General features: G+C 64.7%; 102 protein-coding genes and 3 pseudogenes (1 of these 105 only partly in view). 61 read left to right on the forward strand and 44 right to left on the reverse strand.

What is annotated here, in order from left to right:
• Window positions 1-712: 712 nt before the first annotated feature.
• Genes GGQ90_RS10580 through GGQ90_RS10590 form a run of 3 tightly spaced genes read left to right on the forward strand, consistent with a single transcriptional unit; the run spans window position 713 to window position 5,682 of the window.
• Window positions 713-1,045 carry a hypothetical protein gene (locus tag GGQ90_RS10580; protein WP_188082133.1) on the forward strand — a complete coding sequence of 111 codons (333 nt, stop codon included), beginning with the start codon at window positions 713-715 and terminating at the stop codon, window positions 1,043-1,045.
• Window positions 1,038-5,390 carry an RHS repeat-associated core domain-containing protein gene (locus GGQ90_RS10585; protein WP_223178209.1) on the forward strand — a complete coding sequence of 1,451 codons (4,353 nt, stop codon included), beginning with the start codon at window positions 1,038-1,040 and terminating at the stop codon, window positions 5,388-5,390. Before GGQ90_RS10580 ends, GGQ90_RS10585 begins: the two co-directional genes overlap by 8 nt.
• Before the next feature lie 10 nt (window positions 5,391-5,400).
• Complete coding sequence (locus tag GGQ90_RS10590; RefSeq protein WP_188082135.1) at window positions 5,401-5,682, forward strand: hypothetical protein; 282 nt, start codon at window positions 5,401-5,403, stop codon at window positions 5,680-5,682.
• 138 nt (window positions 5,683-5,820) lie between these two features.
• Here GGQ90_RS10590 and GGQ90_RS10595 read toward each other — a convergent pair.
• Window positions 5,821-6,471 (reverse strand): annotated as a pseudogene (locus tag GGQ90_RS10595) (IS701 family transposase); the annotation flags it as partial.
• A 383-nt stretch (window positions 6,472-6,854) separates the two neighbouring features.
• Here GGQ90_RS10595 and GGQ90_RS10600 point away from each other — a divergent pair.
• Complete coding sequence (locus GGQ90_RS10600) at window positions 6,855-7,766, forward strand: dienelactone hydrolase family protein (protein ID WP_188082136.1); 912 nt, start codon at window positions 6,855-6,857, stop codon at window positions 7,764-7,766.
• Between the two features lie 26 nt (window positions 7,767-7,792).
• On the opposite strand, the gene GGQ90_RS10605 is transcribed toward GGQ90_RS10600, so the two are convergent.
• The gene (locus GGQ90_RS10605; protein WP_004209859.1) at window positions 7,793-8,326 is read right to left on the reverse strand and encodes a peroxiredoxin; all 534 of its coding nucleotides are present in this window, start codon (window positions 8,324-8,326) and stop codon (window positions 7,793-7,795) included.
• A gap of 21 nt (window positions 8,327-8,347) precedes the next feature.
• Window positions 8,348-8,740 carry a VOC family protein gene (locus GGQ90_RS10610; protein ID WP_188082137.1) on the reverse strand — a complete coding sequence of 131 codons (393 nt, stop codon included), beginning with the start codon at window positions 8,738-8,740 and terminating at the stop codon, window positions 8,348-8,350.
• Window positions 8,741-8,841: 101 nt separating this feature from the next.
• On the opposite strand from GGQ90_RS10610, the gene GGQ90_RS10615 reads away from it, so the two are divergent.
• From GGQ90_RS10615 to GGQ90_RS10640, 5 genes and pseudogenes are all read left to right on the forward strand, one after another.
• The gene (locus GGQ90_RS10615; RefSeq protein ID WP_188082138.1) at window positions 8,842-9,348 is read left to right on the forward strand and encodes a hypothetical protein; all 507 of its coding nucleotides are present in this window, start codon (window positions 8,842-8,844) and stop codon (window positions 9,346-9,348) included.
• Window positions 9,349-9,388: 40 nt separating this feature from the next.
• On the forward strand, window positions 9,389-10,462 hold the full coding sequence (gene recF / locus GGQ90_RS10620) for a DNA replication/repair protein RecF (RefSeq protein ID WP_188082139.1): 1,074 nt from the start codon (window positions 9,389-9,391) through the stop codon (window positions 10,460-10,462).
• 107 nt (window positions 10,463-10,569) lie between these two features.
• Window positions 10,570-11,103, forward strand: a complete 534-nt coding sequence (locus tag GGQ90_RS10625) for a CHAP domain-containing protein (protein WP_188082140.1) — start codon at window positions 10,570-10,572, stop codon at window positions 11,101-11,103.
• 34 nt (window positions 11,104-11,137) lie between these two features.
• Window positions 11,138-11,625 (forward strand): annotated as a pseudogene (locus GGQ90_RS29290) (IS5 family transposase); the annotation flags it as partial.
• A 251-nt stretch (window positions 11,626-11,876) separates the two neighbouring features.
• Entirely contained in the window at window positions 11,877-12,530 is a 654-nt protein-coding gene (locus GGQ90_RS10640) for a Crp/Fnr family transcriptional regulator (protein ID WP_188082143.1), read from the forward strand.
• Window positions 12,531-12,540: 10 nt separating this feature from the next.
• On the opposite strand, the gene GGQ90_RS10645 is transcribed toward GGQ90_RS10640, so the two are convergent.
• From GGQ90_RS10645 to GGQ90_RS10660, 4 genes are all read right to left on the reverse strand, one after another.
• Window positions 12,541-13,992 (reverse strand): TRAFs-binding domain-containing protein, encoded by a 1,452-nt coding sequence (locus GGQ90_RS10645; RefSeq protein ID WP_188082144.1) that lies wholly within the window; start codon window positions 13,990-13,992, stop codon window positions 12,541-12,543.
• A gap of 24 nt (window positions 13,993-14,016) precedes the next feature.
• Entirely contained in the window at window positions 14,017-14,499 is a 483-nt protein-coding gene (locus GGQ90_RS10650; protein ID WP_188082145.1) for a nucleotide synthetase, read from the reverse strand.
• A 1-nt stretch (window position 14,500) separates the two neighbouring features.
• The gene (locus tag GGQ90_RS10655; protein WP_188082146.1) at window positions 14,501-16,096 is read right to left on the reverse strand and encodes a toll/interleukin-1 receptor domain-containing protein; all 1,596 of its coding nucleotides are present in this window, start codon (window positions 16,094-16,096) and stop codon (window positions 14,501-14,503) included.
• Window positions 16,097-16,289: 193 nt separating this feature from the next.
• Window positions 16,290-17,333: a LacI family DNA-binding transcriptional regulator gene (locus GGQ90_RS10660; protein ID WP_188082147.1), complete on the reverse strand. Its 1,044-nt coding sequence runs from the start codon at window positions 17,331-17,333 to the stop codon at window positions 16,290-16,292.
• A 192-nt stretch (window positions 17,334-17,525) separates the two neighbouring features.
• On the opposite strand from GGQ90_RS10660, the gene GGQ90_RS10665 reads away from it, so the two are divergent.
• Both GGQ90_RS10665 and GGQ90_RS10670 read left to right on the forward strand, forming a co-directional pair.
• Window positions 17,526-20,624 carry a TonB-dependent receptor domain-containing protein gene (locus GGQ90_RS10665; protein ID WP_223178210.1) on the forward strand — a complete coding sequence of 1,033 codons (3,099 nt, stop codon included), beginning with the start codon at window positions 17,526-17,528 and terminating at the stop codon, window positions 20,622-20,624.
• A 65-nt stretch (window positions 20,625-20,689) separates the two neighbouring features.
• Window positions 20,690-22,279 (forward strand): rhamnogalacturonidase, encoded by a 1,590-nt coding sequence (locus tag GGQ90_RS10670; RefSeq protein WP_188082334.1) that lies wholly within the window; start codon window positions 20,690-20,692, stop codon window positions 22,277-22,279.
• Here the strand turns inward: GGQ90_RS10670 and GGQ90_RS10675 are convergent.
• From GGQ90_RS10675 to GGQ90_RS10690, 4 genes are all read right to left on the reverse strand, one after another.
• Window positions 22,276-23,397: an endo-1,4-beta-xylanase gene (locus GGQ90_RS10675; protein WP_188082148.1), complete on the reverse strand. Its 1,122-nt coding sequence runs from the start codon at window positions 23,395-23,397 to the stop codon at window positions 22,276-22,278. The two genes, GGQ90_RS10670 and GGQ90_RS10675, sit on opposite strands and share 4 nt — an antisense overlap.
• Window positions 23,394-24,962: an MGH1-like glycoside hydrolase domain-containing protein gene (locus GGQ90_RS10680; RefSeq protein ID WP_188082149.1), complete on the reverse strand. Its 1,569-nt coding sequence runs from the start codon at window positions 24,960-24,962 to the stop codon at window positions 23,394-23,396. The genes GGQ90_RS10675 and GGQ90_RS10680 overlap by 4 nt, the downstream gene beginning before the upstream one ends.
• A 22-nt stretch (window positions 24,963-24,984) precedes the next feature.
• The gene (locus GGQ90_RS10685) at window positions 24,985-26,601 is read right to left on the reverse strand and encodes a glycoside hydrolase family 43 protein (RefSeq protein ID WP_343053682.1); all 1,617 of its coding nucleotides are present in this window, start codon (window positions 26,599-26,601) and stop codon (window positions 24,985-24,987) included.
• A 146-nt stretch (window positions 26,602-26,747) separates the two neighbouring features.
• Entirely contained in the window at window positions 26,748-28,184 is a 1,437-nt protein-coding gene (locus GGQ90_RS10690; protein WP_188082150.1) for a virulence factor family protein, read from the reverse strand.
• Window positions 28,185-28,403: 219 nt separating this feature from the next.
• On the opposite strand from GGQ90_RS10690, the gene GGQ90_RS10695 reads away from it, so the two are divergent.
• The 8 genes from GGQ90_RS10695 to GGQ90_RS10730 all read left to right on the forward strand — a co-directional run bounded on the left by GGQ90_RS10695 (window position 28,404) and on the right by GGQ90_RS10730 (window position 35,712).
• Window positions 28,404-29,063 (forward strand): hydrolase, encoded by a 660-nt coding sequence (locus GGQ90_RS10695; RefSeq protein WP_188082151.1) that lies wholly within the window; start codon window positions 28,404-28,406, stop codon window positions 29,061-29,063.
• Between the two features lie 76 nt (window positions 29,064-29,139).
• The gene (locus GGQ90_RS10700) at window positions 29,140-29,979 is read left to right on the forward strand and encodes an alpha/beta fold hydrolase (protein ID WP_188082152.1); all 840 of its coding nucleotides are present in this window, start codon (window positions 29,140-29,142) and stop codon (window positions 29,977-29,979) included.
• 23 nt (window positions 29,980-30,002) lie between these two features.
• Window positions 30,003-30,251: a XapX domain-containing protein gene (locus tag GGQ90_RS10705; protein ID WP_188082153.1), complete on the forward strand. Its 249-nt coding sequence runs from the start codon at window positions 30,003-30,005 to the stop codon at window positions 30,249-30,251.
• Complete coding sequence (locus GGQ90_RS10710; protein ID WP_188082154.1) at window positions 30,248-32,173, forward strand: amidohydrolase; 1,926 nt, start codon at window positions 30,248-30,250, stop codon at window positions 32,171-32,173. The genes GGQ90_RS10705 and GGQ90_RS10710 overlap by 4 nt, the downstream gene beginning before the upstream one ends.
• 129 nt (window positions 32,174-32,302) lie before the next feature.
• Window positions 32,303-33,202, forward strand: a complete 900-nt coding sequence (locus GGQ90_RS10715) for a glyoxalase (RefSeq protein ID WP_188082155.1) — start codon at window positions 32,303-32,305, stop codon at window positions 33,200-33,202.
• A gap of 5 nt (window positions 33,203-33,207) precedes the next feature.
• A complete protein-coding gene (locus tag GGQ90_RS10720) occupies window positions 33,208-33,630 on the forward strand; it encodes a DoxX family protein (protein ID WP_188082156.1) in 423 nt (140 codons plus the stop codon).
• Window positions 33,623-34,981: an alginate export family protein gene (locus GGQ90_RS10725; protein ID WP_188082157.1), complete on the forward strand. Its 1,359-nt coding sequence runs from the start codon at window positions 33,623-33,625 to the stop codon at window positions 34,979-34,981. The genes GGQ90_RS10720 and GGQ90_RS10725 overlap by 8 nt, the downstream gene beginning before the upstream one ends.
• A 35-nt stretch (window positions 34,982-35,016) precedes the next feature.
• Window positions 35,017-35,712, forward strand: coding sequence for a YoaK family protein (locus GGQ90_RS10730; RefSeq protein WP_188082158.1), 696 nt, complete (start codon window positions 35,017-35,019; stop codon window positions 35,710-35,712).
• On the opposite strand, the gene GGQ90_RS10735 is transcribed toward GGQ90_RS10730, so the two are convergent.
• The gene (locus GGQ90_RS10735; protein ID WP_188082159.1) at window positions 35,709-36,638 is read right to left on the reverse strand and encodes a LysR substrate-binding domain-containing protein; all 930 of its coding nucleotides are present in this window, start codon (window positions 36,636-36,638) and stop codon (window positions 35,709-35,711) included. The two genes, GGQ90_RS10730 and GGQ90_RS10735, sit on opposite strands and share 4 nt — an antisense overlap.
• Window positions 36,639-36,760: 122 nt before the next feature.
• Between GGQ90_RS10735 and GGQ90_RS10740 the strand changes: the two genes are divergently transcribed.
• From GGQ90_RS10740 to GGQ90_RS10755, 4 genes are all read left to right on the forward strand, one after another.
• Complete coding sequence (locus GGQ90_RS10740) at window positions 36,761-37,459, forward strand: pirin family protein (protein ID WP_188082160.1); 699 nt, start codon at window positions 36,761-36,763, stop codon at window positions 37,457-37,459.
• A gap of 145 nt (window positions 37,460-37,604) precedes the next feature.
• Entirely contained in the window at window positions 37,605-37,925 is a 321-nt protein-coding gene (locus GGQ90_RS10745; protein ID WP_188082161.1) for a hypothetical protein, read from the forward strand.
• A gap of 29 nt (window positions 37,926-37,954) precedes the next feature.
• Window positions 37,955-38,851, forward strand: coding sequence for a pirin family protein (locus GGQ90_RS10750; RefSeq protein WP_188082162.1), 897 nt, complete (start codon window positions 37,955-37,957; stop codon window positions 38,849-38,851).
• 11 nt (window positions 38,852-38,862) lie between these two features.
• Window positions 38,863-39,243: an OsmC family protein gene (locus GGQ90_RS10755; RefSeq protein ID WP_188082163.1), complete on the forward strand. Its 381-nt coding sequence runs from the start codon at window positions 38,863-38,865 to the stop codon at window positions 39,241-39,243.
• Window positions 39,244-39,255: 12 nt separating this feature from the next.
• On the opposite strand, the gene GGQ90_RS10760 is transcribed toward GGQ90_RS10755, so the two are convergent.
• Both GGQ90_RS10760 and GGQ90_RS10765 read right to left on the reverse strand, forming a co-directional pair.
• Complete coding sequence (locus tag GGQ90_RS10760; protein ID WP_188082164.1) at window positions 39,256-39,720, reverse strand: low molecular weight protein-tyrosine-phosphatase; 465 nt, start codon at window positions 39,718-39,720, stop codon at window positions 39,256-39,258.
• Complete coding sequence (locus GGQ90_RS10765) at window positions 39,717-41,165, reverse strand: helicase HerA domain-containing protein (RefSeq protein ID WP_007710185.1); 1,449 nt, start codon at window positions 41,163-41,165, stop codon at window positions 39,717-39,719. The genes GGQ90_RS10760 and GGQ90_RS10765 overlap by 4 nt, the downstream gene beginning before the upstream one ends.
• A 114-nt stretch (window positions 41,166-41,279) precedes the next feature.
• On the opposite strand from GGQ90_RS10765, the gene ppc reads away from it, so the two are divergent.
• Window positions 41,280-43,982, forward strand: coding sequence for a phosphoenolpyruvate carboxylase (ppc, locus tag GGQ90_RS10770; protein WP_188082165.1), 2,703 nt, complete (start codon window positions 41,280-41,282; stop codon window positions 43,980-43,982).
• 178 nt (window positions 43,983-44,160) lie between these two features.
• Here the strand turns inward: ppc and GGQ90_RS10775 are convergent, their stop codons facing one another.
• Window positions 44,161-45,075, reverse strand: a complete 915-nt coding sequence (locus tag GGQ90_RS10775) for a bifunctional helix-turn-helix transcriptional regulator/GNAT family N-acetyltransferase (protein ID WP_188082166.1) — start codon at window positions 45,073-45,075, stop codon at window positions 44,161-44,163.
• Window positions 45,076-45,236: 161 nt separating this feature from the next.
• Window positions 45,237-45,791 carry an outer membrane protein gene (locus GGQ90_RS10780; protein ID WP_188082167.1) on the reverse strand — a complete coding sequence of 185 codons (555 nt, stop codon included), beginning with the start codon at window positions 45,789-45,791 and terminating at the stop codon, window positions 45,237-45,239.
• A gap of 315 nt (window positions 45,792-46,106) precedes the next feature.
• Here GGQ90_RS10780 and GGQ90_RS10785 point away from each other — a divergent pair, with 315 nt between their 5' ends.
• Entirely contained in the window at window positions 46,107-46,805 is a 699-nt protein-coding gene (locus GGQ90_RS10785) for a peptidase (protein ID WP_188082168.1), read from the forward strand.
• Between the two features lie 14 nt (window positions 46,806-46,819).
• Window positions 46,820-47,506 carry a hypothetical protein gene (locus tag GGQ90_RS10790; RefSeq protein ID WP_188082169.1) on the forward strand — a complete coding sequence of 229 codons (687 nt, stop codon included), beginning with the start codon at window positions 46,820-46,822 and terminating at the stop codon, window positions 47,504-47,506.
• 101 nt (window positions 47,507-47,607) lie between these two features.
• Here GGQ90_RS10790 and GGQ90_RS10795 read toward each other — a convergent pair whose 3' ends face one another.
• Entirely contained in the window at window positions 47,608-48,060 is a 453-nt protein-coding gene (locus tag GGQ90_RS10795) for a peptidylprolyl isomerase (protein ID WP_037508415.1), read from the reverse strand.
• A gap of 183 nt (window positions 48,061-48,243) precedes the next feature.
• On the opposite strand from GGQ90_RS10795, the gene mgtE reads away from it, so the two are divergent.
• Both mgtE and GGQ90_RS10805 read left to right on the forward strand, forming a co-directional pair.
• Entirely contained in the window at window positions 48,244-49,695 is a 1,452-nt protein-coding gene (mgtE, locus tag GGQ90_RS10800) for a magnesium transporter (protein WP_188082170.1), read from the forward strand.
• Between the two features lie 23 nt (window positions 49,696-49,718).
• On the forward strand, window positions 49,719-50,117 hold the full coding sequence (locus GGQ90_RS10805) for a DUF1489 family protein (protein ID WP_007710206.1): 399 nt from the start codon (window positions 49,719-49,721) through the stop codon (window positions 50,115-50,117).
• A gap of 19 nt (window positions 50,118-50,136) precedes the next feature.
• On the opposite strand, the gene GGQ90_RS10810 is transcribed toward GGQ90_RS10805, so the two are convergent.
• From GGQ90_RS10810 to GGQ90_RS10835, 6 genes are all read right to left on the reverse strand, one after another.
• On the reverse strand, window positions 50,137-51,453 hold the full coding sequence (locus tag GGQ90_RS10810) for a metal-dependent hydrolase family protein (protein WP_188082171.1): 1,317 nt from the start codon (window positions 51,451-51,453) through the stop codon (window positions 50,137-50,139).
• Window positions 51,454-51,520: 67 nt separating this feature from the next.
• Window positions 51,521-52,939, reverse strand: a complete 1,419-nt coding sequence (locus tag GGQ90_RS10815) for a UdgX family uracil-DNA binding protein (protein WP_188082172.1) — start codon at window positions 52,937-52,939, stop codon at window positions 51,521-51,523.
• Between the two features lie 10 nt (window positions 52,940-52,949).
• A complete protein-coding gene (locus GGQ90_RS10820; RefSeq protein ID WP_188082173.1) occupies window positions 52,950-53,420 on the reverse strand; it encodes a hemerythrin domain-containing protein in 471 nt (156 codons plus the stop codon).
• Between the two features lie 61 nt (window positions 53,421-53,481).
• A complete protein-coding gene (locus GGQ90_RS10825) occupies window positions 53,482-53,838 on the reverse strand; it encodes a hypothetical protein (protein WP_188082174.1) in 357 nt (118 codons plus the stop codon).
• An 82-nt stretch (window positions 53,839-53,920) separates the two neighbouring features.
• On the reverse strand, window positions 53,921-55,162 hold the full coding sequence (locus tag GGQ90_RS10830; RefSeq protein ID WP_188082175.1) for a putative DNA modification/repair radical SAM protein: 1,242 nt from the start codon (window positions 55,160-55,162) through the stop codon (window positions 53,921-53,923).
• Between the two features lie 44 nt (window positions 55,163-55,206).
• Window positions 55,207-57,069 (reverse strand): CHASE3 domain-containing protein, encoded by a 1,863-nt coding sequence (locus GGQ90_RS10835; RefSeq protein ID WP_188082176.1) that lies wholly within the window; start codon window positions 57,067-57,069, stop codon window positions 55,207-55,209.
• A gap of 119 nt (window positions 57,070-57,188) precedes the next feature.
• On the opposite strand from GGQ90_RS10835, the gene GGQ90_RS10840 reads away from it, so the two are divergent.
• Window positions 57,189-58,340, forward strand: a complete 1,152-nt coding sequence (locus GGQ90_RS10840; protein WP_188082177.1) for an FAD-dependent oxidoreductase — start codon at window positions 57,189-57,191, stop codon at window positions 58,338-58,340.
• Between the two features lie 33 nt (window positions 58,341-58,373).
• On the opposite strand, the gene GGQ90_RS10845 is transcribed toward GGQ90_RS10840, so the two are convergent.
• Window positions 58,374-59,267, reverse strand: coding sequence for an NAD(P)/FAD-dependent oxidoreductase (locus GGQ90_RS10845; protein WP_188082178.1), 894 nt, complete (start codon window positions 59,265-59,267; stop codon window positions 58,374-58,376).
• A gap of 119 nt (window positions 59,268-59,386) precedes the next feature.
• Between GGQ90_RS10845 and GGQ90_RS10850 the strand changes: the two genes are divergently transcribed.
• On the forward strand, window positions 59,387-59,851 hold the full coding sequence (locus GGQ90_RS10850) for an Rrf2 family transcriptional regulator (protein ID WP_097384593.1): 465 nt from the start codon (window positions 59,387-59,389) through the stop codon (window positions 59,849-59,851).
• A gap of 46 nt (window positions 59,852-59,897) precedes the next feature.
• Complete coding sequence (locus GGQ90_RS10855; protein WP_188082179.1) at window positions 59,898-63,479, forward strand: hydantoinase B/oxoprolinase family protein; 3,582 nt, start codon at window positions 59,898-59,900, stop codon at window positions 63,477-63,479.
• Between the two features lie 48 nt (window positions 63,480-63,527).
• Here GGQ90_RS10855 and GGQ90_RS10860 read toward each other — a convergent pair whose 3' ends face one another.
• Window positions 63,528-64,286, reverse strand: coding sequence for a class II aldolase/adducin family protein (locus GGQ90_RS10860; protein WP_188082180.1), 759 nt, complete (start codon window positions 64,284-64,286; stop codon window positions 63,528-63,530).
• A gap of 233 nt (window positions 64,287-64,519) precedes the next feature.
• Here GGQ90_RS10860 and rpsU point away from each other — a divergent pair, with 233 nt between their 5' ends.
• Entirely contained in the window at window positions 64,520-64,726 is a 207-nt protein-coding gene (gene rpsU / locus GGQ90_RS10865; RefSeq protein ID WP_004208618.1) for a 30S ribosomal protein S21, read from the forward strand.
• Window positions 64,727-64,809: 83 nt separating this feature from the next.
• Window positions 64,810-65,391: an FKBP-type peptidyl-prolyl cis-trans isomerase gene (locus GGQ90_RS10870; RefSeq protein ID WP_188082181.1), complete on the forward strand. Its 582-nt coding sequence runs from the start codon at window positions 64,810-64,812 to the stop codon at window positions 65,389-65,391.
• Between the two features lie 57 nt (window positions 65,392-65,448).
• Here GGQ90_RS10870 and GGQ90_RS10875 read toward each other — a convergent pair whose 3' ends face one another.
• The 6 genes and pseudogenes from GGQ90_RS10875 to pyrE all read right to left on the reverse strand — a co-directional run bounded on the left by GGQ90_RS10875 (window position 65,449) and on the right by pyrE (window position 69,632).
• Window positions 65,449-65,775 (reverse strand): hypothetical protein, encoded by a 327-nt coding sequence (locus GGQ90_RS10875; protein ID WP_188082182.1) that lies wholly within the window; start codon window positions 65,773-65,775, stop codon window positions 65,449-65,451.
• A gap of 66 nt (window positions 65,776-65,841) precedes the next feature.
• Window positions 65,842-66,923, reverse strand: a pseudogene (locus tag GGQ90_RS10880) (AI-2E family transporter).
• Between the two features lie 29 nt (window positions 66,924-66,952).
• Entirely contained in the window at window positions 66,953-67,867 is a 915-nt protein-coding gene (gene lepB, locus GGQ90_RS10885; protein WP_188082183.1) for a signal peptidase I, read from the reverse strand.
• 35 nt (window positions 67,868-67,902) lie between these two features.
• Complete coding sequence (acpS, locus tag GGQ90_RS10890) at window positions 67,903-68,304, reverse strand: holo-ACP synthase (protein WP_004208613.1); 402 nt, start codon at window positions 68,302-68,304, stop codon at window positions 67,903-67,905.
• A gap of 13 nt (window positions 68,305-68,317) precedes the next feature.
• Window positions 68,318-69,049: a pyridoxine 5'-phosphate synthase gene (locus GGQ90_RS10895; RefSeq protein WP_188082184.1), complete on the reverse strand. Its 732-nt coding sequence runs from the start codon at window positions 69,047-69,049 to the stop codon at window positions 68,318-68,320.
• Between the two features lies 1 nt (window position 69,050).
• On the reverse strand, window positions 69,051-69,632 hold the full coding sequence (pyrE, locus tag GGQ90_RS10900; protein WP_188082185.1) for an orotate phosphoribosyltransferase: 582 nt from the start codon (window positions 69,630-69,632) through the stop codon (window positions 69,051-69,053).
• A gap of 281 nt (window positions 69,633-69,913) precedes the next feature.
• Here pyrE and coxB point away from each other — a divergent pair, with 281 nt between their 5' ends.
• From coxB to GGQ90_RS10950, 10 genes are all read left to right on the forward strand, one after another.
• Window positions 69,914-70,921: a cytochrome c oxidase subunit II gene (gene coxB, locus GGQ90_RS10905; protein WP_188082186.1), complete on the forward strand. Its 1,008-nt coding sequence runs from the start codon at window positions 69,914-69,916 to the stop codon at window positions 70,919-70,921.
• Window positions 70,922-70,935: 14 nt separating this feature from the next.
• On the forward strand, window positions 70,936-72,615 hold the full coding sequence (gene ctaD, locus GGQ90_RS10910; protein WP_188082187.1) for a cytochrome c oxidase subunit I: 1,680 nt from the start codon (window positions 70,936-70,938) through the stop codon (window positions 72,613-72,615).
• Between the two features lie 132 nt (window positions 72,616-72,747).
• Window positions 72,748-73,668, forward strand: a complete 921-nt coding sequence (locus GGQ90_RS10915) for a heme o synthase (protein ID WP_188082188.1) — start codon at window positions 72,748-72,750, stop codon at window positions 73,666-73,668.
• Window positions 73,665-73,802, forward strand: a complete 138-nt coding sequence (locus GGQ90_RS10920) for a hypothetical protein (RefSeq protein ID WP_188082189.1) — start codon at window positions 73,665-73,667, stop codon at window positions 73,800-73,802. The genes GGQ90_RS10915 and GGQ90_RS10920 overlap by 4 nt, the downstream gene beginning before the upstream one ends.
• A complete protein-coding gene (locus GGQ90_RS10925) occupies window positions 73,802-74,377 on the forward strand; it encodes a cytochrome c oxidase assembly protein (RefSeq protein ID WP_188082190.1) in 576 nt (191 codons plus the stop codon). The genes GGQ90_RS10920 and GGQ90_RS10925 overlap by 1 nt, the downstream gene beginning before the upstream one ends.
• A gap of 43 nt (window positions 74,378-74,420) precedes the next feature.
• A complete protein-coding gene (locus tag GGQ90_RS10930) occupies window positions 74,421-75,251 on the forward strand; it encodes a cytochrome c oxidase subunit 3 (RefSeq protein WP_188082191.1) in 831 nt (276 codons plus the stop codon).
• A gap of 10 nt (window positions 75,252-75,261) precedes the next feature.
• Window positions 75,262-75,645 (forward strand): DUF983 domain-containing protein, encoded by a 384-nt coding sequence (locus GGQ90_RS10935; RefSeq protein ID WP_188082192.1) that lies wholly within the window; start codon window positions 75,262-75,264, stop codon window positions 75,643-75,645.
• Window positions 75,642-76,283: an SURF1 family protein gene (locus GGQ90_RS10940; RefSeq protein WP_188082193.1), complete on the forward strand. Its 642-nt coding sequence runs from the start codon at window positions 75,642-75,644 to the stop codon at window positions 76,281-76,283. The genes GGQ90_RS10935 and GGQ90_RS10940 overlap by 4 nt, the downstream gene beginning before the upstream one ends.
• Before the next feature lie 44 nt (window positions 76,284-76,327).
• Window positions 76,328-77,728, forward strand: a complete 1,401-nt coding sequence (gene thrC / locus GGQ90_RS10945) for a threonine synthase (protein WP_188082194.1) — start codon at window positions 76,328-76,330, stop codon at window positions 77,726-77,728.
• A gap of 53 nt (window positions 77,729-77,781) precedes the next feature.
• Window positions 77,782-78,651 (forward strand): RsmD family RNA methyltransferase, encoded by an 870-nt coding sequence (locus GGQ90_RS10950; protein WP_188082195.1) that lies wholly within the window; start codon window positions 77,782-77,784, stop codon window positions 78,649-78,651.
• 22 nt (window positions 78,652-78,673) lie between these two features.
• Here the strand turns inward: GGQ90_RS10950 and GGQ90_RS10955 are convergent, their stop codons facing one another.
• A complete protein-coding gene (locus GGQ90_RS10955) occupies window positions 78,674-79,969 on the reverse strand; it encodes an amino acid permease (RefSeq protein WP_188082196.1) in 1,296 nt (431 codons plus the stop codon).
• 122 nt (window positions 79,970-80,091) lie between these two features.
• Here GGQ90_RS10955 and GGQ90_RS10960 point away from each other — a divergent pair, with 122 nt between their 5' ends.
• A complete protein-coding gene (locus tag GGQ90_RS10960; protein WP_188082197.1) occupies window positions 80,092-80,976 on the forward strand; it encodes a DUF3617 domain-containing protein in 885 nt (294 codons plus the stop codon).
• A 6-nt stretch (window positions 80,977-80,982) separates the two neighbouring features.
• Here GGQ90_RS10960 and GGQ90_RS10965 read toward each other — a convergent pair whose 3' ends face one another.
• Window positions 80,983-82,785, reverse strand: a complete 1,803-nt coding sequence (locus GGQ90_RS10965; protein WP_048936367.1) for an acyl-CoA dehydrogenase C-terminal domain-containing protein — start codon at window positions 82,783-82,785, stop codon at window positions 80,983-80,985.
• Between the two features lie 57 nt (window positions 82,786-82,842).
• Window positions 82,843-83,250: a MerR family transcriptional regulator gene (locus GGQ90_RS10970; RefSeq protein WP_004210206.1), complete on the reverse strand. Its 408-nt coding sequence runs from the start codon at window positions 83,248-83,250 to the stop codon at window positions 82,843-82,845.
• Window positions 83,251-83,368: 118 nt separating this feature from the next.
• Between GGQ90_RS10970 and GGQ90_RS10975 the strand changes: the two genes are divergently transcribed.
• The 6 genes from GGQ90_RS10975 to GGQ90_RS11000 all read left to right on the forward strand — a co-directional run bounded on the left by GGQ90_RS10975 (window position 83,369) and on the right by GGQ90_RS11000 (window position 89,678).
• Window positions 83,369-84,991, forward strand: coding sequence for an NAD(P)/FAD-dependent oxidoreductase (locus GGQ90_RS10975; RefSeq protein ID WP_188082198.1), 1,623 nt, complete (start codon window positions 83,369-83,371; stop codon window positions 84,989-84,991).
• A complete protein-coding gene (locus tag GGQ90_RS10980) occupies window positions 84,988-85,560 on the forward strand; it encodes an NUDIX domain-containing protein (protein WP_188082199.1) in 573 nt (190 codons plus the stop codon). The genes GGQ90_RS10975 and GGQ90_RS10980 overlap by 4 nt, the downstream gene beginning before the upstream one ends.
• 91 nt (window positions 85,561-85,651) lie before the next feature.
• Window positions 85,652-86,683 (forward strand): D-alanine--D-alanine ligase family protein, encoded by a 1,032-nt coding sequence (locus GGQ90_RS10985; protein WP_188082200.1) that lies wholly within the window; start codon window positions 85,652-85,654, stop codon window positions 86,681-86,683.
• Window positions 86,683-87,489: an NTP transferase domain-containing protein gene (locus tag GGQ90_RS10990; protein WP_188082201.1), complete on the forward strand. Its 807-nt coding sequence runs from the start codon at window positions 86,683-86,685 to the stop codon at window positions 87,487-87,489. The genes GGQ90_RS10985 and GGQ90_RS10990 overlap by 1 nt, the downstream gene beginning before the upstream one ends.
• Before the next feature lie 3 nt (window positions 87,490-87,492).
• Complete coding sequence (locus tag GGQ90_RS10995) at window positions 87,493-88,584, forward strand: sugar-transfer associated ATP-grasp domain-containing protein (protein WP_188082202.1); 1,092 nt, start codon at window positions 87,493-87,495, stop codon at window positions 88,582-88,584.
• Window positions 88,581-89,678, forward strand: coding sequence for a glycosyltransferase (locus GGQ90_RS11000; protein ID WP_188082203.1), 1,098 nt, complete (start codon window positions 88,581-88,583; stop codon window positions 89,676-89,678). The genes GGQ90_RS10995 and GGQ90_RS11000 overlap by 4 nt, the downstream gene beginning before the upstream one ends.
• Here the strand turns inward: GGQ90_RS11000 and GGQ90_RS11005 are convergent.
• The gene (locus tag GGQ90_RS11005) at window positions 89,675-90,724 is read right to left on the reverse strand and encodes an AraC family transcriptional regulator (protein ID WP_188082204.1); all 1,050 of its coding nucleotides are present in this window, start codon (window positions 90,722-90,724) and stop codon (window positions 89,675-89,677) included. The genes GGQ90_RS11000 and GGQ90_RS11005 overlap by 4 nt on opposite strands.
• 125 nt (window positions 90,725-90,849) lie before the next feature.
• Between GGQ90_RS11005 and GGQ90_RS11010 the strand changes: the two genes are divergently transcribed.
• The 6 genes from GGQ90_RS11010 (at window position 90,850) to GGQ90_RS11035 (ending at window position 98,065) form a co-directional block, all read left to right on the forward strand.
• The gene (locus tag GGQ90_RS11010; protein WP_188082205.1) at window positions 90,850-91,827 is read left to right on the forward strand and encodes an enoyl-CoA hydratase/isomerase family protein; all 978 of its coding nucleotides are present in this window, start codon (window positions 90,850-90,852) and stop codon (window positions 91,825-91,827) included.
• A gap of 14 nt (window positions 91,828-91,841) precedes the next feature.
• Window positions 91,842-92,828 (forward strand): helix-turn-helix transcriptional regulator, encoded by a 987-nt coding sequence (locus tag GGQ90_RS11015; protein WP_188082206.1) that lies wholly within the window; start codon window positions 91,842-91,844, stop codon window positions 92,826-92,828.
• Window positions 92,829-92,841: 13 nt separating this feature from the next.
• The gene (locus GGQ90_RS11020) at window positions 92,842-94,167 is read left to right on the forward strand and encodes an aromatic ring-hydroxylating oxygenase subunit alpha (RefSeq protein WP_188082207.1); all 1,326 of its coding nucleotides are present in this window, start codon (window positions 92,842-92,844) and stop codon (window positions 94,165-94,167) included.
• Between the two features lie 9 nt (window positions 94,168-94,176).
• Window positions 94,177-95,370 (forward strand): FAS1-like dehydratase domain-containing protein, encoded by a 1,194-nt coding sequence (locus GGQ90_RS11025; RefSeq protein WP_188082208.1) that lies wholly within the window; start codon window positions 94,177-94,179, stop codon window positions 95,368-95,370.
• Window positions 95,367-97,013: a class I adenylate-forming enzyme family protein gene (locus GGQ90_RS11030; RefSeq protein ID WP_188082209.1), complete on the forward strand. Its 1,647-nt coding sequence runs from the start codon at window positions 95,367-95,369 to the stop codon at window positions 97,011-97,013. The genes GGQ90_RS11025 and GGQ90_RS11030 overlap by 4 nt, the downstream gene beginning before the upstream one ends.
• 83 nt (window positions 97,014-97,096) lie before the next feature.
• Window positions 97,097-98,065, forward strand: a complete 969-nt coding sequence (locus GGQ90_RS11035; RefSeq protein WP_188082210.1) for a nucleoside hydrolase — start codon at window positions 97,097-97,099, stop codon at window positions 98,063-98,065.
• Here the strand turns inward: GGQ90_RS11035 and GGQ90_RS11040 are convergent.
• Window positions 98,062-98,376, reverse strand: a complete 315-nt coding sequence (locus GGQ90_RS11040) for a Rieske (2Fe-2S) protein (RefSeq protein ID WP_246428212.1) — start codon at window positions 98,374-98,376, stop codon at window positions 98,062-98,064. The genes GGQ90_RS11035 and GGQ90_RS11040 overlap by 4 nt on opposite strands.
• Window positions 98,377-98,527: 151 nt before the next feature.
• Here GGQ90_RS11040 and GGQ90_RS11045 point away from each other — a divergent pair, with 151 nt between their 5' ends.
• Genes GGQ90_RS11045 through GGQ90_RS11055 form a run of 3 tightly spaced genes read left to right on the forward strand, consistent with a single transcriptional unit; the run spans window position 98,528 to window position 101,471 of the window.
• Window positions 98,528-98,992 (forward strand): hypothetical protein, encoded by a 465-nt coding sequence (locus tag GGQ90_RS11045; protein ID WP_188082212.1) that lies wholly within the window; start codon window positions 98,528-98,530, stop codon window positions 98,990-98,992.
• The gene (locus tag GGQ90_RS11050; RefSeq protein ID WP_188082213.1) at window positions 98,992-100,710 is read left to right on the forward strand and encodes an FAD-dependent oxidoreductase; all 1,719 of its coding nucleotides are present in this window, start codon (window positions 98,992-98,994) and stop codon (window positions 100,708-100,710) included. Before GGQ90_RS11045 ends, GGQ90_RS11050 begins: the two co-directional genes overlap by 1 nt.
• Window positions 100,707-101,471, forward strand: coding sequence for an SDR family NAD(P)-dependent oxidoreductase (locus GGQ90_RS11055; RefSeq protein WP_188082214.1), 765 nt, complete (start codon window positions 100,707-100,709; stop codon window positions 101,469-101,471). The genes GGQ90_RS11050 and GGQ90_RS11055 overlap by 4 nt, the downstream gene beginning before the upstream one ends.
• Here GGQ90_RS11055 and GGQ90_RS11060 read toward each other — a convergent pair.
• The 8 genes from GGQ90_RS11060 to GGQ90_RS11095 all read right to left on the reverse strand — a co-directional run bounded on the left by GGQ90_RS11060 (window position 101,449) and on the right by GGQ90_RS11095 (window position 112,179).
• A complete protein-coding gene (locus GGQ90_RS11060) occupies window positions 101,449-102,315 on the reverse strand; it encodes a Rossmann-like and DUF2520 domain-containing protein (RefSeq protein ID WP_188082215.1) in 867 nt (288 codons plus the stop codon). The genes GGQ90_RS11055 and GGQ90_RS11060 overlap by 23 nt on opposite strands.
• Before the next feature lie 32 nt (window positions 102,316-102,347).
• Window positions 102,348-103,208 (reverse strand): class I SAM-dependent methyltransferase, encoded by an 861-nt coding sequence (locus tag GGQ90_RS11065; protein WP_188082216.1) that lies wholly within the window; start codon window positions 103,206-103,208, stop codon window positions 102,348-102,350.
• 68 nt (window positions 103,209-103,276) lie between these two features.
• Window positions 103,277-104,476: a CaiB/BaiF CoA transferase family protein gene (locus GGQ90_RS11070; protein WP_188082217.1), complete on the reverse strand. Its 1,200-nt coding sequence runs from the start codon at window positions 104,474-104,476 to the stop codon at window positions 103,277-103,279.
• Window positions 104,473-105,585 carry a CaiB/BaiF CoA transferase family protein gene (locus tag GGQ90_RS11075; protein WP_188082218.1) on the reverse strand — a complete coding sequence of 371 codons (1,113 nt, stop codon included), beginning with the start codon at window positions 105,583-105,585 and terminating at the stop codon, window positions 104,473-104,475. Before GGQ90_RS11075 ends, GGQ90_RS11070 begins: the two co-directional genes overlap by 4 nt.
• A complete protein-coding gene (locus GGQ90_RS11080) occupies window positions 105,582-107,669 on the reverse strand; it encodes a hydantoinase/oxoprolinase family protein (protein WP_188082219.1) in 2,088 nt (695 codons plus the stop codon). Before GGQ90_RS11080 ends, GGQ90_RS11075 begins: the two co-directional genes overlap by 4 nt.
• Entirely contained in the window at window positions 107,666-109,471 is a 1,806-nt protein-coding gene (locus GGQ90_RS11085; RefSeq protein WP_188082220.1) for a hydantoinase B/oxoprolinase family protein, read from the reverse strand. Before GGQ90_RS11085 ends, GGQ90_RS11080 begins: the two co-directional genes overlap by 4 nt.
• 9 nt (window positions 109,472-109,480) lie before the next feature.
• Window positions 109,481-110,890 carry an aromatic ring-hydroxylating oxygenase subunit alpha gene (locus GGQ90_RS11090; RefSeq protein ID WP_188082221.1) on the reverse strand — a complete coding sequence of 470 codons (1,410 nt, stop codon included), beginning with the start codon at window positions 110,888-110,890 and terminating at the stop codon, window positions 109,481-109,483.
• A complete protein-coding gene (locus GGQ90_RS11095; protein WP_188082222.1) occupies window positions 110,887-112,179 on the reverse strand; it encodes an amidohydrolase family protein in 1,293 nt (430 codons plus the stop codon). Before GGQ90_RS11095 ends, GGQ90_RS11090 begins: the two co-directional genes overlap by 4 nt.
• Before the next feature lie 173 nt (window positions 112,180-112,352).
• Here GGQ90_RS11095 and GGQ90_RS11100 point away from each other — a divergent pair, with 173 nt between their 5' ends.
• Window positions 112,353-112,676, forward strand: coding sequence for a 2Fe-2S iron-sulfur cluster-binding protein (locus GGQ90_RS11100; protein WP_246428213.1), 324 nt, complete (start codon window positions 112,353-112,355; stop codon window positions 112,674-112,676).
• A protein-coding gene (locus tag GGQ90_RS11105) for a cytochrome P450 (RefSeq protein ID WP_188082224.1) crosses the window boundary here: on the forward strand, window positions 112,673-113,781 show its 5' portion. It continues 172 nt past the right edge of the window; 1,109 of the gene's 1,281 nt are visible here — the first part of the coding sequence; the start codon lies at window positions 112,673-112,675; its stop codon lies off the right edge, out of view. Before GGQ90_RS11100 ends, GGQ90_RS11105 begins: the two co-directional genes overlap by 4 nt.

The following is a 113,781-nucleotide window of genomic DNA, read 5'->3' on the forward strand; positions in this document are numbered from 1 at the left end:
CCCATGGTGCCACACTCCAAAGTCGCGGCCCCATTGATTCAGATTTTCACCGCCTTGGGAATCCTCCGTGAGTCAGACAATGCGCAGGTTGGTATGACCCAGACCCTCACTGCGCTCGCCAACGGCCATCCCGCCAATCGCGTTCATGAACTCATGCCCTGGATCGCCGTGGGCTGAGGCCACCGCTTACGGATGATGAAGAGCATCTTCTCTTGCGTCGGTGCAGTGGCATCGCATGTGCCCGTGCCGGTCGCCTGAATCGTCCTGCCGGTTCCACAGGCGCTCAAAACACCCGCCGGCATTGCCTTTGCCCGCCCCGCGATCGGGCCAATGATTACCCACGCATCGTCCATCGCGCAGGCCGGCTTTGCTGTGCGGACTCCCGTAGCGTGAATGCGTAGGGGCTGGGTGTTATCGAGGCCAAACCAATTGATTGGGCCAGTCTGATCGCTCGCTGATGCGGGTGAGCTCAACGCCACAGCGCAGAGAGAAGCGAGCCATTTGATATAGATTCATGATCACAGCGCTATCGAAAAATATGTTGTCCAATGTCGAAGGAGTTATGCGGAAGTGAATTTTTAATTCAAATGATAATTCAGGTTGCATGTGCATTTACAAGATGTTCTTCTACAAGTCTAAAAATGTTATAACGCTGAATCGCTAGGTTTATTTTGCATATTTTATGCAATTCTCAAAATTAGGGGTGGCTGGCATGGCGAATGACGAGCGTTGTAAAGCGATCGGATCTTGGACTGGGTCCGCGACAATGGGCGTTCGCGGTGTTCTAGTGCTGGCGGCGGCGACGCTTCCTCTTGGCCTTGGCTTGAGCGCTGCTCATGCGGCCAGCACCACAACCTACGCCTACGACGCGCTGGGACGGCTGGTGCAGGCCAGCACCATTGGGACGGTCAATAGCGGCGTTCAGATGAATGTGGCTTACGATGCGACGGACAATCGGATGACCTATCAGGTCACGGGCTCCGTTGATAAGGTGGTGGTCGTCCCACTTAATGGATTGTCGGTAATTCCGATCAAAGATGATTAAATGTAATTTCGGCAAATATTTTAGCGTGAACAGGGTGGCTGTGGTGAGAAGAATATTCTTCCTAATTGTTCTTTTTGCTATTGCGCTGGTTGAACTGCAGGGGCTGGCGCATGCTCAAGGATATGCTCCTCCACCTTCGGCGCCAATTCGAGAAGCCATCGATCAGAATGGTGTGGACCTTTCACGCGGCACTCTCGTTTCGCGCAGGCATAGCGTTTCTATTGGCGGATCGGGAGCCGGTGGCATTGCCTTCGCTCGCACAGTAACGGCGAATGGTTATTTTCGTGATAATATCGGAGGCAGTATCGTTGTCGACGGCAATTATATGGTTGTCAGTTTAGGAGAAAGCACGGAAACTTTTTCTTCTGAGTATCCAAATTATGTTTCCGTCCAAAAGACGGGATCTACCCTAGTAGCTTCCGGAAATAATTATATTCTAACTAATAAAGATGGAATACAAGTAATATATGAATTGGTAGCGTTACACGGTATGTATGGTTATGGATACTCGATAAAATCTGTCAAATATCCGAACGGAGAGATTTGGACATATAATTATCGGACCGATTCGGTATGTATATCGCCAACGGGCTCTTGTAGTTACACGCTTATAACTCGGCCACAATCGATCATAAGCAATAATGGCTATATGCTGAAGCTCGAATTTTCTTCTAACACTACGCCTTCGAATGTGACGGTTACCGAATCATGGTTCAAGCTTGTCAAAGTTACAGCATCAAACGCCGCAGTGGATTATTGCGATCCATATTCTGATAGCTGCTCGTACTCGAAAACATGGCCTTTCCTTATGATTGGGTACGCCGGCAGTCGAGTATCGTCAGTGACTGACTCACTCGGATATGTGACGGCCTACTCATATGCCGATGGACGACTGACGGGGATCAAGCGCCCCGGAGCGAGCATTAACAATATCACCATCGGCTACAATGGAAGCGGTTATGTGAATTCAGTCACCAACGAGGGGGTGACGACCAACTACACCTATTCCGATGCCTCCGGCATCCGGACAACGACGCTGATCGATGCCTCCCCCGGCAATAGGGTGATCAAGATCGATATAGCCAATATGCAGGTGACATCGGACACGGACGAGTTGGGCAAGGAAACCAAATACGAATATGATCCGATTACTCGTCTTCTAAAAAAGGTTACTGCGCCCGAGGGCAATATTTCCGAGTTCGATTATGATCCACGCGGTAACCTCACCAGGACGACGCTGACGCCCAAGCCGGGCAGCAGCCTTTCAGCTATCGTCACAGAGGCAACCTATCCTGCAGGGCAAGTTGATGAAGAGTGGCACTGTGCCGTCGGTGTCGGCGCGGCCCGTTGCAACAAGCCACTTTCCACAAAAGATGCCAACCAGAAAATCACGCAATATGAATATGATAATGTTCATGGGGGCGTAACTAAGGTTACGCGCCCGCCACCAAGCGGCTCTGTCAATTGCCCTGCGGCAGGCGTGATCTGCCCGGAGACCCGCTACACTTACACTTCAACTTATTATGGCAAATATAAGGATAGCGGTGGAGCGCTGGTTAACTTCGCTACACCGGTAACACGTCTGACGAAGGTTTCTTCCTGCCAGACCATGGTAAGTTGCAACAATACGGCCGACGAAAGTAGGTCAGTTATGTCCTATGGGACGAACAACGTGCTGCTCACATCGGCAGCACAGGGATCCGGGGATGGCGCACTAACAGCGACAACAGCCTACACGTATGACGATTTCGGTAATCAGGTCACAGTCGATGGCCCCCTTTCCGGCATTGCGGATACGACTCGGATCCGTTACGATCCGCTGCGTCGAGTAATAGGAGCAGTTGGGCCGGACCCTGATGGAGGGGGCGGGCTTAAGTATCGCGCGAAGCGGTTCACCTACAACGCTGACAGTCAAATTACGATCACTGAAGTGGGCACGGTCAATAGTCAGTCTGATGCAGATTGGCTGAGTTTCGCGAGCTATCGACAACTGACCTCGATCTTCGATGCGGCCACGGCGCGCAAGATCAAGGATGTGTTGACCGCCTCGACCCCTCCGACGCCGCCGGACACCTATCAGGTGATTCAATATAGCTATGACAGTCTTGGCCGCCTGGAGTGCGAGGCGTTGCGGATGAACAGTGCAACCTGGGCATCGCTGCCATCTTCCGACTGCACACTGGCTACAACAGGTAGCCAAGGGCCGGATCGAATTTCCCGGACCACATATGATGCCCTGGGCCGCATCCATGTCCAGCAGAGCGCTTATGGCGTTACGGTAGCCAACGGCTTCCCTACAACTTTCCAGAGAGACGACGTGACAGGCACCTATACTGACAACGGTCAGTTGGCGACTGTCACGGATGCAAAGGGAAATAGAACAACGTACGAATACGACGGCATCGACCGTCTTTCGAAGACGCGCTACCCCTCTCTGACCATAGCCGGCACCAGTTCGAATACCGATTATGTTCAGCCCACCTACGACGCCAACGGCAATGTAGTCGCGTTGCGTCTGCGCGATGGTCAGTCTATCGGCTTTAGCTATGACAATCTCAATCGGATCACATTGAAGAACCTGCCCGGCAGTGAGCCGGATGTGACTTATGGATATGACCTTCTCGGCCGTCAGATATCGGCCAGCCAAACCGGCAATGCACTTTCGTTCACTTACGACGCGCTTGATCGCAATCTGACGCAAGCGGGGCCGCTGGGGACAATCACTTCCACGTGGGACATCGCCGGGCGCCGAGCACGGCTGGACTTGCCGGGCAGCTATTACACAACCTACGATTATCTTGTAACGGGCGAGATGACGGCGGTGCGCGAAAATGGCGCGGGGTCGGGGCCTGGTGTGCTGGCAACGTTCAGCTACGATAATCTCGGCAATCGGATAGGGTTGGCTCGGGGGAATGGCGCCAGCACCAGTTACACGCCCGATGCGATTTCGCGGCTGACCTCGCTTGCACAAAATCTTGCTTCCACGGCATCCGATCAGACATTGGGCTTTGTATACAGCGCTGGAAGCCAGATTGTGTCCCGCTCCTCGTCAAACGATGCCTATGCAATGCGGCAGCAGTATAACACCAATCGCTCATATACGGTGAACGGTCTCAATCAGTATCTGACCGCAGGAGTAACTACTCCTACCTATGACGGTCGAGGGAATCTGACGGGACTAGATGGGGCGAGCTACACATACAGTTCGGAGAATCTTCTGAAAAGTGCGACGCGGGTGGGGATAGTCACAGCGCTAACCTACGATCCCATGGCCAGGCTCTATCAGGTGAGTGGTGCGGCGACGAGGCGGCTCCTTTACGATGGCATGAACCTTGTTGCTGAATATGATGGATCGGGCAATGTGCTCCGCCGCTATGTGCATGGTCCGAACAATGATGAGGCGCTAGTCTGGTACGAGGGTTCAGGCACGAGTACCCGGTATTGGCTCCATGCCGATGAACGTGGTAGCGTCATTGCCGTCAGCAATAGTAGCGGGGCTGCCGATAGCATCAATGCTTACGATCCTTGGGGCGGCCCGCAATCGAGTAATGGCGGACGATTCCAGTTCACAGGGCAGGCTTGGGTACCCGAGCTCGGCCTATATTATTATAAAGCCCGGTTTTATAATTCCCGATTGGGACGTTTTATGCAGGCCGATCCCATCGGTTATCAAGCGGGCATGAATCTCTACGCCTATGTTCGGAATGATCCAATCAACTCGATAGACCCTTTGGGGCTGGATGATGCACTAATTGTCGTAACCGGGTCAAAAGCTTGCTCTATTCCAGGCTGTGAAATGGCCATTGATCTTCGAGAACTAGAAAGATTATTAGAAGAGTTTTCTCGCCAAGGAGAGCAACTGGAATTCAAGCTAGTTGTGACGGCGCCGCAGAACCCGTGCGAGGGCGGGAAAGGATATTGGAATGGCGTTGCAAGTAGGCTGGAAATATTTGCAGATGTGACGGGGGCAGGTGCTTTCACCGCCGCTGGCATTGGTCTGGCACTGGCTCCAACGGGCGCAGGCTTTGCCATTGCTGAGACGGCTGCTCTCGGACTAGGTGGTGCTTCCACTTTAGCGAGTTTCGGCGCTTCGGTAGCCAGTTTCCTAGCTGGCAATAATAGCCGGGCGACTGTCAACTTTGTGGGTGCTGTTGGCGGATGGGGTATCGGTAAAGCGGTGGAACGTGGTGTCGGCAGTGCGTTGGCAAGCGGCAGAATATTCGGCGATTTGAGTGCCAGCCAGACCCGCCAAGCGGGATATGTGGGAAGTGTTTCTGGTGCATTTGGAGGCAAAGCTGCGGGGACCGCCGCCGAGGGTATTTGCGTAGCCAATACTACTAATTGAAGGCAAAACTATGATCTTGGAAACCGTAGCAGTCATTTGCCTTGTGATCATTTTTGATCTTGCCGCTTTCTGGAAGGTTGGGAACTGGCGACGTCAGTTTGCAGGTAAAGATATTGATTTCACGTATCTAGGAACGATATTTCCTAGAATAATTTTAACAATTGCCTCGGGATTTTGTATCGTCATCGCAAAATACAACCCTGATTTTGATGTGGTATTATTTATTTTGGCACTTGTTCTTTTTGGAACATCGCATGGTGTTCTATATGTGAAGGCGTATCGGTCTCGTTAAGATAAATCGACATGCAGTATCTGTTGGTTTCACACGGCCCTGCTGATCTAGCACTACTTTGGCAGAATTTTATTGAGACGTTTGGTAAGACTACATCCACAATGAGGACAATAGTCTGGTGGTGAGCGAGACAGGCGCTCAATGATGGCCTGGCGCACTGCTGGCAATGTAGGTTGGGGAGGTGGACCGAGGACTCTTTTTTTTCCGCCCCGCCTGAGCGAGCCTTCGGGATTGCAGGAAGGCGTATGCCATCATCGACATCAAAGCATGGCGGTGAAGTCCGGTCCAGGAACGTCCTTCGAAGTGATCCAACCCCAGTTCTTCCTTGAGTTGCTGATGCGCTTGTTCACAGATCCAGCGCGCCTTGATCGCGCCGGCGAGAGCTTTGATTGGGATGTCGCCCGGTAGATTGGAGAGATAGTATTTTCGCTCGCCATTCGAGCGATGCTCACCCACCAGCCAGGCTTCCTCGCCCGGCATGTGCTGGGCCCCGGCAGAGCCGATCCGCTGAGGCGCACCATCGGCAATGCGCACGCGCATGGCCGCAAAACGGGCTGTCAGCTGTCCCTTGGTCCCCTTGCGCCAACTGACCTGCCGCCATTTCGCGCCTTCGAGCATCGCGTGCGCGGCCATGGATTTGACGTCTGGCACATGCCGCACCCGAGGGCGACCGCGCCCTGCGACCGGGAAGATCAGCTGCACGTCGGCCGGATAGACCTTCTGGTGCCTGGGGATGCCGACAGCCCAGCAAAGGCCGCGTGTACTCAGCGCCTGCCGAAACGTAGCCGACTGAACCGCACCGGGTTTGCCGGAGGCCATAGATCAGACAGTGCCTTTCAAGCCCATACAATCCCGATGGACAGTTGGCACATGTGATGGTATAACTAAGCCGTCGAGAGTAAGTTTCGACGTTAAATCAATACCTTGCCGCGATTGCTGAGTGCCCGTAGGGGTCACCACCTTGAAATGTGGTATGTATCGGCAATCGCCGATTTATCCTCGATAGCTGGGATAAATACTCCAATCAGTAATGGTCTCGTGTCCGATGCAGTCTCTTTCGACATGCGATGGATTGTGTCCGACCTGTCCGTGCAGTTCCTTCTCCTGATGCAGTTGCTTGCGCGACCGTGGCCTTGGGCTAGTCTGCGCGCGTCCATAGCAGGAGAGCGCCGATGACCACCGATCGCGATGATGTGCCGTCCCCCGTCGAGCGGCTGGCGGAGGATCGCAACTGGATCGCCTCGACCGGGCTCAGTCGGCGTCATATCCTGGCCGGCGGTGCCTTTGCCGCCGGTTTCGCCGCCGCCTGTCAGCCGGTCGCGGCCAGCACCATCCAGACCCCGGCCGACGGGTTGGTGGAGGAAGCCGTGTCGATCCCGACCAGCGACGGTTTCGCCATGCCCGGCTTCGTTGCCCGGCCGGCGGGCAAGAAGAAGGCGCCGGTGATCGTTGTCGTGCATGAGATTTTCGGCGTCCATGAATGGGTGCGCGACATGTGCCGGCGCTTCGCAAAGGCCGGCTATCATGCCGTCGCGCCGGACCTGTTCGCCCGCCATGGCGACGCGACCAAGGTCAGCGACTTCAAGCAGTTGGTAGCCGAGATCGTCAGCAATGCGCCCGACAAGCAGGTATTGTCCGACATCGATGCCACCTATGCCTTTGCCGGCGCCCATGGCGGCGACGCGACGCGGCGCGGCATCACCGGCTTCTGCTGGGGTGGCCGGGTGGTCTGGCTCTATGCCGCGCACAGCGCCGCGCTCGACGCTGGCGTCGCCTTCTACGGTCGGCTCGTGACCCAGAAGAACGACCTCCAGACCCTGTCGGCGATCGAGGAGGTGGCCAAACTCAAGGCGCCGGTGCTCGGCCAATATGGCGAACTCGACAAGGGCATCCCCCAGGCCGATGTCGAGGCGATGCGCGCCGCGCTCAAGGCGGCGGGCAAGTCGCCGCCCGATGCCATCACCGTTCATGCCGGCGCCGACCATGGCTTCATGGCCGATTATCGGCCGAGCTATAATGCGGCGGCGGCAAAGGCCGCCTGGAGCGAAACGATCGACTGGTTCGGCAAATTTGTGAAGGGGTGATCGCATCACCCCTTCGCTCGCCGGGTTTATTTCTGCTTCATCGCCTCGACCGCGGCGAGCGTGCTCTTCACATGGCCGGCATAGCTCATCTCGCTATGGACGAAGGCGATGCGGCCGCTGGGCGCGATCACATAGGAGGTGCGGTCGGTCATGCCCGGCCGCATCTTGAGCGCGACATCATAGCCCGACACGATGTTCGGCCCGGCCGAGGCGACCGCGAACTTGCCGGCGCATTCCTTGGTGGAGAAGGCGACCAGATCATCGACCGGATCGGCCGACATGCCGATCACGGTGGCGCCCGCCGCCTTGAACTTGTCGATATTCTCGGCGAACTCACGTGCCTCGGCCGAACAGCCCGGCGTGAAGGCCTTGGGGAAGAAATAGAGGACCACCGGCCCGCGCTTCAACTGGTGCGACAAAGTGACGGTGAAGGTCTTGCCGGCCAGCGCGCCGCGGGTGGTGAATTCCGGCGCCTTGGCGCCGACCGCCAGGGCCGCCATGCTGCCCTGCGTGCCCAGGGCTGCGGCCGCCAGGGCCAGGATGATCTTCGCGCTCTTCATAATCTAGCTCCCATGGGTCGGTCAGGCGGCGGGGGCGGGCGGTTCCCACAATTCGATGGCATTGCCCTCGGGATCATGGATCCGGGCAAAGCGCCCGACATCGGGATGATCCCATTCGGGCTTGGTGATGGCCTCAACGTCCGCCGCGCGCAAGTCCGCCAGCAGCCCGTCGAGATCGGACACGCGCAGATTGATCATGAAGCTCTTGTCGGCGGCGAAATAGTCGCTGTCCTGCTTGAACGGCGAAAAGACCATCGGGCCGCCCAGCGTCTGCCAGACATATTCGTTGACCGCCGGAATATTGGGATCGGCGCTGCATCCGCCGCCGACGCCCAGATGGGTGCGATACCAGGCCGACAGCGCCTGCGGATCACGTGCGCGAAAGAAAAGTCCGCCCATTCCCAGGACCGGCATGGCATCCCTCCTCGATTGTCGCGGCGGTGATAGCATGGCCGCGATGGCCGGTCACGCGGGTGATAGGGGGAACTCGATGCGGCCTGCCGGGTTGGCATCGCATGCGTAACCATTTCCTCCTCGCCCTTCCGCTGCTGCTGCTCGCCGGGTGCGGCAGCAAGGAACAGAATCAGTCCGCCATGGTCACCAACATATTGGACCAGGCGCTGCCCAGCACGCGCGACGCGCCACCCGGCGCCAATGCCATCACCCCGGTCGAGCCCGCACCCGACCTGCCCGTGGCCAAGGGGGAGGCGCTCCACGCCAATGCGATCCCGATCGCGCTGCAGGGGCGCTGGACCGGCACCAATGAGCGCTGTGGCGACCGGGCGGCGGCCCAGGCGCTGGAACTGACGGCGGCCAGCCTGATCTTCCACGAAAGCGTCGGCACGGTGCAGCGTGTCACGCGCGAGGGGGAGGGGCGGCTGGCGGTCGTCGCCAATTTCACGGGTGAGGGGGAAAGCTGGACCCGGACCCTGATGCTGCGTCCCTCGGCCGATGGGCAACAGCTTACCATCACCAATGACGGCACGGCGATCGTGCGCAAGCGCTGCACTCCGGCCGTCTGAACCGCTTCCCCCGGCGCGCCGTCCTCGCTACAGCGGCGCGATGATCGGCCGCCTCACCCTGAGTGATTTCCGCAACCATGCGGACGCGCTGATCGTGCCCGACCAGCCGTTCGTCCTGCTGACCGGCGACAATGGCGCGGGCAAGACCAACATATTGGAAGCCGTATCGATGCTGGCGCCTGGCCGAGGGCTGCGCGGCGCGGCGCTGCGGGCGATGGCGCGGCAAGATGGTGGCGGCAGCTTCGGCATTGCGGCGGAGGTGGATGGCGTGGTGCTGGGCACCGGCGTCAGCGCGGATGCGCCCGACCGGCGGCAGGTGCGGATCGGCGGTGTCGCCTCGTCCGCCAATGCGCTGGCCGATCATCTCGCGATCGTCTGGCTGACCCCGGCGATGGACCGCTTGTTCCTCGACAGCCCCGGCGGTCGTCGTCGCTTCCTTGATCGCCTCACCCTGGCGCTCCATCCCGGCCATGCCGCGCACAGCGCCCGCTATGAAGCGGCAATGCGGGCGCGCAACCGGCTGCTGACTGATCTGCGCCGAGCAGACCCGACCTGGATCGGCGCGCTGGAGGCGCAGATGGACGAGCATGGCACGGCGCTCGCCGCCGCCCGCGCCGATCTGGTCGCGCGCCTCAACGCGCAACTGATCGACCAGTCAGACGAGCCTTTCGCCCGGCCCCTCATCCGAATCGCGCGGGAGGATGGCGCCAGTGACGAGCCGCTCGGCCAGCGGCTGGCCCGCGCGCGGCGACGCGATGCTGCGGCCGGCCGCACCCTGTCGGGGCCGCATCGTCATGATCTGGATGTTGTCCACATCGCCAAGAATCAGGCGGCGGCGCTCTGTTCGACCGGTGAGCAGAAGGCGCTGCTGCTCTCGATCCTGCTGGCGCATGCGGCTCTGGTGTCGGCCGATCGCGGCCAGCCGCCAGTGCTTCTGCTCGACGAAGTGGCGGCGCATCTCGACCCGTCGCGACGAGCTGCGCTGTTCGACCGATTGCGCGAAACCGGCGGCCAGGTCTGGATGACCGGCACGGAAGATAGTCTTTTCAACGAGTTGAATGGTGCAACCCGGCTCCATGTAACGGCCGGGCATGTTTTTCGTTCCGCAGCATGACGCATCGCAGCAACGACTCATCGCTCGGCGGTTTTCAAGACGAACGGGGTCTGCCCTAAGGAGGTCATCGGGGATTATACCTACCTACAAGTCGGGGGTCGCAAGGAATGATCGGTGGTTTTCGCGCGCTGTTCGCAGCCGCCATGCTTGCGCTCGGTGCCTTCTCCGCCGTTCCTGCCACCGCCGGTGTCCTGCAATGCGCCCCCTTCGCCCGTGAAGTTTCGGGCATCGAGATTTTCGGCAATGCCAACACCTGGTGGAACCAGGCTGCCGGTCGCTACGACCGTGGCCATGAACCCCGCGTCGGCGCCGTCCTGTCCTTCGCGTCCAGCCGTTCGATGCCGGTCGGCCATGTCGCCATGGTCAGCAAGATCGTCAATGATCGCGAAGTGCTGCTGACCCACGCCAACTGGTCCTATCGTGGCGGTGTCGAGCGCAATGTCCGCGCCATCGACGTGTCGGCCAACAATGACTGGACCGACGTGCGCGTATGGTATGGCCCGATCGGTGATGTCGGCCTGCGCTCCAACCCGGCCAACGGCTTCATCTATGCCGACAAGCCCAGCCTCGACCAGCCGGTCCAGATCGCCCTGGCCGACCGCGCCACCGCCGGCAGCGACAGCGCTCGGGGTGCTTTCTAAGCCATTAACCTCTTCCTTACGGATGAGGCTCTAGGTGTTTGATCCCACCTGCATGCGCGTCCACCAGAATGGTGCGACGGGCAAAAAGGGGGGGGCTGCGATCGTGGCATGGGACGTCCCCGAGGTGCCTCACCAGTAAACTCCACGCTCTTGTCGATGCTGAAGGACGCCCTGTCAGCCTGAGGCTGACCGGCGGGCAGGTTCATGATGCCTGTGAAGTCGAGGCCCTGATTGAGACCATTCCCAAGGGCGCAACCCTGCTGGGCGATAGAGGGATATGACAGCAACGCCATCCGCGAAGCTGCTGCGGCAAGGGACGTCTGGGCGAACATTCCCAATCGATCCAACCGCAAGCAGCGCTTCGCTTTCTCGCCATGGCTCTACAAACAACGAAATCTCGTCGAACGATTCTTCAATCGCGTCAAACAGTTCCGAGGTATCGCGACACGCTACGATAAAGACCCAGCCAACTTCCTCGCCGCCATCAAGCTCATCTGTGTTCGCATCTGGTGCAATAAGTAATGAGCCTACGCGCCAGCCAAAGCGGTTGGATTTTACGAAAAAGGCCCGAAGCCATATGAAGCTCCGGGCCAAGAAAAGGTTGCCCCAACGGGGCCTCCTTCGGGTCGCGCTGATTCCCTAGGGAATTTTCATCGGCATGGCCGTGACGCAGATCACATATTTTCCGAGAATCATCCTGCCCTCCTGTTCATCCGGAACGCATAGGCTATGCCGGTAACGGAACGATCCATCGTCACCGAGGAGCGGAGGATTTGCAGGTCGAGGAACAGGTCGAGGTGCTGGCGGCGGTTTTCCGATGCGATCGGAAGGCGGCGGACCTGCTGCGCCGCGTGCTGGTCCCGCAGCAGGTTGGTGCGAAGCAGATATTGGCCCGGCAAGGCGAGGCATCGCACCATTGCTGGCTGATCGTCGACGGTTGCGTGGCGGTGCAGACCTTTGGCATCGACGGCCAGCGCCAGCAATTGGCGCGCCACGGACCAGGGGAGTTTTTTGGCGCCTATCCCGCGCCGACGACACACCGGGCGGAGATCGAGGTGCTGGTCGAGAGTCGCCTGTTGCGCGCGGAGGCGCAATCGCTGGCCGCGTTGGTGGCGGGCGATGCGCAGATCGGTGCGGGCATGGCGTGGCTGCTGGCGCGCCAGCTCGACCGGGCACTGGATCGAATGGCGACCCGCTCCACCTATAGTGCGGCCGGGCGGGTCTATAGCGAATTGCTCGCATTGGCGGATGGCCGCGACCATATCGTGCCCGCGCCGCAGGTCACCACCCTGGCGCTGAGCGCGAACACGACCCGCGAGACCGCGTCGCGCGCGATCGCCGTACTGATCCGGCGCGGCATCGTCAGTCGGGAAGATGGTCAGATGCAGATCCACGCGCCACGCATGCTGGCGGACATGGTGGTTTAGGTGCGCGCCGTTAGCCTGATGGTGGATAATAATGGCCGACCGGGCAATCGCCCTGGCGGGTCATCACTTCGCCGGCAATCTCGAACCGATAGCCGGGGCCTTGCAGCGCCATGGCGGCAGCCTGTGGCCAGGGCATGCAGATGCTGCCGGCCGGTGCGGCCGGCGCCAGGAGCAGCGCCAGGCATTCCTCGCCATCAAGCGGATCGTTCGGCATGACCGTTTGATATTCCAGTGCCAGCCCATGGTCCGGCCAGTCCCTCAGGATCAGGCTGGCCTGGAGCATGGCAGTCGCCACATCGTCGAAAGCCTGGAAATGCAGGCCATTGGCGCTTTCCCACATGGTTGGCGCGAGGCGTGTTGTCGATGCCAGGACAGCCTTGTTGGCGGCTATGGGCAGCGCATCGCCAGGGGGAGGGATCGATTGTTCGAGGATGATACTGTGTACGGGCAGTGTGCGTGATTGCCACAGCCGATAGGCAAAGGCAGGCAGATCTGAGGCGCGGCCGACATGCAGGGCAATGGCTTGGGTGGCGAAGGCTTCGGCCCGGCGCAGTGCCAGTCCCATGGCGATCTCGCTGCCCTTGTCGATCGCCGCGTTGGACAGGGTGGGGATGGCGTCGGGCGCTTCCAGACTGTCAGCCATTTCGATCAGGCGGTCGAATCGGGTGAACCAACGGTCGCCGAACTGCCCGACCGAGGTCTGGCGAAAGACGTCGAGGGTTGTCGGCAGGACGATATGTAACTGGATACCACGGGCGAGGGCGCATTCGGCGATCAGGATATCGGCGCCCGCCGCCAACGCTCCGAAGGCGGCGCCCGGCGCAATCTGGTCGAGCGCGGTTTCGATCTTCTCGCGCGCTTCCCGCTCATTTTCCGGTAGGCCGATGATGCCGCTGAAATAGAGGCTGGGCGGCGGACGCAGGGGGTCCAGAATTGCCGTCGAGCGCCCTTGCCAGGTCAATATCTCGTGAAATTGCCGCAATGTCGCGGCATGATCTTCCCAGGCGTTCGGCGCGGCCGTCATCGCCTGCATCAAGGCGGTCTGGCTTGCAGCCTCGTTACCCAGCAGCAAATGGGCTTCGGCGGCTGTCGCCGCCAGCCAGTAGCGCGTTTCCTGCACATGATCACCGCTGTCGAGCAGCGCCAATACCTGGCGTGCGAGCTCGGCCGCGTCAGCCGGTTGGTCGTTCAGGAGGGCGAGGGTAGCGGCATTGATCAGCGGATAGGTCGCACGGCAGCCGCTAGCGGCCTGGAGATAGGCCTGTTGCGCCTCGTCCAGCAGCGCGCTTCGTTCCGCGCTTTCGCTGCGCAGGGCTTGATCCTTGAGCAGCCGGCCCTTGAGAGTCAGCGCATCGGCATCGCGTGACTGCAGCAGGCCGGCCGCGCCGAACATTGTCCAGGCGCGAACGGTGTCGCCACTGCGTGCGACCCTGCGGATCTGCGCAAGGATCGGAAGGATCATGTTGCCACCACCCCGTTGCTGCGCTCAGTCTTCCTTGGGCGGCGGATTCTTGATGTCGGGGTCGATCGACAGCGGGATCCATTTGGGTTCCGTGGCACTGGGATCTTGCAGCAGGTCGATATTGATGTTGAAGCCGTGCCGCGTGCCATATTTGCCGCCCTGGTTGTAGCGTGCCTGGAACCGGACGGTCTTGTAGCGGTCCTGATTGGCGTGATAATCATCATAGATCAAGCCGCCGTAAAAGGAAGACAGTGGCTCTTCGGTCGTGATGGCGTCGTAATTTTTCGAGAAGAACAACTGATCGCCGATCAGGTTGATTTCCACGATCGAATTCTCGGTGATGGCGATATAGTCATGATCGGTCACGCCGGGCTGTTCGTAACGCAGCGAGACCCAGCCCTCCTCACCCTTCAGCGTAACATTGAACTGCAGCGGCGCGACGCCATCCTCCAGTTCGATCTCGGTCAATGGCGCCAGGCCATATTGGGTATAATTCAGCGTCGACATTTTATTTGCTTCCCTTCGTCAATGGTTTGGCCAGCTTGTTCTGCCAGACCCGCCAGTCCTTGTTTGCCGGATCGCGCATCACCAGGTCAGCGACGTCGGCACGGGCCTCGGATCGCAGCGCCCTGGCGCGATCCGTTTCGCCCAGATCATAGAGCAGGTTCGACATGGAATAGCGCGCCAGCATCCCGTCCTGCAGATAGCCGGCATTTTTGGGATCGCGTTGCAGCAACGACCGCAGGATCGCGTCCTGCTTCTCGCGCTGCGCCAGTGCCGCACGGTCGGCTCCCTGCAGGCGCAGCGCGTCCGCCATCCAGGCATGGCGATTGGCAAGGTCCGCGGCGATCGCCGGATCGTCGGGGGCCAGACGCTGGACCCGCATCATGGTGTCGAGCGCGCCCTTGCAGCTTTGGAGCGTGTTGTCAGGGCTCTTCTTTGCAAGAGCGATGGTGCAGATATTGCCCTGCGCATAGGCCAGTTCACGCCAGTAAGCGCCGTTCGCCGGGCGCAACTGCACCAGCCTTTCGGCAAGCGTCCGATAAGATTGGAAACGCGTAAGGGCGGCATCATTCCGGTCGCGTATAAAATCGACATAGCCGAGCCAGAATTCGCTCTGGGCATGGGCGAACAGGCGTTGAGGATCGTTCGGCGCGGCGGCCAGCAGAGTAGCAGTGACGCGATAGGCCTCGCGGAACTGGGCGATGGCTTCGGACGTGTCACCGCGCTTGAAATCATCCTCGCCCATGGCCTGCAGGATGCGAGCGCGCCGCTCAAGCGAGTCGCTCGGCAATGTTTCCAGGTCGGGTTGGTCGGCATAATAAGCGAGCGCACGCTTGTTCGCCGTCTGCAGCACGTCGAGCCGGCCAACGCCCTCCAGCTTTTCGCGCAGATCGGTCAGCATGAATTCGATCAGTCCCTCTGCCTGCTGGCGTTGGCTTTCTGCCTCGCTCCTTGCCCGCGCGACAAAGACCAGCATCGCCGCCATCAATAGGACAAGAAAAAGCGCAACAAATGTGACGGCTATCACACGGCGCAACTGACGCTGGGCGTCGCGCTGGATGATCTGGTCGAGCGGTACGCCGGTCAGGCCGGCGACGATCTTAAACCGCGCCAGTTTTGGTCCGTCGCTGTCGGCGCGAAAATCGGCGGCGATCGGTTCATGCTCGATGCCATCGGCGTCGCGCGCGATCAGTGCGGCGGGAAAGCTGTCGGCCGGATCGCCCGCGACCAACGCGGCGATGATCGGCCGGTCGGGATGGAGTTCGCGGAACAGCGCGATTTCCGCATTGACCCAGCGCGAGGCCTTTGCCGCCGGCGAGCATAGCACCAGCAAGGCTTCCGACTGGGACAGGGCCAGGCGCACTTGTTCGTCGAGACTGGAGGCGGCCGGCAATTCGGCCCGATCGCGAAAGATCGGGGTCAGCCGGCGCGGGACCGCGGTCCGGCCGGCCTGTGTGCCGACCAGGCGTTTGGGCATCCGATAGGTTTCCAGCCAATGATGCAGTTTCCCTGCCGCGCGCTCGTCGGCATGGCTGTAGCTTAGAAAAGCACGATATTGGCGCGCGCCTACCGTGGCGGGCGCCTCCTTGACCTTGTTCATGCGTGACCCGCACTCACTTCATTGTCCCCACCTGCTACTGTCGGCGTCGGTTCGGCACGCGATATATGGTCGCGATTTTACCGAGCCTGGGCTGTGCCCTCGATGGGTGTGCCAGAAAAACATGATTCATCAAAGGGAAGGGGAGGGTTAACGCTGTCTATGCCTTGATCCTGCAAGCCTTGATGCGAGAAGCTCAGGAGGATTCGGAAGTTGGCGCTTCGGTCGACTGGGCAATGATCAAACGCAACGGCGGCGGCGTCGCGTTGGGGAGTGACTTGCCTTCGACAAGATCGATCAGTTGATGGGTTGCGATCTCGGCCATCTCGCCAAATGGTCGCGCCACGGTGGTCAGGGCTGGGGTCAGCAATTCGGCAACCAGACTGCCGTCAAATCCGACGACAGAAAGCGGCCGTGGCACGGAAATGCGGCGTTCTGATGCAACCTTCAGCACGCCCGCTGCCATGATGTCGTTGGCGGCGAAAATGGCAGTGGGCAGCGGCGAAAGGGACAGAAGCTGTTCGGCGGCTGCGACGCCAGAGGCCAGGCTGTAATCACCCTCGATTTCGTGCAGCAAGGCAACCTCGTTCCGGTCGAGCGCTTCGATGAAGCCACGACGTCGTTCGATGGCGGATATCATGGTTTGAGGACCAGTGACCATCGCGATCCGCTGGTGACCGAGTGCAACCAGATAATCCGCAACCGCGCCGGCTGCATCGCCTTCGCGAGACAATATGACGCTGCCATAACCAGCGATTGGCACGGCTGACAGCGCCACGGTGGCAACCTGTTCGGCTTGCAAGGCTTGGGGCAAGCCGATGATGCCGGACACGGGCGGCAGCACGATCAGGCCATCGATGCGAGACCTGCGCACAAAGGCAAGTACGTCCTCTATCGCGCCTTCTTCTTCCAGCGGCGTGGAATGGCAAATGACCTCATAGCCGCGCCGTGTCGCTTCTCGTCCGACGCCACGCTGCACAGTGTCGAGGACCAGGGCGTTGCGATCATTATGCACGATGCCGATCAGGAAGGAGCGGCCCTTTGCCAATGCCCGCGCGCGCAGGCTGGGCCTGAAATTCAGGGCGGAAATGGCCTGTTCGATGCGCGCGCGCGTATCGTCGCTGACGCGTGGCGAATTGTTGAGAACGCGCGAAACCGTCCGAATCGAAACGCCGGCGCGATCCGCAACGTCCGAAATGGTCGGCTCATGTCCGTTGTTGAACGACGCATTGCTATTCATGGTCGGACGCTATGCTGCCTGACCGCTTCTGTCACGCGCTACCATCATGCCGATCTATTTGACTTGACGGGTGAGATTGAGAGGCATAATCCACGGCCATGAATGATAGCGCTAACTAAGGCGCATCAAGCAATTTGCGACGGAGCAGTTCAAGGCTCCAATTGGCCATTGCAAGAAGAAGGGGAGGATCGAATGAAGCAGATGCAATCGTTGCGCGTGCGTTTCCTGACGGGAGCCGCGCTTATTTTTTGCCCGACTGTGCCAGCGCTGGCACAGTCAACAGGTCCCGCTGCAACGTCGGCCGTCGCGGCTGCCGAACAGGCGCAGAACGGCTCGGATAGCGCAACTGCGGACATCGTCGTCACCGGTTCGCGTATCGCGCGCAATGGCTTCGACGCCTCGACCCCGGTCAGCGTGGTGGGCTCCGAAGACATCAAGCTCTCGGGCAATGTGAACGTCGAAAAGACGCTGGCGCAGTTGCCGCAGGTGGTCGGTTCGCAATTGGGTAGCGCGACGTCAAATACCGTTCCCGGCGGCTTCGCCGACGTCAACCTGCGTGGCTTTGGATCGACCCGCAATCTGGTGCTGGTCAATGGTCGGCGCTATGCCATTTACGGTCCCGAGCAGGTCACAGATCTCAATACGATCCCGTCGAGCCTGATTGCGCGGACGGAAATCGTGACGGGTGGTTCGTCGGCCGTCTACGGCTCCGATGCCATCACCGGCGTCATCAACTTCATCATGCGCGACGATTTCGAAGGCGTGGAAGCGCGTGCTCAACTCAACATGGATCGCCCCACGGGTACGCCCGTCTATACCGTCGACCTGACGCTGGGCGGCAATTTCGCCGATGGTCGTGGCAATCTGGTGGTGTCGGGCAATTATCTCAAGCGCGGGTCGATTACGCGTGGGCAGCGGGGCAGCTTTGCCTATGACTCGCTCAACGACGGATGCATCGTGTCGGGGAGTGGCGGCCATGACCGAGCGGGCACGCCCTTCACGCCTGCCTCCGGGCTGGGCTGCGTCGCGGGTGGCGGTGAACTGGGCTTCGTCGCCGGTGGCAGCGGCGACATTCCCAATGGACGCTTTTCCGGTATTCCCGCAGCGGGTGGCACCAATGCGGCGCTGAATGCGGCCTATGCCAATGCCGGCCTTTCCGCGATGACCTCGCGTGGCTTCACCTTCAATGATGAAGGCACGGTTGCCCGACCACAGATCACGCCGCAGGATGATTTTAATCTTGGCCCCGACAATTATCTGATCCAGCCGCAGAAGCGCTGGATGATCAACAGCTTCGGCCATTATGATTTCACCGATGACATCACCGGCTATATGGAGCTTCACTATAGCAATAATGTGGTGAATGCTCGGCTGGCACCGACCAATGTCGGGTCGCCGACGCTGTTCAACATCAATAATCCCTATCTGACGCCGCAACTGCAGGAAGTGTTGCGCCAGCTTGATCTGGCCGAAACCGGAACGACCACCGTTACCAGCGGCACCGCGACGCGCACGACGACGGCGGGAGACGGTCTTGCTGTTCTGACCGCCGGTCGGCGTTATCGCGAAGTAGGGCCGCGATTGGCCAGCGAACGGCGCAACGTGTTCCGTGGCGCCTGGGGCTTGAAGGGCAATCTGGGTAGCGTGTCGGACAATGTCCTGACCGATCTCAAGTTCGACGCTTATTATACCTATGCTCGTAGTGAAGACACGTTGCTGCTGCAGAATGCGATTTCGCGTAGCCGGCTGCAGGCGGCTCTGTTGTCGGTCAATGGCGCCGCTCCAGTCTGCAACATTTTTGGCGAGAATATCTCAGAGGCGTGCGCCAGCGCGATCCGCATCAATGCCACCAATTCCACTATCGCCACTCAGCAGGTTGCACAGGCCAGCGTGACCGGCACCCTGTTCCAACTCCCTGCCGGCCCGGTGGGTTTCTCCAGCGGCTATGAGTGGCGCAAGACCAACGCAACCTTCACGCCTGATTCCTTCCTGGCCTCGGGCGATGTCGCCGGCTTCAATCCCGGCTTGCCGACCAAGGGCGGCGTTTCGGTCAACGAGATTTTCGGCGAATTGCGCGTGCCGTTGATCCATGACACGCCGTTCATGGAGAGCCTGGTTGCCAATGGTGGCTTCCGCTATTCCGACTATAGCCTGTCCGGCATTGGCGGCCAGTGGACCTATCTGGGTGGGCTCGACTGGCGGGTGAACCGCGATTTCGCCTTCCGCGGACAGTATCAGCGGGCGATCCGCGCACCCAATGTGAACGAGCTTTATGGTGGCGTGACCCGTGTCGTCGGTGTTGCGACGGATCCCTGTTCTTCGCGCGCGTCGGCGGCGCAGCGGACCGATGCCGTCCGCGCGGTTTGCATCGCGACCGGGGTTCCGGCTGGTGCGGTCTTCACCGACGCGGTCCAGCCCAACAACATCATGCCGGCAGACTTTGGCGGCAACGTCAATCTGGGTGCGGAAAAGTCCGACACGTTCACCGTCGGCGCCGTGTTCACGCCCAGCTTCGCGCCCAAACTCTATTTCAGCGTCGATTATTTCAACATCTCGCTGGACGGTGCGATCTCGTCGCTGGGCGGTGGTCTGCAGAACACGCTCAACCTCTGCTATACCGTCATTCAGGACGCCAATAGCGAGTTCTGCCGGGCGATCGTGCGCAATCCCAATACGGGTGAGATCAACGATCCCTATGTGGCGCAGATTCGCAATGCCAATACCGGCAAGCTCAAGACGTCGGGCATCGACTTCGCGATGCGCTATTCCTTCGACGTCGGTTTCGGCTTCCCGGGGCTGGGCAGCAACAGTTCGTTCGATATCAGCAGCAACCTGACCTATCTGGACGAGTTCACGTCGACGCCGGTCGCGGCGCTGCCTAACATCAAGAATGAATGTGCCGGAGCCTATGGCCCGACCTGCGGCCAGCCGCTGCCGCGCTGGCGGGCGACGTCGCGCATCACCTGGAATGTCGAGGATCTGAGCCTTAGCCTGCGGCATCGCTATATCGGCAAGGTCACGACCGACCGCTATGTCGTGCCGCATCGTCAGGGGGCGGCGAACGCGCCCAGCCTCGACAGCTTTGCCTATCCGGTACTGAACGATCAGAATTATTTCGACCTGTCGTTCAACTACAAGCTGCGCGAGGGGATGGAGATTTTCGGCGGCGCGAACAACATGTTCAACAACAAGCCGCCGGTTACTACTCAGGGGCCGAACGCCAACACCTTCTCGGCGACCTATGACGTGTTGGGGACCGAGTTCTTCATCGGCGCATCGCTGAAATTCTGAGACTGAGACAGGAAGGCGGGGGTGGCAAGGTCGCTCCCGCCTTCATCATGACAAGGGGACAGATGATGGGTTTTGACCGGCGAAGCTTCCTGCAAGGCGGCGCATGGGCAGGCATGGCCGGGATCGCGCAACCGGCTTTTGCGGCCTCCGGTGCGAGCTTGCGATCGGCTGCCGGTATTTTTGGCGGGATCGTCGATGTGCGTCAGTTCGGCGCCAAGGGCAATGGCACGGCGATCGACAGCGGCGCGATCAACAAGGCGATCGATCATGTCGCCGGGCTGGGCGGCGGAACCGTCTATTTTCCCGCCGGTTCCTATGCCAGCTACACGATCCGGATGAAGAGCCGGGTCACGCTGTTCCTGGCGGATGGCGCCGTCCTGCTGGCGGCCGCCCCGACCGACACGCAAGGCTATGACCATGCCGAACCGATCGGGGAGTGGGGTGCTTATCAGGATTTCGGACATAGCCATTGGCGCAACAGCCTGATCTGGGGCGAGGGGCTGAACGACATCGCCATCCTTGGTCCGGGGCTGATCTGGGGCAAGGGCTTGGGCCGGGGCGACGGCAAGGATAATTGGCTGAAGGATCCGACCGGTCCTGGCACCGGCAACAAGGCGATCGCGCTCAAAAATTGTCGCAACGTCCTGCTGCGCGATATCAAGATATTGGAGGGAGGCTGGTTCGCGCTGCTCGCCACCGGAGTCGATAATCTCACCATCGACAATGTGCTGGTGGACACCAACCGCGACGGCTTCGACATTGACTGCTGCCGCAATGTGCGGATCAGCAATTGCACCGTCAATTCGCCCTGGGACGACGGCATTTGCCCCAAGAGCAGCTATGCGCTGGGCTATCCCCGCATTACCGAAAATCTCACCATTTCCGACTGTTTCGTCACCGGAAATTATGAAGTCGGGTCGGTGCTGGATGGTCGCTGGCGCAAGATGCCGCCATCCTTCGCGCCCAAGATCCACGGACGCATCAAGTTCGGTACCGAATCCAATGGTGGCTTCCGCAACATCACCATCAGCAACTGCATCTTCGAGGATAGCCGGGGGCTGGCGTTCGAGACGGTCGATGGCGCGGTGGTCGAGGATGTGACGGTCAGCAACATCACCATGCGGGGCATCATCGACGCGCCGCTCTTCCTGCGGCTGGGCAAGCGGATGCGCGGGCCTGCGGGCGTGCCGATCGGCACGATGAAGCGCATCCTGATCCAGAATGTGGTGAGTTCGGGCGCCAATATGCTGCCATCGGTGATTGCGGGGCTGATTGATCACCCGATCGAGGATGTCTCGATTGCCGACTGCCATTTTCAGCATGTCGGTGGTGCGCCGGCGGCGATGGCCAAGGTGCGCCCGCCCGAGGCCGAACTGGCCTATCCCGAAGCGACGATGTTCGGCGATCTGCCCGCCACCGGCTTCTTCGTCCGCCACGCGCGCAATATCCGCTTCAGCAATGTCGAGGTGGCCGTGGCCGCGCCCGATCCGCGCGCGGCCTTCCGGCTGGAGGATGTGCAGGATGCCGATTTCATCGGCCTGCGCGCGCCACGTGGCACGACCTGGTCGCTTGACCGGGTCACCGGCTTCCGCAGCAGTGGTGCGCGTTGGATCGCGGACCGCCGGAGCGACGGCCCACTGTCCGGCGACTTTTAGCTTCTGCGGTCCGGTGCGGCGGCGAAGGCCGCCGCGATCGCATCGCGGAAGGGCTTGGGGCGGAAGTCGGCATCGAAGGGGCAGGGCCGCTTGGCCATGCCGTCGGGCCGCAGCCGCATGCCGCTGAGCCAGCTATAGCGGTCGGACAGGCCCCAGCACATCACCGTCTTCGTCTGGGGATAGGATAGCATCAGGTCGAGATAGGCCTTGGCATGGGCGGCGACCTGCGCGTCGCGCGGACCGATGGCGCCGGGCAGCGGATTGTCATGCACGTCCATTTCCGTGACCAGCAGGTCAAGGCCCATGCCGGTGACCTGATCCAGGAAGCGGCGGAAGGCGGGTTCATCCAACGATCCCAGCCCCGTCGGCGTGTCGCTGAACTTGCTGCCGAGATGGCTCTGTATGCCGAGGGCATCGACGGGCGTGCCACGCTTGCGCATCTGTTCCAGCAGGCGCAGCACCGCATCCCGGTGCAGCCCCTCATCGGCGCGCCAGCCCATATAGTCATTATAGACCAATTGGGCCTTGGGTGCTGCCGCGCGTGCGGTGCGAAAGGCGATGTCGATGGTTTCGAACGCGCCGATATGCCGGGACAAAGCGGTGTCGCGCAGCGCGCCGGTTTCGGAATCGATCGCTTCGTTGACGACATCGAAACTGTCGATCCGGTCGGCATAGCGGCCGGCGACCGTGGCGACATGATCGGTCAGCAGTCGCTCCGCCTCCGCCCTCGGATTGGTTCCATAATCATGCTCCGTCACCCATTGCGGCATCCATCGCTCGCTGTGCCACAACAAGGTGTGACCGCGCACGCTGAGGTCGTTGGCACCCGCCCAATCGACGATCCGGTCGGCGGCGCGAAAGTCGAAGTGCTGCGCATCGGGGCGCGTGATCGACCATTTCATTTCATTTTCCGGCACGACCAGCGCGCATTGCGCGGCATTGAGCGCGCGATAGCCGGGGTCGGCGAAATTATCCTTGCCGACCGTGCTGCCGAAGCGGATGCCCTTGGCGGCGCCCAGCGTAGCGAGGGAGTTTGCCGATCGTGCCCAGGCAGGAAACGGCAGGGCCAGGGCCGCGGCGCCCGCGATCAGGCTGCGGCGGTCGATCACCCGGTTCACAGCGTCACCCGTTCATTGGCGTGCAGGGTCAGTTGGCGGGCGGGCTGTCCAGCCAGGCGCAGGCGGATCGTCTGAGCCTGCGGTTCGATACCGATCAGATGGCGTGGCTTGCCTTGCTTGTTGGTGACGAGGCGCGCTGCCCCGCCCTCGATCCGGCCGATGGGTGTCCCCGAAAGACCGAGGTCTGCACCGTTCGCGCGATAGGCCATGACGGCGCTGCGGCCCGCATCGGTCGCCATCGACAAATGGGTGGCCTGCGCCGCCTCATGGCCTGGGCGGACATTCCAGTGCAGGTCGTCGGCTTCCTCGCAGACGCCGACAAGCCGCCAGCTATAATCGACCATCACCAGCGCGGCGGGGGAATAGCCGGCGGCCTCGGCATGAGTGAAGGCGCCGGTGCGCGGGTCCATCTGCTGGCGGAAGGTCATGTCGCGGATCAGTGCTGCGCACCAGGGATTCATCATCTGGCTGAACTCGGCGGCGCGGCCATAATGGTCGAACCAGCGGCCGGCGCGCAATGCCGTTAGCGCCTGGGTGGCGCCGCCCCAGCTATTGGCGGGGATCGATCCGACAAAGGCAGGATCGTCCATCGCCACCGACGTTAGCGGATAGGGCGCCCAGAAGGCGGCCGGATTATGCAGTTGCCGGGTCCAGAGCGTGTCGAACAGCGCCTGATCGGGCACATGTTCGCCACAGACGCGCGAGAGAATGTCGGAGCGCACGCGCACGAAATCGCCCTTCGCGTCCAGATCGTAGAAGGCCGCATCTTCCGGCACATAGAGTTTGGAGAGGATCAGTCCGCGAATATGCTCGGCCTGCGCGGTCCAGCGATCGGCCTCGCTGGTCTTGCCAAGAGCCGTTGCCATTTCGGCCAAGGCCCTGCGGCCACCATAGACTGTTGCGGACAGGTCCGGGCACAGGCGGGGCAGGGTGGCGATGGGGTGATGGGTGCGGGCGTCCTTGTTCGGACACTGGTTGGGCATGCCGGCCCAGCGCGGGCTGTTGTCATGGCCGGTATCATAGGTGCAAAATCCTTCGACCAGTCCGGTGCTGCGCGTGTTGCGATAGCGCATCAGCCAGCCGTCCCAGGCGGAACAGGCGCGATAGGCGACCTCCAGCAGCGCGCTGTCTTCGGTTGCCCGCGCCAGTTCCCAGGCGGTGGCGGCGATCGGCACGACCATCTGGATCTGGCCAAAGCCGGTTTCGATGATCTTGTTGTTGGCGGGCAACTGGCCGTCCGCCCGCTGCAATTCGAAGAACGTCATATGGCTGTTACGGGCCACGTCCGGTCGGAATTTGCGATAGACCAGCGCCTCGTGGGGGCCGCATTCCTGCCAGATGCCCTGATAGACGGCGCCTTCGATCAGTACCGGCTTGCTGACATAGGGCATGATCTGGACATTGGCGGCCAATACCGCCAGCGCCTTGTCATAGGCCGCCTGCCAAAGATGGTTGGCGGTGTTGAAGCGCGGCGCTTCAGCGGCCGGTTCGGCATAGGCCATCCGACTTGCGCCAGCGCTGGCAAGGCCGCCCGCGGCGGTGAGCAGGAAAGAACGTCGATCCATTTATATCCCCTGAGAGCTGGCTTTAAGGCGCGACCGGCGCGGGATGATCGACCCGGACCCAATCCACGTCGATTGATCCACCCGCGCCGCCGCGGGTGAAGGTGAACAGGCCCGGCCGTGATCCTTTCCACCAGGAAAAGCGGGCAAGGCCAATGGCATCGCCGAACGGCTGGAAGGCGCGGCCGTCGAGACTATAGCTGTAGCGGACTGTCTGGTCTGCGCCGACGTCCGCTCGCAATTCGATGGATGAACCGGTGAGGACAGGGCCGGTGGTTTCATCCCCGGCCGACGCCAGGGCCAGGTATGTCTTTCCACTCTGCCGGACGATGCCGATCCAGCTTGGCTTTACGCCGAACAGGGTAAGCCCCGCCCGCTGGCCATCGGTCATCCGGCTGATCTCGATCCGGGTCGTGATCCGGCTGCTCGGTCCTTGTAATATCTGGGTCAGCGTGTTGCGGGCGGTTACCAGATGGTCGGCGGGCAGGGCGTGGAGTCGCAGGAAACCGGAGCGTGCGGTGAGGCTCCAGGCACGGTCGTCCGGGTTATGGTTCCATTCCCATTGTGGCCCCAGTTTCGCGCTGCCGAAAGCATCCGTGTCCTGGAGCCGATCCTTCGTTGGGGGCGATCCCGTGTCCGGCATGGCATGGCGTTCGACCGGCTGGCCGACATCACTGCCAGGGCGCAGGTCGCCGATCACCGGCCAGTCATCGACCCATTTGAGCGGTTCCAGATAGGTGATGCGGCCAAAGGCGCCGCTACTGTTGAAGTGGATGAACCAGCCCTGGCCCGACGGTGTTTCGATCCAACCGCCCTGATGCGGCCCTTGCAGCGCGCTGCTGCCCTGGGCCAGCACGGTTTTCGCTTCATAGGGGCCACGAATGTCGCGCGCGCGCAGGGCGACCTGCGCGCCCTTCTCCACGCCGCCATAGGGCGCGAAGATGTAATAATAGCCGTTGCGCTTGTAGAATTTGGGGCCTTCCAGGATCGGCAGTTTCTGCTTGTCCTCGACGATCACCGTTCCGGCATCGAGCACGATCTTGCCGTCCGCGCTCATGCGATGGAGGATCAAAGGCCCGGCACCATGGCGGGAATGCACCAGCCAGGCCTGGCCATCATCGTCCCAGAAGGGGCAGGGATCTTCCAGCATCGGCTGGTCGATCACCTTGACCGGCGCGCTCCAGGGGCCTTCCGCCTTGCTGGCGGTTGCCATGAAGATGCCTTCGTCCGGCGTCGCCCAATAGACGTAGAACAGGCCGGCATGATGGCGGATCGAGGGTGCCCAGACACCGCCGGCATAGCGGGTGCCGCCGATCGGCTTGGAAATTGCGTCGGTCAGGCTGTGGGGGCCGGGCATGTCATATTCGGGCGCGAAGGGCAGGCGCGGCAGCACATGGCCAAGGTTCGACCAGTGGACCAGATCGCGGGAATGGAGGATCGGGATGCCGGGCGAGAAATGGAAGCTCGACGCCACCATATAATAATCCTGTCCGACGCGAAGGACGTCGGGATCGGAATAATCGGCGTAGAGGATGGGATTGCTATATTCTGCGTCAGCGGCACTGGCCGACGATAGGACAGAAGCAAAGGCAACCGCGCTTCCGACCAATCCGACATAATGCGCGCGCATTTTCGATACCACTTGCCTCTCCCTCCCAGATGGATCGAGTGAAGTCGTTCGCAACGACGCCGAACCTCTGTTTCTTATCGTCCGTTCTGGCGCGATTATCTCGCCGAGGCAATGGTTTTCGGTAGCGCTATCATCGTGCCGCTGCAGGATGTCTGCCGTTAGTGAATGACCAAGCCCGGCTTGCGCTCGCCCAGGATGATGCGCGCCAGCAGCGCGGCGTTCCGGTTGAAATGATGGTCGCCGGGAACGAGGAACTGATCGGCATGACCGCGCGGGATCGCTGTGCATGCGCTGCCTTGCTCGATCTGTCCGCGCACGCAGCGCAACGGGATGCCTTGAATGCGCTGAATGGCGGGGATCGTCGACAGCGCCTCGTCCGATGCGATGTCCAGCCATGACGACAGGTGGAATTGAAAGTCGGCGCTGGCGCTGAGGCCCAGCAGCGAGACGCTGGCGATCCGGCTGCGCGTCTGGGCATCTAGCGTGTCGATCATGTGCGGCAGCACGTCTGCGCCGAAACTATAGCCGATCAGCAGCACGCGCTTCTTGTGCCAGCGCTCGCCAAAGCCATGGATCAATTGTGCCAGATCATGGCCAGCGCCTTGCGGCGTGCGGGCGGTCCAGAAATAGGAAAGGCTGTCGACGCCCACGACCGGAATGCCGGCTGCGGCGATCTGGGCCGCGATGTCTCGGTCGATGCCAACCCAGCCGCCATCACCGGAATAGGCGATGGCCATCAGGTCTTGCGGTCCATGACCCGTTGCCGGGACCAGGGTCAGCGGCATGTCGGGCAGCGGGATCTGGCCGGGCGGTGGGGATGGTGTTGGGGTTGGCAGGAGAGAGAGGGCGGCGTTGCTCAATTGATTACGCAACTGAACCATACCGTCTTGTGTATTGCTGGAACGGGGCAATTGGATAAGGCGCGCGCCGGGGACGGAAGAGGCGAAGCGCAGCAGGGGTTTGGGCGCGATTCTACTGACGTCGGCTTGCTGCAATATGATCCACCCAACGCGGTTGCGCGGGTTGGGGGCGAAGCGCCATCCCGGTTGAGGTTTTGTAACATGCCCGGTCGCAAAACCGGGAGCCGCGCACCAGGGCTTGTGCCCAGTGACGCTCGACGTCGGGTTGATCGATATCACGCCCTGATAGCTGGCGTCGGGCCATTGGGCGAGCGCGCCAAAGGCCAAAGTCGCGCCAGCGCCATAGCCGATGAGCACGGGTTGCCGATAGCGCACGACGCCTGCGCGATGCTGGATGTCTCGCGCCAGGGCAATCAGCGCATAATTGGGATTGATGCATTTGCCCGGTGCCTTTTCCAGGCCATGGATCAAGGCCGGTGCCGACGCGCCCGCTACCAGCAGGCCGTGATCGGTGAGGCTCTGTGCCAGTTCTGTTTCGTCTTGGGTCCAGCCGTCATGGTCGGACAAGAGCAGAACGGCCCCCTTAGGATCGCTGGCGGGCCGATAAAGATGAATCTGGGCGAAGGGCGCAAAACTGTAACCATTGTTACGCCCATAGGGTGCTTTGCCATGGCTGCTGCTTGGTAACAAAAACAGTAGGGTGATGGAGGCGCCAATCTGGCGGATGCGCCTCATGATTTTCCCCTGCTTGATGCCCGTTGCCATATTGATATCGCTATCCTGCTCGCCCCCGACTCCGCAAGAAGAGCCAATTCTCCTCTCGTCTGAACATTTCTAAAAATTAGAACATTCTAGATAATTTTATGCGCCTGTTTCGCAAAGATGCTTCGCCATAGACCTGTTTTCAGCCCAGACGCACCGGGCGCCACAGAGTTTCAGGAAGGAGTTTCAACCATGTCGATCACCGCCACCCCGACCCCCGCCAAGGCCCTGCTGAACCCCAGCAACCATGCGCTTGTCCTCATCGATTTTCAGTCGCAGATGGCCTTCGCCACCAAGTCGATCGCGCCGGAATTGCTGCGCAACAATGCCGCGCTGGTGTCCAATGCCGCCGCTGGTTTCAAGGTCCCCACCATCCTCACCACCGTCGCCGAAAAGAGCTTCTCCGGCCCGATGTTCAGCGAAATTACCGAAGCCTTCGACAATCAGCCGATGCTCGACCGCACCTCGATGAACACCTGGGAAGATGCAGCCGTGATCGAGGAAGTGAACCGCATCGGCAAGGAGCGCCTGGTCTTTGCCGGCCTGTGGACCAGCGTCTGCATCGTCGGCCCGGTCCTCTCGGCGATCGAACAGGGGTTCGAAGTCTATGTCATCACCGACGCGAGCGGCGACATCAGCGAGGAAGCCCATGAGCGAGCCGTCGAGCGGATGATTCAAGCCGGCGCCAAGCCGGTCACCGCGCTGCAATATCTGCTGGAACTGCAGCGCGATTGGGCACGCACCGAAACCTACGACATGACCACCGGCATCGCCCGCAAATGGGGGGGCGCCTATGGGCTGGGCATCACCTACGCCAAGGCCATGTTCAACGCCTCCGAAGGCGGACACTAAATACCCCTTGGCCGGGCGTTTCCTCCCTTCGCCCGGCCATCCTTCTCCCCCGATATTCTCTCCGAAAGGATTTCCCATGACCAATTTCGTCACCACCAAGGACGGCGTCCAGATCTTCTACAAGGATTGGGGCAGCAAGGATGCCCAGCCGATCATGTTCCATCATGGCTGGCCGCTCTCGTCGGACGACTGGGATGCGCAGATGCTGTTCTTCCTGGCGAAGGGCTATCGCGTCATCGCCCATGACCGTCGTGGCCATGGCCGTTCCGCCCAGGTCGATTTCGGTCATGACATGGATCATTATGCCGCCGATGCCGCTGCCGTCGCCGAGCAACTGGATCTGGGCAATGCCATCCATATCGGCCATTCGACCGGTGGTGGCGAAGTGGCCGCCTATGTTGCCCGCCATGGCCTGCCGCAGGGCCGGGTCGCCAAGGCGGTGCTGGTCAGTTCCGTTCCGCCGATCATGCTGAAGATCGATCGCTATCCGGGTGGCCTGCCGATCGAGGTGTTTGACGGTCTTCGCTCTGGCCTGGCCGCCAATCGCGCGCAATTCTTCCACGATGTCGCCGCCGGCCCCTTCTATGGCTATAATCGTGACGGTGCCGATGTGAAGCCTGCCGTCATCGACAATTGGTGGCGCCAGGGCATGATGGGCAGCGCCCTTGCCCATTATGAGGGGATCAAGGCTTTCTCGGAAACCGATCAGACCGACGATCTTGCCGCGATCACTGTGCCGACGCTGGTTCTGCATGGCGACGATGATCAGGTCGTGCCCTACAAGAATGCCGGCGTCCTCCAGGCTGAAATCCTGCCGAACGCGACGCTCAAAATCTATGAAGGTTATTCGCATGGCATGCTGACGGTGAATGCCGATGTGCTGAACGCCGACATCCTCGCCTTCATCCAGGCCTGATCGAAACAGGGGAGAACGGACCCATGAAAGCCTATCTTCTCTCGCTGGGCGCAGGTCTGCTGGTCGGCATCGTCTACAGCCTGCTTGGTGTCCGTTCTCCCGCCCCGCCGGTCATCGCCCTGATCGGGCTGGCCGGGATACTGGTCGGCGAACAGATCGTCCCGGTCGCCAAGCGTCTGTTCGATCGCAAGGAACTGGCCACCTTCGTTACCACCGACTGCGCCCATCATATACTCGGGCAATTGCCGACAAACCGAAAGCAGGACGCATGATTAACCGTCGTCAGGCGCTCGCCAGCGCTGCCACCACCGCCTTTCTCACCGCCACCGAAAGCTTCGCCATGACCCGCAAGGATATCCTCATCACCAATGCCAAGGTCACGACGCTGGACCGGGAAAATCCGGTGGCCGATACGGTCGCGATCCGCGACGGAAAGTTTCTGGCGGTCGGGACCGAGGGCGAGGTCCGCGCCGTCGCGGGCAGTGACGCGATCGTCATCGATGCCCAGCGACGCCGCCTGATCCCGGGCCTGATTGACAGCCACATCCATGTCATCCGCGGCGGGCTCAATTACAATATGGAATTGCGCTGGGAAGGCGTGCCGAGCCTGGCGGAGGCGATGGCGATGCTGAAGCGCCAGGCCGAAAATACGCCGCCGCCGCAATGGGTGCGTGTCGTCGGCGGCTTCACCGAGCATCAGTTCGCCGAAAAGCGCTTGCCCACGATCGACGAGATCAATGCGGTTGCGCCGGAAACCCCGGTCTTCATCCTGCACCTTTATGACCGCGCTCTGCTGAACGCTGCTGCGCTGCGGGCGGTCGGCTATACCAGGGACACGCCCAATCCGCCGGGCGGCGAGATTGTCCGCGATGCGCAAGGCAACCCGACCGGTCTGCTGCTGGCCCAGCCCAATGCGACGATCCTCTATGCGACGCTGGCCAAGGGGCCGAAGCTGCTGCCGGAATATCAGCTGAACAGCACGAAGCATTTCATGCGCGAGCTGAATTCGCTCGGCGTCACCAGCGTGATCGACGCAGGCGGCGGGTCGCAAAATTATCCGGACGATTATGAGATCATCGACAAGCTGCACAAGGATGGCGAGCTGACGCTGCGCATCGCCTATAATCTCTTCACCCAGAAGCCCAAGGAAGAGCTGAAGGACTTCGCCACCTGGTCGACCAAGATCAAGCCGGGCGACGGCGATGACAGCTACCGCCACAATGGCGCGGGCGAGATGCTGGTCTATTCGGCCGCCGACTTCGAGGATTTCCGCGTCGCCCGTCCCGACATGCCGCCGCAGATGGAAGGCGATCTGGAACCGGTCATCCGCCTGCTCGCCGAACGCCGCTGGCCCTGGCGGATGCACGCCACCTATGACCAGACGATCGGCCGCGCCCTCGACGTGTTCGAGAAGGTCAATCGCGACATCCCCTTGCAGGGCCTGAACTGGTTCTTCGACCATGCCGAGACGATCAGCGAGCGCAATATCGACCGGATCGCGGCGCTGGGCGGCGGCATTGCCGTGCAGCATCGCATGGCTTTCCAGGGTGAATATTTCGTCGAACGCTATGGTGCCAAAGCGGCCGAGTCGACACCGCCGATCAAGCGGATGATGGCGGCCGGCCTGCCCGTGGGCGCTGGTACGGATGCGACGCGGGTGGCGAGCTATAATCCTTGGGTATCGCTATCCTGGCTGGTCACGTCGAAGACGGTTGGTGGGCTGGCCCTCTACCCGGTTCGCAACCGGCTGGATCGCGAGACGGCGCTGCGCCTGTGGACCGAGAAGAACACCTGGTTCTCGAACGAGGTCGGCAAGAAGGGGCAGATCAAGGCCGGGCAACTGGCCGACTTTGCCCTGCTGTCGGACGACTATTTCTCCGTGCCCGAGGACGAGATCGCCCATCTTCGTTCAGTCCTGACCATGCTGGGCGGCAAGATCGTCTATGGCGAGGGCGATTATGGCCCGCTGGCGCCGGTCCCGCCCAAGGCGATGCCGGACTGGTCGCCGGTCGCGACATTTGGCGGCTATTATCGCCGGGACGAGACTGCCAAGAAGCTCGCCTCGGCCTGCGGCTGCCATTCGGCCTGTGGCGTGCATGGCCATGATCATGCCGCCGCGCTGGGTGCCAATGTGCCTGCGGCCGATGTCCAGAGTTTCTGGGGCACGCTGGGCTGCGGATGTTGGGCAGTCTGATATTCTTCATTCTATAATATCGAACATAACCACCGATATTATTCGGATCGCTAGTCTTTCGACCTCTGCCTAGACAGGTCTTGCCACATCGATCGAGAGGGTTCGCTCTCTCCAACCGGAGCAACAGACATGAAGCGTTTCACCCTGATGGTGGCGACCGCCCTGGTCGCCATCAGCCCTGCCGTCGCGCCTGCGAAAGGCCCCGCACCCACGACTGCCGACTATTCCGTCGGCCCGCAATATGACACCACCCATGTCTATGTCGCACCGGAGGATTTCGATCGCTTCGTTGCCAGCTTCACCGCGACCTTTGGCGGCACCACCAGCAAGCAGGGTGAGTTTCAGGTCACGCCGACCGCCAGTAGGACCAAGTCGCAACTCGCGCTGACGCCGGCCGGCACCATCTCCGTCTTCGGTTTCCTGACGCCGGTCCCCTATCCCTTCGGTGCGGAGCGGACCGGCTATCTTGTCAGTGACATGGACGGGGCGGTCGCATCGGCGGTCAAGCTTGGCGCGACCCGCCTGATCACGACCTTTCCCGATCCGATTGGTCGCGACGTCGTGGTGCAATGGGCCGGCGGCGTGAACATGCAACTCTATTGGCACACCACCAAGCCCAGCTATCCGGCCTTGGCCACCGTGCCGGAAAACCGTGTCTACCTGACTGCCGATGCAGCCGACACCTTCATCAAGCAGTGGACCGGTTTTGCCCATGCCAGGGTGACGTCCGATGACAAGGCTGCACCGGGCGCAGAGATCGGCCAGCCGGGCAAGACCTATCGGCGGGTCCGCCTGACGTCGGGCTATGGCAAGATGAGCGTGATCGTTTCGGACGGGCAATTGCCCTGGCCCTATGGCCGCGACATGACCGGCTATGCAGTGTCCGACCTGTCCGTCACGCTGGACAAGGCGAAGGCGGCCGGTGTCGAGATGCTGGTCCCGGCCCATGCCGAGGGCGATCGCCAGGCCGCGATCGTGCGTTTCCCAGGCGGCTATATCGCCGAAGTTCACAGTGTCGCTGGGGAGTGAGAGGCATGATCAATAGACCTTCCTTTGTCTCCGCCATCTTGGAATGGCGGCCGACCTGGCTCCTCGCGCGGCTGGCGCTGACCAGCGCCTATCTGTTGGGTGGCATCGTCAAGCTGACCGACTGGCAGGGTGCCGTTGCCGAACAGGCGCATTTTGGCATGAGCCCGCCGGCCTTCTGGGCGGGGCTGACGATCGCGCTGGAACTGATCGGCCCCGTGCTGATCCTGACCGGCCGTCTGGTCTGGCTGGGGGCGGGGATGCTGGGCGTCTTCACCCTGCTGGCCGCCTTTACCGCCAACGCCTTCTGGGCGATGCCGGCCGGGCAGGACCGTTTCATGGCGACCAACGCCTTTTTCGAGCATATCGGCCTGATCGGCGGTTTCATCGCGATCGCCATGATCGCGCAGCGGCGTGAGGCCAATGCCTAAGCTTTGGCTGCCCTTCTTCGCGCTGCTGGCGCTGCCGGTTCCGGCCGCTGCCCAGCAGCGCGAGGCATGGCAGGCGCCGACGCTCAGCATCACCCGCTATGACGAGGACTGGTCCGACTTGGCCGATGCCGAGAAACGGGCGCATCACTGGACTGGTCCGCTCAAATATATTCCGCTGGGCGACGATAGCTGGTTATCGACCGGCTTCGAGCTGCGCGCCCGGGTCGAAAGCTATGACGACAATCTCTGGGGCGGGGCACAGGCGCCCGACGACGCCTATCTCTGGCTGCGGGCGCTGCCCTATGCCGATTTGCACGTCGGCAAGGTCCGCGCTTTTGTTCAGCCGATGCTTGCCTATGCCGTCGGCGTCGCGCCGTCGGCCGGTCCGGTGGATCAGAGCCGCATCGATCTGTTGCAGGGCTTTGCAGAGGCCAAGCTTGGTGCGGTCACGCTGCGCGCCGGGCGGCAGATGCTGTCGCTCGGCACCGAACGGCTGGTGGGCACGCGCTATGGCCCTAATGTGCCGCTGGCCTTTGATGGCGCCCGGGCAGACATGCGGATCGGCAAGGCGACCGTCAGCCTGCTGGCGGTGAAGCCCGTGCAACCCGGCCTCCACAATTTCGACGATGCGACGTCCGACACCAAGGCCCTGTGGGGCGCCTACGCGACCCTGCCCGAACTCGACCTTTACTATCTGGGCTACCGCAACCGCGCGGCCCGGTTCGGCGGAAATGAGGGGCGGGAAGTGCGGCACAGCCTGGGGCTGCGCAGTCATGGCGCACGCGCGAACTGGCACTGGAATGTCGAGGGTGTCTATCAGTTCGGCGACTATGACGGCCAGCGGATCGCCGCCTGGACGCTGGGCACCGAAATCGGCCGCACCTTTCCCGCCTTGCCCATGACGCCGGACGCGACACTCCGCTTCAATGTCGTCAGCGGCGACAGGAAGGCGGATGATGGTCGCCTCGGTACCTTCAACGCGCTGTTCCCGAAGGGAAAATATTTCGGCGAATTGTCGCCTGTCGGCCCGACCAACATCATCAGCCTCAATCCGCGGGTCAGCGCCAATCTGGGCAGGGACGTTTCTGCCAGCGTCGCCGGCATGGCCTATTGGCGCTACTCCACCGGGGATGGCGTCTATGACATTCCCGGCAATCTGATCCGCGCGCCGGGCGACAGCGACGCGCGCTTCATCGGCAAGGAAGCCGAGGCGACGATCGCCTGGCAGGCCAGCGCCGAATTGGAATTGTCCGCCTCCTTATCCGCCTTCGCGCCCGGTGCCTTCATTCGCGACACCGGCCCGGCCAAGACGATCACCATGCTGGGCCTGGAAAGCAATTTCCGTTTCTGACGGCCATTTTTGACATTGAACCAAGGGATAGTGCCATGACCGCCACCAAAGCCTCCGCTGCGCCATTGCCCTGGCTGCTATTGCTCCTGTCCGTGACCACGGGCCTGGTCGACGCGATCAGCGTGCTGGGGCTGGGCAAGGTGTTTACGGCGAACATGACAGGCAACATCGTCTTTCTGGGCTTTGCCGCGGCCGGCACGCCGGGCTTCCGCGTCGCCCCCTATCTGGTGGCGATCGCGGCGTTTCTGATCGGCGCGCTGGTCGCCGGACGCGTGGGGAAGGGGCATGCCGGGCTGCCGCTGCGTCGCTGGCTGATGCTGGCTGCGCTGATCGAGGCGGCGCTGCTGTGGATCGCGGCCGGTGTCGCCGTAGGTTTCGACATTCCCGCCCAGTCGCCCGGCACCAGCCTTTATGCGATCATCGCGCTGACCGGCCTCGCCATGGGCTTTCGCAATTCGACGATCCGCCAGCTCAAGGTGCCCGACCTGACGACGACGGTATTGACGCTCACCCTGACCGGCCTCGCCGCCGATTCTAGTCTGGCCGGCGGCAGCAATCCCAACATCGCGCGCCGTATCGGCAGCGTGGGCGCCATCTTCCTGGGGGCGGCGATCGGTGCGGCGATGGTCACCCATGGCGGGTTGGTTGCGCCGCTGATCCTGGCCGGTGCGCTGGTCCTTGCAGGCACGGCAGCCTGCGCGCTGCATCCGGCCGCCAGCGAACCCGCTTAGACGTCGCTCATCCCGGTCGCCTCGCGATCGTCGGCGCCCAATGCCACGAACTGGTCGATCAACCAGGACGCGGCCGGGCCGGGCGGGGTGTCGCGACGCCAGATGCCGGAGAAGCGATAGGTGCCGCCGGGATGATCGGGCATGGCGAGGCGCACCAATGTGCCCGCGACCAGATCTGCCTCGATCATCGGCAGCGGCATATTGCCCCAGCCAATGCCTTCGCGCAGCAGCGCATGTTTGGCGCCCAGATCGGCGAGGCGCCAGGTCTTGGGGCTGCTGACCGAGAAATCGCGGCCTTCGGTAAAGCGCGACCGGTCGGTCAGCACCAGCTGCGTATAATCGCGCCCGGCGCCCGGTGCGATCACCTCCATCCGGCCGAGCGGATGATCGGGCGCGGCCACCGGGACCATCGGCACCAAGCCGGCCGACATGCTCTCGATCCCTTCGACACCGGCCGATAGCGGGCCGGAAAGGCCGATCACCGCGCCCCGGTCCAGCACCATCGCCACGATCGCGCCCAGCGCCTCGGCATGGAGGCGCAGTTGCACCGTGGGAAATTCCTTGGCAAAGGCGCGCAGCACCTTGCCCAGTCGCTCGGCCGGCAACATCACGTCGACGGCCAGATTGACCTCGGCCTCCAGCCCGTCGAGCAATCCTTTCACCTTGGCGCGCAGCCCGTCGATACCATGGGCGATGCTGCGGGCCTCGGCCAGCAGCGCGCGGCCGGCGACGGTCAGTTGCGGCTTGCGCGTGCCTTCGCGCTCGAACAGCAACACGCCCAGCTGCGTTTCCAGATTGGCGATACCATAGCTGATGACCGACACGGCGCGGTTGAGCTTGCGCCCGGCGGCGGCGAAGCTGCCGGTGTCGACGATAGTGAGGAAGATGCGCAACTGGTCGAAGGTCGGGGTACCGGGATTGTTCACTGTTCGATTTCCTGGAACGTTTCGATGGATTTTATCCATCTGAACGGAAATGCGTTCAAGCGCTAATTGGGTCTTCGACCGGGCGGCCCCATCATGGATGCGCCGCCCGCAGGAGACACAAGATGATCGAACTTCGTCCTTTTGATAGCCTGGGCGGCGCCAATCATGGTTGGCTGGATGCCAAGCATCATTTCTCGTTCGCCGGCTATCATGATCCCGCCCGCGTCCATTGGGGCAATCTGCGCGTCTGGAATGACGACACGATCGCACCTGGCACCGGCTTTCCGCCGCATCCGCACCGCGACATGGAAATCATCACCTATGTCCGCGAAGGCGCGATCACCCATCAGGACAATCTGGGCAACAAGGGCCGGACCGAGGCAGGCGATGTGCAGGTCATGTCGGCCGGCACCGGCATCACCCATTCGGAATATAATCGCGAGGATGTGACGACGCAGATCTTCCAGATCTGGATCATCCCGACCCGCGACGGCGAAGCGCCCAGCTGGGGCTCGCGTCCCTTCCCCAAGGGTGAGCGGAGCGGCCAGTTCGTGACCTTGGCGTCGGGTTATGGGAATGACAATGACGCGCTGCCGATCCGCACCGATGCGCGGGTTGTCGCCGCGACGCTGAAGGCTGGCGAGACCGCCGAATATCCGATCGGCAAGGATCGCAAGGCCTATCTGGTGCCGGCGACCGGCGCGATCCAGATCGACGATGTGCGGGCCAATGCCCGCGACGGCGTGGCGATCCAGGATCTGGATGTCATCCGCGTGACGGCGATCGAGGATAGCGAAATCGTGCTGGTCGACGCGGCCTGATGATCAAGGGGAGGGGCGCCAATATTGCGCCCCTTCTTTTCCAGAATATAGAACAGAGTGACCGATTTTATCCGGCTGATCCTGAAAGCATCGTCGCGCTAGAAGGAGGCCAACGAAACGGTCAAGACGAACAGGGAGCCTTCTCATGCTGAACATCGCCATACCGCGCCTCAGCTCCGCCGAATGGCAGGACGTGAAGGCCACCCTGAGCGCCGTTGCCGATTGCGGCTGTGGCGAACCGGTGGCTGCCGGCCCGGTCCGCTCGCGGATCGGCCATGCGCTCGACGCGATCCTGGGGCCGAAAAAGGTCCATCCGGTGACGCTGGCCCCGCATCTGCATGATGTCCGCGCATTTCTCTGCGAATCCGGCCGCACCCGCGCGATCGCCGAACGCCATGTCCCCACACTCGCCGCGCAGGGCTATAGCCGCGCCCAGATCGAAGCACTGGCGCTGCTCGGCGCCTGACCCCATTTCTCGAAGAGAGGATAAGTCCCATGTCCATCCGCACTTCAGAGGTCGACGGCGTCGATCTGGTCATCCTGCCCCCGGTCCGCGATCTGGGCGATGGCTTCTCGGTCCGCCGGGCGTTGCCGTCCGCGCATCGCCGTATGGTCGGCCCCTTCATCTTCTTCGACCAGATGGGCGAGGCGACCTTCAACAGCGGCGAGGGGCTGGACGTCCGGCCGCACCCGCATATCGGCCTTGCCACCGTCACCTATCTGCTGGAGGGCGAAATCCTGCACCGCGACAGCATCGGATCGGTCCAGTCGATCCGCCCCGGCGAGGTCAATTGGATGACCGCTGGCAGTGGCATCGTCCATAGCGAGCGCACCAGCGAGGAAAATCGCGCCAAGGGCGGCAAGCTGTTCGGCCTGCAAACCTGGGTTGCGCTGCCGACGCAGGCGGAAGAGGTCGATCCGGGCTTCGCCCATCACAAGGCCAACGAAATCCCGACGATCGAGGATGCGGGCACCCGCCTGACCCTGATCGCCGGCAGTTCCGATGGTCTGGTCTCGCCGGTGAAGACCTTCTCCGACATGGTCTATGCCGATATCGTGCTGCAGGACGGCGCCCGCTATCAATTGAAGGCCGAACATGTCGAACGCGCCATCTATGTGGTGCAAGGCGAAGTCGAAGTGATCGGCCAGACCGGCGGCTTTACGACCGGTGAACTGGTGGTGTTCAAGCCCGGCGCGGAGATCATTCTGCGCGCCAGGGGCGCGACCCGGCTGATGCTGATGGGCGGCGAACCGCTGCCCGAGAAGCGCCATATCTTCTGGAACTTCGTCTCTTCCTCGCCCGATCGGATCGAGCAGGCCAAGGCTGACTGGCAGGCCCAGCGCTTCGCCCCGGTGCCGCAAGAGCATGAATTCATCCCCCTCCCGGCATAAGGAGCAGCATCATGGCCCAGGGTAGCGCCCATATCGGCAAGGACCGGTATCGCACGGAGATCGTCGTCGGCGGTCATGCCATCACCGCCGACGAGCCGGAGGCGTTGGGCGGCGCCAATCTCGGCCCGACGCCCTATGACCTGCTGCTGGCGGCCTTGGGGGCCTGCACCGCGATCACGCTGCGCATGTATGCGGAGAAGAAGGGCTGGCCGCTTGAATCGCTCGACGTGGATTTACGCCTGTCGGGCAAGGAGGAAAAGCGGATCGACCGGACGCTGACGATCGTCGGGCTGGACGCGGAGCAGCGGGCGCGGTTGGCCGATGTTGCCGAGCGGACCCCGGTCACGATGACCTTGAAGCAGGGCCTGCCGATCGCGACGAGCTTGGCCTGATTGGGGTGGTGGTCAGGCCTGGAGCCTGGCCACGATTGCCCTGGCGGCGCGGGTGACATCGTCCCAGGTGATATCGAAACCGGCATCATCGCCATAATAGGGGTCGGTGACCCCGCTGCCTTCCCGCCCCGGCACCAAGTCCATCAGCAATGACAGGCTGGCGGTGCCGTCGGCGGGGCGGATGCGGCGCAGATTGGCGAGATTGTCGCTGTCGAGCGCGAAGACATGGGTGAAGCGGTGGAAATCCGCCGGCTTCGCCTGGCGCCCGCGATAGAGGCTGATGTCGATGCCATGGCGCCGCGCCACCGCCTGCGCGCGCGGATCGGGCGCATCGCCGACATGCCAGTCGCCGGTGCCGGCTGAATCCACGACGATGTCGAGTCCTGCTTTTTCGGCCTCTGCCCGCAGCGCGGCTTCGGCCAGCGGGGAGCGACAGATATTGCCGAGGCAGACGAACAGGACCGACGCCTGCGTCATTCGGCGGCGGCCGTGCTGAGGCCGAGCGCGGGGATGCCGATCGAGCGGCGGCCGCCAAAATCGGTCCGCGCGACGATCACGCCCAGTTTCTCCATATATTCGATCAGCCGGCGGACGCGGCCGGGCGAACTGGTGCCATAGGCGCGGGCCAGCACCGTGTCCTCGGGGCAGGGCTCGCCCTCCATCGCCGCGCGGGCGATCAGCAGGAAGGGTGCCAGCATATCTTCGGGTACCGGATCGGCGGCGCGGATCGGTTCTTCCCAGCGCGGGTCGGCCGAATCGCTCATGCCGGCCAGCGCCATGGCGAAACGCTTGCGGAAGGCGGGCAGGTCGAGCGGCGGCTTGCGCAGCCCCTTCATCCGACAGCGGACGCCGAAATCCTGAAACAGGGCAGCGACGCTGGGGACGGCTTCGCCCAGGTCCGCGACGATCTCGTCCAGCACGGCGATCACGATCGGCTCATTCTCGCCGAAATCCAGCTCCGGCGCGGCGGGCTTGGCCGACGGCACATCGGCGAGCTGGCGCATGATCTCCTCGGCCGGGCGGGCAGGCGGTTCGGCGCGGGGCGGGGGCGGCGGCATCGATTCTTCCTCGACCCGCGCGAACAGCAATTCCTGAAAATCCTCGCCGGTAGTGATCGGCGGCGGCATCAGCTTGTGGGTGCCACCGCGCGTGCCGGTCTTGACCGAACCGATCTTCACCGCCACCGGGCGGCGCGCGATCGCCGGGCCGAGCCCCAGGAAACGGCCACGCTCCAGATCGCGGATCTGCTCCGCCTGGCGCCGTTCCATGCCCAGCAGGTCGGCGGCACGGGCCATGTCGATATCCAGGAAGGTGCGGCCCATCAGGAAGTTGGAGGCTTCGGCCGCGACATTCTTGGCGAGCTTGGCGAGGCGCTGGGTGGCGATGACGCCGGCCAGGCCGCGTTTGCGGCCACGGCACATCAGGTTGGTCATCGCGGCGAGCGACAGGCGCCGGGCCTCGTCCGACACGTCGCCGGCAGCGACCGGGGCGAACATCTGCGCTTCGTCCACCACCACCAGGGCGGGATACCAATGGTCGCGCGGCGCATCGAACAGGGTCGACAGGAAGGTCGCGGCGCAACGCATCTGCGCTTCCAGTTCCAGCGACTCGAGGCTCAGCACCACCGACGCGCGATGTTCGCGGATGCGGGCCGCCATCTTTACGATCTCGCGCTCATTATAGTCGCCGGCATCGATCACGACATGGCCATATTCGTCGGCCAGGGTGACGAAGTCGCCTTCCGGGTCGATCACCACCTGCTGCACCATCGGCGCGCTTTCCTCCAGCAGGCGGCGCAGAAGATGCGACTTGCCCGACCCGGAATTGCCCTGGACGAGCAGACGGGTGGCAAGCAGTTCCTCGACATCGACCAGCACGGGATTGCCCGTGCCGTCATTTCCTATGCTGATGCTGGCGGTCACGAACGTCCTTTGGCCCAGCCTGTGGCCTGCGCGCAACCCGTATTGGGCAGTTTGCCAGCGTTGGCCGCGTAATATCTTGACCATCGCATTGTTGCGATGCAGCATCGATCCATCATGGAGAGCATAAACCCCGCCCAATCCGCGCCTGCGATCACGCAGAATCCCGACATCCGTTATCTCGGACGCCTGCTAGGCGATGTCATTCGGGCCTATGGCGGGGAGAAACTCTACAAGCAGACCGAATATATCCGGTCCGCCTCGGTCGACCGCGCGCGCGGGTTGCAGGGCGCGGACCTGACCGACACGGGTCTCGATGCCCTCAATCTAGACGACACGCTCAATTTCACCCGCGGCTTCATGCTGTTCTCGATGCTCGCCAATCTGGCCGAGGACCGGCAGGGCGTGGCGGCGGAGCCGGGTGCCGATGTCGCGTCGGCGGTGGCCAGGCTCGAATCGCATGGCATCGGCAAGGATGCGGTGCTGGAATTGCTGTCGCACAGCCTGATCGTGCCGGTGCTGACCGCCCACCCGACCGAGGTGCGCCGCAAGAGCATGATCGATCACAAGAATCGCATCGCCGACCTGATGCAGTTGAAGGATGCCGGTCGGACCGAGACGGATGACGGCGAAAATCTGGACGAGGCGATCTTCCGCCAGATCGCGCTGCTGTGGCAGACGCGCCCGCTGCGCCGCGAAAAGCTGTTCGTGCAGGACGAGATCGACAATGTCCTGACCTATTTCCGTGACATCTTCCTGCCGACACTGCCGGCGCTCTATGGCCGGTGGGAACGGGTGCTGGGCGCGCGGCCCCACAGCTTCCTGCGGGTCGGCAACTGGATCGGCGGCGATCGCGACGGCAACCCGTTCGTTCAGGCACCGCAGCTGCGATCGGCACTGGGACGCGGCTGCGAGGCGGCGCTGGCTTATTATATGGATGCGATCCATGCGCTGGGCGCAGAGCTGTCGGTCTCGACCGAACTCGCCCATGTGCCCGAAGCGGTGCTGGCGCTGGCGGAGGCGAGCGGCGACGCATCGCCGAGCCGGCAGGACGAGCCCTATCGCCGGGCCATTTCGGGCATTTATGCGCGACTGGCGACCACCTATGTCCATCTGGTCGGCAAGGCGCCGCCGCGCCCGTCGGCGCTGAAAGGCGAGCCTTATGCCGCGCCGGGCGATTTCCGCCGCGACCTCGTCACCGTGGCGCAGGGGCTGGCGAGCGAGGGCGATGGTGCGCTGTCGACCGGCGGCGCGCTCGGCCGGCTGATCCGCGCGGTGGAGACGTTCGGCTTCCATCTCGCGACGCTCGACATGCGGCAGAATAGCGATGTGCATCAGCGCGTCGTTGCCGAACTGCTGAAGGTCGCCGGGGTCGAGGCCGACTATGCGGGGCTGGACGAGTTTGCCCGCATCGCCCTGTTGCGCAGGGAACTGGCGACCAACCGGCCGCTCGGCACGCGCTTTGCGGAATATTCGGAGGAGACCGCATCGGAGCTGGCGATCGTCCATGCCGCGGCCGAGGCGCACCGCACCTATGGGCCGCAGTGCATCACCCATTATATCATTTCCAAGGCCGAAAGCGTGTCCGACATGCTGGAGGTCAACATCCTGCTGAAGGAAGCCGGGCTGTGGCGCGCGCCGGAAAATGGCGACCCGGCCAAGGCGGCGATCATGTCGATCCCGCTGTTCGAGACGATCGGCGACCTTGAGGCCGCGCCCAAGATCATGACCGCCTATTTCGGCCTGCCCGAAATTGCCGGGGTGGTGCAGGCGCGCGGCCATCAGGAAGTGATGATCGGCTATTCCGACAGCAACAAGGATGGCGGCTACATCACATCGACCTGGAGCCTCTACAAGGCGAGCCAGGCGCTGGAGCCGGTCTTCGCCGAGGCCGGAGCGGCGATGCAGCTGTTCCATGGCCGTGGCGGCGCGGTCGGGCGCGGTGGCGGCTCCGCCTTCAAGGCGATCCAGGCGCAGCCGCGCGGCAGCGTGCAGGGGCGCATCCGTATCACCGAACAGGGCGAGGTGATCGCCGCCAAGTTCGGCACGCGCGACGTGGCGATGACCAATCTGGAAGCGATGACCAGCGCGACCTTGCTTGCCAGCCTGGAACCCGAAGGCGTGTCGGCCAGGGACGCCGCCCGTTTCAGCGCGGCGATGGACGAGCTGTCGAAGAATGCCTTCACCGCCTATCGCGATCTGGTCTACGGCACCGAGGGGTTCAAGGAGTTCTTCCGCCAGCTGACCCCGATCCAGGAAATCTCCGGCCTCAAGATCGGGTCGCGCCCGGCAAGCCGGACCAAGAGCACCGCGATAGAGGATCTGCGCGCCATTCCCTGGGTGTTCAGCTGGGCGCAGGCACGCGTGATGCTGCCGGGCTGGTATGGTTTCGGCCACGCGATCGCCGCGTTCGAGGACAAGGCGCTGCTGGCCGACATGGCGCAGCACTGGTCCTTCCTCCAGTCGGCGCTCGCCAATCTGGAGATGGTGCTGGCCAAATCCGACCTGGGCATCGCCGCGCGATACCTGCCGCTGGTCGAGGACCAGGCGCAGGCGGAGATGCTGTTCGGTCGCATCCGCGAGGGCTGGTCGCTGACCCATGACGGGCTGCTGGCGGTGACCGGCCAGTCCCGCCTGCTGGAAAAGAGTCCGACGACAGAGACGTCGATCCGGCTTCGGCTTCCCTATATCGAGCCATTGAACCTGCTGCAGGTCGAACTGCTCAAGCGCTATCGTGCCGGCGAGGATGATTCCCGGATCAAGGAAGGCATCGAACTGTCGATCAACGCGATCGCGACCGCGCTGCGCAACAGCGGCTGAACCGCAACCCCGGGAGCGGGCAGGTCGAGCCGGCCCGCTCTGTAGGACTTTCATTGCTTAACTTCGCACATTTCCCGCACATTTTGATCTTATCGATCAATTGTGGGAAATCATGTTACGCAAGGCCAGCCTGGGCCATCCCCTTATAGCATCGCCGTGCGGCGTAGGACAGGCGCGGTCAGGGGAGGAGTGTGACGCGCCAGGTTTCGCCTTCGATCGGGTCGCCAAAGACGGTGTGGACATCGCTCGACACGCAGGTGAAGCCGTGGCGGGCATAGATGCGGCGGGCGGGTTCCAATATCTTGTGGGTCCAGAGCGTGACGGCGCGGTAACCCTTGTCGCGGGCGAATTGCAGGCAGGTGGCGACCAGTGCGTCGCCAATGCCGCGCCGCCGGGCAAAGGGTTCGACATGGAGCAGGCGCAGCCGGGCGAAGCCGTCGCCCTCGTCGGTCAGGAATATCGCGCCGGCCATGACGCCGTCGATCTCCGCGATCCAGCATTGTTCCCGATCGGGCTTGAAGTCGCGCAGGAAGGCGGCGACGGTTTCGGCCTCCAGCGTTTCGAGCGGCCGGCCCCAGCCATGGCTGGCGGCGTAGAGGATCGACTGGCGGGTGACGACCTGGCTGACCTCGCCGGTGCGGAACGGGCGGATGGTGAAGGGGCCGCCGCTGGCCGGATCGAGCAGCAGCCGCGCGCGGGTGAGCGCCTGGAGCAGATCCTGCTGTTCGACGCTGTCGAGCCGTTCCAGATCCTGGGCGACGACGGCGCGCTGGCGGCTGTCGATCTGGTCGAAGGCGGCGCGGCCGGTGGCGGTGAGGCGGATCGGGCGGGCGCGGGCATCCTCCGCCTCCTGATCGCGGATGATCCAGTCCTTCTTTTCGAAGCGGGCGATCATACGGCTGAGATAGCCGCGATCCAGGTTCAGTTCGGCCTGGAGGGTGCTGGCGAGGACGGGTTCCAGCCGGGCGATCTCGAACAGCAGCCGTGCCTCTGGCAGGTTGGCGTCGCTGTCGAGGAAGCGCGCGTCGATCGCGCCCACATGGCGGGTGAAGAAGCGGTTGAACGTGCGGATGGTTGCGATGGCCTGTTCCATGCCGATCCATCAGCATTGAATGTTGACGGAGTCAACTATATTTGGGAAGGCGAATGCGGAACGGCCGCAGTCCATGGCCGTCCCGCACCCCAAATCCCTCAGGAGAGGGATGAAGCCTTGGCAGACGGGCCGATCAGTGACCGGCCCGTCCGTTCATGCGATCAATATTTGACGACGACGCCGGCCATCGGGCGGATCGAGTGGAAATTGCCGGTCGTGTCGGCCTGGACGCGCAGGCGGACATTGCTGCGCTCGGCCGAACTGCCAAGGTCGGCCGGCGAGAGTTCGAGGCCCGCGCCATAGGTCATGCCATGATAGTCGCGGCTATCCTTGCCCAGTGCGTCGAAATTGGTCCACTGATAGCCGACCTTGCCGAAGAACATGCTGTCCTTGCCGGCCTTCACGCCGACGCGGCCGGCCGCGCCATATTCCCAGTCGATATCGCCGCTGACGCCCTTTGACACGGTGCCTTCGACGCCGAGCACGAGCGGACCGGCGACATTATAGTTCACGCCCGCCACGCCTTCGACCATGCGGCCCTTGTAGCCGACGGGGGGAATGCCCTCCTTGCTGGTCTCGTTGTCATAATTATGCACGCCCGCCATCACGCCGACATAGGGTTCGATGCGACGGGTGGAGCCGCTGTCTTCCTGCGCCATCGCGGCAGCAGGCAACAGGGTGGCGGCAGCAACTGCCGTGAAAAGCAGTGTCTTCATGGGGGTGACCCTTTATCTGTTTCTGAAAATTGGGCCGGGGTGTGGACCCGCCGGCATGTCCCGTGCGCTGCAAGCGTCTGCAAGGACATGGGGGATCAATGGACGGGGCGGCCGGAAGGTTTCCTGAACGAAATGCGAAATATCGGTCGAACCATGATTATGTGTTGGAAACGACACGGTTTCTGTCAGGAAGATGAACGAAAGTCGGTCTTTCTGAACGACAGATAAACGTCCGATCTTGAACCGCTTTTCATTCACCACCAATTCAACCGCGGGGCGTTAACCGGGGTCATGAACGATATGAGGAGACAGGCAATGAAGCGGACCGGATCACGATTCCTGGCTGCGCTTGGTCTCGCGAGCGCGATGGCCCTGGGGGGCTGCGCCTATGATGACGGCTATGGTTATGGCGGGGTGAACGTCGGCACCGGCTATTATGGCGGTGGTGGCTATTATGGCGACGGCTATTACGGCCCTTATGGCTATGCGCCGGGCGGCTATGGCGGCTGGTATAACGACTATTATTATCCCGGCAGCGGCTATTATGTCTATGATCGTGGCGGCGCCCGCCATCGCTGGAACGACGGCCAGCGTCGCTATTGGGAGGCACGCCGCAAGGACCGGCCAGGCAATGGTCGTCCCGGTGACGGGCGACCAGGCAATGGGCGACCGGGCTGGGACCGCCCCGGTGATGGCCGCCCCGATGGCGATCGGCCGGGTAATGGCCGGCCCGGCAACGGCCGGCCCGGCTGGAATGGCGGCGATGGCCGGCCCAATGACGGCAATTGGAGCCGTCCGCGTCCGCCGCGCGGCAATGATGCGCCCGGTCGCGGGCGTCCGACGCCGGGCGCCAGCGGTGGTGATCAGCGCTATGTGCCGCAGCCCGGCCAGCGCCCGCCCCAGGCGAGCCGCCCGCCGCGCGACATGGGCGGCAGCGCCCGTCCGGCACCGCGCATGCGGAGTGGTGGTGAAATAAGGGGTGGCCGGGAGCCGGAACGGACCCGGCCCCAGTGATGCGGGAGACGTTCATGAGGGGGATGGCTGGCGCCGCGTTGTTGCTGGGCCTGGTGAGTCTGGCCGCCTGTGACGGGCGGGAGGAAAGTGCGATCGACAATCTGGCCAATGGCGCCAATGCCAGCCAGGTCGAGAATAATGTCCGGGCCGAGGCGCAGGCGCTGATGGAGCCGCTGGCGCCGCCGGCGCCCGGCACGCCCGGCGGCCTGCCGGTCGAACCGGCGCCGGCCGAGGAAGGGGCGATCGATCCCGACAGCGCGCAGGGCGCGGCGCAGGTGGTGCAGGGCTATTATGGCTTGCTGGAGGAAAAGCGCTTCAGCGACGCGCAGGATCTGTGGAACGACCAGAGTGTGATCGGCGCGCAGGATGATGCGCATTTCGCCGCGCGCTTCCGTGGTTTCAGCGAGATCCATGCCAATATCGGCAGCCCGGCCGAGATCGAGGGCGCGGCGGGATCGAGCTTCGTGACGGTGCCGGTGCAGGTCTATGGCCGGCTGAAGGCGAACGGCAAGCCCTGGTATCGGCTGCGCCAGGTGGTGCTGCGTCGGGTCGATGAGGTGCCGGGCGCGAGCGAGGCGGATCGGCGCTGGCATATCGAATCGATCGGCGCCTATGTCGCGCCGCCGGCGGACGAGGCGGACAATGCGACCCAGACCGCGCAGTTGATTTCCGCGACCGACGGCCTGGCCCGGAAACACTGACGTGCAAACGCAGACACCGGCGCGGCAGGGCCGCACCGGTGTCGAGGCTGGGCCTGCCGCCATGCCCACGAGGGCTGACGGTGGCCTTGACGGCGTATCGCTTAGGCGACGGTCGCCTTGACGATCTTGCCCGGAGTCTTGGGCGGCTCGCCCTTGGGCAGCGCGTCGACATGTTCCATGCCCGAGGTGACTTCGCCCCAGACGGTATATTGGCCGTCGAGGAAGGTGGCGTCGTCGAAGCAGATGAAGAACTGGCTGTTGGCGCTGTTCGGGTTCATCGCGCGGGCCATCGAGCACACGCCGCGGACATGCGGTTCGCGGCTGAATTCGGCCTTGATGTCGGGCAGCTTGGAACCGCCCATGCCGGTGCCGGTCGGATCGCCGCCCTGGGCCATGAAGCCGGGGATGACGCGGTGGAAGACCACGCCGTCATAGAAGCCGTCCTTGGCAAGGCTGGTGATGCGTTCGACATGGCCGGGCGCCAGATCGGGGCGCAGCTTGATCACGACGTCGCCGCCGCTGTCGAGGGAAAGGGTAAGGGTTTCGTCGGCCATGAAAGATCCTCTCATTGGGGAAGGCGTTGATGGCCCCATATAGAGGCTTGGGATAGGGATGGAAGCGGCTGTTTGGCAAAGCCTGTCCCATCTGTTGCCAAAGCGCGTCCAAGCCCATTGCAATTATATTGTGCATCGGCGAAAGCATCGCAATGTTACAGGAACCGGACAGTTGCGCGCGCCATGACCGAACGTGGCGATTTGGCCGAGCCGCGGCCGCACGAGGAACTTGCTGACGAGAGCCTGATCTCGGCCGGTATGGAGCAGGCCGAGTCGAGCCTGGACGAGGATGACCGGCTGAAGCCCGAATTCCTGTCCGCCGTGCTGGATGCGGTGGACGAAGGCGACATCGATCATGCGCGCGAGCTGGTATCGCCGCTGCACCCCGCCGACATCGCCGACCTTCTGGAACTGACACCGTCGGAACAGCGCGGCGACGTGGCGGCTGCGCTGGGCGACCTGGTCGGCGCGGAGGTTCTGTCCGAACTCAACGACTATGTGCGCGACGACCTGATCGGGTCGCTGGCGCCCGAGCAGGTTGCCGAATTCGCCTCCGAACTCGATACTGACGACGCCGTCGCGATCATCGAGGATATGGAGGAGGCCGACCAGCAGGCGGTGCTGGAGGCGATGGAGCCGGAAGATCGCGCTGCGATCGAATCCGCGCTTTCCTATCCCGAAGAATCCGCCGGCCGCCTGATGCAGCGTGACCTGGTCGCGGTGCCCGAGCATATGACGGTCGGCCAGGTGATCGACTATCTGCGCGACAATGGCGACCTGACCCGTGATTTCTGGGAAATCTTCGTCGTCGATGAAGGCCATAAGCCGATCGGCACCTGTCAGCTCAGCTGGGTGCTGACCTGTCCGCGCGGCGTTGCCATGGCCGACCTGATGAAGCGCGAGCAGACGCTGATCCCGGTCGACATGGATCAGGAAGAAGTGGCGCTGCGCTTCCAGAAATATGCGCTGATTTCCGCCGCTGTGGTCGATGGCAGCGGCCGGCTGGTCGGCATGATCACGGTCGACGACATCGTCCACATCATTTCCGAGGAAGCGGGCGAGGATATCCTGCGCCTGTCGGGTGCGGGCGAAGGCGACATCAACGAGCCGGTGATGGACAGCTATCGCGCGCGCGTGCGCTGGCTGCTAACCAATTTGCTGACCGCGCTGGTCGCGTCGACGATCATCGGCATTTTCGAGCATACGATCGAGCAGATGGTGGCGCTCGCCACGCTGATGCCGATCGTCGCGGGCGTGGGCGGCAATGCCGGCAGCCAGACCATGGCGGTGACGGTGCGCGCGCTTGCCACCAACCAGATTACCGGGTCGAACGCCCGCCGCACCATATTGCGCGAAATTCGCGTGGCGCTGCTCAACGGCTGCACCGTGGCGCTGGTGCTGGGGCTGGGCGTGGGGCTTGTGTTCCACAATGTCGCGCTGGGCGGCGTGATTGCCGCGGCGATGATGACCAATATCGTGACCGCCGGGCTGGCGGGCGCGGCGGTGCCGCTGGCGTTCGACCGGATGAACCTCGACCCGGCGGTGGCATCCTCCATCTTCGTCACCATGATCACGGACTCGATGGGCTTCTTCGCTTTTCTGGGGCTGGCGACGGCGGCGGGATTGACCGGCTGAACCGCCGCCCCATCTAGACGCCAATGCCGTTGCACCTGACCAAGATCGCCTTCCAGAGCGAAAGCCCCGCGACCCTCAAGGCCTGGCTGGAAAGCCATGCCGACGAGGCGCGCCTGACCACCCGCTATCTGCCCAAGCGGCTGGAGGAGATGGATGGCGGATCGCTCTACTGGATTCACGGCCATGCGCTGGTCGGCCGCAGTCCGATCCTGGGTTTCCAGGAAACGGGGCAGGGGCGCTACTGGATCCGGCTGGCGCCACGGCTGATCCCGGTGCGGACGGCACCCAAGCGCGCGCATCAGGGCTGGCGCTATCTGGAGGACAAGGACGCGCCGCCCGATCTGGGCGGCGGCGAGGCGGACGATCTGGAAGCGATGCCGCCCGCCATGCTGAACGAACTGGCGCGGCTGGGGCTGGTCTGACGCCAGCCCCAGCACGGGATCAGATCATCGGCTTGCCGTCGGCCTTGACCACGGCGCCGCCCTTCATCACGAAGCCGACCTTTTCGAGCTGGCGGACATCGGCCAGCGGATCGCCGTCGACCGCGATCAGGTCGGCATAGCGGCCGGCCTGCAGCGTGCCGACATCGGCGCTGCCCAGCAGATCGGCGGCATTGGCGGTGGCGGCCTTGATCGCTTCCATCGCCGGCATCCCCGCGCGCACCATCAGCGCGAATTCCTGGGCATTTTCGCCATGGTCGGACAGGCCGAACGTGTCGGTGCCGAAGGCGATCTTGACCCCGGCGGCATAGGCATCGCGCAGATTCTTCTGCAGCAGCGGGCCGATCACCAATGCCTTTTCGGCGGTCGAGGGATTGAGCTGTTCGGGATGTTCCCTGGCGCGCTGATAGACGCGCTCGCCCACCAGCATGGTCGGCACCAGATAGGCGCCATATTGCTTGAAGATCTTGTAGCTGCCGGCGTCGGCATAGGAGCCATGCTCGATCGAATCGACACCCAGTGCAATCGTGTGGTCGATCGCCTCCTTACCATGGGCATGGGCGGCGACCTTCATGCCCAGGCTATGGGCGGTGTCGATCACCGCCTTGATCTCCTCGTCGGTCATCAGCTGATGCTTGGGATCGTCGCCGATCGACATGACCCCGCCTGACGGCATGATCTTGATGAGGTCTGCGCCCTCGCGCTTCAGCCGGCGCACGGCGATGCGGGCGGCTTCCGGGCTGTCGATCACATTGTCGCTGATATGGGGAATGTCGGCAAATTCGACGCGCAGGCCGTTGACCGCATCGCCATGGCCGCCGGTGGGGCCGAGCGGCGTGCCCGCCACCCACAGGCGCGGGCCGGGGATGACGGCGCCGTCGATCGATTTCTTGAGCGCGACGATCACCTGGGTATCGGCGCCGCAGTCGCGGACCGAGGTGAAGCCGGCGAGCAGCGTGTTGCGCACGAAGCCGGTCGCCTCGATCGCGTCCTCATAGGCGCTGCGCGTCACGGCGTTGCGGATCGGGTCGCCGGCGTGCCAGCCGGCGGTGATATGGTCATGGGTGTCGATCAGGCCGGGCAGCACGGTCTTGGCCGACAGGTCGATCACCTCCGCGCCGGCGGGCGTGACGAAGCCCGACTGGATCGCGGTGATGCGATCGTCATGAATCAGGATCGACACTTTCTCGCGCGCGGCGGCGCCGGTGCCGTCGATCATCCGTCCGGCATGGACCACGACATCCTTGGCCATCGCGGCCGGCGCCGACATCGCGACCATGCTGCATGCGGCCAGCGCCGCTGCCTTCCCCCAGATCATGTAACCCCCTGTTTAATTTGATGGCGGCAGCGTCGCGCGCACCGAGCCGGCCGTCAACGGATTTATATCAGGTGCGAGCGTGGAGCCGTTCGCCGACCATCCGCAGATCGGCGACGAAGCGGGCCTGTTCTTCCGCCTGACGATCGGGGTCGGGCAGGCGCAGCAGGTAGCTGGGATGGACGGTGATCCAGGCTTCGGCGCCGTCGTCGAGCGGGATGGGACGACCGCGCATCTGGCTGATCGTTACCGGCTTGCCCAGCAGGGCGCGGGCGGCGGTGGCGCCCAGGGCGACGATGATGCGCGGGCGGATCAGGTCCAGTTCCTGCTCCAGCCACCAGCGGCAGGCCTTGATCTCCGGCACGTCCGGCGTCTGGTGCAGGCGGCGCTTGCCGCGCTGTTCATATTTGAAATGCTTGACGGCGTTGGTGACATAGGCGCGCGCCCGATCCACGCCGGCCTCGGCCAGCGCGGCGTCGAACAAGTGGCCGGCGGGGCCGACAAAGGGGCGACCAGCCAGATCCTCCTGATCGCCCGGCTGTTCGCCGATGAAGAGCAAAGATGCGTCGAGCGGACCTTCGCCAAACACGGTGTGCGTGGCTGGCCCGTGCAAGGGGCAGCGGGTGCAGGCCATCGCCTCGTCACGCAGCGCCTGCCAGGCGGCGCGGCTATTGCCGGTGCGGGGGCCGGTGCGGGCCGCGGGGCGGGGAGCGGTGGCGATCATCGCCGCCTCGCGCGCCTGGGCGCCGGCGACCAGATCGGGGATGAGGGCGGCTTCGGGCAGATTGCGCCAATATTTGCGCGGCATTTCCGACAGCATCGCCCCGGTCTTCAGTCGGGCCGGGTTGAAGATGGCGGCATAATAGCCCTTCCACACATCTTCGACGGGATCCTCTGCCGGGGCGTCGCCGCGCTGCGCCCCGGGGCCTTCGGTCAGCACTTCGCCATCCCAATGGATACTGATTTCCGGTGTCAGGATCGACCAGCGCATCGACGCGAAGCGGCGGGTGAAGAAGCCGGCATTGGCGCGGACGATATGATGGTCCGGCTCGAACCAGGCGATGAAGCGGGGGCCGTCGCCTTCATCCAGTTCTCGGAAGCGGACGAAGGCGCGCATCTTGTGGATATCGCGCCGCACCGCCTTGGCCAGATCCTCGACCCGGCGCAGCAGCGGGTCAGCGCGGTCGTCCATCCGGCCCGGCCGAGCACGCACCGCCAGCAACAGGCTGTAGAGCAGCGCGAAGCGGGCGGGATCGCGATGCAGGATCGCGCTGCGCGCCAGTTCGACGAAGGCGCGCGGCACGGGAAAGGCTGCGTTCGCCGGGGTGGCGGGCAGGGGCGTCGCATCGCTGCCGAACAGGTCGGGCGCAGCGCTGCCCGCAACATCCCACAGGATGGCGTCGGCGGGAACGGTGGCGAGAGCCAGCGCGCGGGCGGCGTCGCGCCAGCCCTCAAAATCGTCCGGCCCCGCCAGCGTCACCCGATACATGGTGGTCCGGTCAGTCCTCCGCCTCGGCGCGGGCCAGTTCGGCGGGCTTGCGCTTGGCGAAGAGCTTCGCCAGTTCCTCCTCCTTGGCCTTGCTCAGTTCCTTGGTCGCGGCCGGGAACATCTCCTCCTCTTCCTCGTCGATATGGTGGAGATAGCGTTTCTTGAGCTGGTCGAAGGTGCGGCGCCAGGCGTCGCCGTTGAATTTGAGGCCGTCCAGCTCCTCCAGATAATCGTCGATTTCCTTATGCTCGGACACGCTGTGCTGGGCGTCCTCGCGCAGGTCCGGCTGGGCGAGCATGGTGGCGTAGAGGGTTTCCTCCTCGGCGGCGGCATGGGCGGTCACCTCGACCTTGAACTGGTCGAACAGCTTTTCCAGTCGTTCGTCATCCTTTTCGCGCATGGCTTCCGCCATCTTGGCGAACAGCTGGCGATGGGCGTCATGATCCTGTTTCAGGCGATCGAAGATATTGGCGTCGGCCACGGGCAATCCTCCTTCAAGCGATGAAGGAGGAAACGAGAATTGGGCGGAAAGGGTCCGGCGCCTAGCCGAACAGCGCGTGGAAGATGATCGCGACCGGAATCCAGAGCAGCGCGCCCAACAGGCTGGTGGCCCAGAGCTGAAGCAGGTCGCGCCGGAAGCGCAGGCGCAGCCCGGCATGGGACAGGCCACTATGGTCGAGCATCTGCCAGCGATGTTCGAGCGCGCGCGCGGCGATGGCGAAACCGCCGATCGCGATGATGACGCCGAGGTGCAGGACCAGCGAGCCGCCCATCTTCGCGACGATGAAGATCTGAAGCAGGCAGAAGACGACAAGGGCGGCCGCAAGGTGGGTGCTGATCCGCTTGGCAAAGCCGGTGCCGTTGCGCCCGGTGGCCTGAATGTCGAAAAGTGTCGCCAAAGTCCCGATCCCCTTGCTGATCGTGTTACAAGAGTTTCATGAACTGTGCTTGCGATCAACCGCAAAATTGCCTCGCTTCCCCTTAAAAAAGTTCCATCTGCGTGGCCGGACGCCGCAACTGCGCGGACAGATCGACTCGGTCGGCCAACTGGACCGGGCGCCAGTCGGCGGTGATGAGGAAGGGGCGCAGCTTGACGATCGATGTGGTCAGGCGACCGACATCCTCCAGTCGCAGCCGGCGATGGCTGCGGCTGGCAAGGATGCGGTCGACCGCCTTTACCCCCAGGCCGGGCACGCGCAGCAGCAGTTCGCGTGGTGCGCGGTTGACGTCGACCGGGAAGCTGGCGCGATGCTGCAACGCCCAGGCGAGCTTGGGATCGATGTCGAGCGGCAGGCAGCCGCTGTCCCTGTCGGTCGCGGCGGCGATCTCCGTGGCGGAATAGCCGTAGAAGCGCATCATCCAGTCCGACTGGTAGAGCCGATGTTCGCGCATCAGCGGCGGACGCTGGAGCGGCAGCACACTGCTGGGCGAGGGGATGGGGGAGAAGGCGCTGTAATAGACGCGGCGCAGCCGGTGCCGGTCATAGAGGCTGCTGGCCCGCTGGATGATGGCGCGATCGTCGGCGGCATCGGCACCGACGATCATCTGGGTCGACTGGCCGGCCGGGGCAAAGCGCGGGGCATGGCGATATTTGCGGCGGGCGTCGCCCATATCGTCCATCTGGTTGCGCATCTGCGCCATCGCGTCCTCGATCCGGCCGCCGTCCTTTTCGGGGGCCAGGCGCTTGAGGCCCGGTTCGGTCGGCAGTTCGACGTTGATCGACAGCCGGTCGGCGTGCAGCCCTGCCTGACGCAGCAGTTCCGGATCGGCGTCGGGAATGGTCTTCAAATGGATATAGCCGCGAAACTCATGATCCTCGCGCAGGCTGCGGGCGACCTCGACCATCTGCTCCATCGTATAGTCGGACGAGCGGATGATGCCGGAGGAGAGGAACAGCCCCTCGATATAGTTGCGGCGATAGAAGCTGAGCGTGAGATCGACCACCTCGCGCGCGGTGAAGCGGGCGCGGCGGACATCGCTCGACCGGCGGTTGATGCAATAATGGCAGTCGAAGATGCAGCTGTTGGTCAGCAGGATTTTCAGCAGTGAGATGCAGCGGCCGTCGGGCGCATAGGCATGGCAAATGCCCATGCCTTCGGTCGAGCCTATCCCCTTGCCGTCGCGCGAATCCCGCTTGGTCGTGCCGGACGAGGCGCAGGACGCATCATATTTGGCGGCATCGGCAAGGATTTCGAGCTTTTCACGGGTGGACAGGGCGGACATATGTTCATGTTACGTTCCTGAATCCGGCTTGTCCATAATCCAGATCAGGCTGGTTCCTCGTCCAGCACCTGGCGCACCTTGCCGGCGAGCTGGTCCATGGTGAAGGGCTTGGCCAGGAAGGCGACGCCGGGATCGAGCATGCCGTTATGGACGATGGCGTTGCGGGTATAGCCGGTGGTGTAGAGGACGCGCAGCTCTGGTCGGTCGGCACGGGCGCGGTCGGCCAGGATGCGGCCGTTGATGCCGGGCATGACGATGTCGGTGAACAGCAGGTCGACCCGCGGTTCGATCGCCAGCATCGCCAGCGCCTGCTCGCCGTCGGCCGCCTGAACGATGGTGTAGCCAAGTTCGCGTAGCGAATCGACGGACATGTGGCGCACCCGATCCTCATCCTCGACCACCAGGATGATCTCATCCCCCTGAGCGCGGGGCAGGTCTGGCGCGATGGCAGGCGCAACGGGATCGGTGGCTATCGTGCCATAATGGCGCGGCAGGTAGATCTTGATCGTGCTGCCCTGACCGGGTTCGGAATAGATTTTCACATGGCCGTGCGACTGGCGGACGAAGCCGAACACCTGGCTGAGGCCCAGACCCGTGCCCTTGCCCACGCCCTTGGTGGTGAAGAAGGGATCGAAGGCGCGCTCGACCACGTCGGGCGTCATGCCGGTGCCGCTGTCGGTGACCGATACCAGCACATATTGGCCGGGAACGACCTCCGCATGGGCGGCGGCATAGGCATCGTCCAGATAGGCATTGCCGGTCTCGACAGTCAGTCGGCCGCCACCGGGCATGGCGTCGCGGCCGTTGACGCACAGGTTCAGGATCGCCGCTTCCAGCTGGCCGGGGTCGATGCTGGCCCGCCACAGGCCGCCGGCCAGCACGGTTTCCACCCGCACCCGCTCGCCGATCGTCCGGCGCAGCATGTCCGACATGCCGCCCACCAGCTTGTTGAGGTCGGTCGGCTGCGGCGCCAGTGGTTGCTGGCGGGAAAAGGCGAGCAGCCGCGCGGTCAGTTGCGCGGCGCGCTGTGCGCCCTCGGTCGCATTGTCGAGGCCGCTGCTGATGCGTCGGTCGGTATCGGCGGGCAGGCGGCGGCGCGCCATGTCGAGCGAGCCGATGACGACCGCAAGCATATTGTTGAAGTCATGGGCGATGCCGCCGGTGAGCTGGCCGATCGATTCCATCTTCTGCAACTGACGGACCTGGGCCTCCATCGCCGTGCGCTGTTCCGCTTCGCTGACCAGCCGGGCATTGGCGTCGGTGAGCGCTCGTTCGCTGACGATCGCCTCGATCATGCGGCGACGCGCATTGCGCAGCGCCAGCAGGCCCAGGATGATGACCAAAGCCGCGCTGATGGCCAGGCTGGTGGTGACCCAGAAGCTCAGCCGGTTGGCCTCGATACTGCGCAGGCGCAGCAGGTCGGTCTCGCGCGCCTTCATGGCGGTGATATGGGCATGGATGCCGGCCATCGACATCAGCCCCGGCGCGAAGGCGTTGGGATCGACCGGGCCGTTACGCCGCCGCAGTTCGATCCCGCCTTCCAGCAGGGTCAGGCGCTGCGCCAGCATCTGGCCCAGTCGGTCTGTCGCCTGCGCCTGGTCCGGATTGTCGCGGACATCGGCGCGCAATTGCGCGACCTCTCGCCGCCAGTCCGCCTTGAACGCGTCGAACGGCCCCAGGAAGGGATCCTGCCGGGTCAGCATATAGCCGCGCTGGGCGCTTTCGGCGGCCTGGACTCGCGACAGGATGACCGACAGGCGGTTTTCGACGCGCAGCGTATGATTGACCCAGCCGATTTCGGCCTGTTGGCTGCGGTAGAGCCAGATGGTGCCGCTCACCGCAACGACGACGGTGGCAAGAGCGAGCAGCAGAACGACGAGGGATCGTTCGGGACGGAGCGCGTTCATCTGGCCTTAATGGGCAATTAACAACGGTGGGGCAACCCGCTTGTGTCCGTTCCGCGACGGACCGTTACGGTTATGTTCGGGCGCTTCGTTGAACCGGTCGGCAAAGAGGGGACAGGATCATGGACAGACGCGATTTTCTGGCGCGGGGCCTGGGCGGGCTGGGCGCCCTGTCGCTGGCGGCGGGGGCCGATGCGGCCACGTTGTTCGATCCGCTGGCCGGGCTGGAGCCGATCCGTGCGACGCCCGACCGCATCTTCCGCATCACCGTCTGCCTGCGGCCCTTCCGTGCCGCCGGGCCGCGCATTGCGGTTGAAGAGGTCGGGCGCAAGCGGGTCGTCCATCATTATGGCCATGGCGGCAGCGGCTGGTCCTTGTCCTGGGGATCGGCCGAGGTCGCGGTCGGCATGGCGCTGGCCGAGGGGATGACGGATATTGCCGTGATCGGCGCCGGCGCGATCGGCCTTACCACCGCGCTCACGGCGCAGCGCGCCGGGGCGAAGGTGACGATCTATGCCAGGGAGCAATTTCCCGACGTGCGATCGGCGCGGGCGACCGGCACCTGGTCGCCCGATTCACGGATCGCGATGGAAGGCGGTGTCGATGCCGGCTTTAGCGATCGCTGGGAGGCGATGGCGCGGCGGTCCTTCGCTTTCTATCAGGGGCTGCTCGGCCTGCCGGGCGATCCGGTGGAATGGACCGACCGTTACATGCTGTCGGATGGTCCGGCCGTTGCGCCTACTGTCGAGATGGTGACGCCGGAGCGGCCCGATCGCTTCATTCGGCTGGAGGAGCGGCTGCATGACATCATGCCGCGATCGGTCGAGCTGGCGCCGGGCACGCATCCCTTCAGCACGCAGCGGGCACGGCGCAGCAGTTCGCTGACCTTCAATGTCGCCGACCTCGCCCATCAACTGACCACCGATTTCCTGATCGGCGGCGGCCGCATCGTGCCGATGGAGTTGCACGCGCCAAATGATGTGGCGCGGCTGAAGCAGAAGACGGTTATCAACTGCACCGGCTATGGCGCGCGGGCATTGTGGCGGGACGAGAGCATCGTGCCGGTGCGCGGCCAGGTCGCCTGGCTGATCCCGCAGGCGGGCGCCACCTATGGCGTCTATCATGACAAGCTGGCGATGCTGGCGCGGCGCGACGGCATCGTGGTGCAGGAGGTCGGGGAGGACGACTGGTTCGGTTATGGCGACGCCAACGAGACGCCCGATCGCGAAGCTGCCGAGGCATCGGTGCGCAAGCTGGCCGGTTTCTGGAAATAGCGCGCCGCCGTCCAGGCCCCCCATCCCCGCCCGTCAGGCGAAGACCAGCGACTGGTGCGCGCCGACCCCGGCCTTGACGCCCGATGCAGATGCGAAGGTCGCATTGTGCATGGGGGAGGTGGCGTCGCCGGCGGCATAGACGCCGGGCACCGAGGTCAGGCCCCAATTGTCGATGCTGATGAAGGGACCGGTCGGGCCATCCTCCAGCGCGCAGCCGAGCTGGACCGCGACATCGCTGCTGAGCCGCGTTCTCGGGGCGGTGAAGAGGGCCGACACTTCGATCGTCCGGCCGTCGGCCAGTTGCACGGCGCTCAGCGCAGGCGCGTCGCCGATCAGCGCGACGACGGGCACTCGCTCGATCGCGACGCCGCGCGCCTCCAGCCGGGCGCGTTCGGCATCGTCCGGCTCATATTGGCCCTGGGTGAAATAGGTGGATGGCCCCCAGTCGGGGATCAGCGCAGCCTGATGCGCGGACATCGGGTGGTTGGCGATGATGCCCAGCGGATGGTCGCGCACTTCATAGCCATGGCAATAGGGACAGTGCAGCACCGTCTCGCCCCAGCGTTCCGCCATGCCGGGGATCGGCGGCAGCTCGTCGCTCACGCCGGTCGCCAATATCAGCCGCCGGGCCAGCCGGGTTTCGCCGCTGACGAGGGTCAGGGCGAAGCCGTCGCTGGCGTGGGTGGCATGGCGCACTTCGCCAGCCAGCATCCGGGCGGTGGGATAGGCGAGCAACTGCCGTTCGGCATCGCGGATGATGGCGCGGGGCGTGCGGCCATCCTGGCCCAGGAAACCATGGGCGGCGTCGGCAAAGCGGTTCCGTGGCAGGCCGGCATCGATCAGCAGCACATCCTGCCGCGCGCGGGCGAGCTGCATCGCCGCCGACTGGCCGGCAAAGCTGCCGCCGATCACGATCACGTCATGCATGGGTCTTCCTTTCAATGGCTGCGTCGAATCACGATACTTGATAAGTTACATAATCCGGCCAACCTGATTTGCAACAATTGATGTTGCGTGATAGGCGGGCGGAAAAGGAGACGCCTGCGATGCAGCTGGATGCGCGCCTGTCGAGAATGCTGCACATCCTGATCCACATGGATCGGCTGGACGGTCCGATGACGTCGGAGCTGGCGGCGCAGATGCTGCGCACCAATCCGGTGGTGGTGCGACGGACGATGGCGGGCCTGCGCGACGCGGGCTATGTCCGCTCGGAAAAGGGGCATGGCGGCGGCTGGACCCTGGCCCGTCCGCTCGACGCGATCCGTATCCTCGACATTTATCGCGCGGTGGGCGAGCCGCGCATCTTTTCGATCGGGCCGGCCGACCCCGATCCGCAATGCCTGGTCGAACAGGCGGTCAACGCCTCCATGGCGGCCGCGATGCAGGAAGCGGAGGCGATGCTGATCGCCCGGCTGGGACAGGTGACGCTAGCGCAGATCGCGGCGGATTTCGACCAGCGTTATGCCGCGCTGCTGGCGACCGGTGCGATCGAGCCGCTGACCGGCCATTGAGCCAAGCGGCTTGCCAACCGGCTGTGGCGCGGCCATCAGGCGGGGCATGCAATGGCAATTCTGGATCGACCGCGGCGGCACCTTTACCGACGTGGTGGCACGCGACCCGCAAGGGGTTCTTCACACCGCCAAGCTGCTGTCGAGCGACCCCGAGCGCTATGCCGACGCGGCGGTCGAGGCGATCCGGCGGCTGACCGGCGCGGGCGACGGGGCGATCCCGCCCTGCACGCTGCGGATCGGCACGACCATCGCCACCAATGCGCTGCTGGAGCGCAAGGGCGAGCCGGTGCTGCTGGCGATCACCAAGGGATTCCGCGACGCCATCCGCATCGGTTATCAGGACCGGCCGGACCTGTTCGCGCGGCGGATCGACCTGCCGCCGCCGCTCCATGCCGATGTCGTGGAGATGGACGAACGGGTGATGCAGGACGGCAGCGTGCTCACCCCACTGGACGAGGCGGCGGCGCAGGCCGCGTTGCAGCGCGGCTATGATGCCGGGCTGCGCGCGGTCGCGATCGTGCTGATGCACGGCTATCGCTATCCTGCCCATGAGCAGGCGCTGGCGCGGATCGCCCGGCAGATCGGCTTCACCCAGATATCGGTCAGCCATGAGGTCGCGCCGCTCATCAAGCTGGTCGGGCGGGGCGATACGGTGCTGGCCGACGCCTATCTCTCGCCGGTGCTGCGCGCCTATGTCGACGGGCTGGGCGCGGCGCTGGGCGAGGGCGCCGACATGCTGTTCATGCAGTCCAATGGCGGGCTGACGCGGGGCGACCTGTTCCGCGGCAAGGATGCGGTATTGTCCGGCCCGGCCGGCGGTATCGTCGGCCTTGCCCGCACCGCCCAGCAGGCGGGCTTTGGCGCGGTGATCGGTTTCGACATGGGCGGCACGTCGACCGACGTGTCCCATTATGCCGGCAGTTATGAACGCGACAATGAGGCGCGGGTGGCGGGCGTGCGGCTGCGCGCGCCGATGATGCGCATCCACACCATCGCGGCGGGCGGCGGCTCCATCTGCTCGGTGGTCGACGGGCGTTTTCGCGTCGGGCCGGAATCGGCCGGCGCGGTGCCGGGGCCGGCCTGCTATCGGCGCGGCGGACCGCTGACCATCACCGACTGCAACGTCATGCTGGGCAAGGTGCAGCCCGATTTCTTCCCCAGCCTGTTCGGCCCCAGCGGCGACCAGCCGCTCGACCGGGACGCGGTCGAGGCGCGCTTTGCCGACATCTGTGCGCAGGTGGAGGCGCAGACCGGCCGGGTGATGAGCGCGCAGGAGGCGGCGCAGGGCTTCATCGCCGTCGCCGTCGCCAGCATGGCCAATGCGATCAAGCGCATCTCGGTCGCGCGCGGCCATGATGTGGCGCGCTATACGCTGGCGAGCTTTGGCGGGGCGGGCGGGCAGCATGCCTGCCTGGTCGCCGACGCGCTGGGCATGGACCGGGTGATGATCCATCCGCTGGGCGGCGTCCTGTCCGCCTATGGCATGGGCCTGGCCGACCGGCGCGCAGTGCGCGAACGGACGCTGGCGCTGCCGCTGGATGATGCGGGCGCCGACGCGCTGACAGCGGCGATCGCAGACCTGGCGGAGTTGGCGCGCGCCGACCTGCCCGAGGCGGAGCGGAGCGAGACGGTGCTGCGGCTGCGCTATGATGGCACCGACAGCCTGTTCGACGTGATGCTGGGTGATCGGGCGGCGATGCTGGCCGATTTCGAGGCGCAATATCAGGCCCGCTTTGGCTATGGCGGCACCGGCAAAGTGCTGGTCGACATGGTGCGCGTTGAGGCGATCGCGCCGACCGCCGAGGATATGGGCAAGGTGGCGACCATCGCGACCCAGGCGGCCGCGCCGCTGGCGCAGGTGACGCTGGCGGGGGTGCAGGCGCCGGTGTTCGACCGGGCGGGACTGACGCTGGACAGCGTCGTCGATGGCCCGGCGCTGATCAGCGACCCGGTGTCGACCACGGTGGTCGAGCCGGGCTGGCGCGCGCGGCTCGATGTGATCGGCAATCTGCTCCTGACCCGTCATGCGCCGCGCCCGGCGCCGGCGACCGATGACGGCACCGCCGTCGATCCGGTCCGGCTGGAGGTGATGGGCGGCCTGTTCATGGCGATCGCCGAGGAAATGGGCGCCGCGCTCCAGCACAGCGCCTCCTCGGTCAATATTCGCGAGCGGCTGGATTTCTCCTGCGCCCTGTTCGACGCGGCCGGCAATCTGGTCGCCAATGCGCCGCACATGCCGGTCCATCTGGGCAGCATGGGGGAAAGCATCCGCGCGGTCATGCGCCGGCGCGGGATCGGTGCCGATGGCCGGGCGATCGACGGGCGCGGCATGCTGCCGGGCGACGTCTACGCGCTCAACGCGCCCTATGATGGCGGCACGCACCTGCCCGACGTGACGGTGGTGATGCCGGTGTTCGTGGATGAGACGGCGCGCGCGCCCGCCTTCTATGTCGCGGCGCGCGGCCATCATGCCGATATTGGCGGCATCTCGCCCGGCTCCATGCCGCCCGACAGCCGCAGCATCGAGGAAGAGGGCATCGTCCTCGACAATGTGATGGTTGTGGATCAGGGCCGCTTCCTGGAGGGCGATCTGCGGGCGTTGCTGGGGTCGGGCCGCTGGCCCTCGCGCAATATCGACCAGAATATCGCTGACCTGTCCGCCCAGATCGCCGCCTGCGCCAAGGGCGCGGCCGAGCTGCAGCGGATCAGCGGCGATTATGGCGCCGATGTCGTGGCCGCCTATATGGGCCATGTGCAGGATCAGGCCGAGGCGGCGGTGCGCCGGCTGATCGATCGCCTGTCCGACGGGCACTATCGCTATGCGATGGACAATGGGGCGGAGGTGGTCGTCCGCGTGACGATCGACCGGGCGGCGCGGGGGGCGACGGTGGATTTCACCGGTACGTCGGACCAGTTGCCGGGCAATTTCAACGCGCCCTTGTCGGTCGCGCGCGCGGCCCTGCTCTATGTCGTGCGGACGCTGGTGGACGAGGCGGTGCCGATGAATGACGGTTGCCTCAAGCCCATGACTTTGGTGGTGCCGGAGGGATCGCTGCTGCGACCGCGCTATCCCGCGGCGGTGGTCGCCGGCAATGTCGAGACCAGTCAGGTCGTCACCGACGCGCTGTTCGGCGCGCTGGGCGTGATGGCGGGCGCGCAGGGGACGATGAACAATTTCACCTTCGGCAATGCGCGCCACCAATATTATGAAACCATCTCGGGCGGATCGGGCGCCGGGCCGGATTTCGACGGCGCCGATGTAGTGCAGACCCACATGACGAACAGCCGCCTGACCGACCCCGAAATATTGGAAAGCCGATTCCCGGTGCTGCTGGAGGAATTTTCAATTCGGCCCGGATCGGGCGGCGCGGGCGCCCATCAGGGCGGCAATGGCGGGCTGCGCCGCATCCGCTTCCTGGAGGATATGACCGCCGGCATCCTGGCCAACCGGCGCAGCGTGCCGCCCTTTGGCCTTGACGGTGGCGCGCCCGGCGGGCTGGGGCGCAACTGGGTCGAGCGTGGCGACGGCCGGATCGAGATGCTGGGCGCGACCGGATCGGCGCAGATGGCACCGGGCGACGTCTTCGTGATCGAGACGCCGGGCGGCGGCGGATTCGGCAAGGGCTGATCCACCTCCGCCCGCAGCCAGCGAACGGAGGCGGGGAGGCGGAGTGCGCTAGTCCCGCCAGCTCTTGTCGGTGCGGTCGATCAGGCGGACCATCGCCTGGAAATCGGGCACGCCGACGCCGACCGGCAATTGCACGCCGGCGAGATCCCGCTGATGCACGGCGATGACATCGGCCGGGATATCCACCGGCGTGCCGGCGGCGCAGGCCGCGACCTGAATCTCGCAGGCGCGCTGGAGCATCCATTGCATCAGGAAGGCTTCGGGCAGGCTCTTGGCCATCACCAGCGTGCCATGGTTGCGCAGCATCATGATTCGCCGCTCGCCCAGATTGGCGATCAGCCTTTCCCCTTCCTCCGGCCGGATCGTGACGCCTTCAAAGTCATGATAGGCGATCCGCCCGGCAAAGGCGGCGGCGTAGAAATTGATCGGCCGCAACCCTTCGCGCGTGGCGCTGACTGCCATGCCCGCCGTGCTATGGGTGTGGATGATGCAATGGGCGTCGGGCAGGTGGCGGTGGAAGACGCTATGCTGGGTGAAGCCGGCGCGATTGACCGGATAGGGGCTGCCGTCCAGCACATGGCCGTCAATGTCGATCTTGACCAGGTTGGATGCGGTGACCTCGCTGTAGAGCAGGCCGAACGGGTTGATGAGGAAGGCGTTCTCCTCATCGGGCACGCGCAGGGTGATATGGTTGTAGATGAGTTCCGACCAGCCGAGATGGTCGAAGATGCGGTAGCAGGCGGCGAGCTGCTGGCGCGCCTCCCATTCGGCGGGCGACATGTCGGGCTGTCTGGCGGCACTTGCCATGGCCATCCTCCTTTATATTATGGGCGCCACTATCCTCCGCTCGACGCAATCTGTCGAGGGAAAGGGCGTGAAAGCCCTGCAGGGGTTGAATTTGCCCGACTCTGCTGATAGGGCGCGCCCCACATGCCTCAGGGTGACCTGTGGCGACTCACGGATTTTTATATTCGGTCGGCCCGTCGGGAGGGTTTCATTCCTGGCGATCCGCCCGTTTTCGATTGGAGATTGACGGACTTATGCAGATCATCGTTCGCGACAACAATGTCGACCAGGCCCTCCGCGCGCTCAAGAAGAAGCTGCAGCGTGAAGGCGTGTATCGCGAAATGAAGCTGCGTCGTCACTACGAGAAGCCTTCGGAAAAGCGTGCGCGCGAAAAGGCGGCTGCTGTCCGCCGCGCCCGCAAGCTGGAGCGCAAGCGCGCCGAGCGCGACGGCGTCCGTTAAGGATTGCCGATATCAGGACGGCCGGTTCGTGGTCGTCCTGACTCTTTGCTGATTTCCCGTTCTTCATTGCGAGGCGTTCGCCCATGTCCACGACGGCTGTCCCCCTTCGTCCTATCGCCAAGGGGTCGCTGACGCGACTCTGGATCGGCGTCGCCGCGATCGCGCTGGCGGCCGGTGGTTTGGCCTGGGCAGGGCAGCAGGGCGTGGAAGCATCGCCAGCAGCCTTCCTGACGCAGAACACCCATGCCGCTGGCGTGGTGACGACCGAGTCGGGCCTTCAGTACAAGGTGCTGGAGGAAGGCAGCGGGCCAAGCCCGACGACCACCGACGTCGCGCTGGTGGGCTATAAGGGCACGCTGCTCGACGGCACCGTGTTCGACGAGAATCCGCAGACGCCGATGCCCGTCGACGGCGTCGTGCCCGGCTTCTCGGAAGGCCTGCAGAAGATGAAGAAGGGCGGCAAGTACCGCCTGTGGATCCCGCCGCAGCTTGGCTATGGCGAGCAGGCGGCCGGTCCGATCCCGGCCAATTCGGTGCTGGTGTTCGATGTCCAGCTGCACGACTTCAAGTCGCGGGCGGAAATCATGCAGATGCAGCAGCAGATGCAGCAGATGCAGGGTGGCCTGCCCCAGGGGGCTGTCCCGCAAGGTATCCCAGGTAACTGATCCGATCGATCCGCGAGTAGAAAAGGGCCTGGTTTCCAGGCCCTTTTTCTTTGGTGATCAGAGGCTGGCCTGGTCGCCGGGCGCTGATGGCGGGAAAGCCAATCCTTCGGCATTGCCGACCTTCTCCTCTCCGGTGAACAGGCGGTCGAGGCGTGCCTTCACGTCGCGCCGATATTCGACGCAGGACACCGAACGGGGGGCGCCGATGTCGATATCGTCGGCGATCGCCGACTTGATCCGTTCCAGCGCGTCATTGTCGAGGATGCCGGCCCGATGCAGTTCCCGGCAGAGCTGCACCATTCCGGCGGCGGTTGCCTGAGCCCGCATGCCGACATTGGTCAGTTCGAAATGCAGCTTCTTCTGCTGCTCCATAGCCACGGTCATGCCATTCTCTCCTTTCGCTTTAGGATAGAAGCGCAGGAGCGATCGTTACGTTCCGGGAAGCATTCGTCAATCGCCGTTTTTATCGTCGCTTTTCAGGATGGTCGTTCCAGCCAGCGCCTTGGAGCGTTCCTCCAGATAGACCTTGATCATGGCAACGATCGGATCGGCCAGGAACAGGCCCATGATGCCGAACAGCGCGCCGAGCAGGATCTGCGCCGCCAGCACCAGTGCGGGTGCCAGATCGGTCGCGCGCTTGGCCACCATCGGCACGATCAGATAGCCGTCGATGATCTGCACCGCCATGTAGACGCCAAAGGCATAGAGGCCGGTATGGGTGCCGCCGGAAAAGCCGACGAGGACGATCAGCACGCCCGAGATGATCGCGCCGATATTGGGCAGGAAGGCGAGCAGGCCGGTGAGGATGCCGAGCAGGCCGGCCATCGGCACGCCGCCGGCCCACAGCAGCAGCCATACGCCCACGCCCTCCACCGCCATGCCGATCAGCCGGCCGAACATCAGCCGGCGCAGGGTGAAGGCCATCTTGTCGGCGACGGTGTAGAAATGGGCGCGCTTGTTCATCGGCAGCATCCAGGCGACGCCGCGTTCATAGAGCTTGGGTTCGACCGCGATGAAGATCGCCAGCACCAGCATCATGACGCCGCTGGTGATCGCGCCGACGGCGGTGCCGACGGCGGCGGTGACCCGGCCCATGGAACTCATCGCCTGCTGGGCCAGGCTCTTGAGGTCTTCGGGCGTGGTGGTGATGCCCAGTTGCTGCATCCAGCCGCCGACCCGCTCCACCTGCGCCTCGACGATGGTGCGCATCGCCTGCGCCTGGGCGGCCAGGCTGGAGCCGGTGAGGTAGAAGGTATAGGCGAGGAAGGCGACGACGGCGAGCAGGACGATCGTCAGGCGCCAGCCCCGGCCGATCGGCAGCACGCGGCCCAAGAGGCGGGTGCCGCCATCCATCATGGTGGTGAAGACCAGCGCGCCCAGGATCAGCATGATCGGCTGGGCCAGCAGCACGATCAGGGCGATGCCGATCGCCATCGCGAACCAGACGCCCGCTTGATCTCATGCTGGACCAGCGGGCTGCGCAATTCGCTGGGGCCGGGTTGCTCGATATGCTGCTGCTGCGCGTCGCTCAAACCCGGAACCCCCAATTAATCGCTGTGAACTATTTCGCCTCGGTAACGCTCTGGGGGCGCAGGCTGTTCCCGGCGCGGCCGCCACGGAAGGCATGGAACCAGCTGATCGGATTCCAGCTCGAATCGCCGTCCAGGCTGAAGGTGATGAATTCGGCGCGGCCGCCGATCGCTTCCCACGGCACCGGCCCGCCCAGGCCGTTTTCCTCCAGCGGGGCGCGGCTGTCGGCGCTGTTGTCGCGATTGTCGCCCATCAGGAAGACATGGTCGGCGGGCACGCGGACCGGACCATACCAGTCGAGCGCGCTCGGCCCCATGTCGATCGTCACATAGGTCTTGCCGTTGGGCAGGACTTCCTGTCGCACCGGCAGTTCGCACCAGCTCTTGCCCGCCTTGTCAGTCACCAGCGCGCCGGGGAACTGCATCGGCGGGCAGGGGGCGTTGCCGTCGACCGCTATGCGCAGGGGCTTGAGCACCTTCTGTGGCACCGGCACGCCGTTCAGGATCACCTGGCCGCCGCGCACTTCGATAATGTCGCCGGGCAGGCCGATGACGCGCTTGATATAATCCTCGCGCCGGTTCTGGGGGCTGACGATGACGATGTCGCCACGCTCGGGCAGATGGCCCAATATGCGCCCCTTCAGGAAGGGTAGGGGATGGAAGCTGGGGCTGACATAGGACCAGCCATAGGGAAATTTGCTGACCACCAGCCGGTCGCCCTTCAGCAGCACCGGCATCATCGATTCCGACGGGATGTAGAAGGGCTTGGCGACGAAGCTGTGGAAGGCCAGCACGGCGAGGATGAGCAGCACGATGCTCTTCACCTCATGCCACCAATTCACTCCGCTGCTGCCGGCCCCGCTGTTGCCTGCCTCCTTGTCGTCGGCTGCCGTTTCGGGCGCGGCGGGGGGCAGGGGGTCGGTTTGTGTCATGTCGACTGCCGTCATGGAAGGGCTATGCTCGGATGGGGAGGGCGGCCCGCTCAAAGCGGCAGCGCCTCGATGATGACGAAGGCCTGCGCCCATGGATGATCGTCCGTGAGCGTCAGGTGAATGACCGGCTTGTAACCCGCCGGCACCATCGATGCCAGCCGCTGTGCCGCGCCGCCGGTCAGCGCCAAAGTGGGCGCGCCGCTGGGCGCGTTGACGACGCCGATATCCTTCATGAAGACCCCGGCCTTGAAGCCGGTGCCGACGGCCTTGGAAAAGGCCTCCTTGGCAGCGAAGCGCTTGGCCAGCGTGCCGGCCTTGGTGAAGGGGCGACGTTCCGCCTTGGCCTGCTCGACATCGGTGAAGACGCGCTGGACGAACCGGTCCCCGAAACGGTCGAGCGAATTCTGGATCCGCTCGATATTACAGAGATCGGAGCCGAGGCCGATGATCACGCTTTGGCGGCCTTCATCGGGCCAGGTCCATCTGGCGGCGCATTTCGCGGATGCTGGCTTCCAGTCCGCCGAAAATCGCCTCGCCGATCAGGAAATGGCCGATATTGAGTTCGGCGATCTGTGGGATGGCGGCGATCGGCGCGACATTGTCGAAGGTGAGGCCATGGCCGGCGTGGGGTTCGATGCCGTTCTTGGCGGCGAGCGCGGCGGCGTCGGCGATGCGGCGCAGCTCGACCGCGCGCGCCTCGCCGGTCAGATGGGCATAGGCACCGGTGTGAAATTCGACCACGGGCGCGCCAAGCTGGATCGCGGCCTCGATCTGGGCGGCGTCGGCCTCGATGAACAGGCTGACGCGGATGCCGGCGTCGGTGAGCGCCGTGACGATCGGGCGCAGCACCGCGATCTGGCCGGCGGCGTCGAGGCCGCCCTCGGTCGTGCGCTCCTCGCGCTTTTCCGGCACGATGCAGGCGGCGTGCGGCTTGTGCTTGAGGGCGATGCCCAGCATTTCCTGCGTCGCCGCCATTTCCAGGTTCAGCGGCACGTCGAGCGAAGCCATCAGCATCGCGATATCGGCGTCGCGGATGTGGCGGCGATCCTCGCGCAGATGCGCGGTGATGCCGTTGGCGCCGGCCTTCACCGCCAGCAGCGCGGCCTTGACCGGATCGGGATGTTCGCCGCCCCGCGCGTTGCGGATCGTCGCCACATGGTCGATATTGACCCCCAGGCGCAGCGGAACGGCGGCCATCTTACTGCTTCCGGCTGCCGGGCTTGATCGCCGGCACCGCTTCCAGTTCGGGCGGCAGCTGATCGGCGTCATAGACCGGGAAATTGATGCTCACGAGCGGGTAGAAGGGAACACCCAGGTCCACTTCGCCGGCCGAACGATCGACCAGCGCCACTTCGGCGACGACGATGCCGCCTTCGCGCTCGACCGCCTCGATCGCCTGGCGCGAGGACAAGCCGGTGGTGACGACGTCTTCCACCATCAGCACTTTCTGCCCCGGCGATATGGCAAAGCCACGGCGCAGTTCGAACACGCCCTCGGGGCGCTCCAGGAACACCGCATCCTTGTCGAGCGCCCGGCCGACTTCATGGCCGACGATCAGGCCGCCCATGGCGGGCGAAACGACCAGGTCGATCTCCTGGCGCAGTTCGCGCGGCAATTGCTGCACGATCGCGCGGGCCAGCTTGCCGGCGCGCTCGGCATTCATCAGCACGCGGGCGCACTGCAGGTAATTGGCGCTGCGGCGGCCCGACGACAGGATGAAATGTCCTTCGAGCAGCGCACCTGCCGCCCGGAATTCTGCCAATACTTCTTCGTCGGTCATTCCGCCCTGTTCCAATATTCCGTTGCGGGGGATGCTCGAAACGGCTCCCGACCCGCCATATCGCACGGGCACGACATGCCCATGATCGCGCTCCTGTGCGCGAGGTGCGAGATAGGCGGGAGCGGGAGGCGTTGCAACAGCGAAGAAAATCTGGTCCACACTGACTTGAGGCGGAAAAATTCCGTGCCTATAAGCCGCGACAGACCGAACGGGCGGCAACGACGTGAAAAGCGGACGTTGATCGTTGCAGCGGCAACAAGGGGTTAGGGGTAGATGAGGCTATGAAAAAGGTGAAATCGCTCGTTCTAGCCGCTTTGCTGGCATGTGTTCCGGCGGCGATGATGAGCCCGATGGCGATGGCGCAGGACAATGTCGCCGCCGCCGCGCCCGCAGCGGACAATGCAGCCGCTCCGGCCGAATCACCCGCCAATGCAACGGCACCTGCCGCCGAAGCCGCTCCCGTCGCCAAGGTCGCCGCCCCGCCGCGGATGAAGCCGACCGAAGGCATCGGCATGCCCAAGCCCGGCGAAATCACGCTGCAGGAACAGTTTACCTCCACCGGCCACACCGCGCGCTGGCTGCACGACAAGATGCTGCTGCCGCTCATCACCATCATCTCGGTCTTCGTGCTGCTGCTGATGCTCTATGTGATGGTGCGCTATCGCCGCTCCGCCAATCCGGTGCCGTCCAAGACCTCCCACAACACCGTCATCGAAGTGGTGTGGACGCTGGTTCCGGTCCTCATCCTGCTGGTGATCGCGATCCCGTCGATCGGGCTGCTCGCGGACCAGTATAAGCCCGCGCCCAAGGATGCGCTGACCGTCAAGGTCACGGGTTATCAATGGTATTGGGGCTATGAATATCCCGACAACGGCATCCCTGAGTTCGTGTCGAACATGCTGCCCGAGGACAAGGCCAAGGAAAATGGCGAGCCCTATCTGCTCGCGCCCGACAATCGCCTGGTCCTGCCGGCCGGTCGTCCGGTCAAGCTGATCATCACCGGCGCGGATGTGATCCACAGCTTTGCCGTGCCGTCGCTGTGGGTGAAGATGGACGCCGTGCCCGGACGCCTCAACGAGAAGAGCTTCACCATCGAGAAGCCGGGCGTCTATTATGGCCAATGTTCGGAACTGTGCGGCGCGCGCCACGGCTTCATGCCGATCGCGATCGAGGCACTGCCCCCGGCCCAGTTCGACCAGTGGGTCCGGTCTCAGGGTGGCACGCTGAAGGGCGCAGCGGCGGAGAAGACGGCTGACGCCGCGCCCGTCACTGCTGAAAAGAAGATCTGAGGGGTAGGAACGTCATGACCACCATCACCGCCGACCATCATGGCGACGCTCACGGCCATGAGGCCCATGATCATCATGATGCCGATCACAAGCCGGCCTTCTTCCAGCGCTGGTTCATGTCCACCAACCACAAGGACATCGGCACCCTCTATCTGATCTTCGCGATCGTTGCCGGCATTATCGGCGGCGGCATTTCGGGTCTGATGCGTGCCGAACTGGCGCATCCGGGCATCCAGTATCTGCACCTGTGGGCGCAGTGGAGCGACGGTCCCGCCGCGACGCTCGACCAGGCCTATCATCTGTGGAACGTGCTGATCACCGCCCACGGCCTCATCATGGTCTTCTTCATGGTGATGCCTGCGATGATCGGCGGCTTTGGCAACTGGTTCGTGCCGATCATGATCGGCGCGCCGGACATGGCCTTCCCGCGGATGAACAATGTCAGCTTCTGGCTGCTCATTCCGGCCTTCGCCCTGCTCCTGGGGTCGACCTTCGTGCCCGGCGGCACCGGCAATGGCGCGGGCACCGGCTGGACCGTCTATGCCCCGCTCTCGACCAGCGGCTCCGCCGGCCCCGCCGTCGACATGGCGATCCTGTCGCTGCATATCGCGGGTGCCAGCTCCATCCTGGGCGCGATCAACTTCATCACCACCATTTTGAACATGCGCGCGCCGGGCATGACCCTGCACAAGATGCCGTTGTTCGTCTGGTCGGTGCTGGTCACCGCCTTCCTGCTGCTGCTGGCGCTGCCGGTGCTGGCGGCTGCCATTACCATGCTGCTGACCGATCGCAATTTCGGCACCACCTTCTATGATGCCGCCGGCGGTGGCGATCCCGAACTCTACCAGCATCTCTTCTGGTTCTTCGGCCACCCCGAAGTCTATATCATGATCCTGCCGGGCTTCGGCATCGTCAGCCAGATCATCTCGACCTTCAGCCGCAAGCCGGTGTTCGGCTATCTCGGCATGGCCTATGCCATGGTCGCGATCGGCGTGGTCGGCTTCGTGGTCTGGGCGCACCATATGTTCACCACTGGCATGTCGGTGAATGTGAAGATGTATTTCACCGCCGCCACCATGGTCATCGCGGTGCCGACCGGCATCAAGATCTTCTCGTGGATCGCGACCATCTGGGGCGGCTCGATCAGCTTCAAGACGCCGATGGTGTGGGCGCTGGGCTTCATCTTCCTGTTCACCGTGGGCGGCGTGACCGGCGTCGTGCTGGCCAATGGCGGCGTCGACGACGTGCTGCACGACACCTATTATGTCGTGGCGCACTTCCACTATGTGCTCTCGCTGGGCGCGGTGTTCGGCTTGTTCGCCGGCTTCTACTACTGGTTCCCGAAAATGTCGGGCAAGATGTACAACGAGTTTCTCGGCCAGTTGCACTTCTGGGTGTTCTTCGCCGGCGTGAACCTGCTGTTCTTCCCGATGCATTTCCTGGGCCTGTCGGGCATGCCGCGCCGCTACCCCGATTATCCGGCAGCGTTCGAACATTGGAACTGGGTCGCGACCATGGGCTATATGGTCATGTTCGCGGGCATGATGGTCTTCTTCGTTAACCTGATCTGGTCGCTCGCGGCCGGTAAGAAGGCCGAAGCCAATCCTTGGGGCGAGGGCGCCACGACGCTGGAATGGACGCTGACCAGCCCGCCGCCCTATCACCAGTTCGAGACCCTGCCGGTCATCGACTGATCGCCATGCGGGTGCCCGGTCCCGACCGGGCACTCCGTCCCCCTGCGGCGGGGCAGAAGGGTAGGACCGTCTGTCCATTTGCCGGAATCGGTCAGGGCCTGTATGGGGCGCCGGCTGATCGAAGAGGAGTTTATGGCCAGTTCGCCGCTTTCGTCCGGGGCTAATGCCCCCGTCCTGCCCGCTCATTGGCGCGATTTCGTCGCGCTGACCAAGCCGCGGGTGATGACGCTTGTGGTGTTCACGGGCCTGTGCGGGCTGCTCGCCGCGCCCGGCCATATCCATCCGGTGCTGGGCTTTACCGCGATATTGTGCATCGCGCTGGGCGCCGGCGCAGCCGCCGCGCTCAACCAGTGGTGGGAAGCCGATATCGACGCCAAGATGAAGCGCACCGCCAGCCGGCCGCTGCCCGCCGGGCGGATGGAGCGGCAGACGGCGCTGCATTTCGGCGTCGGCCTGTCCTTCTTCTCGGTGATCCTGATGGGGATGGCGACCAACTGGCTGGCCGCCGCGGTGCTGACCGTCTCGATCCTCTTCTACGTCTTCATCTACACCATCTGGCTGAAACCCCGGACGGCGCAGAATATCGTCATCGGCGGCGCGGCCGGCGCCTTTCCGCCGGTGATCGGCTGGGCGGCGGTGACGGGCGACATCACCGCGCTGCCCGTCGCGCTCTTCATGCTGATCTTCTTCTGGACGCCGCCCCATTTCTGGGCGCTCGCGCTGTTCGTGAAGACCGATTACGCCGCCGCCGGCATTCCGATGCTGCCGGTCGTTTCGGGCGAGGTCGTGACCCGGCGCCAGATCCTCTTCTACACCTTCATCATGGCGGTTGCGGCGCTGGCCCCGGTCGTGCTGCACCTGACCGGTGCGATCTATGGCACCGCCGCGCTTGTCGGCACCGCGATCTTCGCGGCCATGGCCTTCCAGGTCTATCTGCGCCGCGAGAGCGATCCCGCGCGGATGGCGCCGGAAAAGCGATTGTTCAAATATTCGATCCTCTATCTCTTCCTCCTGTTCGGGGCAGTGGTCGTCGACCGCTGGCTGCTGGCATGAGCCCGGAGGAGCAGGACCAGGTGCGCGCGCGGCAGAAGTCCCGCGCGCTGGTGACCGGGCTGCTGCTCGGCTTCCTTGCCATCCTCTTCTTCGCCATCACTTTGGCGAAGATCGGCGCGAGCCATAATATCTGATGGCCTCGTTCCCGCCTTCGCCCTTTGATCGCGACCGCCGCAACCGGCGGACGCTGGTGGCGATGGCGGGTATCGGCCTGGCGATGCTTGCCCTCGGCTTCGCCTCCGTCCCGCTCTACCGCATCTTCTGCCAGACGACCGGTTTCGGCGGCACGACCCAGCGCGCGGCGGCCGATGTGAAGCTGACCCCGGTGGCCGGGCGGACCATGTCGATCCGCTTCGATTCCAACGTCCAGCCCGGCATGCCCTGGTTATTCCGGCCCGAACATCGCACCGACACGGTGACGGTCGGTGCCCGCGACATGGCGATTTTCATTGCCAAGAACCTGTCCGACAAGCCGGTGACCGGCACCGCCAGCTTCAACGTCACGCCGACCCAGGCGGGCGCCTATTTCACCAAGATCCAGTGTTTCTGCTTCACCCAGCAGACGCTGCAACCCGGTGAGGAAGTGCGCATGCCGGTGATCTATTATGTCGATCCCAAGATATTGCAGGATCCCGACAACAAGGACACGCAGCAGATTACGCTCAGCTATACCTTCTACCCTGTTGAGCAGGGGAAGCAGCCAAGCTAAGCATATAACGATAAACGCGATAAGACAGGGAAGAGAGAGCATCATGGCAGGCGCCAAGAACCACGATTATCATATCCTTCCGCCCAGCATCTGGCCGCTGTTCGGTTCGATGTCGGCGCTGGTGATGGCGATGGGCGCAATCATGTGGATGCATCCCGATGCCATGCCGGCCGGTGGTGGCTGGATCTTCCTGATCGGCGTCGCCGGGGTTCTCTTCACCATGTTCAGCTGGTGGAGCAATGTGATCGCGGAGGCGCATGCGGGTGATCATACGCCGGTGGTCCAGTTGCATCTGCGCTATGGCATGATCCTGTTCATCGCGTCGGAAGTCATGTTCTTCGTCGGCTGGTTCTGGGCCTTTTTCGACTTCTCCCTCTTCCCCAGCGAACTGGCGCCGATCGAGGGCCTGTTCCCCTCCAAGGGGATCGAGGTGATGAACGCGTTCGAGCTGCCTTTGCTCAACACGCTGATCCTGCTCTGCTCGGGCACCACCGTCACCTGGGCGCATCATGCGCTGATCCATGGCGATCGCGAAGGGCTGAAGAAGGGGTTGTGGTGCACGGTGATCCTGGGCGCGCTGTTCAGCTGCATCCAGGCCTATGAATATATGCATGCGCCCTTCCCGTTCGGCGGTTCGCCCTACAGTTCGGCCTTCTACATGGCGACCGGCTTCCACGGCTTCCATGTGCTGATCGGCACCATCTTCCTGGTGGTCAACCTGGTCCGCGTCTATAAGGGCGACTTCACCCCGCGACAGCATTTCGGCTTCGAAGCGGCTGCCTGGTACTGGCATTTCGTCGACGTGGTGTGGCTGTTCCTGTTCGCCGCCATCTATGTCTGGGGTGGCTGGGGCGCGCCGGTCCACGGCGGCTGATGTTTCAAGGATGACGGCGAAGGCGACAGGCATGGACCTGCTTGCGGCCTCCGCCCGCGGCCTTTGCCCCCGTTGCAGCGCACCGACCCTGTTCGACGGGCCGGTGCGTTTTGCGTCGGGCTGTCGCCAGTGCGGGCTCGACTATGGCCAATATAATGTCGGCGACGGGCCGGCGGCTTTCCTGACGCTGATCATCGGCGCGGTCATGGTCGCGCTGGCGCTGACCTTGGAACTGACCGTCCATCCGCCGCTGTGGCTGCACCTGCTGCTCTGGACGCCGCTGACCGCCGGCGCGGTGGTCGGCAGCCTGCGCATCGCCAAGGGCGCGCTGCTGACGGTCGAATATCGCAAGAATGCCCGCGAGGGGCGGGTGGTGGAGAAGGGCAACGCATGAGCGGACGGCGAATCCCGATTGTCCCGACCCTGCTGGTCTGTGTCGCGATCGTAGTCATGATCGCGCTCGGCTTCTGGCAGTTGCAGCGCCGGGGCGAGAAGGAATCGATGCTGGCGCTGGCCGCCAGCAATGTGTCGCGCCCGGCCGTCGCCTTCCCCAAGATGCCGCCGGTGCCCGACGAACTGCTGTTCCGTCCGTCCTCGGTCCATTGCCTGCGGGTCGTGGGCTGGCAGGTGGAGGCCGGGCGCGCCGCCGACGGATCGACCGGCTATCGCCATATCGCCCAATGCGCGACCGGGGCCGAAGGGCCGGGCGCGCTGGTGGCGATCGGGGTCGGGCAGAAGCCCGACGACAAGCCGGCCTGGACCGGCGGGCAGGTCGAAGGCTGGATTTCGCAGGAGCCCGATCATCGCTCGCTGATCGCGCGGGCAGGGAGCAAGACCATGCCGCTGCGGCCGATGCTGATCGCGCGCGTCGCACCGCCGGGCCTCAAGCCGATGGCACCGCCCAGCACCGCCGACGTGCCCAACAATCATCTCGCCTATGCGGTGCAATGGTTCATTTTTGCGGCATTGGCGGCAATAATCTATCTGCTTGTCCTGCGCCGACGCAATGCGGAGCCGGCAAGGCCGTCGTAAAGGCTTGCCCCGGCGCGCGCGCGTCGCTACCGCGCTTTCCCATTATGCAATATGTCAGCACCAGGGGCAGCGCACCGGCGCTCGGTTTTGAAGATGTCACGCTGGCGGGCCTGGCGTCCGACGGTGGGCTTTATGTGCCGGAGAGCTGGCCGCAATTTTCCACCGCCGATATTCGCGCCCTCGCCGGCCTCTCCTATGTCGAGACCGCCGTGCGGGTCATGGCGCCCTTCGTCGCCGGATCGCTGAGCGAAGAGGAACTGCGCGAGCTTTGCACCGCCGCCTATGGCCGGTTCAGCCATGACGCGGTGACGCCGCTGGTCCAGCTCGACAATCGCCACTGGATGCTGGAGTTGTTCCATGGTCCGACGCTGGCGTTCAAGGATGTCGCGCTCCAGCTGCTCGGCCAGTTGTTTGAGCGTTTCCTGTCGCGCCGCGACGACCATCTGACCATCGTCGGCGCCACATCGGGCGATACCGGTTCGGCCGCGATCGATGCGGTCGCCGGGCGCGAAAAGGTCGACATCTTCATGCTGCATCCAGAGGGCCGCGTGTCCGACGTGCAGCGTCGCCAGATGACCACTGTGCTGGCGCCCAATGTCTACAACATCGCGATCGACGGCAGCTTCGACGATGCGCAGGCGCTGGTGAAGCGCATGTTCAACGATGCGGACTTCAAGGCGCGCTTCAACCTGTCGGCGGTGAACAGCATCAACTGGGCGCGGCTGATGGCGCAGGTCGTCTATTATTTCTACGCCGCCGTGCGGCTGGGCGCGCCCGAACGCCCGATCGCCTTCTCGGTGCCGACCGGCAATTTCGGCGATGTCTTCGCCGGCTATGTCGCGTCGAAAATGGGCCTGCCGGTCGCCAGGCTGGTGGTCGCCACCAACGTCAACGACATCCTGCACCGCGCTTTGTCGGAGGGCGACTATAGCCAGGGCCAGGTCGTGCCGACCGCGACGCCCAGCATGGACATCCAGGTCAGCTCCAATTTCGAGCGGCTGCTGTTCGATGCCGGCGGCCGTGACGGCGTTGCGCTCGCCCAGCAGATGCAGGGTTTCGAGGCAAGCAAGGCGATGCGCCTCACCAATGCGCAGCGGGAGGGCGCGGCCAACCTGTTCACCTCCGCCCGGATCGATGCCGACGGCATGACCATGGCGATGCGCTGGGCGTTCGACGCCGCCGGGCAGGTGATCGATCCGCACAGCGCCATTGGCCTGGCCGCCGCGCGCGCGGCGGACATTGATCCGTCGATCCCCGTGGTGACGCTGGCGACCGCCCATGCCGCCAAGTTCCGCGACGCGGTGGAGCGGGCAACCGGCACGCGGCCGCCGCTGCCCGCGCGGGTCGGCGACCTGTTCGCGCGCGAGGAAAGCTATGCCAAGCTGCCCGGCACGTTCGAGGCGGTGACCGCCTATGTCGCGGAGCGGGCGACGCCGCGCGGCTGATCGCGGGTTGATCCCCTCTCGACAGGAGCGGCGCAAGAGACGATGAGGCCCCAATGGAACTCAAGACTCTCATCGGCGAAGCATGGTCCGACTATGGACTGATCGACTCGGGCAATGGCCGCAAGCTCGAACGCTATGGCCGTTTCCGCTTCATCCGCCCCGAACCGCAGGCGATGTGGGCGCCGGCGACCGAAGACTGGCGCGCCGACGGCGAATTCATCCCTGGCTCTGACGAGGATGGCGGCGGCCGCTGGTATTATGACAAGCCGGTCCCGGCCGAAGGCTGGCCGCTGCACTGGAAGGAAGTGACCTTCCAGTCGAGTTGCACCCCCTTCCGCCATCTCGGCTTCTTCCCCGACATGGCACCGGTGTGGGATTTCATGCGCGCCAGCACGGCCGACAAGCCCGAGGCCGAGGTGATGAACCTGTTCGGCTATACCGGCGTCGGCACGCTGGGCATGTCGGCGGCCGGCGCGCGCATGGTCCATGTCGACGCGTCGAAGAAATCGGTGGCGCAGGCGCGGGCCAACGCCGACCTGTCGGGTATGGGCGACCGGCCGATCCGCTGGATCGTCGAGGATGCGGCCAAGTTCGTCGCGCGCGAAGTGCGGCGCGGCCGCCGCTATGACGGCATATTGCTCGACCCGCCGAAATATGGACGCGGCCCCGACGGCGAAGTCTGGCGGCTGGAAGAGGATCTGCCCGGCCTGATCGCCAATTGCCGCCAGTTGCTGGACGCGGACAGCCGCTTCCTGTTCCTCACCGTCTATGCGGTGCGCATGTCGGCGCTGGCGATCGGCGAATTGCTGCGCCAGGCCTTTGCCGACCTACCCGGCGAGGTGGAAGCGGGCGAACTGACCGTGCGCGAGGAAGCCCGCGGCCTGCTGCTCCCCACCGCCATCTGGGCGCGCTGGAAGCGCTAGGCATATCCTTGGCTGGTGGGCGCTATCGGCGAGCCGATCGTCGCGCCCACCAGTAGAAGGGCAGGCCGCCCGTCATCAGCAGGAAGCTGGCGCCGCTGGGAATGAGGCCGGCGCCCCATAAAGTCCAGCAGGCATAGGCGAGGCCAATCGCTGCCGCTGGCACCGCGATCCGCAAGCGCAGCGCGGCCAGCGCACAACCCACATAGAGCCACAGGGTCGCCGATGTCGCGAGCAGCGCCATGGCGGTGAACAATGCCACCAGCCCCTGCAGGCTGTTGGCGATCAGCAGCAGGCTGGCAAGGATGCTGGACAGTATCAGTCCGCGTACCGGCGTGCCGCGCGCATCCGTGCCCGCCAGCCAGGCTGGCAGTTCGCCGGCGCGCGCCATCGCCAGCGGCACTTCCCCCTGCAACAGGGTCCAGCCATTGAGCGCGCCGAGGCAACTGATGACGACGAAGGTCGCGATCAGGCTGGCGGGACCGGCCGACCAATAATGGGTGACATAGGCGCCGAAGGGCGATCCGGTCTGGGTTTCCGCGCCGGGCAGGGTGAGGGCGATGCCGGAACAGACGAACAGATAGAGCAGGCCGGTGACGGCCGTGCCGATCATCGTTGCGCGCGGCACGGTGCGGGCGGGATCCTTGACCTTGTCGGCCGCGACCGAGGCGGATTCGAAACCGAGCAGGGCCCACAGCGTCAGTGCCGCTGCTGCCGTGATGCCGCTGCCGGTAAAGCCCTGGGCCGGGAAGGGCACGATTTCCGCCGTGCCGCGCCCGATCGTCAGCACCAGCAGCACCAGCACGACCAGGATGGGCACGATCTTGATGATCGTCGTCACCAGTTGCGCCGTGCCGGCGGCATGGGCGCCGCGCAGGTTGATCGCGGTGGTCAGCCAGATGAAGCCGATCGAGCAGAGCGCGCCCATGCCCGGCCGGTTCAGCACCGGCAGCAGGCTGGACAGGTTGGCGGTGGCCGCGACCGCGATCGTCACATTGGTGATGATGATCGACAGCCAGTAGATCCAGCCGATCGCGAAGCCGGCCAGCGGGCCATAGGCGCGCGCGCTCATCTGCGCGGCATTGGCATCGGGCATGGCGACGGTCAGCCGGGCGATCACGAAAGCCAGGATCAAGGAGCCGGCGATGGTGAACACCCAGGCGGCGACCGCATCCCAGCCGAAGGGGGCGAGCGCGGCAGGTAGCAGGAACACGCCCGATCCGATCATATTGCCCATGACCAGCGCGATGCAGGCGGCCAGCCCCAGCGTCCGCACCGGGCGGTGGGGGATCACATCCTGTGCCGGCGGCGGGCTGTTCATCGCCCCTGTCTATCGGTGAAAAGGGGGCAGGGCCAGTGCGGATCGTTGCGCCTTCGTTCGGACTTGCATGGCGGCGCGCTTCGGGTGATCCTTGGCCAAGAATAGAGCAGGAGAGGCGGGACATGCGACCGATCGCAATAGGCGCGTTGATGCTTCTGTCCTCGTCACTTGTCGCGGCCGATGCCGACGATCCGATCATCGTGACCGCTGCCAAGCTGCGCAAGGTCGGTATCGACTATGATGTGCGCGGCCGCGATCTTGTCCGCTGCACGATCACGCGCAGCAGCGGCGAGGATCGGGTCGATCAGGCGATGTGCGAGTTCGTGCGCCAGTGCGTCGCCGATGGCCATGGCCGACGGCGCGAGGCGCAGGCCTGTGTCAGCGACCGGATCGCGGCGCTGGTCGATGCGGATATGGAAGCGGAGGATGTGGTCCTCGTGCGTCCCGCGGCGCTGGAACAGGCGCGACAATCGGTCGCTTCGGTCGCGCTGCCCGGTCCGCAGATCAGCCTGCCGCCGGCCGAGCGGGATGCGGACATCCTCGTGACCGGATCGCGCTACCGGATCAGGCCGGGTCTGTGGGAGATCGAGAAAGGGCGGATGTTCAGCCAGATGGTGGGGTGGAAGGTCATCGGTGCCCGACGGCCAGGTGGTTTGCCGCCGGCACCGCCGGGCTATCGCTATCAGCTATGCCTCAGCCGCAGTGATGCGGAGACGCTGCAGCAATTTGTCGATGATCATTTCGAGCGCGAGGGGCTCAAGGGCTGCATGCTGGCACGCATGGAAGTGGAGGAAGGGCGGCTCAGCGTCACCCGATCCTGTCCATCGCGCTATGGCAGCACCGACATGCGCCTGAGTGCGATATTGTCCGCCGACACAATCGAGGGAATGATGCTCGCGACGACCGAAATGGAGCGCTTTCGCGACGAAACGCGCTATCTGCTCAACGGCCGCCGCATCGGCGAATGCCCGCCCTCCCGGCCCGAAAGCGCGGCAGGGCGGGATTAGGTTTGTTTAGGCCGCCAGGAACATGTCGGGGTCGAGCGCCATCAGCGTGTCGGCGCCGCCCTCGATCTTGCGGCGGAGCGAACCGGCGTCGGGCATGATGCGCTCGGCAAAGAAGCGGGCGGTAACCAGCTTGGCTTCCAGGAAGCCGGCATCGCCTTCGCCCGCGTCGAGCAGGCCGGTGGCGGCCTTGGCCATGCGCAGCCACATCAGGCCGGTGGCGACGATGCCCAGGATATGCATATAATGATGCGCGCCGGCCCCGGCATTGTCGGGGTTCTTCATCGCGTTCTGCATCAGCCACATGGTTGCCGCTTCAAGCTGGCCCTTGGCCTTTTCGAGCGCATCGGCGAAGCTCGCCAGCTTCTCGTTGGTCTTAGCCTCGGCGATTTCGGTAGCCAGGATCTTGAGGAAGGCCTGGAGCGCGCGGCCGCCATTCATCGGCAGCTTGCGGCCGACCAGGTCCATCGCCTGCACGCCATTGGTGCCTTCATAGATCTGGGCGATGCGGGCGTCACGCACATACTGCTCGACGCCATTTTCCCAGATATAGCCATGGCCGCCGAACACCTGCTGGCTCGACACCGCAACGTCGAAGCCCTTGTCGGTGCCATAGCCCTTGATCACCGGGGTCAGCAACTGCAGCAGATCGTCGGCCGCCTGACGCTCTTCCTCGGTCGCTGCGCTGTGCGACAGGTCATGCTGCAATGCGCCCCACAGGATGAGAGCGCGCAGGCCCTCGGTCAGCGCCTTGCCTTCCATCAGCATGCGGCGGACATCGGGGTGGACGAACAGCGTGTCGGCCTTTTCTTCCGGCTCCTTGGGGCCGGTGAGCGCGCGGCCCTGGCGACGGTCCTTGGCGTAATGGACGGCGTTCTGGAACGCGATCTCGCCCTGGCCCAGGCCCTGCAGGCCGACGCCCAGGCGCGCGGCGTTCATCATGATGAACATGGCGGCCAGGCCCTTATTCTCCTCGCCGACCAGCCAGCCCTTGGCGCCGTCATAGTTCATGACGCAGGTGGCGTTGCCGTGGATGCCCATCTTATGTTCGAGCGAACCGCAGGACACAGCGTTGCGGTCGCCCAGCGAGCCGTCTTCATTGACGATGAACTTGGGCACGACGAACAGCGAGATGCCCTTGCTGCTGTCGGGCGCGCCCGGCGTCTTGGCGAGGACGAGGTGGATGATATTCTCCGCCAGGTCATGTTCGCCGGCCGAGATGAAGATCTTGGTGCCGCTGATCGCGAAGCTGCCATCGCCGTTCGGCACGGCCTTGGTCTTGATGAGGCCCAGGTCGGTGCCGGAATGCGGCTCGGTCAGGTTCATCGTGCCGGTCCAGACGCCCGACACCATGTTGGGCAGATAGGTGGCCTTCTGTTCGTCGCTGCCCTTGGCGATCAGCGCGGCGATCGCGCCGGCGGTCAGGCCATGATACATTTCGAACGCCTGGTTGGCCGACAGCACATATTCGGTGACGGCGGTGGCGACGACATTGGGCAGGCCCTGGCCGCCAAATTCGGTCGGCGCGTGCAGCGTGGTCCAGCCGCCCTCGACAAACTGGTCATAGGCCGCCTTGAAGCCGGTCGGCGTGGTGACGCTGCCGTCGGCATGACGGGTGCAGCCTTCCTTGTCGCCCACGGCGTTGATCGGGAACAGCACTTCCGACGCGATCTTGCCGCCTTCGGTCAGGATCGCCTCGACCAGGTCGGGGGTCGCATTCTCGAAACCGGGCAGGTTGGCGTAGCGCTCCAGCCCGACGACATGGTCGAGCACGAAGCGGGTGTCGCGGACAGGGGCGTTGTAGCTGGGCATGAATCTTCTCCAGGCGTTTTTGTTCTGTAGCGGGGGAGCCGGCGGTGCGGCTCCGGCTTATTTCTCGATCGTTCCGATGAAGCTCGCCAGTTCGGCGATGGCGGCATCGATATCGTCCTTCTGGCGGGTCAGAAGGTCGATGCGCGCGCGACACTTGTCGATCGTCACGCGGCGCTGTTCCTCATGACCCTCGTCGGCGTCATAGAGGTCGATCATCTCGCGAATGTCGTTGAGGCTGAAGCCCACGCGCTTGCCGCGCAGGATCCAGGCGAGGCGGGCGCGGTCGCGGCGCGAATAAACGCGGGCCAGGCCCTGACGCTCCGGTGCGATCAACCCTTCATCTTCGTAGAAGCGCAGGGCACGGGCGGTGACGCCGAACTCCTCGCTGAGGTCGGTGATGCTGTAGCTCTGCTGGTCACGGTCATCGGGAAGCTCGATGCCGGCAATGCTGGTGCGCGTGTTCATGTGCGAAGACTATGACGGGTTTACGTTTACGTCAAGGTTAGAAGATGCGCGGGACGATCGGCCGTGCCACCGCCTCGGGGAATAGCATTTCGGGCGATTTGCGATTATGGGCGGCGCCATGATCCGTCTTTCCGGTTTGAAACTGCCCCTCGACCACCCGGCCGAGGCGATGCCCGTCGCCATCTGCGAACGCCTGGGTCTGGAGTCGCAGGAACTGCTTGGCCACAGCGTCGTGCGGCGCGGCAATGATGCGCGCCGCCGCAGCGCGATCCAGCTGGTCTATACGCTCGACATCGAGGTGGCCGACGAGGCCGCGGTGCTGGAGCGCTTTGCCAAGGACCATGATGTCCGGCCGACGCCCGACACAAGCTACAAGTTCGTCGCCCATGTGCCCGACGGCTGGCAGGGCAAGCGCCCGGTGGTGATCGGGGCGGGGCCGTGCGGCCTGTTCGCCGGTCTGATCCTGGCGCAGATGGGGTTCAAGCCGATCATCCTGGATCGCGGCAAGGTGGTGCGCGAGCGGACCAAGGACACCTGGGGCTTGTGGCGCCGGGCCGAACTCAACCCCGACTCCAATGTCCAGTTTGGGGAGGGCGGGGCGGGCACCTTCTCCGACGGCAAGCTTTATTGCCGGGTGAAGGATCCCCGTTTCCTCGGCCGCAAGGTGCTGGAGGAGTTCGTCGCTGCCGGCGCACCCGACGATATCTTGTGGGAAGCGCATCCCCATATCGGCACTTTCCGCCTGGTTTCGATGGTCGAAGCGATGCGCAAGCAGATCGAGTCGCTGGGCGGCGAATATCGCTGGCAGCACCGCGTCGACGATCTGGTGCTGGAACGGCAGGGCGACGGCACGCAGAAGCTGCGCGGGCTGGTCCTGCACGACGGCAGCGTGATCGAGGCGGACCACGTCGTCCTGGCCGTGGGCCACAGCGCCCGCCCGACCTTCACGATGCTGCATGGCAAGGGCGTGCATATCGAACCCAAGCCCTTTTCGATCGGCGTGCGGATCGAGCATCCGCAAAGCTGGGTCGACAAGGCGCGTTATGGCAATTGCGCCGGCCATCCCGACCTGGGGGCCGCCGCCTATAGCCTAGCCCATCACTGCGCCAATGGTCGCACCGTCTACAGCTTCTGCATGTGTCCGGGTGGCCGGGTGGTCGCCGCCACCTCGGAAGAAGGCCGCGTCGTCACCAATGGCATGAGCCAGTATAGCCGCGCCGAATTCAACGCCAATTCGGGCTTGGTCGTCGGCATCGATCCGGCGCGCGATTTCCCGGAGGGGCCATTGGCCGGAATCGAACTGCAGCGCCATTGGGAAAGCCTGGCCTATGTCGCGGGCGGTTCTTCCTACTGGGCGCCGGGGCAGACGGTCGGCGACTTCCTCGCGCGTCGGCCTTCGACCCAGCTGGGGTCGGTCGTGCCCTCCTACAAGCCGGGGGTCACGCCGACCGATCTGTCGCTCTGCCTGCCCGACTATGTGATCGAGGCGTTCCATGAGGCGCTGCCCGCCTTTGGTCGCCAGATCGCCCGCTATGACGATCCCGACGCGGTGATGACCGGCGTGGAAACCCGCACATCCTCGCCGATCCGCATCACGCGCGGCAAGGATTACCAGAGCCTCAACGTCGCCGGCCTCTACCCGGCGGGTGAGGGCGCGGGCTATGCCGGCGGCATCCTGTCGGCGGCGATCGACGGCATCAAGGTGGCCGAAGCGGTGGCCGTGCAGATGGTCGCGGCGTGACCGAAATCCTGTCGAGCCGCGCCCTGTATGAAGGCTGGCTCAACCTGCGGCTGATGCGGCTGCGGATGGACGATGGCGTGGAATGCGATCGCCATGTGGTGGAGATGCGCCGCGCCGTCGCGGTGCTGCCCTATGATCCGGACCGCCGGGTTGCACTGGTCGTCTCCATGCCGCGGACGCCGGTGATGCTCGCGGGTCTGCCCGACATGCTGGAGGCGATCGCCGGCATATTGGAGGATGAACCGGCCGATTGCGCCCGGCGCGAAGCGCTGGAGGAAGCGGGCGTGGCGCTCGACATGGTGGAGCCGGTCGGCCAGATCTGGAGCATCCCCAGCGTCGTCACCGAGAAGATCGACTATTTCCTGGCACCCTATTGCTCGGCGGACCGTGTCGCGGATGGCGGCGGTCTGGTCGAGGAGCAGGAGAATATCCTGGTCCATGAACTGTCGCTCGCCGACCTGTGGCGACGGTTCGAGGCGCAGCAATTGCAGGACGGCAAGCTGGTGATCCTGTTGCTGACGCTTCGCGCGCGCCACCCGGCCCTGTTTGAGGCGCTGTCCGAAAACTGAAGCCATTTCGTAACCGCCCTGTCGCCGGATCGACCAAGCGGCGTCATCGGACCGTCAATCCAGCGTAACGGGCGCGCGCTATTGCGGCGCCATGCTGAACCCGACCGATCGTTGCATGCGCATCTCCCCGGCCGACAAGGCCCGGCTGCGCCTCCTGTTCCTGGCCAAGCATGCCTGCAAGGGCGGCGGGGCCGACAGCGTGGATGGCAATCATGCCATCTACCATTATGAGATGCGATCGACGCTGGAGGCGATTGGTCTCCATGTCGCGGTCGCCGATAGCTATGAGGCGCTGTTCGACAAGCCGGATGTCGACTTCGTCGTCACCCTGCTGAACCGGGGTGGCTTCCAGAATAGCGAGATGCTGGCGCCGCTGTTGCTGTCCTGGCGCGGCGTGCCCTTCCTGGGGGCGAGCCCGATCGTGCGCGGCGTGTCGGACGACAAATATCTCTCCAAGCTGATCGCCCGCGCCCATGGCGTGCCGACCATGCCGGCGCGCATCCTGCGTCGGGGCGCCATGCCCGCCGGGTCGGAATTCCAGGCGGAGCGGTTGGTGGTGAAGCCCAATGCATCCTCGGCCTCCTGGGGGCTGGCGATGGTCGATAGCTGGGCGGAGGCCCATGCCCATGCCGATCATCTCCATGGCCTGGGCCATGATGTGCTGGTCGAGGCCTGGGCGCCCTTGCTCGACGTGGCCGTGCCGGTCGTCGGCGGCAGCGGTGGCCAGCCCTGGATTCTCCCGCCGATGATGTATGTGCCGGCCGATCCGCATCGCGAGCGCAGCTATGAGGAAAAGCGCGGCCTGATCGATGCGGGCGATGATCCGCTGATCCTGGTCGAGGATCGCGACCTGCGCGCGCGACTGGAGGATATGACCCGCCGCCTGCTGCCCGAACTCTGGCCGTTCGACTATGGCCGGTTCGAGTTTCGCTACGATCCTGCATCTGGCGAATTGCTGTTCATGGAGGTCAATCTTTCCTGCAATCTCTGGTCGAAGAAGACGATCTCGCGCTCGGCCGCGTCGATCGGTGTCGATCATCAGAGCCTGGTCGAAACGATCGTCGCGCACAGCCTGGGCCGACACGGCCTGCTGACCGAAATGCCGGTGCGGGAAGCGGCCTGATGCCCGCTATGGCGACGGCGCTGGTGTTGGCCGGCAAGCGTGACGGTGCGACCGATCCGCTCGCACTGGAAGCGGGCGTCACCCATAAATGCCTGGTTCCGGTGGTCGGCCAGCCGATGCTGGTCCATGTGATCGAGGCGCTGGCGGCCAGCCCGCGTATCGGCGAGATCCGGGTCGCGATCGAGGATGTGGTGGTGCTTGACACGTTGCCGCAACTGCGCGGGCTACGGAATACCGGGCGGCTGGTCGCTATTCCTGCCCGGCCCAATCTGGTCGATTCCGTGTTGGCGGCGGCCGATGGCGCGCGCTTCCCGTTACTGATCACCACCGCCGACAATGTGCTGCTGACGCCCGATGCGCTGGCCGAGATGCTGGACGGCTGCGCCGCGCAGGGGGCCAATGCCGGCGTCGCCTTCACCCGGCGCGCCTCGGTGCTCGCCGCGCATCCGCAGGGACAGCGCAAATTCTATCGCTTCGCCGACGACGAATTTTCCAACTGCAACACCTATTGGCTGAAGGATGCAAAGGCGCTGGCGGCGGCCGAGACCTTCCGCTCGGGCGGGCAGTTCGTGAAGCATCCGATGCGGATCATCGGCGCCTTCGGCCTTATCAACCTGATCCGCTTCCGCTTCGGCATCGGCACGCTGGGCCAGGCCTTTGCGCGTTTCTCCCGCCGCTTCCGCATGGTGATCGCGCCGGTGATCCTCAGCGACGGCGCGATCGCGATCGACGTCGACAATGCGCGCAGCCATGGCGTGGCGAGCGAATTGCTGGAACAGCGCATGGCGCGGGTCGAGGCGGCCTGACCCTTGTTCACGCTGCGCGCGTTACCCCCGGCTGACGGCAATGTCCTGCTGGCGGCCTATCATGACGGATTGCGTCACCACTGGTCGGCCGGTCGCCGGACCATCGCGCGGCTGATCGCGGCGAGCGGGCGCAGTGGCTGGGCCGCATCGGAACGGCGCCTGCTGTGCGATGCGGTGCGGGCGCAGGGCCTCAGCATGCGCGACCGCAAGGGATTGCATCGGCTGCTCAATCCCGGCGCCTTCCCGACCGAGGCCAATCCGCTCAAGAACAAGCAGCTTTTCGCCCGCCATGCCGCTGCGGCTGGATTGCCGGTGCCCGATAGTTTCGCGCTGGAGGCCATCGATATCGCCAGCTGGCTTCATCGCCAGAGCATCATCATCGCCAAGCCCAGCTATTGCTCCAAGGGGCAGGGCGTGGTGCGCTTCGAGAGGAAGGGCGGACGCTGGGAAGGCGCGGAAGGTCCGATCGCCGACGACGCGCTGCGTGCGCGCCTGCTGGCGCTCTGGGCGGTCGGCGGAGTGATTCAGCGCTGCCTGGCCACCCATGATGCGCTGGCGGATATGTCGCCGGGCGCGCTGCCGACCTTGCGCGTCGTCACCTGCCTGGACGAGGTCGGCACGCCCGAGGCCTGCGCGCTGGCGCTGCGCCTGTCTGCCGGCGGCGGACGCCCTGTGGATAATTTCAATGCGGGCAATCTGGTGCTGTCGGTCGATGCCGATGGGCATTGCGGCCCGGTATGGCGGGCGGGACCGGACGGCGCGCCAATCCGCTGTGACCGGCACCCGCTGACCGGCGCGATCATCAGCGGCCGTCTGGTGCCCGATCTCGATGCCGCCGTGGCGCTGGCGCTGCGCGCGCATCTCGCCTTTCGATCGGGCTTTACCGTGATCGGCTGGGATGTTGGCCTGACGCCGGAAGGCCCGGTGCTGGTGGAGGGCAACTGGAACCCCGGCACCGACATCATGCAACTGGTGAGCGGCCGAGGACTGGCGGATAGCCGGCTCGGCGCGCTCTATTGCCATCATCTGCGCCACCTGCCGCCGCAGCGCTGGCAGGCGGCCGGCGCGATCGAGCGCGACCCGCGCCGGGCGTGATCATCCTCTATGTCCATGCGCTGGCCGCGACCGGCGTGGTGCGCAATGTCCGTATCCTGGCCGCCGAACTGGCGGCGCGCGGGCTGGATGTCGAACTGGTGACGGCGCTGCCGGGCGGGGAGGGCGTGACCGGCGTGCCGCATCATACGCTGCTGGCCAAGCCGAATCCGTCGCGCCCGCGCGAGAAGCGGCAGGCGATCGCGGCACTGCGGCGACATTTGCGATCGCGGGAGCGCGCGACGCTGATCTCGGCGGGCAATCATGGCCATGGCACCGCCTGGGCGGCGAGCCAGGGGCTGCGGCACGTTCGGCGCATCTATCGCATCAGCAACGATATCATGCGCAATGCGGCGGGCGCGCCGTCGGGCGGGCTCGGGCGCCTCAGCCGCACCGCGATGGCGCGGCTGCTGGCGCGCGACGCCGATCATCTGGTGCTGGTGTCGCCGACCTTGGCGGATACGCCCGCCTTTGCCGGCGCGGCGCGGGCGGGCAAGGTGGCGGTGATCCCCAATGGCATCGACGCCGATGCCGCCCGCTTCCTGGCCGACGGGCCGGTGCCGCACCGCTGGATGGGGCGCATGCCGCCAGTGATCCTGGCGATCGGCCGGCTGGCGCCGCAGAAGAATTTCGCCACCCTGCTTGCCGCCTTCGCGATCCTGCGGCGGCAAAGGCCGGCGCGGCTCATCATCCTGGGCGAAAGCCGCGACCGCGCCTGCGACAGCCTGCGGGCGCAGGCGCGGGGGCTGGGCATAGCCGACGATCTCGACCTGCCCGGCACGGTCGACAATGTCTTTCCCTGGCTGGCCCATGCCGATGCCTTCGTCCTGCCCAGCTGGTGGGAGGGGTCGCCCAACGTGTTGCTGGAGGCGATGGCCGTGGACGTGCCGATCGTCGCGTCGCGCAGCGCCGGCAACGCCGTCGACCTGCTGGATCATGGGCGCTGCGGTCTGCTGGTCGACCCGGCCGATGCGGCGGCGATGGCCGACGCGCTGGCACGGCAGCTGGATATCGCCACCGCGATCCGCCCCGGCGACCGGATCGACCATTTCGGTCTGGAGGCGCTGTCCGATGCCTGGGTGCGGCTGCTGCGCTAGGCGTTGCGGAACTGTCGGGGCGTCTGGCCGGTCCAGCGCTTGAACGCACGGCCGAAGCTGGTCTGTTCGGCATAGCCCAGCCGCTCCGCCACCTCTTCGATCGGCATCGGCGTCTGGCGCAGATAGATGCGGGAGAGCTGTTCGCGCTGTTCCTCGACCAGATCGCTGAAATGCAGACCATGGGCGGCAAGCCGGCTTTGCAGCGTCCGCACCGACAGGCCCATCCGGTCGGCGCAGCGTTCGATCGCACATGTCCCCGCCGGCAGCGCGCCGCGCACATAGGATCGCGCCCGTTCCGCCATGTCGGCATGGTTGAACAGGCGCAGCCGGCCCAGATAGCCGCCGACCAGCCGATAGGTCAGCCGATTGGCCGTTGCGATCGGCAGGTCGAGCAAGGCTGCCGAAAAGCCGATCGCGCTGCCCGGCGCGCGCGGGCGGACGGCCGTGCCCAGCAAGGCCTCTATCTCGATCAGTTCGCGCGGGCTGGGATCGGCGGAAAATTGCACCCAGGCGGCACGGAAGCGCTGTCCGCTGACGGTCCGCAACAGCAGCAGGATCAGCATCATCGCCTGATAATTGGCCTGGTCGTTGAAGCCGAGATCGGCGCCGACCACCCAGCGCAGTTCGGCCATGCCGCCATCTTCCACCAGTTCCAGCTGCGCCTCGGGCGAATGGGCGACCGGCAGGTAGCGGATCAGGCTGGCGATCGCGGCGCGCAGGTCCGGCGCGGCCCGGCAGACAGCGGTGACGCTGCCGAAAATGTCGGCGTCCTGGGTGGCGGCAAGGTGCAGGCCGAACAGCGGATCGTCGAACAACAGGCTGCAATATTCGAACATCGCCGCCACCTGCTGGCAGGCGATATGGCTGTCCGGATCGGCCAGCACCATCGGGTCGAGGCCATGCTGGGCGAGAATGCGGCGCGGCGCCCCACCGCGCGCGCGGACATAGTCGGAAAAGCCGCGCAGATTGGCCGCGCGCATCTGGCCGGCGGCCGGCACCGCCTCCAGCGGGCCTTCCAGCCCGAAGAAAAAATCCTGCTCCTCCATCGCGCGCCTGTCTGCCTCGTCGTCGCTTTGCTGCGTATCATATCGATAAAGCTGCGCCTAATGCCAATACGCCATCGCCGCCCCATGCCAGCCTGCCGGGCATAAGAGAGATGGGAGAGAGCGGCATGGCCAGGGCAAGCGCGGCAGCGCTGAAGCGCGAGGCGGCGCAGTTCGTGCATTATGAGAAGGACCGGGCGCGCAAGATCGCGACCATCACCTTCGACCGGCCCGGCAAGGCCAACACGACGACGATCGGCATGCGCCTGCTGTTCGGCGAGATCGTCCACAAGGCGAATATCGACGATCATGTGAAGGTGCTGGTGATCCGCGGCGCCGGGCAGGATCTGGGATCGGGCGGCGACATCAACGAGCATGGCGACATGTATCTGCATCCCGGCGCGGAGGATGATTTCCTGCCCGACCTGGAAATTGACGATCCCGACGTGCGCTATCCGCCACCCGGTTCCTACCGCTTCCTCCACGGTCTGACCGACCATTATGCCAAGGGCTATGCCGGCAACCGGCCGCTGCAGGAATTCAAGAAGATCAGCATCGTCGAGGCCAAGGGCTATTGCTATGGCTGGCATTTCTACCAGTGCGCCGACGCCGATCTGATCGTATCGGCCGACGACGCGCTGTTTGGCCACCCTTCCTTCCGCTATGCCGGCTGGGGTCCGCGCATGTGGCAATGGCTGGAAATGGTCGGCATCCGCCGCTTTTCCGAAATGCTGTTCACCGGCCGGCCCTTCACCGCCGACGAGATGATGGCCTGCAACTTCGTCAACAGCGTCGTGCCGCGCGACGCGCTGGAGGCGGAGACGGACAAATATGCCGATGCCTGCTGTCGCACCCGGCCGCTCGACGTGGTGGTCGCGCAGAAGACCTTCATCGAGGCCTATAAGCAATATAGCGGCGAATATATGGGCAGCCTGCTCACCGGCTGGCTGGAAGCCATGTTGCCGCTGATGAAGAGCGACCGGCCGACCGACATCGATCTGGGCGCCGGCGGCTTCGACCAGGGCATCGCCCATACCGTCAAGAATAACGACCTCAACTATCCCCCGGAATGGCGGCTGAGCCGCGCCGGCCGGGCGCAGCGTTGAAAGGAGCGGATGCGATGATCGAGACGCTCTTCGCCCTCGACCGGGGCAATTATCGCGAATGCCAGCACCTGTTTCGCGGCGCGCGCGAGCAGGAATATTATCGCGGCGATTACTGGATGGAGGAAGGCTCCATCATCGACGTGGAAGCGCGGCGCAAGCCCGCCGGCCCCAGCGCGGCGATCCTGCTGCGATCGGCCACCCGCCTCTTCTTCCGTCGCACCCGCCAGCATATCCGCGAGGATGGCACCGACCTTACCGTCCTGTGGTTCGTCAAGCGCGGCCGGCTGGTCTTTTCCAACCAGCTCGGCAGCCGCGCCGCCCAATATGGCGATTTCCTGATGACGCGCTCGACCGCGCCCTTCCTGATCGAATGCCAGCCCGATGCGCAGGGCGTGCATGAGGTTCTGCATGTGACGGTGCCGACCCATGTGCTGCGCGGTTTCGTCGATTGCGATGCCGGGGCGGGCATATTGCTGCCGATGCAGCGGGCGGAACTGGGGATCGCCGATGGCATCCTGGCCGGCCTGTTCCAGCGCGACGCCGATGTGGCGGAGGAAACCACCCGGACGCTGGTGGAGGCGGCGCTGGCGGTGATCGGCCAGGGGCTGCGCCATGATGTGCGCGCGGTGCCGCCGCGCCCCTCCGTCGCGGAAAAGCGCTTTGCCGATGTGCGCCGCTTCGTCGAGGTCCATCTGTCCGATCCGGGGCTGTCCGCCGCGATGACGGCCAAGGGTTGCGGCATTTCGCCGCGCTATCTCACCACCCTGCTCAAGCAGAATGGCACCAGCTTTTCCGACCTGATCTGGCAGCGCCGGCTGGAACAGGCGCGGGCCTGGATGGCGCGATCGGACGCGGCCAGCATCTCGATCAGCGAGATCGCCTATGCCGTCGGCTTCAAGAGCCCGGCCCATTTCAGCCGCATGTTCAAGCGCGTCTATGCCCGCAACCCCAGCGACTATCGCGCGGAGGCTGCGCCGCCGCCGCCGGTCGCGCTGCATTGAGCGGGAGGGCCACATGACCATGCAGGGCAACATCACCCAACCACCGGTGCTGATCGGCAACACCGCCTATGTCTCGCAATCCTATGCCGATGCCGAGGCCGCGAAACTATGGCCCAGGGTCTGGCAGGTCGCCTGTCGGGAAGAGGAAATCCCGGAGGTCGGCGACTATGTCACCTATGACATTGTCGACGATTCGATCATCGTCGTGCGCGCCGCGCCGGACCGGATCGCCGCCTATTTCAACGTCTGCCGCCATCGCGGCCGGCAACTGACCGAAGGGTGCGGCAATGCGAAGCGGCTGGTCTGCCCCTTCCATGCCTGGAGCTGGGATCTGGACGGCAATAATGTCGGCGTGGTCCGCAAGGATGCCTGGGGCGACGGCCTGAAGGCCGATGCGCTGCGCCTGCGCGACGTGCGCGTCGACAGCTGGGGCGGCTGGGTGTTCGTCTGCATGGACCCGGACGCGCCGCCGCTGCGCGCCTATCTGGAGCCGGCGGCATCGATGCTCGACCCGTTCGAGCTGGAGAAGATGCGCTATCGTTGGCGCCAGTGGCTGCATTTCCCCTGCAACTGGAAGGTCGCGATCGAGGCGTTCAACGAGGGCTATCATGTTGCCGGCACCCATCCGCAACTGACCAAATATTCGCCCAAGCCGACCTGGAGCGACGGGCGCGGCATCCATGGCGTGTTCGGATCGCAGGCGCGCGAGGGGACGGGTGGTGCGACCGCCGGGGCGGCGGGCGCGGCGGACATGCGCCAGGGGCTGGCGGATTCGCTCAACCAGCTCTGGGAGGAAGTGAACGGCACCACCACCGAGACGATGGTGCGGGTGGCCAATCTGCTGGTCGAGGAACTGCCCGACGGCACACCGCCGGCCGAGGTGCAGATGCACCTGATGCGCCGCACGGTGGAGGAGGATGCCAGACGCGGGGTGAACTGGCCCCGCATCGACCCCGCCCATTTCGCGGCGGCGGGCAATGTCTGGCACATCTTCCCCAACACGGTCGTCATCCACGGACCGACCTTCGCGCTCTGCTATCGCGCCCGGCCCGATGGCCATGATCCCAATCGCTGCATCTTCGAGGTCTACACGCTCGAACGTTTTCCCGAAGGCACCGAGCCACGACCCGCCAATCTTCACAAGCCCGACATGGACGAGGCAAGCTGGCGCAAGGTGCTGTGCCAGGATTTCTCCAACATGGGCGCGGTGCAGCGGGGCCTGCGTTCGCGCGGCTGCGACGGGCTGCGACCCAGTCCGGTCGAGGAGCGGGCGATCATCAATTTCCACCGCGTGCTGGCCGACTATCTCGGCACCGGCGCGCCGCAACCGATCGAATAGGGACATTCAATGGCCGACATGGATGTGCAGGATAGCATGCTGACGCTGGATACCAGCGATGTCGACCAGTGGGTCGGCAAGCCGGTCATCTTTGCCGAGATGTGGGACGCCTGCAACGCGACCGACATTCGCCGCTGGGTGCAGACTATGGACTATCCCAATCCGATCCACTGGGACGAAAATTTCGCGCGCGCCTCCCGCTTCGGCGGCATCGTCGCGCCGCAAAGCTTCACCGTGGCGATGGACTATGGCCATGGCTGCCACCCGGCCTGCGTCGGCAAGGTGCCGGGCACCCACCTGATCTTCGCCGGCGAGGAATGGTGGTTCTATGGCACCCCCGTGCGCCCCGGCGACAAGCTGGTGCAGAGCCGCCGCTTCGACGGTTATTCGATTGCCGACACCAGCTTTGCCGGCCCGACCATGTTCGCGCGCGGCGACACGATCCATCGCAACCAGCATGGCGCACTGGTCGCCAAGGAACAGGCGACGGCGATCCGCTATCTGGTCGACGAAGCGAACAAGCGCGGCGTTTATGCCAAGGAGAAGCGCAGTCCGCGTCGCTGGAGCAAGGCCGAACTGGCGGACATCCAGAGGGCGCGCCACGACTGGATCCTGTCCAACCGAGACGGCCATTCGCCCGCCTATGCAGATGTGAAGGTGGGCGACCGGCTGCCGCGCCGGGTGATCGGCCCGCATTCGGTGGTCAGCTTCGCCAATGAATGCCGCGCCCATCGCCAGAATATCTGGGGGACTTGGGCGTGGAACGTGCCCGATGGCGTGCATGATCCGGCCAAGGAGGATGCGGGCTTCGGCGCCGACATGAGTTACGACCATGAGGCGCGCAAGATCGACCCGCGCATGGGCGATGGCCTGTATCACGGCCCGTCTTCGGGCCATATCAATGCCGAGAAGGCGGAAAATGTCGGCATGGGCGGCGCCTATGGCTATGGCGCGTCGATGAATGCCTGGCACCTCGACACGGTCGCCTATTGGGCCGGCCATGGCGGCTATGTCTGGCACAGCAAGACCCAGTTCCGCTCGCCCGCCTTCGAGGGCGACGTGACCTGGGTCGATGGCGAGGTGGTGGAGAAAATTGATCGGTCCCCCTTCGGCATGCCGGTGGTCAAGGTCCGCACGGTGATGACCACCCAGGATGGCGAAGAGATATTGAAGGGCACGGCGCAGGTGGAGTTGCCCTATTGAGCGCGCCGCTTTCGCTGGTCCATGGCCCCCCGCTGGCGCATGAGCCGGGGCAGGGCGCGCAGACCATCCCGGCCTATCTGGATGCGGTGCGGACGCGGCATGGCGCGCGCGATGCGGTCGTGATGCGCACGGCGGATCGGCGCATCTGCTGGAGCTATGACGAACTCCATGCCCGATCCGTGGCGGTGGCGAGGGCGCTGATCACGGCCGGCCTCGGCAAGGATGGCCGGGTCGGCGTGCTGATGGCGAACCGGCCCGAATATCTCGCCAGCGTCTTCGGCATCGCGATGGCGGGCGGCGTGACCGTGGCGCTCAGCACCTTTTCCACGCCCGAGGAACTGGAGCATCTGGTCCAGGACTCGGCGATCGGCATCCTCCTCTTCGACACGCGGGTGATGAAGAAGGATTTCGCCGCCATGCTGGCCGGCATCGACAAGGGGCCGTTTCTCCATCGGCTGGTCCAGCTCGACAGCGTGACCGACGCCGATCCGGCAGCGCCAGGCTATGAAGGCTGGGATGCTTTCATAGCCAGCGGCGTGGCGGTGCCCGATGCGCAGGTGGCGCAGCGCGCCGCCACCGTCACCCCGTCCGATCATGGCGGCATCTTCTTCTCGTCCGGCACCACCAGCCTGCCCAAGGGCATCGTCCATGCCCAGCGCGCCTTCACCATCCAGTGGTGGCGCTGGCCGCGCGTCTTTGCGATGCGCGAGCCGGTGGTGAGCTGGACCGGCAATGGCCTGTTCTGGTCGGGCAATATAAGCCTGGTGATCGGCACCGCGCTGTCGACCGGCGGGACGGCGGTGCTGCAACCGGTGTTCGACGCCGCCGCTGCGCTGGATGTGATCGAGCAGGAGCGCGTCACCTTCCTCACCGGCCGGCCGCACCAATGGGCGCGGGTGCAGGCGGCGGACAATTGGGCCAGCGCTGACCTTTCCAGCCTCAAATATGTGACCAAGGGCGAGCTGATCGGCGACCATCCGACGGTCGATACCGACTGGACCACGCCCATGGCCTTCGGCACGACCGAGACGATGACGATCTGCACGGCGTTTGATGCGGATACGTCCGACGCCGATTATGGCGGCAGCGCCGGCGCGCCGCTGCCGGGCAATAGCCTGAAGATCGTCGATCCGCTGACCCGTGCGATCCTGCCGGTGGGGCAGGCGGGGGAGATGTGCATCAAGGGGCCGACGCTGATGACCGCCTATCTGGGCAAGGCGCCGGAGGAGTGTTTCGACGCGGAGGGCTATTACCGCACCGGCGACGGCGGACGGGTGGACGGACAGGGACGCTTCTTCTGGGAAGGGCGCATGACCGACATGATCAAGACCGGTGGCGCCAATGTCGCGCCCGAGGAAGTGGACGCGGCGATCGCCACCTTCCCCGGCGTCAAGCGCAGCCAGACGGTCGGCGTGCCCGACGAGTTGCTGGGCGAGATGGTGGTCGCCTGCATCGTCCCGGTCGATGGCGCGCGGGTGACGGAAAGCGACCTGATCGCCCATCTCAAGGCGCGCATGGCGAGCTTCAAGGTGCCGCGCCGGGTGCTGCTGCTGGACGAGGCGGATTTTGCCCTGACCGGCAATGAGAAGGCCAAGGCCGCCGACATTCGTGCGGTCGCGGTGGCGCGGCTCAGCCATCCATAGCTCGGGCCTATGGGCACCCCGAAAATCGCTATTTGACCCTTTGGCCGCCCCATGCCAGCCCTCGGCCCAGATAGGGGAGAGGCATGCGGACTGTGATCAATCGGCGCGGGTTCATCGCAGCGGGTGTCAGCCTGATGATCGGCAGCGCCGCCCGATCCGCCCTGCCGGTGATCCGGCAGGCGCCCAAGGCGCGCATCATCATCGACAATGATTTCGCCGGCGATCCCGACGGCCTGATCGCGCTTGCGCATCAATTGGCGACGAAGGCGGCGCGGCCGGTGCTGGTCACGACATCGGCGCTCGACGCGAAGCTGGCGGCGCTGGGCGGACAGCCGGCCGGCGCAACTGCCGCCGCGGGCAAACAGGCGGCGATCGACCTGATGCAGATCATGGGGGTGACGAACCTCTGCCCGGTGATCGCGGGCAGCGAGCAGTTCGGCGTCGCCGGGGCACAGGCGTCGGCGGCGGCACGGGCGATCGTGGCGGAGGCGATGCGGGACGATCCGCTGCCGCTCTTCTTCACCTGCGGCGGGCCGCTCACCAATCTCGCCCAGGCGCTGCAGCTGGAGCCGGCGATCGCCGATCGCATGACCCTGGTCTGGATCGGCGGCGCCGATTATCCGCAGGGCGGCAGCGAATATAATCTGTCCACCGATCTGGAAGCCCCGCGCGCCGTGATCGAACGGAGCCACATGCCGATCTGGCAGATAGCCGCCGGCGCCTATCGCCAGCTACAGATGTCGGTGGCGGAAATGACGGCGACCTTGCGGCCGATGTCGGCGACGACCGCATGGCTCTATGGCCGCTATGCCGATCTGCCGCCCTTCGTCCAGCTGGGCGGCGCCATCACTCTGGGGGACAGTCCGATGGTGTTGCTGACGTCCGTGTCTTCCGAAAGCAGCGCCTCGTCGATCATCGCCGGCCGGCGGCTGCTGGATGATTCCCGCTATGGCGCGGAAATTCCCGGCCGGTTGATCCGACTCTTCACCCAGCTCGATGCACGGCTGGCGCTGGCGGATTTCCTGGCCCTGATGCAGCCGCAGACGGACTAGCGGGCGATCTCGATCCGGCCGTCCACGACCCGCACCTCATAGACCTTGATCGGCGCCTTGGCCGGCGGGTTCATGGCGCGGCCGGTTTCCAGGTCGAAGCGCGCGCCATGGACCGGGCAGGCGATCCAGCCGGCGCGCACCCGGCCGCAGGCGAGCGGCTCGTCGGCATGGGAGCAGCGATTGGCGACCGCGAACAGTCGGCCATTGCTGTGGCACAGGAGAATGCTCTCGCCATCGACAGCGACGGCTTTGGCAGTGCCCGGCGGCACATCGTCGACATGGGCGACGGCGGTGAAGGTCAGCATGGTCATGGCCCCATTCATCATGGGCCGGCGGGCGCGGCAATTGCCCGCAATCCGATGCGCGTGCCGGTGCAAGCGGCGCTGCCGCTCGGGTCATTCCGCTTCGCTGTCCCGCCTTCGATAGTGGCCGGCAGCAGAACAGAGTGGGAGAGGGCGATCCGTGCGCCGGGACTATTATCAGCATGCCTATGTGACCACCGACTGGCGCCGGGCGATGGACGAGATCGGCGCGCTGCACGGCATCGGCCATTATATGGAAATGCCCGACGCGCTGTTCGACACCGGGCAGGACCGGCAGGCGGTCGCCCATTTCGCGCTGGCGACCAGGGATGAACTGCAGTTCGAGATCATCCAGCCCCTGTCGGGCGACATTGCCGTCTATCAATGGGGCCTGCTGGCACAGGGCTTTGGCCTTCATTATCATCATCAGGGCCGGCATTTCGGCGATCGCGCCGCCTTTGACGCGGCAGTCGTGGCGGCCAAAGCCCGCTGGGCGATGCCGATCGCCTGGGACACGATGGGCGGCACCTATGCCTATTTCGATGCCCGTGCAGATCTGGGCCATTATCTCGAATATTTCTGTTTCCCGCCCGGATCGCATCTCGACGCGGTGCCGAGCTTCTGATGATGGAAAGCTTCGATATCCTCGTCGTCGGATCGGGCGCGGCCGGCGCGATGGCGGCCCTGCGCGGTGCCGATCTGGGCCTGTCCGTCCTGATCGTGGAGAAGGCGCATCAATTTGGCGGCACGTCAGCGACCTCGGGCGGGGTGATGTGGGTGCCGGGCCATGGGCTGGACGGCGACCGGGGTGACAGCGCGGCCGAGGCATTGCGCTATCTGCGCAGCGTCATCGGCGTGCCGGTCGATGCGGAACGGCTGGCCGCCTATGTCGATCGTGCGCCGGAGATGCTGCGCTTCCTGAAGGACAGCGGCGTGCCAGTGATGGCCGCGGCCTGGCCCGATTATTTTCCCGAAGCGCCGGGCGCGCGGGCGGATCGCTCGATCATCTGCCCCACCTTCGACGGGCGGCAATTGGGTGATGAACGCTATCCGCTGATGCGGGCGCAATATGGCCGGTTCACGCTGTTCCGCCGCTATGCGATGGACCTTGGCCAGACCTTTGCCCTGATGATGCAGCAGCGCGGCTGGCGCTGGACGGCGGCGAAGATGATCGCCCGCTACTGGCTCGACATTGGCACGCGGCGGCTGTCGGCGCGGGATCGGCGCTTCACCCAGGGGGCGGGGCTGATGGGCGCGCTCTACCAGCAATTGTTCGCGCGCGGTGTCGACCTGCGGCTGGAAACCGCGCTGGAGGGGCTGACGCTCGGCGCCGACGGCCGCGTGTCGGGCATCACCGTCCGCCGCTTCGGACAGGTGCAGCAGATTGGCGCGCGCCATGGCGTAGTGCTGGCGGCCGGCGGCTTTGAATGGAATCAGGCGCTGCGCGATCGTTTTTACCCGGTTCCCGGACTCGCCCGCCACAGTTCGACCCCGGAGGAAGGCAATCGCGGCGACGCACTGATCGCGGCGGAAGCGATCGGCGCATCGCTCGCCCATACCGATCAGGGCTGGTGGATACCGACCATGACCCTGCCGGCGCCCGGCGCCGCCAATTTCCACGAAATCCATCAGGCCGCTTTCGATGTCGGCCGGCCGTGGAGCGTGTGCGTCAACCGGCTGGGGCTGCGCTTCGTCAATGAAGCGACCGGCTATGACCGGTTCGGCCAGGCGATGGTGGCGGATCAGCTAAAGACCGGCGCCAACATGCCCTGCTGGCTGATCTTCGATGCCAAGTTCCGGGCAAAGTTCAGCGCCGGCGGGCTGATGCCCACGGTCCATACGCCCGACCATCGCATTCCCGGCCATTGGTGGGACCATTATGTCTTCCGTGCCGGATCGATCGAGGAACTGGCGCGCAAGATCGGCATCGCGCCGCAGGCGCTCAGCGAAACCGTACAGGTGATGAACGGCTATGCACAGACCGGTGTCGACCCCGAATTTGGCCGGGGCGGCAATATCTATGATCGCTTCTTCGGCGATCCGGGCGTCACGCCCAATCCCAATCTGGGGCCGATCGATACCGCGCCCTTCTATGCGGTGCCGATCAACAATGGCGATCTGGGCACCAAGGGCGGGCTGCGCTGCGATGCGCAGGCGCGAGTGCTGGACGGCGGCGGCCGGCCGATCCCGCATCTCTATGCCGCCGGCAATTGCGCCGCGAGTCCCTTTGGCGACTGCTATCCCGGCGCCGGCGCGACGATCGGCCCGGCGCTGACCTTCGGCTTTGTCGCGGCGGGGGACATTGCAGCGCGAGCGAACGAGCAGCAGAGGATGACGGCATGACGGAACAGAAGGTCGCGATCGTCACCGGCGCGGCGGGCGGCATTGGCGCGGCGATCGTGCGCGCCCTGTGCGCCGATGGCGTGGCCGTGCTGGGCACCGGCCGCAGCGCGGACAAGCTGGCGGCGCTCGCGGCCGCGCTGCCGCAGGACGCCGCCTTTGCCTTTGTCGCGGCGGACATCGGCGATGACAATGCGCCGGACAGGATCGTGGCGGAAGCAACGGCCCGGTTCGGGCGAGTCGATCATCTGGTCAACAATGCCGGCGCGGGGGTCTGGGCGCCGGTGCATGACACCAGCGACGCCATGCTGGACGAGGTGATCGGCCTGTCGCTGCGCGCACCGTTCCGCCTGTGCCGGGCCGTGTTGCCGCATATGGGCGTGGGGTCGGCGATCGTCACCATCGGGTCCACCTTCGGCATCATGGGTGGGATGGATGGCGGCATTTATTGCGCGGTGAAGGCAGGGCTGACCGGCCTGACCCAGACGATGGCGGCACAATATGGCGAACAGGGCATCCGCTCCAACATCGTCGCGCCGACCGTGGTGCGCACGCCGATGACCGATGCCGCCTGGGACTATCCCGCCTTCCAGCGGATCAACCAGGGGCTGACCCCTTTCTATCGCGATTGCGCGCCGGAGGATGTCGCCCATGTCGTCGCCTTCCTCTGTTCCGACAAAGGCGAATATATCAATGGCCAGGTGATCGCGGTGGATGGCGGCTGGTCGACTACCCGGATGATCAACAGCCGCTTTGCCGGCTGAGATCGTCGCGCAGCGCGCCCTCATCCCGGTCCAGCGCATCGAGCGTCGCCAGCGCCATCGCGCGATAGGCCGGCAGCAGGTCGGGCGCGTGCGTGGTCAGCGCCGTCAGATGATTGCCGATCGTCTCCCGATCGCCGCGCAGCAGCGGGCCGGACAGGGCGTTCATCCCGCGATCCAGGCTGTTGTCGAGCGCGGCCCGGACCAGCGGCGCCAGCAGCGCGCCGGGTTCGGTGACGCCGGCTGAGATCAACGCGTCGGAGGCGCCGGCGATCAGCGTCACCAGATGATTGGCCGCATGGCAGAGGGCTGCATGATAGAGGGCACGATGTTCTTCCGCGACTTCGACCGCCACACCGCCCAGCAGCGCGACTAGCCTGCGCGCTTCCGCGATCGCCGGCGCGTCGGCCCCGGTAATGGCGAAGCGGGCGCCCTGCATTCGCGCGACTTCAGCCATCGGATCGCCGGTGAAGGTCATGGCGGGATGGACGGCGGCAGTGATCGCGCCCTGCATCCGCAATGGATCGAGCAGCGCCGCGCCGCTGCGCCCGCTGACATGGCAGATGGTCGCGGACAGGGGCGTGCTGGCCAGGTCGGCAATCACCGCAGGCAGGGCGTCGTCGGCCACCGCCAGCAGGATCAGGTCGCAATTGGATGACAGCGAAGATGACAGGGTAACGGCCTGCGCACGGCCGATCGCGGTAACCGCTGCGGCGGCATGGTCCGGGTTGCGGCCATGCACCAGGATCGGCGCGGCGCTGGGCGGCGCCAGCGCCAGACCCAGCGCGCGCGCGACCCGGCCGGTGCCGATGAGGCCGATCTGGCGATAGGCGGGATGTTCGGTCATGGCGCGCCTATATCCCGGCCGGTGGGGCTACTCTAGCCCGGATTGGTGGCGGTCACGATCCAGGCGGCGCCGTCGATCAGGATCGCCGTCTCGCCCGGTCGCGCGGCGAAGGCCTGGCGCACCGCCTGCGCGGCGCGATCCCGCACATCGGCAGGCTGATCGGCCAGCGCGCGGGAGAGCGGGCCGACCTCGAACGCCATGGCGAGCGCATCGTCCAGCGCCGCCTCGCGATCGGCGCCCTGGCCGAAGGGGATGACGCCATCGATCGGGGTAAGGTCGATTTCGGCAAAGCCGGCGTCGGACAGGATACGCGTCACCCGTGTGGCATCGCCGAAGGAGAAGGGGCCGGGCGCTTCGGGATCGGGCGGCGCCAGCGGCGGCACGATGTCGCGGATCGCGCCCATCGGCAGGCGCACCCAGTCATTGTCCGCCGCCGCGCGCCAGCAGACGAAGGCGATCCGTCCGCCCGGCCGCAGCCAGCGCCGCATATGGGCAAAGCTGGCCACGGGATCATCGAAGAACATCACGCCAAAGCGCGAGAAGAGCAGGTTGAAGCCGTGGGTGGTCAATGTCGCGCTGCCGGCATCGGCCAGCGCGTAGCGGACCGGCAGGTCGGTGGGCTGCTGCGATTGGGCAAGCCCGATCAGCGGCCCGGAAATGTCGAGGCCGAGCACTTCACCGGTCGCGCCGACCTGGCGGGCAAGGGCGATGCTGCTGGTGCCCGCGCCACATCCCACATCCAGCACGCGCTCGCCCGGCCGGACCGCCGCCGCCGCGATCGCCGCATCGCCAAAGGGCGCGAGCATGGCGTCGAGCCGCTGCCGGTGCGTGACCCAGCGTTCGCCGCTCGATCCGTTCCAGTCCGATACCTGATAGACATTGGGCTGCGCCATCTTCTTTCCTTTTTGCGAATCATTCGCAAAAATCTAATGACTGCGGATCAACTTGCAAGGGCGGGCAATTACCAAATGACGCGACGGGCGATCAGGTCGTCAATTTCGCTGTCACTCAATCCCAATATCGCGCCATAGACCAGATGGTTATGCTCGCCGAGCAGGGGCGCGCCACGGGTGATGCTGGCCTCGTCCGGTGTCATGCGCCAGCCCGGTCCGATGATCGGCCGGACTTCGCCCTTCGCGTCGCTCACCATGCGATAGGCGCCCAGCGCCCAGAGCGCCTCGCTGCCGATCAGGTCGAGCGAGGATTGGCTGCGAAAGGCCGGCACGCCCGCCAGAAGCAGCGCCTGCGCCATCGCCTCGGCATTCCATTCGGGACTGCGTTGGGCGATCGTCGCATCGAGCGCGTCCCGGTTGGCCAGCCGGTCGGACGCATGGGCGAAGCGGGGATCGGCGGCCAGCGCCTGCGCGTCGATCGTGGTGCAGAAGGCGCGCCATTCCCGGTCATCGGCGATGGCGAGACTGAGCCATTGCCCCTCCGCGCACGGGTAGCAGCCATGGGGCGCCATGTCGGCATGGGCATTGCCCGTCGCCTGCGGCATCTCGCCGGTCAGGCCATAGGCGAACAGGCTGTCACCGACCATCATCGACAGCGTCTCGACCGCCGACAGGTCGATAAACTGGCCCTCGCCGCTCGTTTCGCGATGATGGAGCGCGGCGACGATCGCCAGTGCGGCGGCGGCGCCGACGGTCGAATCGCCATAGCGGATACTCATCCCCGCCGGCGTCTCGTCGGCATGGCCGACCAGTGCATTCAGCCCGCCCAGCGCCGCGAAACAGGGGGCATAGCCGGTCTGGTAGCCGAGCGGCCCGTCACTGCCATACATTTTGATCGAGAGCTGGATGATGTCGGGGCGGATCGCGCGGACATCCTCATAGCCAAGTCCCGATCGCTCCATCGCGCCGGGCCGCAGATTGTCGATCAGCACATCGGACGCGGCGATCATCGCGCGCAGATGGGCCATGCCCTCGTCCGACTTCATGTCGAGCTGGACGCTCAGCACCTCCTGATTGATGCTGCGGAAATAGGGTGCGCTGTCGATATCGACCCCGCCATAGGCGCGCATCTCGTCCAGATTGGCGCGGCTTTCGACCTTGATGACCTCCGCGCCGAGGAAGGCGAGCAGCTTGCCGGCATAGGGACCGGCCCAGACCTTGGCGATCTCCAGCACCCGGATGCCGGCGAGCGGCCCGCCCCGGCTCATGCCAGCATCGCCTGGTCAGCGCCGGGTGTCGGGGCCGGGCTGTGCAGCTGCACCGGCGAGGCGCTCATGCGATAGGGCACGGTGGGATGCAGCGCGCCGCCCAGCGACTGGAAGAAGCCGCGATGCCGATATTGGACATGGTCGATCAGGTCGGCGGCGCTGTTGACCTGCACCAGCGGCACGCCCGCCTGCTGTGCCGCCTGTGCCACTGCATCCTTGGCCTGAGTTGCGATCCAGGCGCGGAAATGACGGCGGAAATCGGCGACCCGGTCGGGCGTGCAATGATATTCCAGCCAATCCTCCGGGAAGGCAGCGGCCCAGTCGGGATCGCTCATCAGCGCGCACAGGCCACGCCAATGCGCGCGCGTCGTCATCAGCAGATAGACATGGCCATCGGCGCAGGCGAAGGCGGCCCCGGGGCCGCCCATGTCATAGCGGGTGCGCTCCGGCCCCGGCTCCGCATCCCCGGCAAGCATCCGCCCCAGCACGCAGTCGGCGCGCGACAGCTGGACCGCGACCTCGCTGATGTCGATCGCCTGTCCTGCGCCGGTGCGCCGTTTGCGCAGCAGCGACGCGGCGGTGCAGAGCGCGGCCTCCAGCCCCGCCTCATAATCGCTCATGAAGCGGCCAGCCCCCATCAGCGGCGGCCGGTCGGGCGCGCTCTCGCTGGGCGTGTGCCAGGCCCAGCCACCGGCATTCATCACGTTGATCGGCCGGGCGACCTGCCAATGGGCCGGGGCATCCTGGCCAAAGGGGGTGATGGCGCAATGGACGATGTCGGGCTGGCTGCCGAGCGCCAGTCCGTGCTGCGTCGCCCAGTCCGGCCCATGATCGTCGATCAGCGCATCGGCGCGCGCCAGCAGCCGGTCGAGCAGGGCGCGGTCGCCAGGCGCCGCAAGATCGAGCTGCACCGATTTCTTGTTGCTGTTGAGATAGCGGAACAGCGTGCTGGCACCCTCATGGAACGGCCCGATGGCGCGGGTCGGGGCGCCGCCGGGTGCTTCGACCTTGATGACCTCCGCGCCGAAATCGGCGAGCAGACGGGCGGCAAATTCGCCCGTCACCCGCTCAGCCGTCTCCACGATCACCAGCCCGGCCAGCGCCGTCATGACTGGCGCACCAGCAGATAGTCGCCGACATCATCGACCCGCGCCTGCCAGCCGGGATAGACGGCGATGGTGGTGAAGATTTCCTCGATGATTGCCGGGCCGGTGATGCGCGCGCCGGGGATCAGGTCCGGCCCCTTGTGGATCGCGACATCGGCAAAGCCATCGCCCAGATTGGCGCGGCGATAACCATGCGGTGCGGGCTCCACGACCGGTGCGGTAAAGCCGCCGCCAGCGGGCGGCATCGGTGTTTCGACCTGAGCGGTCAGGCGCACGCCGGTGATTTCCGGCACTTCGCCGTCGCGGACATGGCCATATTCGGCCAGGTGTCGGGCATTGAAGGCGGCGATGGCGCGGGCCGACAGCGTGTCGTCGACAAAGCCCAGATCATCCAGTCCCCGGCCTTCATGCAGGTCGAAGGTCAGCGCCCAATTCTGCCCGGCATAGCGCATCGCCACCCGCCAGCGGGCCTGCGCCGCATCGGCGGCAAAGCCGGCTTCGGCGAAATGCGCGGCGGCATTGGCGGCCAGATCGACCCACAGGCCGCGCAGCCGGTCGAGGTCCAGCGCATCGGCGCGCGCGCTGCACGATCGTTCCTCGTCGATCGCGGGATGGGCGACCAGCGTGCCGAGCGCCGAGAAAGTGGGCGAGGCACGGGGCACCAGCACCTGGCCGATCCCCAGTTCCTGCGCCTGGATCGCGGCGAAGGCCGGGCCGTTGCCGCCATAGGCGAGCATTACCATGTCGGCCGGGTCCATGCCCTTGGCCGCCGTCGTGCGCCGCACCGCCTGGGTCATATTGGCGTTGACCAGCCGCCAGCAATCGAACGCCGCCTGCTGCGCATCATAGCCCAGCTCCGCGCCCAATGCCGCGAACGCCTCCGCCACGCCCTCGTCGCGCAGGCGGAAGCTGCCGCCGGCAAAGCCTTCGCCGGTCGAGAGGATGCCCAGCATCAGCAGTGCGTCGGTGACCGTTGGCCGCAGCCCGCCCCGGCCATAGCAGATCGGACCCGGCGCCGCGCCGGCGGAGGCGGGGCCGACCTTCAGTTCGCCCTTGTCGACATGGCAGATCGATCCGCCGCCCGCGCCCAGCGTTTCCACCTGCACCATCGGCACGCCGACCAGATAGCGGTGATGCATGTTCCATCCCGCCTCGGCCGGGGCGGCGCCATCCCGCACCACCGACATGTCGTAACTGGTGCCGCCCATGTCGACGCACAGCAGGTTGCGATAGCCCTTGGCGCCGCCGGTCCGGGCCGATGCGATGACGCCGCCGGCGGGACCGGAGGCGAGCAGGCGGATCGGCGCGGCTTCGATATAGGCGCGGGTCATGACACCGCCGGATGCCTGCATCACCATCAGTTGCCGGGCATAGCCGGCCTCGGCGAGGCGGCTGACCAGCCGTTCGAGATAGGCGTTCACGCGCGGCGCGACATAGGCGTTCACCACCGTCGTGCTGATCCGGTCATATTCCGGCGCGCGCGACAGGATGCGGTGGCCGAGCGAGACGGGAATGCCGGGCATTTCCTCCGCCACGATCTGCGCAACCCGATCCTCATGATCGCCATTCACATGGGCGAAGATCAGGCCGACCGCGACGGATTCGACGCCCTGTTTGCGCAGCCTGGTGCAGGCCTCACGCACCGCCGCCTCGTCCAGCGCCTCATGCACGCTGCCATCGGCCAGCACCCGTTCGGGCACGGTCAGGCGGCGGCGGCGCGGCACGATCGGGATCGGCGGTTCCAGCCGCACGTCCCAGATGCTTTCCTTGTAGCCGCGCCGATATTCCATTTCGTCGCGGAAACCCTGGGTGGTGATAAGGCCGGTGACGGCGCCGTCCATCTCGATCAATATATTGTCCGCGACCGTGGTGCCGTGGACGATCGCCTCGCAGCGGGCGAGGAAGGCGCCGAGCGACAGTCCCTCCTTGCCGGCCAGCGTCTCCAGCCCCTCCATCACGCCGATCGAGCGATCCTGCGGGGTGCTGAGATTCTTGTGCAGGATGACCTGCCCATCCTTCAGCCCATCCTTCAAAAGGGCGAAATCGGTGAAGGTGCCGCCAATGTCGATGCCGACGCGATAGCTCATGCCGCGATCCGCTCCCCGCGCAGTGCTGCCGTGGCGGCAGGATCCACCGCCAGGCTGTAATCTTCCAGACTGCCGGTCAGCACCACGCCATAAAGGTCGCGGGCGGCGGCGATGCTCACCAGTTCGTCCAGCACATCCTCGCACACCGCCTGCGGATCGCGGCGCAGCGCCGGGCCGAAACCGGCGCCGCCGCCATGCTGATAGGCAATGACCGCGCCGGCCGGCAGTTGCGCCCGCGCCGTCAGTTCGACCCGATATTCATCGGGCGTCCCGACCTGAAAATGATTGAGATAGGGGGTGCCGTCGGCGCCCCCCGCCAGGCCGCTGATCGGATGATCATGGCTGACCATCCAGGCCATCGCCATCGCCGGTTCCAATATCCGTTTCACATTGCGGCTGCCGGGCATGCCGCGCCATTGGCCTGCGCCGCCGCTGTCGGTGACCAGCTCGCGGCTGATGTTGATGACCGGGAAGCGCGCCTCGCCATCCTCCGCCTGCGACAGCAGCAGATTGCCGAGCGAGACCGGGCAACTGCCCCAGCCGTCAATGCCCTGCACGGCGGATACATCCATCGACCGGCAATCGACGCCCTGGTCCATCCACATCTGGCCGGTCGCGTCGAAGCCGATCACCGCATTGGGCATGCCGATCTTGTACACCTGCGGCGCGGACCGGTCCGGCGCGACCTGCGACAAGGCGACGCACACCGCTTCGGTAATTTCGCAGGCGGGGTGGAAGGAACCGAGCGCCGCCGGGCGATTGGGGGCGGGGTGGGCGATGCAGCCTTCGGGCAGGATGATCTCGACCGCGTTGAACAGCCCTTCATTCTTGACGATGTCGGGGTCGATGCTGGCGGCGATCTGGGTCATGATATAGCCGCGCGAATTGGCAAAGGTGTTCCACACCCCGACCAGATCCTGCCGATCGTCGGTGCCGCTGAGGTCGACGGTCAGCTGGTCGCCGGCCACGGTGCAGCCGACCTGGACGCGGATATCCTTGGTCCCCATCGTGTCATGATCGATATGGACGGTCGCGTCATAGCGGCCGTCGCGCCAGGCGGAGACAGTGGCGCGCATCTGCCGTTCCGACTGGTCGATCGCATGATTGACCGCCGCCCGCACCATGTCCGCCCCCCATTTGTCGAGGATCGCGCGGATCGAGACGGTCGCCTTTTCGACCGCGCCGATCATCGCGGCGAGATCGCCGGCGAAGCTGGGGAAACGATTGTTGCGTTCGAGCAGATGGATGGCGTCGCGCCGCTTCTCGCCGCGATGGACCAGCTTCAGGCAGGGGATGGCGAGGCCTTCGGTGAAAATGTCGGTGGCGTCGAGGGTGAAGCCGCCCGGATCCTTGCCGCCGGTATCGCCCTGATGTGCCTGAAGCGCCTGCACCAGCACCAGTTCGCCCGCCGCGTCATAGACCGGGGCGTAGACATTATAGTCGGGCAGGTGGCCGCCGCCATAATCGGGGTCGTTGCCGACGAAGACGTCTCCCGGCCCCCAGTCATAATCCTGCTGCTGCATCAGGCCGTAGCGCACCGTGAGCTGCGACACGAAGGTCAGATGCGGCGTGCCGATCGACCCCATGGCCAGCCGCCCATGGGCATCGACGATCGCCGCGTTGCGCTCGTTCGACTGGTTGATGATCGGCGAGGAGGCGGCACGGCCGAGATGGGTCGTCGCTTCATGGCAGACGGTTTCCAGCGCGCCGCGAATGATGCTGGCGGTGACCGGATCGATCGCCGTTGCGGTCGGCAGGGGCGGGCGCCTGGCGGCCAGCCGGGCGTTGAGGGCAAAGGACATGGGCCTGCCTCAGCGTCCGGGCCGTAGCGGCGGCATGGCGACATAGCGATCGACCGCCTGCTCGAAATGGCGGATGCGGATTTCCTGATAATTGCCCAGCGTCAGGCCGCGCTTGGCGCTCGCCTCTATCCCTTCCTGTTGCAGGAACAGATTGTCGGTATCCTGATCGAGAATCCTGCCAAAGCCCGCATCCATGCCCGGCGCCTCGCAGAAGCTCTGATCGTCGGTCAGCAGGATCGGCTCGGCCGGTTCCGGCCGCGCGCCATCGCTGGGCACCGGCCGCAGGAAGAACACCTCATAGATGCAGCGGCGATGATCCCTGGGGTCCGGGCGGAAGCGATAGACCATCGGCAGCGACACGCCGGGGAAGAGATAGGTGTTGGGGAAGAGCGTGTAGGAGAAGCAGTCGAGCATCTCGCTGTCGGATGTGGCGCTCAGGTCGCTGCCGGTAGCCGCGCCGAACATGGTGCGGAACAGGTCGGCCATCGCCTGCCGCGCGGTGCCGTCGCCCACCTGCGGGCGGTCCTCGCTCAGCACGGACGCGTCGCCAACGGTGAACTGGTCGAGAATATCCTGCTCGGAAAAGCGCCCTTCCAGATGCGGCGAGGCGACACCCAGGCAGGAGATGAAGCGGTTCACATGGTCGCCATAGACATCATATTGGCTGTTCGCGTCGGCGTTGGACGGGGCGACCTGCGGATGGGTCTCGATCACATGATAGGCCTCCATGAAGGCCTCGATCGTCAGCTTCCAATTGGCCGGAAAGCTCTTCTGGACATGGAGGTGGATATAGCGATCCTCCAGCTTCCAGGCCTTTATGTGGGCCAGCGCCTCGGCGCCCAGATAATCCTCAAGGCTGGGGGCGTCCGGGTCCATGTTGATCCACACGAACCCGCCCAGCGTCTGCACGCGGACCTGCGGCAAGCTGTTGTTCGCCGGGTCGACATGGGGGAAGTCCCAGGGGCAGGTGATGCTCTTGCTGGAGCCATCGATGTGCCAGCTCCAGCCATGAAAGCTGCATTTGAACTCGCTGGCACAGCCGGCCGATCCCGAGGCGCGCAACTTGGTGCCGCGATGCAGGCAGGCATTATAATAGGTGCGAATATCGTCCGCCGCGACGCGGGTGATGATGAAGCTGTGGCGGCCGATCTCATAGACCTGATAGTCGCCGATTTCCGGTATATGCTCCTCGCGGCAGGCGAATTGCCAGGTGCGCGTCCACAGGCTGTCCATCTCGCGCCGGGCAAAATCGGGGTCGATATAGCGGTCGGTGGAAATGTCCTCGCTGCCGAGGAAGGCGTAGGATTCGCTGCGCACCCAGCCGGGCGCGGCGACCCTGTCGCGGGCGATGATGTCCTGCGTGCTGATCGCCGGGCAGCGGGCGTCGCCCGCCGCCATCGGGCCGCTTTCCATGTTCATGCAACTCTCCGTTGGGCGGGCGTGGCAGCGTCGATCAGGCCGGGCGCGATGCGGTGGATCGCGCCATCCTTCATCACCATGGCCAGCCGGTTCTTGTCTTCGAGGATGGTGACGTCGGCCAGCGGATCGCCGTCCACCAGCAGCATGTCGGCCAGTGCGCCGGGCACCAGCGTGCCAAGGTCGCCCCGGTCGCGCATCGCCTGTCCGCCGTTTCGGGTGGCACAGGTCAGCGCGCCGGCAGCGTCATAGCCATAATAATCGATCATCAGCCGGATATCGCGGGCATTGGTGCCCTGCGGGTTCCAGGCCAGGCCATAATCGCCGCCGATCAGATGGCGGATGCCACGCTTGCGCAGTTCGGTGTGAGTCTCGACCGATGCCTCGATCAGTGCGGCTATACCCATCGCGTCGCAGGCGGCCCGGCTGATCCAGGGTTCGCCATGATGGATCATCGCATGAAACAGCCCGATCGATGGCGCGATGAAGATCCGGTCCTTGGCGTCCTCCAGCGTGTCGAGCAGTTCGCTGTCGGCATATTCGACATGGAACAGGCCATCGACCCCGGCGCGGACGCAATATTTGCTGCCCTCTATCGACCGGCTATGGGCGTTCACCTTGCGGCCGAAGGCATGGGCGGTGTCGACCGCCATCTGCACTTCCTCGAACGCCATCGGCGTCACATGGGCCGGGCTGCCGGGATAGAAGGGGTCGCCCGAGACATCGAGCTTGATATTGTCGCAGCCCTCGCGGATCGCGAGCCGCACCGCGCGGCGCATCTCCTCCGGTCCATCGACGACACAGGAAATGCCGATGCGCGGATTGTGCAGCCTGCTCTCGTCGCCCATGCCGCCGGTGACGGTGATCTCGGTCGATCCGGCGCGGATGCGGGGGCCGGGAATATGGCCGGCATCGACCGCATCGCGAACCGCGACGTCCAGTTTCAGCTTGGCCGCCGACGCGCCATAGCAGCTGGTGAACCCCTGATCGATCAGGCGCCCGGCCATGCGCGCGGTGATTAGGGTATGCGCTTCGGGTGAGGGCGCGATCAGATCCTCGGTCGAGGCAGCGTCGCCGAAGGAAATATGGGCATGGCCCTCGGTCAGGCCCGGCATCAGCGTCTTGCCTTTGCCGTCGATGACCTGATCGGCCGGCGCGCGACCGGCGGTGGCATCCGGTCCGACCGCAAGGATGCGATTGCCCTCGACCAGCAGGTCGCCGGCAAAGGCAGGCGCGCCCGTGGCGTCCCAGATGGTGGCGTTGGCGATGAGCGTCGTCGGCACGAATGGCATCCTCTTCTGCTGTGAAGACTAGGCCGCGCCCTTTCCTGACCCAATGACTGCACGCGCACTTGGCGTTTCCTCTCGCCGCCGCCCGGCCTGCCGCGCCAGTCAAGCGGCTGCGCGGCGCCATGCCTTTCCGCCCCGGCCCGCGTTCGCCATCCTGCCCCTTCATAAGGAGAAGGATGGCGATGGTGCGGGTCACCTTTGTGGATGTGCATGGCGTGGAGCAGGCGGTCGCCGGGGAAGGCGACCTGTCGCTGATGGAACTGGCCAAGGCGAACGGGATCGACGGGATCGCCGCCGATTGCGGCGGCGCCTGTTCCTGCGCGACCTGCCTGGTCCATGTCGATCCGGCCTGGGTCGATCGCACCGGGGCACCCGACGATATCGAATATGCGATGCTCGACATGGTGTCCGATGTCGCCGGCGACACCAGCCGCCTTGCCTGTCAGATCCGCCTGACGCCGACGCTTGATGGCCTGCGCGTCGTGGTGGCGCAGCAATGACGCAAGGCACCCTGGCGCCCGAAGCGCGTAGCCTGCTCGACACCGCATCGATGACCGACCCGATCATCTCGGCCCGGCCGCGCGCTTATTATGCGGCGATGCGGCGCCATGACCCGGTCCATTGGGACGAGAAGCTCGGCATGTATCTGGTGTCCCGCTATGAGGATATCGCGACGATCCAGCAGGATCCGATCACCTATTCGGTCAACAAGGGCTATCACAGCCAGCAGGCCAAGGGCTTCCAGCAGGAGTTCCAGCAGATATTGGAGCGCGAGGGCGGCGGCTATTTCCCGGACGCGATCATGTCCGATCCGCCCTATCACACCCGCATCCGCAAGCTGATGGAAAAGGCGTTCAGCGCTCATCGCGTCAAGGCACTGGAACCGCGGATCACCAAGGTCGTGACCGACCTGATCGACAGCGTCGCCGACCGGGGCGAGGCGGACGCGGTGCAGGATTTTGCCGTGCCGCTGACCGTGCGGATCATCTGCGAGCAGCTTGGGCTCGACTGGAACATGAAGGACCGCATCGCGCGCTGGTCGATCGCGGTGACGGCGCAGATCGGCCGAATGCAGGATCGCGAGCAGATGCTGGGCCATGCGCGCGAGATTTGCGACCTGCAACATTATCTGATCGCCAAGATGCGCGAGCGCGAGGCCGATCCGCGCGAGGACATGATTTCCGACCTGGTCCATGCCCGCGATGCCGAGGGTCAGGCGCTGAGCTTTGCCGAGGCGGTGTCGCTGATCCGGGCGCTGCTGATCGCCGGCAATGAGACGACGGCGACGGCGCTCGGCAATCTCTTCTATATCCTCGCGACCCGGCCGGAGATTGCCACCTTGCTGCAAGCGTCGGTGGATGACGACCGGCTGATGAACCGCTTCGTCGAGGAATTGCTGCGGATCGAACCACCGGTGCGTGGCCTTTCCCGCATGACCACGCGTGAGGTGGAACTGGGCGGGCGCACCCTGCCCGCTGGCGCGCATCTGCTGCTCATGTATGCCTCCGCCAATGATCAGGAAGATGTGTTCGCCGATCCCCGCCGCTTCGACCTCGACCGACCCAATATCGGGCGGCATCTGTCGTTCGGCGGCGGCGTTCATCG

Origin of the sequence: Sphingobium scionense (assembly GCF_014197035.1) — a bacterium.
GTDB lineage: Bacteria > Pseudomonadota > Alphaproteobacteria > Sphingomonadales > Sphingomonadaceae > Sphingobium > Sphingobium scionense.

Coding starts and splice junctions, on each gene's coding strand:
- GGQ90_RS10775 (WP_188082166.1), bottom strand. CDS start 45,075: ATGGAACAGGCCATCGCAACCATCCGCACGTTCAACCGCTTCTTCACC.
- GGQ90_RS10610 (WP_188082137.1), bottom strand. CDS start 8,740: ATGCCGGTCCTGGGAATGGGCGGACTTTTCTTTCGCGCACGTGATCCG.
- ctaD (WP_188082187.1), top strand. CDS start 70,936: ATGACCACCATCACCGCCGACCATCATGGCGACGCTCACGGCCATGAG.
- GGQ90_RS10845 (WP_188082178.1), bottom strand. CDS start 59,267: ATGCATGACGTGATCGTGATCGGCGGCAGCTTTGCCGGCCAGTCGGCG.
- GGQ90_RS10645 (WP_188082144.1), bottom strand. CDS start 13,992: ATGATCCTTCCGATCCTTGCGCAGATCCGCAGGGTCGCACGCAGTGGC.
- GGQ90_RS11065 (WP_188082216.1), bottom strand. CDS start 103,208: ATGGCGCAGCCCAATGTCTATCAGGTATCGGACTGGAACGGATCGAGC.
- GGQ90_RS11015 (WP_188082206.1), top strand. CDS start 91,842: ATGATCGAGACGCTCTTCGCCCTCGACCGGGGCAATTATCGCGAATGC.
- GGQ90_RS10730 (WP_188082158.1), top strand. CDS start 35,017: ATGACCGCCACCAAAGCCTCCGCTGCGCCATTGCCCTGGCTGCTATTG.
- GGQ90_RS10810 (WP_188082171.1), bottom strand. CDS start 51,453: ATGATCTGGGGGAAGGCAGCGGCGCTGGCCGCATGCAGCATGGTCGCG.
- GGQ90_RS10815 (WP_188082172.1), bottom strand. CDS start 52,939: ATGTATCGGGTGACGCTGGCGGGGCCGGACGATTTTGAGGGCTGGCGC.
- GGQ90_RS10895 (WP_188082184.1), bottom strand. CDS start 69,049: ATGGCCGCCGTTCCGCTGCGCCTGGGGGTCAATATCGACCATGTGGCG.
- GGQ90_RS10795 (WP_037508415.1), bottom strand. CDS start 48,060: ATGGCCGACGAAACCCTTACCCTTTCCCTCGACAGCGGCGGCGACGTC.
- GGQ90_RS11020 (WP_188082207.1), top strand. CDS start 92,842: ATGACCATGCAGGGCAACATCACCCAACCACCGGTGCTGATCGGCAAC.
- GGQ90_RS11070 (WP_188082217.1), bottom strand. CDS start 104,476: ATGAGCCGGGGCGGGCCGCTCGCCGGCATCCGGGTGCTGGAGATCGCC.
- GGQ90_RS10710 (WP_188082154.1), top strand. CDS start 30,248: ATGATTAACCGTCGTCAGGCGCTCGCCAGCGCTGCCACCACCGCCTTT.
- GGQ90_RS10875 (WP_188082182.1), bottom strand. CDS start 65,775: ATGACCGTGGCTATGGAGCAGCAGAAGAAGCTGCATTTCGAACTGACC.
- rpsU (WP_004208618.1), top strand. CDS start 64,520: ATGCAGATCATCGTTCGCGACAACAATGTCGACCAGGCCCTCCGCGCG.
- GGQ90_RS10755 (WP_188082163.1), top strand. CDS start 38,863: ATGGCCCAGGGTAGCGCCCATATCGGCAAGGACCGGTATCGCACGGAG.
- GGQ90_RS10705 (WP_188082153.1), top strand. CDS start 30,003: ATGAAAGCCTATCTTCTCTCGCTGGGCGCAGGTCTGCTGGTCGGCATC.
- GGQ90_RS11100 (WP_246428213.1), top strand. CDS start 112,353: ATGGCGATGGTGCGGGTCACCTTTGTGGATGTGCATGGCGTGGAGCAG.
- GGQ90_RS10695 (WP_188082151.1), top strand. CDS start 28,404: ATGTCGATCACCGCCACCCCGACCCCCGCCAAGGCCCTGCTGAACCCC.
- GGQ90_RS11080 (WP_188082219.1), bottom strand. CDS start 107,669: ATGAGCTATCGCGTCGGCATCGACATTGGCGGCACCTTCACCGATTTC.
- GGQ90_RS11060 (WP_188082215.1), bottom strand. CDS start 102,315: ATGACCGAACATCCCGCCTATCGCCAGATCGGCCTCATCGGCACCGGC.
- GGQ90_RS10930 (WP_188082191.1), top strand. CDS start 74,421: ATGGCAGGCGCCAAGAACCACGATTATCATATCCTTCCGCCCAGCATC.
- GGQ90_RS10745 (WP_188082161.1), top strand. CDS start 37,605: ATGCTGAACATCGCCATACCGCGCCTCAGCTCCGCCGAATGGCAGGAC.
- GGQ90_RS10615 (WP_188082138.1), top strand. CDS start 8,842: ATGCGTAACCATTTCCTCCTCGCCCTTCCGCTGCTGCTGCTCGCCGGG.
- GGQ90_RS10970 (WP_004210206.1), bottom strand. CDS start 83,250: ATGAACACGCGCACCAGCATTGCCGGCATCGAGCTTCCCGATGACCGT.
- GGQ90_RS10655 (WP_188082146.1), bottom strand. CDS start 16,096: ATGAACAAGGTCAAGGAGGCGCCCGCCACGGTAGGCGCGCGCCAATAT.
- GGQ90_RS11010 (WP_188082205.1), top strand. CDS start 90,850: ATGGCCAGGGCAAGCGCGGCAGCGCTGAAGCGCGAGGCGGCGCAGTTC.
- GGQ90_RS10600 (WP_188082136.1), top strand. CDS start 6,855: ATGACCACCGATCGCGATGATGTGCCGTCCCCCGTCGAGCGGCTGGCG.
- GGQ90_RS11025 (WP_188082208.1), top strand. CDS start 94,177: ATGGCCGACATGGATGTGCAGGATAGCATGCTGACGCTGGATACCAGC.
- GGQ90_RS10790 (WP_188082169.1), top strand. CDS start 46,820: ATGAGGGGGATGGCTGGCGCCGCGTTGTTGCTGGGCCTGGTGAGTCTG.
- GGQ90_RS10785 (WP_188082168.1), top strand. CDS start 46,107: ATGAAGCGGACCGGATCACGATTCCTGGCTGCGCTTGGTCTCGCGAGC.
- GGQ90_RS10965 (WP_048936367.1), bottom strand. CDS start 82,785: ATGCCCAGCTACAACGCCCCTGTCCGCGACACCCGCTTCGTGCTCGAC.
- GGQ90_RS10975 (WP_188082198.1), top strand. CDS start 83,369: ATGATCCGTCTTTCCGGTTTGAAACTGCCCCTCGACCACCCGGCCGAG.
- GGQ90_RS10840 (WP_188082177.1), top strand. CDS start 57,189: ATGGACAGACGCGATTTTCTGGCGCGGGGCCTGGGCGGGCTGGGCGCC.
- pyrE (WP_188082185.1), bottom strand. CDS start 69,632: ATGACCGACGAAGAAGTATTGGCAGAATTCCGGGCGGCAGGTGCGCTG.
- GGQ90_RS10920 (WP_188082189.1), top strand. CDS start 73,665: ATGAGCCCGGAGGAGCAGGACCAGGTGCGCGCGCGGCAGAAGTCCCGC.
- GGQ90_RS10585 (WP_223178209.1), top strand. CDS start 1,038: ATGATTAAATGTAATTTCGGCAAATATTTTAGCGTGAACAGGGTGGCT.
- GGQ90_RS10665 (WP_223178210.1), top strand. CDS start 17,526: ATGAAGCAGATGCAATCGTTGCGCGTGCGTTTCCTGACGGGAGCCGCG.
- GGQ90_RS10650 (WP_188082145.1), bottom strand. CDS start 14,499: ATGTCGACGCTGAATTATACCCAATATGGCCTGGCGCCATTGACCGAG.
- GGQ90_RS10835 (WP_188082176.1), bottom strand. CDS start 57,069: ATGAACGCGCTCCGTCCCGAACGATCCCTCGTCGTTCTGCTGCTCGCT.
- GGQ90_RS10605 (WP_004209859.1), bottom strand. CDS start 8,326: ATGAAGAGCGCGAAGATCATCCTGGCCCTGGCGGCCGCAGCCCTGGGC.
- GGQ90_RS10670 (WP_188082334.1), top strand. CDS start 20,690: ATGGGTTTTGACCGGCGAAGCTTCCTGCAAGGCGGCGCATGGGCAGGC.
- GGQ90_RS10870 (WP_188082181.1), top strand. CDS start 64,810: ATGTCCACGACGGCTGTCCCCCTTCGTCCTATCGCCAAGGGGTCGCTG.
- GGQ90_RS10950 (WP_188082195.1), top strand. CDS start 77,782: ATGGAACTCAAGACTCTCATCGGCGAAGCATGGTCCGACTATGGACTG.
- lepB (WP_188082183.1), bottom strand. CDS start 67,867: ATGACGGCAGTCGACATGACACAAACCGACCCCCTGCCCCCCGCCGCG.
- GGQ90_RS11050 (WP_188082213.1), top strand. CDS start 98,992: ATGATGGAAAGCTTCGATATCCTCGTCGTCGGATCGGGCGCGGCCGGC.
- GGQ90_RS10855 (WP_188082179.1), top strand. CDS start 59,898: ATGCAATGGCAATTCTGGATCGACCGCGGCGGCACCTTTACCGACGTG.
- GGQ90_RS10935 (WP_188082192.1), top strand. CDS start 75,262: ATGACGGCGAAGGCGACAGGCATGGACCTGCTTGCGGCCTCCGCCCGC.
- GGQ90_RS10590 (WP_188082135.1), top strand. CDS start 5,401: ATGATCTTGGAAACCGTAGCAGTCATTTGCCTTGTGATCATTTTTGAT.
- GGQ90_RS10690 (WP_188082150.1), bottom strand. CDS start 28,184: ATGAGGCGCATCCGCCAGATTGGCGCCTCCATCACCCTACTGTTTTTG.
- ppc (WP_188082165.1), top strand. CDS start 41,280: ATGGAGAGCATAAACCCCGCCCAATCCGCGCCTGCGATCACGCAGAAT.
- GGQ90_RS10760 (WP_188082164.1), bottom strand. CDS start 39,720: ATGACGCAGGCGTCGGTCCTGTTCGTCTGCCTCGGCAATATCTGTCGC.
- GGQ90_RS11090 (WP_188082221.1), bottom strand. CDS start 110,890: ATGAACATGGAAAGCGGCCCGATGGCGGCGGGCGACGCCCGCTGCCCG.
- GGQ90_RS10915 (WP_188082188.1), top strand. CDS start 72,748: ATGGCCAGTTCGCCGCTTTCGTCCGGGGCTAATGCCCCCGTCCTGCCC.
- thrC (WP_188082194.1), top strand. CDS start 76,328: ATGCAATATGTCAGCACCAGGGGCAGCGCACCGGCGCTCGGTTTTGAA.
- GGQ90_RS10955 (WP_188082196.1), bottom strand. CDS start 79,969: ATGAACAGCCCGCCGCCGGCACAGGATGTGATCCCCCACCGCCCGGTG.
- GGQ90_RS10780 (WP_188082167.1), bottom strand. CDS start 45,791: ATGAAGACACTGCTTTTCACGGCAGTTGCTGCCGCCACCCTGTTGCCT.
- GGQ90_RS10740 (WP_188082160.1), top strand. CDS start 36,761: ATGATCGAACTTCGTCCTTTTGATAGCCTGGGCGGCGCCAATCATGGT.
- GGQ90_RS10720 (WP_188082156.1), top strand. CDS start 33,208: ATGATCAATAGACCTTCCTTTGTCTCCGCCATCTTGGAATGGCGGCCG.
- GGQ90_RS10715 (WP_188082155.1), top strand. CDS start 32,303: ATGAAGCGTTTCACCCTGATGGTGGCGACCGCCCTGGTCGCCATCAGC.
- GGQ90_RS10850 (WP_097384593.1), top strand. CDS start 59,387: ATGCAGCTGGATGCGCGCCTGTCGAGAATGCTGCACATCCTGATCCAC.
- GGQ90_RS11055 (WP_188082214.1), top strand. CDS start 100,707: ATGACGGAACAGAAGGTCGCGATCGTCACCGGCGCGGCGGGCGGCATT.
- recF (WP_188082139.1), top strand. CDS start 9,389: ATGATCGGCCGCCTCACCCTGAGTGATTTCCGCAACCATGCGGACGCG.
- GGQ90_RS10830 (WP_188082175.1), bottom strand. CDS start 55,162: ATGTCCGCCCTGTCCACCCGTGAAAAGCTCGAAATCCTTGCCGATGCC.
- GGQ90_RS10680 (WP_188082149.1), bottom strand. CDS start 24,962: ATGGATCGACGTTCTTTCCTGCTCACCGCCGCGGGCGGCCTTGCCAGC.
- GGQ90_RS11085 (WP_188082220.1), bottom strand. CDS start 109,471: ATGTCCTTTGCCCTCAACGCCCGGCTGGCCGCCAGGCGCCCGCCCCTG.
- GGQ90_RS10725 (WP_188082157.1), top strand. CDS start 33,623: ATGCCTAAGCTTTGGCTGCCCTTCTTCGCGCTGCTGGCGCTGCCGGTT.
- mgtE (WP_188082170.1), top strand. CDS start 48,244: ATGACCGAACGTGGCGATTTGGCCGAGCCGCGGCCGCACGAGGAACTT.
- GGQ90_RS10940 (WP_188082193.1), top strand. CDS start 75,642: ATGAGCGGACGGCGAATCCCGATTGTCCCGACCCTGCTGGTCTGTGTC.
- GGQ90_RS11040 (WP_246428212.1), bottom strand. CDS start 98,376: ATGACCATGCTGACCTTCACCGCCGTCGCCCATGTCGACGATGTGCCG.
- GGQ90_RS10625 (WP_188082140.1), top strand. CDS start 10,570: ATGATCGGTGGTTTTCGCGCGCTGTTCGCAGCCGCCATGCTTGCGCTC.
- GGQ90_RS10960 (WP_188082197.1), top strand. CDS start 80,092: ATGCGACCGATCGCAATAGGCGCGTTGATGCTTCTGTCCTCGTCACTT.
- GGQ90_RS10580 (WP_188082133.1), top strand. CDS start 713: ATGGCGAATGACGAGCGTTGTAAAGCGATCGGATCTTGGACTGGGTCC.
- GGQ90_RS10985 (WP_188082200.1), top strand. CDS start 85,652: ATGCTGAACCCGACCGATCGTTGCATGCGCATCTCCCCGGCCGACAAG.
- GGQ90_RS10805 (WP_007710206.1), top strand. CDS start 49,719: ATGCCGTTGCACCTGACCAAGATCGCCTTCCAGAGCGAAAGCCCCGCG.
- GGQ90_RS11095 (WP_188082222.1), bottom strand. CDS start 112,179: ATGCCATTCGTGCCGACGACGCTCATCGCCAACGCCACCATCTGGGAC.
- GGQ90_RS10660 (WP_188082147.1), bottom strand. CDS start 17,333: ATGAATAGCAATGCGTCGTTCAACAACGGACATGAGCCGACCATTTCG.
- coxB (WP_188082186.1), top strand. CDS start 69,914: ATGAAAAAGGTGAAATCGCTCGTTCTAGCCGCTTTGCTGGCATGTGTT.
- GGQ90_RS10990 (WP_188082201.1), top strand. CDS start 86,683: ATGCCCGCTATGGCGACGGCGCTGGTGTTGGCCGGCAAGCGTGACGGT.
- GGQ90_RS10860 (WP_188082180.1), bottom strand. CDS start 64,286: ATGGCAAGTGCCGCCAGACAGCCCGACATGTCGCCCGCCGAATGGGAG.
- GGQ90_RS10925 (WP_188082190.1), top strand. CDS start 73,802: ATGGCCTCGTTCCCGCCTTCGCCCTTTGATCGCGACCGCCGCAACCGG.
- GGQ90_RS11035 (WP_188082210.1), top strand. CDS start 97,097: ATGCGGACTGTGATCAATCGGCGCGGGTTCATCGCAGCGGGTGTCAGC.
- GGQ90_RS11005 (WP_188082204.1), bottom strand. CDS start 90,724: ATGGAGGAGCAGGATTTTTTCTTCGGGCTGGAAGGCCCGCTGGAGGCG.
- GGQ90_RS10700 (WP_188082152.1), top strand. CDS start 29,140: ATGACCAATTTCGTCACCACCAAGGACGGCGTCCAGATCTTCTACAAG.
- GGQ90_RS10750 (WP_188082162.1), top strand. CDS start 37,955: ATGTCCATCCGCACTTCAGAGGTCGACGGCGTCGATCTGGTCATCCTG.
- GGQ90_RS11075 (WP_188082218.1), bottom strand. CDS start 105,585: ATGACGGCGCTGGCCGGGCTGGTGATCGTGGAGACGGCTGAGCGGGTG.